This is a genomic window from Bacillus sp. USDA818B3_A, from assembly GCF_009928415.1.
Classification (GTDB): domain Bacteria; phylum Bacillota; class Bacilli; order Bacillales; family Cytobacillaceae; genus Neobacillus.
In genome coordinates, this window is the sequence record NZ_JAABNN010000008.1 from 57,672 (window position 1) to 155,713 (window position 98,042).

Annotated in this window: 92 protein-coding genes, 1 pseudogene, 1 riboswitch and 2 other annotated features; of the genes and pseudogenes, 34 read left to right on the forward strand and 59 right to left on the reverse strand. The window is 39.8% G+C overall.

Going from position 1 to position 98,042, the window contains the following annotated elements; genetic code table 11:
• Positions 1-106: 106 nt before the first annotated feature.
• Positions 107-589 carry a GAF domain-containing protein gene (locus tag GXK58_RS15185; protein ID WP_160724007.1) on the forward strand — a complete coding sequence of 161 codons (483 nt, stop codon included), beginning with the start codon at positions 107-109 and terminating at the stop codon, positions 587-589.
• 69 nt (positions 590-658) lie between these two features.
• Here GXK58_RS15185 and GXK58_RS15190 read toward each other — a convergent pair whose 3' ends face one another.
• The gene (locus GXK58_RS15190; protein WP_160724008.1) at positions 659-2,065 is read right to left on the reverse strand and encodes a sensor domain-containing diguanylate cyclase; all 1,407 of its coding nucleotides are present in this window, start codon (positions 2,063-2,065) and stop codon (positions 659-661) included.
• 371 nt (positions 2,066-2,436) lie between these two features.
• Between GXK58_RS15190 and rpsD the strand changes: the two genes are divergently transcribed.
• On the forward strand, positions 2,437-3,039 hold the full coding sequence (gene rpsD / locus GXK58_RS15195) for a 30S ribosomal protein S4 (protein ID WP_160724009.1): 603 nt from the start codon (positions 2,437-2,439) through the stop codon (positions 3,037-3,039).
• Positions 3,040-3,171: 132 nt separating this feature from the next.
• On the opposite strand, the gene GXK58_RS15200 is transcribed toward rpsD, so the two are convergent.
• The 4 genes from GXK58_RS15200 to GXK58_RS15215 form a co-directional block, all read right to left on the reverse strand.
• Complete coding sequence (locus GXK58_RS15200; protein ID WP_160724010.1) at positions 3,172-3,711, reverse strand: metallophosphoesterase family protein; 540 nt, start codon at positions 3,709-3,711, stop codon at positions 3,172-3,174.
• A 214-nt stretch (positions 3,712-3,925) separates the two neighbouring features.
• The gene (locus GXK58_RS15205) at positions 3,926-4,879 is read right to left on the reverse strand and encodes a Gfo/Idh/MocA family oxidoreductase (RefSeq protein WP_160724011.1); all 954 of its coding nucleotides are present in this window, start codon (positions 4,877-4,879) and stop codon (positions 3,926-3,928) included.
• Positions 4,861-5,979, reverse strand: coding sequence for a DegT/DnrJ/EryC1/StrS family aminotransferase (locus GXK58_RS15210; RefSeq protein ID WP_160724012.1), 1,119 nt, complete (start codon positions 5,977-5,979; stop codon positions 4,861-4,863). Before GXK58_RS15210 ends, GXK58_RS15205 begins: the two co-directional genes overlap by 19 nt.
• 83 nt (positions 5,980-6,062) lie before the next feature.
• On the reverse strand, positions 6,063-6,224 hold the full coding sequence (locus tag GXK58_RS15215) for a hypothetical protein (protein WP_160724013.1): 162 nt from the start codon (positions 6,222-6,224) through the stop codon (positions 6,063-6,065).
• Positions 6,225-6,447: 223 nt separating this feature from the next.
• Here GXK58_RS15215 and GXK58_RS15220 point away from each other — a divergent pair, with 223 nt between their 5' ends.
• Genes GXK58_RS15220 through GXK58_RS15240 form a run of 5 tightly spaced genes read left to right on the forward strand, consistent with a single transcriptional unit; the run spans position 6,448 to position 10,981 of the window.
• The gene (locus GXK58_RS15220; RefSeq protein WP_237389686.1) at positions 6,448-7,416 is read left to right on the forward strand and encodes a peptidoglycan bridge formation glycyltransferase FemA/FemB family protein; all 969 of its coding nucleotides are present in this window, start codon (positions 6,448-6,450) and stop codon (positions 7,414-7,416) included.
• Positions 7,417-7,431: 15 nt separating this feature from the next.
• Positions 7,432-8,391 (forward strand): CgeB family protein, encoded by a 960-nt coding sequence (locus GXK58_RS15225; protein WP_160724015.1) that lies wholly within the window; start codon positions 7,432-7,434, stop codon positions 8,389-8,391.
• A gap of 28 nt (positions 8,392-8,419) precedes the next feature.
• Positions 8,420-9,271: a UDP-3-O-acyl-N-acetylglucosamine deacetylase gene (locus GXK58_RS15230; protein ID WP_160724016.1), complete on the forward strand. Its 852-nt coding sequence runs from the start codon at positions 8,420-8,422 to the stop codon at positions 9,269-9,271.
• Positions 9,268-9,957: a WbqC family protein gene (locus GXK58_RS15235; protein WP_160724017.1), complete on the forward strand. Its 690-nt coding sequence runs from the start codon at positions 9,268-9,270 to the stop codon at positions 9,955-9,957. The genes GXK58_RS15230 and GXK58_RS15235 overlap by 4 nt, the downstream gene beginning before the upstream one ends.
• Positions 9,950-10,981, forward strand: a complete 1,032-nt coding sequence (locus GXK58_RS15240) for an ATP-grasp domain-containing protein (RefSeq protein WP_160724018.1) — start codon at positions 9,950-9,952, stop codon at positions 10,979-10,981. Before GXK58_RS15235 ends, GXK58_RS15240 begins: the two co-directional genes overlap by 8 nt.
• Before the next feature lie 46 nt (positions 10,982-11,027).
• Here the strand turns inward: GXK58_RS15240 and tyrS are convergent, their stop codons facing one another.
• The gene (gene tyrS, locus GXK58_RS15245; RefSeq protein ID WP_160724019.1) at positions 11,028-12,284 is read right to left on the reverse strand and encodes a tyrosine--tRNA ligase; all 1,257 of its coding nucleotides are present in this window, start codon (positions 12,282-12,284) and stop codon (positions 11,028-11,030) included.
• 71 nt (positions 12,285-12,355) lie between these two features.
• Positions 12,356-12,573: a binding site (T-box leader), on the reverse strand.
• 149 nt (positions 12,574-12,722) lie between these two features.
• On the opposite strand from tyrS, the gene GXK58_RS15250 reads away from it, so the two are divergent.
• Positions 12,723-15,524: a transglycosylase domain-containing protein gene (locus GXK58_RS15250; protein ID WP_160724020.1), complete on the forward strand. Its 2,802-nt coding sequence runs from the start codon at positions 12,723-12,725 to the stop codon at positions 15,522-15,524.
• Positions 15,525-15,544: 20 nt separating this feature from the next.
• On the opposite strand, the gene acsA is transcribed toward GXK58_RS15250, so the two are convergent.
• Positions 15,545-17,263, reverse strand: a complete 1,719-nt coding sequence (gene acsA / locus GXK58_RS15255) for an acetate--CoA ligase (RefSeq protein WP_160724021.1) — start codon at positions 17,261-17,263, stop codon at positions 15,545-15,547.
• A gap of 198 nt (positions 17,264-17,461) precedes the next feature.
• On the opposite strand from acsA, the gene GXK58_RS15260 reads away from it, so the two are divergent.
• Genes GXK58_RS15260 through GXK58_RS15270 form a run of 3 tightly spaced genes read left to right on the forward strand, consistent with a single transcriptional unit; the run spans position 17,462 to position 19,961 of the window.
• On the forward strand, positions 17,462-18,094 hold the full coding sequence (locus GXK58_RS15260; protein WP_160724022.1) for a GNAT family N-acetyltransferase: 633 nt from the start codon (positions 17,462-17,464) through the stop codon (positions 18,092-18,094).
• A gap of 50 nt (positions 18,095-18,144) precedes the next feature.
• Positions 18,145-18,792 carry an acetoin utilization AcuB family protein gene (locus tag GXK58_RS15265; protein WP_160724023.1) on the forward strand — a complete coding sequence of 216 codons (648 nt, stop codon included), beginning with the start codon at positions 18,145-18,147 and terminating at the stop codon, positions 18,790-18,792.
• Positions 18,789-19,961: an acetoin utilization protein AcuC gene (locus GXK58_RS15270; protein WP_160724024.1), complete on the forward strand. Its 1,173-nt coding sequence runs from the start codon at positions 18,789-18,791 to the stop codon at positions 19,959-19,961. Before GXK58_RS15265 ends, GXK58_RS15270 begins: the two co-directional genes overlap by 4 nt.
• A 26-nt stretch (positions 19,962-19,987) precedes the next feature.
• Here GXK58_RS15270 and ccpA read toward each other — a convergent pair whose 3' ends face one another.
• The 5 genes from ccpA to GXK58_RS15295 form a co-directional block, all read right to left on the reverse strand.
• Positions 19,988-21,013: a catabolite control protein A gene (gene ccpA, locus GXK58_RS15275; RefSeq protein ID WP_202171377.1), complete on the reverse strand. Its 1,026-nt coding sequence runs from the start codon at positions 21,011-21,013 to the stop codon at positions 19,988-19,990.
• A gap of 245 nt (positions 21,014-21,258) precedes the next feature.
• Positions 21,259-22,335, reverse strand: a complete 1,077-nt coding sequence (locus GXK58_RS15280; RefSeq protein WP_160724026.1) for a bifunctional 3-deoxy-7-phosphoheptulonate synthase/chorismate mutase — start codon at positions 22,333-22,335, stop codon at positions 21,259-21,261.
• A gap of 271 nt (positions 22,336-22,606) precedes the next feature.
• A complete protein-coding gene (gene ytxJ, locus GXK58_RS15285) occupies positions 22,607-22,933 on the reverse strand; it encodes a bacillithiol system redox-active protein YtxJ (RefSeq protein WP_160724027.1) in 327 nt (108 codons plus the stop codon).
• An 80-nt stretch (positions 22,934-23,013) separates the two neighbouring features.
• A complete protein-coding gene (locus GXK58_RS15290) occupies positions 23,014-23,502 on the reverse strand; it encodes a YtxH domain-containing protein (protein WP_160724028.1) in 489 nt (162 codons plus the stop codon).
• Positions 23,503-23,518: 16 nt separating this feature from the next.
• On the reverse strand, positions 23,519-23,974 hold the full coding sequence (locus GXK58_RS15295) for a DUF948 domain-containing protein (RefSeq protein WP_160724029.1): 456 nt from the start codon (positions 23,972-23,974) through the stop codon (positions 23,519-23,521).
• Positions 23,975-24,187: 213 nt separating this feature from the next.
• On the opposite strand from GXK58_RS15295, the gene GXK58_RS15300 reads away from it, so the two are divergent.
• Positions 24,188-25,303 (forward strand): aminopeptidase, encoded by a 1,116-nt coding sequence (locus tag GXK58_RS15300; RefSeq protein ID WP_160724030.1) that lies wholly within the window; start codon positions 24,188-24,190, stop codon positions 25,301-25,303.
• Between the two features lie 64 nt (positions 25,304-25,367).
• Here GXK58_RS15300 and murC read toward each other — a convergent pair whose 3' ends face one another.
• The 6 genes and pseudogenes from murC to GXK58_RS15330 form a co-directional block, all read right to left on the reverse strand.
• Positions 25,368-26,666 (reverse strand): UDP-N-acetylmuramate--L-alanine ligase, encoded by a 1,299-nt coding sequence (murC, locus tag GXK58_RS15305; protein WP_160724031.1) that lies wholly within the window; start codon positions 26,664-26,666, stop codon positions 25,368-25,370.
• 228 nt (positions 26,667-26,894) lie between these two features.
• Positions 26,895-28,538 (reverse strand): annotated as a pseudogene (locus GXK58_RS15310) (DNA translocase FtsK); the annotation flags it as partial.
• Positions 28,539-29,509: 971 nt separating this feature from the next.
• The gene (locus GXK58_RS15315) at positions 29,510-30,304 is read right to left on the reverse strand and encodes a DUF1444 domain-containing protein (RefSeq protein WP_237389683.1); all 795 of its coding nucleotides are present in this window, start codon (positions 30,302-30,304) and stop codon (positions 29,510-29,512) included.
• A gap of 84 nt (positions 30,305-30,388) precedes the next feature.
• Positions 30,389-30,703, reverse strand: a complete 315-nt coding sequence (locus tag GXK58_RS15320) for a thioredoxin family protein (protein ID WP_160724033.1) — start codon at positions 30,701-30,703, stop codon at positions 30,389-30,391.
• 121 nt (positions 30,704-30,824) lie between these two features.
• Positions 30,825-31,343 carry a DUF84 family protein gene (locus tag GXK58_RS15325; RefSeq protein WP_160724034.1) on the reverse strand — a complete coding sequence of 173 codons (519 nt, stop codon included), beginning with the start codon at positions 31,341-31,343 and terminating at the stop codon, positions 30,825-30,827.
• Positions 31,344-31,396: 53 nt separating this feature from the next.
• Entirely contained in the window at positions 31,397-32,470 is a 1,074-nt protein-coding gene (locus GXK58_RS15330; protein WP_160724035.1) for a M42 family metallopeptidase, read from the reverse strand.
• Positions 32,471-32,684: 214 nt separating this feature from the next.
• Here GXK58_RS15330 and GXK58_RS15335 point away from each other — a divergent pair, with 214 nt between their 5' ends.
• Positions 32,685-33,014 (forward strand): hypothetical protein, encoded by a 330-nt coding sequence (locus tag GXK58_RS15335; protein ID WP_160724036.1) that lies wholly within the window; start codon positions 32,685-32,687, stop codon positions 33,012-33,014.
• 38 nt (positions 33,015-33,052) lie between these two features.
• Here GXK58_RS15335 and GXK58_RS15340 read toward each other — a convergent pair whose 3' ends face one another.
• On the reverse strand, positions 33,053-33,895 hold the full coding sequence (locus GXK58_RS15340) for a YtnP family quorum-quenching lactonase (RefSeq protein WP_160724037.1): 843 nt from the start codon (positions 33,893-33,895) through the stop codon (positions 33,053-33,055).
• An 81-nt stretch (positions 33,896-33,976) separates the two neighbouring features.
• Complete coding sequence (gene trmB, locus GXK58_RS15345) at positions 33,977-34,624, reverse strand: tRNA (guanosine(46)-N7)-methyltransferase TrmB (protein WP_160724038.1); 648 nt, start codon at positions 34,622-34,624, stop codon at positions 33,977-33,979.
• Between the two features lie 162 nt (positions 34,625-34,786).
• Between trmB and GXK58_RS15350 the strand changes: the two genes are divergently transcribed.
• Complete coding sequence (locus GXK58_RS15350; protein ID WP_160724039.1) at positions 34,787-35,065, forward strand: YtzH-like family protein; 279 nt, start codon at positions 34,787-34,789, stop codon at positions 35,063-35,065.
• A 1-nt stretch (position 35,066) separates the two neighbouring features.
• Here GXK58_RS15350 and GXK58_RS15355 read toward each other — a convergent pair whose 3' ends face one another.
• The 4 genes from GXK58_RS15355 to thpR form a co-directional block, all read right to left on the reverse strand.
• Positions 35,067-35,840, reverse strand: coding sequence for a phosphotransferase family protein (locus GXK58_RS15355; protein ID WP_160724040.1), 774 nt, complete (start codon positions 35,838-35,840; stop codon positions 35,067-35,069).
• 211 nt (positions 35,841-36,051) lie between these two features.
• Positions 36,052-38,187 (reverse strand): type I pullulanase, encoded by a 2,136-nt coding sequence (gene pulA / locus GXK58_RS15360; RefSeq protein WP_160724041.1) that lies wholly within the window; start codon positions 38,185-38,187, stop codon positions 36,052-36,054.
• Entirely contained in the window at positions 38,174-39,157 is a 984-nt protein-coding gene (locus GXK58_RS15365) for a diacylglycerol/lipid kinase family protein (RefSeq protein ID WP_160724042.1), read from the reverse strand. Before GXK58_RS15365 ends, pulA begins: the two co-directional genes overlap by 14 nt.
• An 18-nt stretch (positions 39,158-39,175) precedes the next feature.
• Positions 39,176-39,754 (reverse strand): RNA 2',3'-cyclic phosphodiesterase, encoded by a 579-nt coding sequence (thpR, locus tag GXK58_RS15370; protein ID WP_160724043.1) that lies wholly within the window; start codon positions 39,752-39,754, stop codon positions 39,176-39,178.
• A gap of 149 nt (positions 39,755-39,903) precedes the next feature.
• Between thpR and cysK the strand changes: the two genes are divergently transcribed.
• The 3 genes from cysK to GXK58_RS15385 all read left to right on the forward strand — a co-directional run bounded on the left by cysK (position 39,904) and on the right by GXK58_RS15385 (position 42,922).
• Positions 39,904-40,833, forward strand: a complete 930-nt coding sequence (gene cysK, locus GXK58_RS15375) for a cysteine synthase A (protein WP_160724044.1) — start codon at positions 39,904-39,906, stop codon at positions 40,831-40,833.
• A gap of 328 nt (positions 40,834-41,161) precedes the next feature.
• A complete protein-coding gene (locus GXK58_RS15380; RefSeq protein WP_007086548.1) occupies positions 41,162-41,383 on the forward strand; it encodes a DeoR family transcriptional regulator in 222 nt (73 codons plus the stop codon).
• Positions 41,384-41,572: 189 nt separating this feature from the next.
• Complete coding sequence (locus tag GXK58_RS15385) at positions 41,573-42,922, forward strand: amino acid permease (RefSeq protein WP_160724045.1); 1,350 nt, start codon at positions 41,573-41,575, stop codon at positions 42,920-42,922.
• Positions 42,923-42,969: 47 nt separating this feature from the next.
• On the opposite strand, the gene GXK58_RS15390 is transcribed toward GXK58_RS15385, so the two are convergent.
• The 5 genes from GXK58_RS15390 to GXK58_RS15410 all read right to left on the reverse strand — a co-directional run bounded on the left by GXK58_RS15390 (position 42,970) and on the right by GXK58_RS15410 (position 47,185).
• Positions 42,970-43,341 (reverse strand): ArsR/SmtB family transcription factor, encoded by a 372-nt coding sequence (locus GXK58_RS15390; protein ID WP_160724046.1) that lies wholly within the window; start codon positions 43,339-43,341, stop codon positions 42,970-42,972.
• The gene (locus GXK58_RS15395; protein WP_160724047.1) at positions 43,342-43,767 is read right to left on the reverse strand and encodes an SRPBCC family protein; all 426 of its coding nucleotides are present in this window, start codon (positions 43,765-43,767) and stop codon (positions 43,342-43,344) included.
• A 127-nt stretch (positions 43,768-43,894) separates the two neighbouring features.
• Positions 43,895-44,704, reverse strand: coding sequence for an adenosylmethionine decarboxylase (gene speD / locus GXK58_RS15400; protein ID WP_160724048.1), 810 nt, complete (start codon positions 44,702-44,704; stop codon positions 43,895-43,897).
• A 134-nt stretch (positions 44,705-44,838) separates the two neighbouring features.
• Positions 44,839-45,564: a pseudouridine synthase gene (locus GXK58_RS15405; protein WP_160724049.1), complete on the reverse strand. Its 726-nt coding sequence runs from the start codon at positions 45,562-45,564 to the stop codon at positions 44,839-44,841.
• Complete coding sequence (locus tag GXK58_RS15410; protein ID WP_160724050.1) at positions 45,554-47,185, reverse strand: putative polysaccharide biosynthesis protein; 1,632 nt, start codon at positions 47,183-47,185, stop codon at positions 45,554-45,556. Before GXK58_RS15410 ends, GXK58_RS15405 begins: the two co-directional genes overlap by 11 nt.
• Before the next feature lie 204 nt (positions 47,186-47,389).
• Between GXK58_RS15410 and GXK58_RS15415 the strand changes: the two genes are divergently transcribed.
• Positions 47,390-48,664 (forward strand): NAD(P)/FAD-dependent oxidoreductase, encoded by a 1,275-nt coding sequence (locus tag GXK58_RS15415; protein ID WP_160724051.1) that lies wholly within the window; start codon positions 47,390-47,392, stop codon positions 48,662-48,664.
• Between the two features lie 7 nt (positions 48,665-48,671).
• Here GXK58_RS15415 and GXK58_RS15420 read toward each other — a convergent pair whose 3' ends face one another.
• On the reverse strand, positions 48,672-48,857 hold the full coding sequence (locus GXK58_RS15420; protein ID WP_160724052.1) for a sporulation protein Cse60: 186 nt from the start codon (positions 48,855-48,857) through the stop codon (positions 48,672-48,674).
• A 143-nt stretch (positions 48,858-49,000) separates the two neighbouring features.
• Here GXK58_RS15420 and GXK58_RS15425 point away from each other — a divergent pair, with 143 nt between their 5' ends.
• On the forward strand, positions 49,001-49,396 hold the full coding sequence (locus GXK58_RS15425; RefSeq protein ID WP_160724053.1) for a hypothetical protein: 396 nt from the start codon (positions 49,001-49,003) through the stop codon (positions 49,394-49,396).
• A gap of 63 nt (positions 49,397-49,459) precedes the next feature.
• On the opposite strand, the gene GXK58_RS15430 is transcribed toward GXK58_RS15425, so the two are convergent.
• The 8 genes from GXK58_RS15430 to GXK58_RS15465 form a co-directional block, all read right to left on the reverse strand.
• Entirely contained in the window at positions 49,460-49,774 is a 315-nt protein-coding gene (locus tag GXK58_RS15430) for a rhodanese-like domain-containing protein (protein ID WP_160724054.1), read from the reverse strand.
• 67 nt (positions 49,775-49,841) lie between these two features.
• The gene (gene leuS / locus GXK58_RS15435; RefSeq protein WP_160724055.1) at positions 49,842-52,259 is read right to left on the reverse strand and encodes a leucine--tRNA ligase; all 2,418 of its coding nucleotides are present in this window, start codon (positions 52,257-52,259) and stop codon (positions 49,842-49,844) included.
• Positions 52,260-52,302: 43 nt separating this feature from the next.
• Positions 52,303-52,524: a binding site (T-box leader), on the reverse strand.
• 318 nt (positions 52,525-52,842) lie between these two features.
• The gene (gene cstA, locus GXK58_RS15440) at positions 52,843-54,636 is read right to left on the reverse strand and encodes a carbon starvation protein CstA (RefSeq protein ID WP_160724056.1); all 1,794 of its coding nucleotides are present in this window, start codon (positions 54,634-54,636) and stop codon (positions 52,843-52,845) included.
• Between the two features lie 137 nt (positions 54,637-54,773).
• Positions 54,774-55,520: a LytR/AlgR family response regulator transcription factor gene (locus GXK58_RS15445; protein ID WP_160724057.1), complete on the reverse strand. Its 747-nt coding sequence runs from the start codon at positions 55,518-55,520 to the stop codon at positions 54,774-54,776.
• The gene (locus tag GXK58_RS15450; RefSeq protein WP_160724058.1) at positions 55,495-57,273 is read right to left on the reverse strand and encodes a sensor histidine kinase; all 1,779 of its coding nucleotides are present in this window, start codon (positions 57,271-57,273) and stop codon (positions 55,495-55,497) included. Before GXK58_RS15450 ends, GXK58_RS15445 begins: the two co-directional genes overlap by 26 nt.
• Positions 57,274-57,412: 139 nt before the next feature.
• Positions 57,413-58,597 (reverse strand): MDR family MFS transporter, encoded by a 1,185-nt coding sequence (locus GXK58_RS15455; protein ID WP_160724059.1) that lies wholly within the window; start codon positions 58,595-58,597, stop codon positions 57,413-57,415.
• 401 nt (positions 58,598-58,998) lie between these two features.
• Positions 58,999-59,175 carry a glycogen biosynthesis protein GlgD gene (locus GXK58_RS15460; protein WP_160724060.1) on the reverse strand — a complete coding sequence of 59 codons (177 nt, stop codon included), beginning with the start codon at positions 59,173-59,175 and terminating at the stop codon, positions 58,999-59,001.
• 15 nt (positions 59,176-59,190) lie between these two features.
• A complete protein-coding gene (locus GXK58_RS15465) occupies positions 59,191-59,454 on the reverse strand; it encodes a YtzC family protein (RefSeq protein WP_160724061.1) in 264 nt (87 codons plus the stop codon).
• A 192-nt stretch (positions 59,455-59,646) separates the two neighbouring features.
• Here GXK58_RS15465 and GXK58_RS15470 point away from each other — a divergent pair, with 192 nt between their 5' ends.
• Together GXK58_RS15470 and GXK58_RS15475 are read left to right on the forward strand one after the other, a co-directional pair.
• Entirely contained in the window at positions 59,647-60,612 is a 966-nt protein-coding gene (locus tag GXK58_RS15470) for a TIGR01212 family radical SAM protein (RefSeq protein WP_160724062.1), read from the forward strand.
• The gene (locus GXK58_RS15475; protein ID WP_160724063.1) at positions 60,609-61,181 is read left to right on the forward strand and encodes a class I SAM-dependent methyltransferase; all 573 of its coding nucleotides are present in this window, start codon (positions 60,609-60,611) and stop codon (positions 61,179-61,181) included. The genes GXK58_RS15470 and GXK58_RS15475 overlap by 4 nt, the downstream gene beginning before the upstream one ends.
• Positions 61,182-61,202: 21 nt before the next feature.
• Here GXK58_RS15475 and GXK58_RS15480 read toward each other — a convergent pair whose 3' ends face one another.
• Together GXK58_RS15480 and GXK58_RS15485 are read right to left on the reverse strand one after the other, a co-directional pair.
• Entirely contained in the window at positions 61,203-62,285 is a 1,083-nt protein-coding gene (locus GXK58_RS15480; protein ID WP_202171378.1) for a tetraprenyl-beta-curcumene synthase family protein, read from the reverse strand.
• Positions 62,286-62,303: 18 nt separating this feature from the next.
• Entirely contained in the window at positions 62,304-63,107 is an 804-nt protein-coding gene (locus GXK58_RS15485) for an alpha/beta hydrolase (RefSeq protein ID WP_160724065.1), read from the reverse strand.
• 127 nt (positions 63,108-63,234) lie between these two features.
• Here GXK58_RS15485 and GXK58_RS15490 point away from each other — a divergent pair, with 127 nt between their 5' ends.
• Positions 63,235-63,747, forward strand: coding sequence for a gamma carbonic anhydrase (locus GXK58_RS15490; protein ID WP_160724066.1), 513 nt, complete (start codon positions 63,235-63,237; stop codon positions 63,745-63,747).
• 41 nt (positions 63,748-63,788) lie between these two features.
• Here GXK58_RS15490 and asnB read toward each other — a convergent pair whose 3' ends face one another.
• A complete protein-coding gene (gene asnB, locus GXK58_RS15495; protein ID WP_160724067.1) occupies positions 63,789-65,693 on the reverse strand; it encodes an asparagine synthase (glutamine-hydrolyzing) in 1,905 nt (634 codons plus the stop codon).
• 298 nt (positions 65,694-65,991) lie between these two features.
• A complete protein-coding gene (gene metK / locus GXK58_RS15500; protein WP_160724068.1) occupies positions 65,992-67,191 on the reverse strand; it encodes a methionine adenosyltransferase in 1,200 nt (399 codons plus the stop codon).
• A 293-nt stretch (positions 67,192-67,484) separates the two neighbouring features.
• Positions 67,485-67,608, reverse strand: a riboswitch (SAM riboswitch).
• Between the two features lie 252 nt (positions 67,609-67,860).
• On the opposite strand from metK, the gene pckA reads away from it, so the two are divergent.
• Entirely contained in the window at positions 67,861-69,447 is a 1,587-nt protein-coding gene (gene pckA, locus GXK58_RS15505) for a phosphoenolpyruvate carboxykinase (ATP) (RefSeq protein ID WP_160724069.1), read from the forward strand.
• Positions 69,448-69,533: 86 nt separating this feature from the next.
• Here the strand turns inward: pckA and GXK58_RS15510 are convergent, their stop codons facing one another.
• The gene (locus GXK58_RS15510) at positions 69,534-69,776 is read right to left on the reverse strand and encodes a DUF2584 domain-containing protein (protein ID WP_160724070.1); all 243 of its coding nucleotides are present in this window, start codon (positions 69,774-69,776) and stop codon (positions 69,534-69,536) included.
• A gap of 40 nt (positions 69,777-69,816) precedes the next feature.
• Positions 69,817-70,605 (reverse strand): alpha/beta hydrolase family protein, encoded by a 789-nt coding sequence (locus tag GXK58_RS15515; RefSeq protein WP_160724071.1) that lies wholly within the window; start codon positions 70,603-70,605, stop codon positions 69,817-69,819.
• A 229-nt stretch (positions 70,606-70,834) separates the two neighbouring features.
• Between GXK58_RS15515 and GXK58_RS15520 the strand changes: the two genes are divergently transcribed.
• Genes GXK58_RS15520 through GXK58_RS15530 form a run of 3 tightly spaced genes read left to right on the forward strand, consistent with a single transcriptional unit; the run spans position 70,835 to position 73,436 of the window.
• Positions 70,835-71,851 carry an ABC transporter substrate-binding protein gene (locus tag GXK58_RS15520; protein WP_237389684.1) on the forward strand — a complete coding sequence of 339 codons (1,017 nt, stop codon included), beginning with the start codon at positions 70,835-70,837 and terminating at the stop codon, positions 71,849-71,851.
• Positions 71,852-71,872: 21 nt separating this feature from the next.
• Positions 71,873-72,655 carry an ABC transporter ATP-binding protein gene (locus tag GXK58_RS15525; protein ID WP_160724072.1) on the forward strand — a complete coding sequence of 261 codons (783 nt, stop codon included), beginning with the start codon at positions 71,873-71,875 and terminating at the stop codon, positions 72,653-72,655.
• Positions 72,642-73,436 (forward strand): ABC transporter permease, encoded by a 795-nt coding sequence (locus GXK58_RS15530; protein ID WP_160724097.1) that lies wholly within the window; start codon positions 72,642-72,644, stop codon positions 73,434-73,436. Before GXK58_RS15525 ends, GXK58_RS15530 begins: the two co-directional genes overlap by 14 nt.
• A gap of 37 nt (positions 73,437-73,473) precedes the next feature.
• On the opposite strand, the gene ytkD is transcribed toward GXK58_RS15530, so the two are convergent.
• Together ytkD and GXK58_RS15540 are read right to left on the reverse strand one after the other, a co-directional pair.
• A complete protein-coding gene (gene ytkD, locus GXK58_RS15535) occupies positions 73,474-73,941 on the reverse strand; it encodes an RNA deprotection pyrophosphohydrolase (RefSeq protein WP_160724073.1) in 468 nt (155 codons plus the stop codon).
• Between the two features lie 85 nt (positions 73,942-74,026).
• A complete protein-coding gene (locus GXK58_RS15540) occupies positions 74,027-74,350 on the reverse strand; it encodes a hydrolase (RefSeq protein ID WP_160724074.1) in 324 nt (107 codons plus the stop codon).
• A gap of 242 nt (positions 74,351-74,592) precedes the next feature.
• Between GXK58_RS15540 and GXK58_RS15545 the strand changes: the two genes are divergently transcribed.
• Both GXK58_RS15545 and ytzI read left to right on the forward strand, forming a co-directional pair.
• Positions 74,593-74,850: a DUF6154 family protein gene (locus GXK58_RS15545; RefSeq protein ID WP_098531965.1), complete on the forward strand. Its 258-nt coding sequence runs from the start codon at positions 74,593-74,595 to the stop codon at positions 74,848-74,850.
• A 107-nt stretch (positions 74,851-74,957) separates the two neighbouring features.
• Positions 74,958-75,128, forward strand: a complete 171-nt coding sequence (gene ytzI / locus GXK58_RS15550) for a YtzI protein (protein WP_160724075.1) — start codon at positions 74,958-74,960, stop codon at positions 75,126-75,128.
• A 39-nt stretch (positions 75,129-75,167) separates the two neighbouring features.
• On the opposite strand, the gene GXK58_RS15555 is transcribed toward ytzI, so the two are convergent.
• Positions 75,168-75,641 (reverse strand): S-ribosylhomocysteine lyase, encoded by a 474-nt coding sequence (locus tag GXK58_RS15555; RefSeq protein ID WP_160724076.1) that lies wholly within the window; start codon positions 75,639-75,641, stop codon positions 75,168-75,170.
• A 148-nt stretch (positions 75,642-75,789) separates the two neighbouring features.
• On the opposite strand from GXK58_RS15555, the gene yidD reads away from it, so the two are divergent.
• Positions 75,790-76,014: a membrane protein insertion efficiency factor YidD gene (gene yidD / locus GXK58_RS15560; RefSeq protein WP_160724077.1), complete on the forward strand. Its 225-nt coding sequence runs from the start codon at positions 75,790-75,792 to the stop codon at positions 76,012-76,014.
• Here the strand turns inward: yidD and GXK58_RS15565 are convergent.
• On the reverse strand, positions 76,011-76,577 hold the full coding sequence (locus tag GXK58_RS15565) for a beta-class carbonic anhydrase (RefSeq protein WP_160724078.1): 567 nt from the start codon (positions 76,575-76,577) through the stop codon (positions 76,011-76,013). The genes yidD and GXK58_RS15565 overlap by 4 nt on opposite strands.
• 208 nt (positions 76,578-76,785) lie before the next feature.
• On the opposite strand from GXK58_RS15565, the gene GXK58_RS15570 reads away from it, so the two are divergent.
• The 4 genes from GXK58_RS15570 (at position 76,786) to GXK58_RS15585 (ending at position 80,513) form a co-directional block, all read left to right on the forward strand.
• Positions 76,786-77,730 (forward strand): metal ABC transporter solute-binding protein, Zn/Mn family, encoded by a 945-nt coding sequence (locus GXK58_RS15570; RefSeq protein WP_160724079.1) that lies wholly within the window; start codon positions 76,786-76,788, stop codon positions 77,728-77,730.
• Positions 77,731-77,856: 126 nt separating this feature from the next.
• A complete protein-coding gene (locus GXK58_RS15575) occupies positions 77,857-79,218 on the forward strand; it encodes a cytochrome ubiquinol oxidase subunit I (RefSeq protein WP_160724080.1) in 1,362 nt (453 codons plus the stop codon).
• Positions 79,219-79,233: 15 nt separating this feature from the next.
• The gene (locus GXK58_RS15580; RefSeq protein WP_160724081.1) at positions 79,234-80,271 is read left to right on the forward strand and encodes a cytochrome d ubiquinol oxidase subunit II; all 1,038 of its coding nucleotides are present in this window, start codon (positions 79,234-79,236) and stop codon (positions 80,269-80,271) included.
• A gap of 80 nt (positions 80,272-80,351) precedes the next feature.
• On the forward strand, positions 80,352-80,513 hold the full coding sequence (locus GXK58_RS15585; RefSeq protein ID WP_160724082.1) for a DUF1540 domain-containing protein: 162 nt from the start codon (positions 80,352-80,354) through the stop codon (positions 80,511-80,513).
• Between the two features lie 43 nt (positions 80,514-80,556).
• Here GXK58_RS15585 and menC read toward each other — a convergent pair whose 3' ends face one another.
• From menC to GXK58_RS15615, 6 genes are all read right to left on the reverse strand, one after another.
• Positions 80,557-81,666 carry an o-succinylbenzoate synthase gene (menC, locus tag GXK58_RS15590; RefSeq protein WP_160724083.1) on the reverse strand — a complete coding sequence of 370 codons (1,110 nt, stop codon included), beginning with the start codon at positions 81,664-81,666 and terminating at the stop codon, positions 80,557-80,559.
• Positions 81,667-81,672: 6 nt separating this feature from the next.
• Positions 81,673-83,151, reverse strand: a complete 1,479-nt coding sequence (locus GXK58_RS15595) for an o-succinylbenzoate--CoA ligase (protein WP_160724084.1) — start codon at positions 83,149-83,151, stop codon at positions 81,673-81,675.
• 115 nt (positions 83,152-83,266) lie between these two features.
• Positions 83,267-84,103 (reverse strand): 1,4-dihydroxy-2-naphthoyl-CoA synthase, encoded by an 837-nt coding sequence (gene menB, locus GXK58_RS15600; RefSeq protein WP_160724098.1) that lies wholly within the window; start codon positions 84,101-84,103, stop codon positions 83,267-83,269.
• 45 nt (positions 84,104-84,148) lie between these two features.
• Positions 84,149-84,955 carry a 2-succinyl-6-hydroxy-2,4-cyclohexadiene-1-carboxylate synthase gene (menH, locus tag GXK58_RS15605; protein ID WP_160724085.1) on the reverse strand — a complete coding sequence of 269 codons (807 nt, stop codon included), beginning with the start codon at positions 84,953-84,955 and terminating at the stop codon, positions 84,149-84,151.
• On the reverse strand, positions 84,952-86,703 hold the full coding sequence (menD, locus tag GXK58_RS15610; protein WP_160724086.1) for a 2-succinyl-5-enolpyruvyl-6-hydroxy-3-cyclohexene-1-carboxylic-acid synthase: 1,752 nt from the start codon (positions 86,701-86,703) through the stop codon (positions 84,952-84,954). Before menD ends, menH begins: the two co-directional genes overlap by 4 nt.
• A 3-nt stretch (positions 86,704-86,706) precedes the next feature.
• Positions 86,707-88,107, reverse strand: a complete 1,401-nt coding sequence (locus GXK58_RS15615) for an isochorismate synthase (protein ID WP_160724087.1) — start codon at positions 88,105-88,107, stop codon at positions 86,707-86,709.
• Positions 88,108-88,446: 339 nt separating this feature from the next.
• Between GXK58_RS15615 and GXK58_RS15620 the strand changes: the two genes are divergently transcribed.
• A complete protein-coding gene (locus tag GXK58_RS15620; protein WP_160724088.1) occupies positions 88,447-89,385 on the forward strand; it encodes a 1,4-dihydroxy-2-naphthoate polyprenyltransferase in 939 nt (312 codons plus the stop codon).
• A gap of 35 nt (positions 89,386-89,420) precedes the next feature.
• On the opposite strand, the gene GXK58_RS15625 is transcribed toward GXK58_RS15620, so the two are convergent.
• The 5 genes from GXK58_RS15625 to glgB are packed head-to-tail and all read right to left on the reverse strand — an operon-like array spanning position 89,421 to position 97,369.
• A complete protein-coding gene (locus GXK58_RS15625; RefSeq protein ID WP_160724089.1) occupies positions 89,421-91,817 on the reverse strand; it encodes a glycogen/starch/alpha-glucan phosphorylase in 2,397 nt (798 codons plus the stop codon).
• On the reverse strand, positions 91,807-93,258 hold the full coding sequence (gene glgA, locus GXK58_RS15630; protein ID WP_160724090.1) for a glycogen synthase GlgA: 1,452 nt from the start codon (positions 93,256-93,258) through the stop codon (positions 91,807-91,809). Before glgA ends, GXK58_RS15625 begins: the two co-directional genes overlap by 11 nt.
• Positions 93,255-94,286, reverse strand: a complete 1,032-nt coding sequence (locus tag GXK58_RS15635) for a sugar phosphate nucleotidyltransferase (RefSeq protein ID WP_160724091.1) — start codon at positions 94,284-94,286, stop codon at positions 93,255-93,257. The genes glgA and GXK58_RS15635 overlap by 4 nt, the downstream gene beginning before the upstream one ends.
• Positions 94,287-94,332: 46 nt before the next feature.
• Complete coding sequence (locus GXK58_RS15640; RefSeq protein ID WP_160724092.1) at positions 94,333-95,478, reverse strand: glucose-1-phosphate adenylyltransferase; 1,146 nt, start codon at positions 95,476-95,478, stop codon at positions 94,333-94,335.
• The gene (gene glgB, locus GXK58_RS15645; RefSeq protein WP_160724093.1) at positions 95,420-97,369 is read right to left on the reverse strand and encodes a 1,4-alpha-glucan branching protein GlgB; all 1,950 of its coding nucleotides are present in this window, start codon (positions 97,367-97,369) and stop codon (positions 95,420-95,422) included. Before glgB ends, GXK58_RS15640 begins: the two co-directional genes overlap by 59 nt.
• Positions 97,370-98,042 lie beyond the last annotated feature (673 nt).

Genomic DNA, 98,042 nt, shown 5'->3' on the forward strand with positions numbered 1-98,042 from the left:
GTATAATTGTGGCTATTCCTTTTTGAAAATGTCGACAAAGTCTGCTCATTTTCTTCTATTTTTGATAAAATAATAATGAATTCTTAAGAGAAAAAGGTGAAATATCTTGTTTAACGTCGAAATGTATAAGGGAAGTCGTGAAGAAAATTATGAGCTTGTAAAGAAACAATTACAGGCCTTGCTTCATGATGAAAGTAATCAAATAGCCAATCTCAGCAATACTTCTGCCCTATTAAACCAATTCCTAGACCGCATTAATTGGGTTGGGTTTTATTTAATGGATACCAATGGAGAACTTGTTCTCGGTCCTTTTCAAGGCTTACCAGCCTGTGTAAGGATCCCTGTCGGTAAGGGAGTATGTGGAACGTCTGCTTTAAAAAAGGAAACCGTCCGGGTCGACGACGTTTATCAATTTCCAGGCCATATTGCCTGTGATGCGGCATCACAATCAGAAATTGTCATTCCACTGCTAAAAGATGGAGAATTAATTGGCGTGTTAGACATCGATTCTCCTGAGAAAAATCGCTTTGATGCGTTTGATCAGGAACAGTTGGAAGAACTTGCTGCAATCTTGATGAAACATCTTTAAAACTTTAGATAGAAAAGGGCACAGATAATGGATTCTGTGCCCTTCTTTTAATGTTTTTAGCATTCATTCTCATTGGGTGACTACCTTATTTTTTCCAGTCTGCTTTGCCCGATATAACGCTTCATCCGCTCTCTTAAATAAAAGAGAATAGCTATCCTGACTGTCCTTACTCCAGTAAGCAACACCGCAAGATACAGTTATATGTGGATTGGAGTATTCGGCCACCTTGCTTAAAATCCTCTGGGCAATAACAACTCCCGTTTCTAAAGGTACCCGCGGCAGATAAATGGCAAGCTCTTCCCCGCCCCAGCGCGCACCAATGTCACTCTCTCTAATACTTCCTTTTATTAGGTTAGCAACTTGAACAAGAATTAAATCGCCAATTTGGTGGCCATATGTATCATTTATTTCTTTAAAATTATCTAAATCAATAAGGATAAAGGTACCTTCCTCATCTTTAATCATCGATTGCTGAATTTTTTCATCCAAAAACTTTCGGGAGTGGAGTTTTGTCAGGTGATCGGTGATGACTAGTTTTTCAAGCTCATCTCTTAATAAAGCATTGGTTAGGGCTAATGATGAATGATGGACGAGAGATTGAAGCAGTTTAAACGTCCCAAACGGGAAGAAGTATGGATCTTGATGCATGATAATTGAAAAACCCTTCAATTTTTGGCCCACGACTACAGGTACAGCCATTATGGAATGAAACGAGTAAGGGTGTTGTTTGGAAAGTTCGAGATCACCAATAAATATTGGTTCATTACTTTGGTCAAATTTCCCTATAATATAATCAATGTAAACTTGGGCCTCCCGTGTGAAAAAGAAAGATGTCGAGCCAGGGATTACCTTCGCTCTAAGTTGATTCTTACTAAATAGAAAAAAACCAACCTCCTGGGCCTCAAAAGAATCTATGATTTGATTAGACATATAAGTTAACGTTTCTACTAAGGGCTGATTCGAATTTAATTGGTGGGATGTTTGATTGATTAATTGCAAATCAGAAATGGCTTGTTGTGATTGTTGGTATGCTAATGCATTTTCAAGGGAACTGCCTGCACAGAGTGAAAATAGCCGTACAAATTCGGCATCCCCAGCTGGAAATTCGGATTTATCTGGAGCAATCACTTGCATAACACCATAGACTTCCGACTTCCCTTTAAGAGGGGCATACAGGATGGCATGGGATGGTACATTTGAGCTCTCAAATTGTAATTGGGCTGTTTCATAGGCATGAATAACAGCCATATTTTCACTATCGTATTCAAGGTCCATGATTGGCAAGTCACTATGATTGTAACTTGTTAATGATAGAAATAAATGATAAAAATAATTAGGAAATACTTCTTTTAGCGCAACAAATATTTCTCCTAATAAAATATCAACATCTAAGGTTGAATGGATTTTTTCAGATATTTGAAATAATTTTTTATAGTTTTCTACATCCAACAGGAAATCTCCCTTTAGAGAATACATACTCACTCCACCCATTTATAAGTTCCAAATAATAATCACCTCCTAATTATAGTTAATTTAAGGCGAATATTGGAATATCTTTTTAAATAAATTATTAATTTTTTAACAACTGTTCTAGTTGATTTAAAGCATTTTTAAAATATGCTTGACTTTCCATGTATAAAAATCATATAATACTCCTTGTGTAAAATATATGCAGCCTATTGAGCTTACTTTGTTTAGTCTCATTTTGTTCCTCAAACGATCGATTTGATGGTGCATCGTGTAACCCTCAGCTGCTAGGGCGAAGGTGCATGAAAACAAAATGTCTAGTAAAGCGTCTCATAACGGTTTTTATTTTACCCAAATAAAAACACAAGGAGGAGTCATTCATGGCTCGTTATACCGGCCCAAGCTGGAAACTATCCCGTCGTCTTGGAATCTCTCTAAGCGGCACAGGTAAAGAATTAGAAAAGCGTCCTTACGCTCCTGGACAACATGGTCCAAACCAACGCAAAAAGCTTTCTGAATACGGATTACAATTACAAGAGAAGCAAAAGCTTCGTCATATGTATGGTGTAAATGAGCGCCAATTCCGTACTCTTTTCGAAAAAGCTGGCAAAATTTCTGGTATCCATGGTGAAAACTTCATGGCTCTACTTGAGTCACGTTTAGATAACGTTGTTTACCGTTTAGGTCTTGCTCGCACTCGTCGTGCAGCTCGCCAATTAGTAAACCACGGTCATATCCTAGTTAACGGTTCACGCGTAGATATCCCATCTTACCGTGTAACTGCAGGACAAACTATCAGCCTACGTGAAAAATCACGTAACCTTGATGTTGTTAAAGAAGCAATCGAAGTTAACAACTTTGTACCTGATTTCTTAACTTTCGATGCTGACAAATTAGAAGGAACTTTCACTCGCTTACCAGAGCGTTCTGAACTTCCTGCTGAAATTAACGAAGCTCTGATCGTTGAGTTCTATTCTCGTTAATTAATTCGCTTATTAAATAGCAATCTAAAAAACCCTAGAAACTGCGTTTTATCAACGCTTCTAGGGTTTTTTATTATTTTGCTCCAATCAAATACAAGTAAATAGTGCAAGATATTTAATTATATTTTATTATTAGAAATCAAAAATTTTAAATGGATAAACGGATATTACGTTTGTTTTCTCAATTATATATGAATTCGCTTTGTGAAGATGACCGTGTAAAAAGTATTTTGGTTGCTTGGTTTTGATGTAATAGTTAAAGGCCACAAATCCCCGATGGGCTGCGTCGAGTTCTTGAGTTTCTTCTGTGGCGGGATTGCTGTGTGCAATAAAAATATCTACTGATTCCAAGTCTTTTACGAATTCGTATACTTCTTCTTCAAAATATAAAAGGGATTGTTTCCTTTTATAGGCAATTGAACCGTTAAAGCCGGCTATTTTTATACCATTTACTGTAATTATCTTATGATGAGCATAAATGATGTTAGTATCTTGATAGTAATCAACAGCGTCATGATTCCCCAAAATTCCTACTATAGGGCAGTTATATTTTTTCTCAATTTCTCTTATTTCATAAAACTTAATATCGCCCAACAAGATTACCAAATCAGGTGATATATCAGGGTAATTCCGGTAATATCCATGGGTGTCAGAAATAGCAAGTATTTTCATATTCTCCTCTCTCCAAGCATTTAGATTTTATAAGGACAAAGTTAAATGAGAAGTGTACATGCTTTATCTTGTGAAGCCAAAATGTAAAATGAAAACAGACAAATGTCATATTTCAAGCGGAAGTTTTAACCTTTTCTTTTTCTATTTGTCCAATTTCATGATTAAGAGAGATCTCTCAATGGAGTCTAGTGAAAATTTGAAAAAAGGTTGATTTTTACTTTTTTTCGATTTGATCTTTTATTTTTACAGCTACTTCGAGTACTTTATAGGCATCATGGACACCTACCAATGGAGTCTGCCTGGATTGTATGGATTGAATAAAATGTTCAATTTCTAAATAAAGTGTTTCTTGGTGAGGGATTATAATTTTTTCTACAATATTTTCAACAGGGTAGGAACAGTTAGCAGTTGGAGAAGGCTTTGAATTATGGTAAACGTATAACTCCTTTGTTAAAAGATTCGCTTTAAGAAACCTATCCTTCTCCGTTACGTTTATTTCTCTCTTTTTATCTAAAGAATAACGGCTTGATAGCAAAGATGCGAAGCACCCGTTTTGAAAGGATATTAGTGCTGAAGCAGCCTCTAATTGTTTACCATCACCAATAAAATAGCCTGCAGCGTTGACGGTTGATATTTGACTATCTACTAATTTTAAGACGAGGTCGATATCATGGATCATTAAATCAAGGACTACATCTGTTTCAATGTTTCGGTTCGGTACCCCAAATCTCCTAGCCTCCAAGGAAATCACATTTCCCTTATTCATAAGCTCTGAAAGCTGTTTGAAAGCAGGGTTAAAACGTTCTACATGACCAACTTGAACTACTACTGACCCTTTATCCACCGCTTTTATTATTTGCTGAGCTTCTTTTAATGAAGACACAAATGGCTTTTCAACTAAGACATGTTTAACTTTCTGAATCGCTTGCATTGTTAATGAAAAATGATGGGACGTCTGGACGGCTATGATGACAGCATCAACTGTATCGATGAGTTTGCTGAAAGACGAAAAACTTTGAACGCCAAACGTGCTTGCTATCTTTTCACTTCTTTTCTGTTCAATATCAAATACCCCGATAAAGTCTGCATTTTTCATCATTTGTAGGACCTTACAATGATTTACTCCCATACTTCCCACGCCCGCAACCCCTATTTTAATTGGTGGCATGGCTGATCTCCAAAGTATTCCTTTATTGCTGCAATAATATAGTCTTGTTGCTTTTGGGTCATCATTGGATTTATTGGTAAAGCCAAAATTCTTTTGGTGCATCTTTCCGAAACAGGAAAATGACCATTTTTATATCCAAGATGAGAAAAAGCTTTTTGGAGATGGAGTGGTATGGGGTAATAGATGCCTGTTGCAATTTCTTTTTGTTTAAGAAAATGGGCTAATTGGTCTTGTTGATTGGTCTCTATGCAATATTGATGAAAAACATGTTCCCTTTCATCTGCCTCTACAGGGACTTGAACAGTTTCCGCCAATTTTAAAGAATATTCTCCCGCCAATTCTTTTCGTCGATTATTCCACTCGTCTAACCGTTTGAATTTCACACTAAGAATCGCAGCTTGTATTTCATCTAATCGACTATTTAATCCAATATGTGTATGGACATACCGCTCTGAACTACCATGGTTCCTCAGTAATTTAAGTTTTCTATATAAATCACCATTGTTTGTTACAATCATTCCTCCATCACCGTATGCACCTAAATTTTTAGATGGGAAGAAAGAAAAACAACCAAAATCTCCGAATGAACCAATTTTTTTCCCTCGATAGGAAGCTCCAATGGATTGACAGGCATCCTCTATAACACGAAGGTTATGCTTACGAGAAATGGCCAAAATAGTATCCATATCCGCCGGCTGACCAAATAAATGTACCACCATAATAGCTTTCGTTTTTTCTGTAATTACACTTTCAATCAAATCGGGATTCATGTTATACGTTTTTGGATCAATATCGACAAACACCGGTGTGGCCCCCACCCTTGCAATTACTTCTGCAGTCGAAAAAAAAGTAAAGGGAGTTGTAATCACTTCATCTCCGCTTCCGATATTTAAGGCTTCCAAACATAATAGTAGTGCGTCCGTACCATTTGCCACTCCCAATCCGTGTGCTACACCTATATATTGAGAAATTTCCTTTTCCAATTTTCCTCCATTCGGACCTAAAATAAAACAGCTGCTTTCTAATACTTCCTGGATTACTTGGTTCAATTCATTTTTTAATGTTTCATATTCAGTTTTTAAATCAACAAGAGGAATCATTCTCTCTCACCTCTATATGCTATTAATCTTTGATAAAGGAGCTATCGTCTATTAAACTTTAGATCTCGTTTGTGAAAGTTTGTTTAATAATCCGCATCAGATGGAGGTGGAGATTCAGGCGGTTTTGGACCTTTGGGACCTTTTGGGCCTTTTGGGCTTTTTGGACCCTTTGGACCCTTTGGACCCTTTGTACCCTTTGGACCTTTTGGTTCTCCTGACATTGCAGAATTATGATTTTTAGTCATTTTTTATTACCTCTCTTCGATGGAATTACTTATATACCATATTTCTTAGTAATATGTACTTAAACTCACTTTGGTGAGAATGGTCTTTAAAAAATAAATTGCACATTGGTACGTCACCCTGGAAAATGTATTCGAATAAAATAACGAGAAATTTCGTTTTTTTTTAACAGCAGCATAAATAGTAAAAGTAAAAGAACACATTTCATATGAACTGGTGATAAAAATGAAAATAATAACATACACGGATGAATATGAAAGCAAATGGGATAACTTTGTTCAAAATTCAAAAAATGGAACATTTATGCAACAACGCAAATTTCTAAATTATCACTCCAAAGAAAAATTCCAAGATTGTTCCTTAATGGCATTTGACACTAAAGATCGAATTATCGCTGTAATCCCAGCAGCATTAAAGTTTGAAAACGAATCATCCATTTTTTGTTCTCATCCAGGTGCCTCACATGGCGGAATTATCATTAATCAATCCTTTGATACTGCAAAAGCTCTAACATTAATCCCTCTCTTGATTGAACACTGCAATGGGATGGGGGTAAAAGCCATTGAAATGAAAATGGTTCCCCGCATTTACCATTCCTGGCCTTCAGATGAAATTGACTTTTCATTAAGGTACTTCGGATTTACTCCCGAGATCACAGAATTAGCAACCGCCCTCCCACTTAAAAATATCGAAAATTATGAACTCTATATGGAAAAAAATGCGATAAGAAATAAGAACAAGGCAATAAATAGCGGAGTTGTCGTAAAAGAAAATAACGATCTTGCTGGTTATTGGGGAATATTGGAGTCTAATTTATTAAAAAGACATAACAGCCATCCTACTCACACATACAATGAGATACTGGATCTTAGACAAAGATTTCCAGAAAAAATTAAACTTTTTTCTGCCTTTTACGAAAAAAAAATGATTGCTGGTGTTTTGGTTTTTATCCTTAACAATCGTGTATTAAATTGTTTTTATATATGTCATGATGAAAATTTTCAGCAACTTAGACCTTTGAATCTTGTTTTCAGTGCCCTTATTCAGTTGGGGGTAAATGAAGGATTCCACTTTTTGGATTGGGGGATTTCTACTGAGAATAAAGGGAAAGCGGTGAATCAAGGTTTGTTTAAGTTTAAGGAAGGGTTTGCCGGTCGAGGCGTGTTACGTGAAACCTACAGGTTAACTTTATGAAATTAGGTGATTAAATTGAAAATCCTGTTTATTGAAGCCGCAAAACAGTATTTATTGGGGCTTCCCTCCGGTTTTGAAAAGAGTGGTTGTACTGTCAAAGTATTGACAGATATTCAAGAAGAAGAATTGGAAACAACAATAAAGGAATTTAAGCCAGATTTGGCAGTAACTGCAGGCTGGACTAAAATTCATACAAGAGTCAAATTACAGCTACTACAACGGCTCTTAAAAAAGTATGGAGTGAAACATGCTTATTGGGCAACCGAAGATCCTCGTTGGAGGGAAAAATGGTCATTGTATTATATCGAATCCACACATCCCGATTATATATTTACAATAGACCGAGAATCGATTCCTTATTATGAAAATCTGGGTTATTCAGCCCATCACCTTACATGGGCATGTAATCCTGATTTCCACAAACCAGGCAACAAGCAAGAGCAGTATTCATGTGACATTGCTGTTGTAGCCACTGCAGGAGTAACCTGGAGTTCTTACCGTAAAAATAGTATCCAGATTCTCTTGCAACCATTACTTGAAAAAGGATATAACCTAAAAATTTGGGGCACCCGATGGGAAAAGGTAGATCCCAACATCATCGGCTTTGACGTACCATCAGAATTTCTGAAGCAAAAGCTACCATATACAGAAACAAACGATGTTTATAGCACGGCAAAAATCGTTCTGGGCTTTCAAAACACTTTTACAGAATTAAACTCAAGAACGTTTGAAGTTCTCGCATCTCAGGGATTACTGCTTACACCACTTACCCCTGCCGTTGAAGAATTATTTATACCGAGTAAGCATCTTGTTTGTTCATCTTCTCCCAAAGAAACTTTAGAGTTAGTCGATTATTATCTGACACATGAAAATGAAAGAAAGACTATAGCGAAACTTGGACAGAAGGAAGTCTACTCCAAACATACCTACACACACCGTGCTAAAGAAATATTAAAGGTAGTGGGTAGTGGGTGAATCATCAGGATAAGGAAGGAATCTCCAGATGCAAAAATCGATAAAAAATTCAGTTCAATGCAGCGGAACGTCCATTACCGGTGATATCCAGTCAACAGTCACCTTTTTTCCGTCTCCACCTGATTCTGGTATTGTATTTGTCCGAGATGATCTACAAGACAAACCAGAAATAGAATGTGTAGCACAGTATGCTCAGTCTGATTCTCGTTGGACTTCACTTGTGAAAAATAATAACAGAATCGAGCATACAGAACACATATTAGCCGCCATTACAGGTTTAGGTATTGATAATATTAAAGTCCATCTGGACAGTCCTCATATTCCTGTGGTCAGTCAATTTAGCTGTAAGGACTTCATTGACGCACTATTACAAGCAGAAATCATCACTCAACCTAAGCAGAAACGGTTTATCACAATTACTAAGCCACAATGGGTATTTGATTCCTTCTATTATAATGGACAACGGTATGACAGTATGTTAATTGCTTTACCTGCAGCGGATCCTACTTATACTTATATACTTGATTATCCCAGCATGAAGCTTCCTAGACAGCTTGCCCATTATAAATTGACCGATGCCTTAGACTTTGTTTCTGAACTCGCATCTGCCAGGTCTTATATTATGGATGACGAGGTTGATCTTGTAAAAAACTTAATTGGTAACGCAATGGACCAATGTCTGGTTATTTCCAGGGGAACAGACCATCAGCTTCGATGGGAAAATGAGCCGGCAAGACATAAACTGGTTGATTTATTAGGCGATATAACCACCTTAGGCCTTCCGGTTAAAGGGCACTTTATTGGAATAAGATCAGGGCACAAAACCAATATCAAAATGGCAAAAACAATCATGAGGGATATGGGGAGTGACTTGAGATGATTATTTCCATCCATCAACCTAATTACATCCCATGGAGTGGGTATTTTCATAAAATGTTATCCAGTGATTTGTTTGTTATTCTCGATGATGTAGACCTTTCAAGAAGGGCGATTACGAATAAAAACAAAATAAAAAGCCCAGATGGCCCCAGATTGTTAAGTGTTCCTTTAACAAATAAAAGTGGCAAAATTAAAGATATGACAACGTTTGACGACAGTAAATGGCCCCAAAAACATTGGGGTTCTATTCAAAGAAGCTATGCCCGGGCACCATTTTGGAAACAGTACCAACAGCTTTTTTTGCCTATTTATGAAAACTCGAGTAAAAAATTAGCAGACTTTAACTTACAGCTAATAGAAGTCATTCGAACGGTTTTAGAAATAAAAACTCCAATTATTCGGTCTTCTGAGCTTGAAGGAATTCCTGGCCAAAAGGGTGAAAAAATAGTTAACATTTGTAAAGCTTTAAATGCGACAGTTTATTTATCAGGGACTGGAGCCAAAACGTATAATGATGAAAAAGAATTTGAAAAAAATCAAATACGTTTGGTTTACCAGGAATTTGTACCTCCTGTTTATCCACAGCTTTGGGGAGAATTTATTCCAAATCTGTCAGTTATTGATTTGCTATTTAACTGCGGTCCAAAGAGTAAAGAATTTATTCCCAAGCAGGTGATTTATGAGTAAATTAAATGTTCTAATTACTGGTTCGGGATCGGTTTATGGTGTAGCGGTTATTCAGTCGTTAATAAAATCAAAGTTAAATGTTAATTTGATCGCAACTGATACACAGCCCTATGCACTGGGTCTCTATTTAGCTCATCACAGTTATATTGTACCGCATGTTAAGGATGAACAGCTTTATTTAAAAAGATTACTAGAAATTTTGAGATTCGAAAAAATAGATGCTATATTTATCGCCTCATCACAAGAGCTTTCTTTTTACAGTCGGAACAAAGCTTTGATTGAGGAAGAGATAAGGTGTAGAGTTTTTTCTAACCCACAAGATGTTTTATCCATTTGCAATGATAAATGGAATACTATCCACTTTCTAGAGGAACATAATTTTCCATCTCCAAAAACCATTAGGTACCCAGAAGATAATGATAAAATTCATCTGTTTATTGAGAATGTGGGCTTTCCATTTATTGCAAAACCAAGACATGGTAAGGGATCAGAGGACATTCATCTAGTTAATGATTTAGTTTATTTTAAACAGGTTATTTCCGAGAAAAAAAATATGATCCTTCAGCAATATCTTCCTGATGAGCAAAATGAATTTACCGTGGGAGTTTGTTGTGGAACAAATGGAAAGGTTTTATCATCCATTGCATTAAAAAGACAATTGCAAGACGGCATCACGATGTCTGCCATTTCTGATGATTTTAAGGATATTACTGATTACTGCGAAAAGGTTGCAAAAGCCCTTAAACCCTATGGTCCATGTAACTTTCAACTTCGAATCTGGAATGGCAAACCTTATATATTTGAAATTAATCCCAGGTTCAGCAGTTCAACTGGCATGCGTACACTTTTTGGTGTAAATGAACCGGAAATTCTACTGATGGCAGAAGTGCTACAAGAAAGCCTTCCTGAGAGACAAATACTAAAAGCTAGTGTGATACGGCAATACGCAGATTATATAGTTCCAACAGCAGAAATAGTAAAATTAAAGACTAAGAAGTTCATTATTAAAGATACCACTGAATAAAAAACTTTAAAAAACGGGCTCTGGATTAAACCAAAGCCCTAACCTTTTAGTAGTTAATTAATGTGTATTTCTTTTTACCTCTTCTAATAATCGTAAACTGCCCTTCAATTCGATCATTTTCCTGAAGGGTATAAGCCGTATCTGTCACCTTTTCCCCATTTACAGTTACTGCTCCATTTGTGATATCTTCGCGTGCCTGACGTTTAGAAGGAGAAATTTTTGCTGCTACCAGCAAATCGACTAAATTCTCTTCCCCTTCTTTTGCATCATATGAAGGTACATCTTTAAAACCTTGCTTAATCTCATCAGCAGACAAGTTTCTTACGTCACCGCTGAATAACGCTTGGGAAATTTTAATCGCCTGCTGTAACGCTTCTTCCCCATGAATCAAGCGGGTCATTTCTTCTGCTAGCGCTTTTTGAGCTTTGCGAAGATGCGGCTCCTCTTGTACACTTTGTTCTAAGCCTTCGATTTCTTCACGAGAAAGGAAAGTGAAGTACTTCAAGTATTTCACCACATCTGCATCCGCAGAATTAATCCAGAACTGATAGAATTCGTAAGGGGTGGTTTTTTCAGGATCTAACCAAACTGCACCGCCTTCTGTCTTACCAAATTTAGTGCCATCGGCTTTTGTAACGAGTGGAATGGTAAGTCCAAATGCTTTTGTTTCTTCCTCATGCATTTTCCGGATTAGTTCTAGTCCGGAAGTGATGTTTCCCCACTGGTCACTTCCGCCGATTTGTAATTTACAATTATGGTGGTCATACAGATGATTGAAGTCCATCGCCTGTAAAATCGTGTAAGTAAATTCAGTAAAAGAAATACCAGTCTCGAGCCGGGAGGCAATGGTATCTTTTGCAAGCATATAATTGACGCCGATGTGCTTACCGATATCACGCAAGAACGTTACAATATCCATAGAGCCTGCCCAGTCATAGTTATTAACCATAACTGCCCCATTCTCACCCTCAAATTCGAAAATAGCGGCAAGCTGTTTCTTAATGCCCTCGACATTCTTCTGAACGGTTTCTAAAGTCTGCAATTTACGTTCTTCACTTTTCCCACTTGGATCACCAATTAATCCAGTTGCGCCGCCAACCAAAACAATGGGCCGATGACCATGCTGCTGGAATCTTCTTAGTGTAAGAAACGGAACTAGGTGGCCAATATGCAAACTATCAGCAGTAGGATCAGCTCCACAGTAAAGTGAGATACTTTCCTTATTCAATAAATCTTTTAATCCTTCTTCATCTGTTTGTTGATAAATGATGCCTCTCCAGGCTAAATCTTGTAATAGATCCATCAAAAATCCCTCCAAATATGATTTTGTAACATGACTTAAGCTCGTAAAAAAATAAAAACGCCCCTGCAAAATGCAGGGACGTATAATTTACGCGGTACCACCCAGCTTGAGGAAATTCCTCCAACTCAGAAAAATAACGGTTATAACCGTTTTCCGCTACTTATTATTGTGTTCACGGAAAAAGCTCAAGGACGTAATTCATTCTTCTATGTGTATCAGCTTTCACCACCGCTGACTCTCTAAAAACAGGGATAGAAGAACTACAGTTGTTTCCCATCACAGCTTAAATTATAAAAATATGCTATAGCTTTTTTTATCATATTTCATTGAGGCTGTCAAACTTCGAACTGGAAATTTCAGAAAATGTAGAAGGTTGTCAGTTCTTGGTCCATTGATATGCTATAATGAAAGGGATTTTATTATGAGGTGATGCCCTGAATGAAGGAAAAATTACAAGCATGGATGAAAAAGGCAAAATCCATATTGACCTTGTTTTCCCATAAAAAAACAGTAAAAAGTGCCCGAATTACTTATCAAGTGGCTTGGAACTTGGTTCTCCTTGTACTGACGGTCGGCATTCTTGGCGGATCATTCGCAACCGGTGTGGGAGCAGGTTACTTTGCCTCACTTGTTAAAGATGAACCAGTCCGTTCCTATGCGAGTATGAAAAAAGATATCTATAACTATACTGAAACATCGGATTTATATTTTGCCAATAATGTTTACCTTGGCAGACTCAGGTCTGATTTAGTCCGTGAGGCGGTCTCACTTGATCAAGTATCCACGGATTTAACTAATGCAGTTATAGCGACTGAAGATCAATACTTCTACCAGCATAAAGGAGTTGTGCCGAAAGCAGTTTTTCGGGCTCTTTTTCAAGAAGTAACCAATTCGGCTGTTCAATCTGGCGGGAGTACGTTAACACAGCAGCTAATTAAGAATCAGATTTTAACGAATGAAGTTTCCTTCCAAAGGAAAGCCAATGAAATCCTACTGGCTCTTCGATTAGAAAAGTTTTTCAACAAGAAGGAAATTTTAGAAGCCTACCTCAATGTTTCAACCTTCGGAAGAAATTCCTCCGGTCAAAACATTGCCGGTGTCCAAGCTGCGGCTAAAGGAATTTTTGGAAAAAGTGCAAATGACCTTACACTGCCGCAAGCAGCTTTCATCGCCGGTCTGCCGCAAAGTCCATTCGGTTATACACCATTTACAAGAGAGGGTACCGTTAAGAACAATCTTGAACCAGGACTAACTCGGATGAAAACGGTTCTCAAAAGAATGTTAGATGGCGGATACATCACTGAGAAGCAGTATGCTGATGCCTCTGCTTACGACATTACAAAGGATTTTATCAAGCCGGTTCCTAATCCGCTGGAAAAATACCCATGGCTTACCTTTGAAATCGAAAACCGGTCAATCGAAGTTCTTACAACAGTTCTGGCAAAAAAAGATGGTTACACAGAGAAGGATTTAAAGAATGATGATAATCTCTTTTACAAATATAAAACGATAGCCAGCCATGATTTGCATCAAAATGGCTACAAGATTTATACAACGATTGATAAAGAGATTTATGATGCGATGCAAACGGTTAAGGATAACTATAAATACTATGGACCAGCTAAGGCCCAAGTAAAGAAGGATCCCGAAACTGGTGAAGAGGTTACGGTCATGGAACCTGTCGAAGTTGGTGCAGAGCTGATTGAAAATAAAACTGGGAAAATCATCAGTTTTGTTGCAGGAAGAGATCATGATAAACAACAGCTTAACCACGCCACAAGCGCGATAAGACAGAACGGTTCAACCATGAAACCGCTGCTGGTTTATGGACCAGCCATTGAATTAGGTAAGGCCTCTCCCGGAACACCTCTTCCGGACGTAGCGCTAAGTCTTGCCTATGGCAGAAGTACCCCTTGGCCGCACAACTATGACTTAAGGTATAGCGGTATCGTTTCGGCCCGTTATGCTTTGGCAAAATCATATAACGTTCCTGCTGTTAAACTTTATAAAGAGATTGTTGACCAGCAGCCAGCAAAGTATCTTGAAAAAATGGGGTTTACCTCTCTTAAAAAGCCGGATTATACCAATCTCTCAACGGCGATTGGTTCAATGGAAACCGGTGTGACAATTGAAGAAAATACAAATGCCTTTAGTACATTTGCTAACGGCGGGAAATTTATTGATGCGTATATGATCGATAAGATTGTCGATAGTGATGGGAAGGTCATCTATCAGCATCAAACAAAACCAGTTGATGTCTTTAAGCCGCAAACCGCTTACTTGACCCTTGATATGATGAGAGATGTAATTAAAATGGGAACAGCGGCAGGAGTGAAAAGTAAATTAAAATTCAGTGCAGACTGGGCCGGTAAGACTGGTACCGGTACTGAGTATATTGATTCTTGGTTTGTAGCTACCAATCCAAATGTAACGTTTGGGATATGGACAGGTTATGACACGCCAAAATCATTAAAGACATCCGGAATGTCCTATAGCCAGCGGACAAATACTCTGTGGGCGGAACTAATCAATGCCGCATATGATAAAAATCCAAATTTAGTCGACCCTAAGGAATCTTTTGAAATGCCAAACGGGATTGTCAAACGTTCGTATTGTGCCGTTTCAGGTTTACTGCCTTCTTCAGCTTGCTCAAAAGCTGGGTTAATCCAAAGTGATTATTTTAATGTAAATAATGTGCCGACTAAAGTAGATGATAGTTTAGTCCAAGGAAAATTTGTTACGGTAGGGAATAAAAAGTATTTAGCCTTAAATTCCACACCGAAAGAGTTTGCACAGTATGGATTAGTGCTGAACCCAGACTTTATCACGAGGATGGTAGGCAGGAACTTCAAAAATTACAGCCAATTAATCCCAAATAGAGGCCGATGGGGCAAAGTGCTTGTTCCTACTGCCAAAATGACGGATAACGGCAAGAATCCGGCCGGAGTGAAGCTTTCTGTTTCAGGAAATACACTTTCATGGTCAAGGTCAGGCGACAATGATGTTGTTGGTTATCGTGTGTATCAAGGCAATACGAAGGTTGCAAGCCTTACTAGCTCTAAGCGTTCGTATAAGGCTGGAAACGGCTCATATCGTGTAATTGCTGTTGATATCGCTGGAAGAGTGTCCGCATCATCGAATACTGTACAAGTAGGGGCGCAAGCCCCGCCTAAGGACAAAAAAGAAGAGCAGAACAAAGAACAAAAAAAAGTTCAAAATAAAACAACAACCGCACCATAAACGGGCGGTTGTTGTTTTTATTAATCCTCCATAGTAGAAAGATCGCCTGTCGGCAGATTCAATTCCCAAGCTTTTAAGACTCGTCTCATAATCTTACCGCTTCGTGTTTTCGGTAATTTATCACGGAAATCAATTTCTCGTGGAGCCGCATGAGCAGCAAGTCCTTTTTTGACAAACTGTCTAATTTCCTCTTTTAATTCCTCAGATGCTGCATAACCGTCACGTAAAGCAACGAACGCTTTAATGATTTCACCTCGAACGGGATCAGGTTTTCCAATTACCCCTGCTTCTGCAACCGCTGGATGCTCAACCAACTTACTTTCTACCTCGAACGGACCAACCCGCTCTCCGGATGTCATGATGACATCATCCACCCTGCCCTGGAACCAGAAATAACCATCCTCATCCATGTAGGCAGAATCTCCGGAGACATACCAGTCACCAGGCATAAAATAAGATTCATACTTCTCCGGATTATTCCAGATAGTCTGCATCATGGAAGGCCAGCCCTTTTTAATCGCCAGATTGCCCATTCGGTAAGGTGGCAGTTCGTTCCCTTGATTATCGACAATCGCCGCCTCCACTCCAGGGATTGGTTTACCCATAGAGCCAGGCTTGATTTCCATACAAGGATAGTTGCTGATTAACTGAGCTCCTGTTTCGGTCATCCACCAGTTATCATGAATCCTCTTATTGAATACCTTTGCCCCCCATTTAACCACTTCAGGATTTAACGGTTCACCTACACTTAAGATATGACGCAGACTGCTGAGGTCGAACTTCTTGACAAGCTCATCTCCCGCTCCCATTAACATCCGGAATGCTGTTGGTGCACTATACCATACCGTAACACCGAAGTCTTCAATCATTTGATACCAAGAATCAGGACTGAATCGGCCTCCGACAATGACGTTTGAAGTTCCTGTTAACCATGGACCGAAAATGCCATAAGATGTACCCGTAACCCAGCCTGGGTCTGCCGTACACCAATATACATCATCTTCTTTTAAATCTAACACCCATTTGGCTGTTTGATAGTGCTGAATCATGGCATTATGTACATGTAGGACACCTTTAGGCTTTCCAGTCGAACCTGATGTATAATGCAGGATCAGACCATCTCTCCGATCAACCCACTCAATTTTTAGTTCTTTACTAGCAGACTTAAACTTGTCCAAAAAGTCAATCACGATCCCCTGCTCTTCTACACTATTACCAACAATAAAGATATGTTTTAATGCAGGTAGATCTTGAACTGGGACACGTTCTAACAAATCCGGAGTGGTCACTAAGACTTTTGCTTCACTGTCTTGCAGGCGGTCTCTTACTGCCCCCTCCATAAACGCCTCAAATAAAGGTCCTACAATCGCTCCAAGCTTAATAGCTCCTAGCACCGTAAAATAAAGTTCAGGAGAGCGCGGCATGAAGATAAAGACACGATCGCCTTTTTCTACATCCCCGTAGGTTTTCAGAACATTGGCAGCCTTATTTGATAAGTCCTTCATTTCTTTAAATGTGTATTTCTCGTTCCTTTGACCATCACGATAGTAAAGGGCTACCTTATTCTTACGGAAGGTTTTAGCGTGGCGGTCAATGGCTTCATAAGCCAAATTCACAAGTCCTGTTTCGTTCCAGGAAAATTCCTTCTCTGTTTCCTTCCAGTCAAATCGTTGGTACATCTCCTCATAATTGCCAAGATTATACTCCCCTTGTATTACTGACAGCGCTTCCACTTTCATTTAATCTCCCCCTTATTTGCTAGTATGAGATAATTATATTACAAACAAGAACTATTCACAATTTTAAAAATATTATTTACTAGAATTTTATGGCTAATTACCTATTTCCTTACAGAAAATTTTAATAAGTTTCTATTTTTAAAAAGTTTTTATGTATAATAGAATTGATACACAACCATCTATCAGGTAGGTGAACGTATGGAACACAAAAAGACATACAATGCCAAGCAATTGAAAACTCCTCATGGGAACTTAATTATCGAAGGCCCTATTTCATCCGAAAAACTTGCTGGATATGATTTTCACCAAGACCTCGTGGCATTTAGGCCCCCTAAACAACAACATCAAGCATTAATTGGTATTGCGGACCTTCCAGAAGGAAGAATTATTATTGCAAGAGACATGCATACCATCGTGGGATATGTAACCTATCTTTATCCTGACCCCCTCGAGCGATGGTCAGAAGGACAAATGGAAGATTTAATTGAGTTGGGGGCAATCGAGGTTATCCCTAAGTTTAGAGGCTTTTCCGTTGGTAAAAATCTTCTCATTGTCTCGATGATGGATGATTCCATGGAAGATTATATTACGATTACAACTGAATATTATTGGCATTGGGATTTGAAAGGGACACAATTAAACGTTTGGGATTATCGGAAAGTCATGGAGAAAATGATGAATGCCGGCGGTCTTGAATGGTATGCCACAGATGACCCTGAGATTTGCTCCCATCCCGCCAACTGTTTAATGGCGCGGATGGGAAAAAGAGTCGGTGTCGAATCCATCCAAAAATTTGATCGACTAAGGTTTATGAACAGGTTTATGTATTAATAGATTAGCATAAGTGAAAGTAAACGTCCGACCGAACTGGAGTGATTTGAATGATTATAGAAGAAATCATGAAAACAGATGTTGCCGTACTTTTCCCTACTGATACAATAGCGGATGCCATTCATTTAATGGATGCAAGAAAGATCCGCCATATTCCGATTATTGACCAAAACAGGCATTTACAAGGCTTGGTAACCGTAACACAAATAAGAGAAGCAACTCCCTCCATCTTCCACGCAAATGAGCATCCTGAAGATTTAAAAAAGCCTTTAGAAGCCATAATGAAGAAAAATGTAATTACGGGCCATCCTCTCGATTTTGTCGAAGAGGCCGCAGGTTTGTTCTATGATCACAAAATTAGCTGCATCCCGATTATTAATGACCAAAAGTTAATCGGAATCGTAACGGAGACCGATTTATTACGGACAATGGTGGAGCTGACTGGTGCACATCAGCCTGGTTCTCAAATTGAAATTAAAGTTCCGAATCTTTCCGGGGTGCTCAATGATATTACGGCTGTAATAAAACATAGACATGCCAATATTTTAAGTGTTCTCGTCTATCCGGATAAAAAGGACGAACATTCTAAAATCCTTGTCTTAAGAGTCCAAACAATGAATCCGAACGTCTTAATTCAAGATCTTAAACAGGCCGGCCATCAGGTTTTATGGCCAAACCTTCCGGGGATGTCTCTATGAGTGATTCATGTGCCTTTGTTTTTTCAGAACAACTATTAAAATATAAATTTAATAACAATCACCCTTTTAACCAATTCCGGCTCCAACTAACTGTTGACCTTTTACATAAATTACAGGCACTGGCACCTGAACAGATCATTCCGCCAAGGACGGCTGCTAAGGAGGAGCTCGCGCTCATCCATGATAAAAGTTATATTGAAGCTGTGCAACAAGCAGGAATGGGAACGCTTCCGTCAGAAATTGCGGAAAACTATGGATTAGGTACGGATGATACACCCATTTTCCCTAATATGCATGAGGCTAGTTCCTTATTGGTCGGAGGCACATTAACTGCAGTGGATGCGGTCATGACTGGAAAAGCTCTTCACGCCCTGCACCTGGGCGGAGGATTACATCACGGTTTCCGCGGCAAAGCCTCTGGGTTTTGTGTATATAATGACAGCTCCGTGGCAATCAAGTATTTACAGGAAAAGTATCATGCCCGTGTATTATATATAGATACGGATGCCCATCACGGGGATGGTGTTCAATGGTCCTTTTATGATGACCCTAATGTATGTACACTCTCGATCCACGAGACAGGGAGATATTTATTTCCTGGAACCGGAAATATTAACGAGCGCGGCCAGGGTCCCGGATATGGCTATTCGTTTAATTTTCCAGTAGATGCTTTTACTGAAGATGAATCATGGCTAGATGTTTACACTCAATCAGTCAGAGAAGTAGCTGCCTTTTTTAAACCCGATGTGATTCTAACCCAGAATGGGGCAGACTCCCATTATTATGATCCCTTAACCCATTTATCCGCCACCATGAAGATCTATCGGGAAATACCTCGTTTAGCACATGAGATTGCCCATCAATATTGTAATGGGAAGTGGATTGCTGTGGGCGGGGGTGGCTATGACATCTGGAGGGTCGTACCGAGAGCCTGGGCACTGATTTGGCTGGAAATGACAGAGAACTCATGCGGTTATGGCTATCTGCCTGATGCTTGGATTAAAAAATGGCAGAAGGCATCCCCTGTTCCATTACCAATGGAGTGGGACGATCCAGCAGATCTGTATGAACCGATCCCAAGAAAAGCAGAAATCACCGAAAAGAATTTGCTAACACTCGAAAAGGGACTTTACCCGATTCGAAGCCAAAAAAGTGAAAAGATAAAATAGGGTTGGCATTTAACCAACCCTATTTTTTATTTAGTTGACTTGCGGTGTTCAATTCGATGCGGTAGTACAACGATGTTCTCATCAGTTTGATCTTTATTCATTAATTTTGTTAAAAGACGCATTGAAACCGCACCAATATCATATAAAGGCTGGACGATCGTGGTCAGCTGCGGGCGTACCATTAGAGATAATCTGGTATTGTCTGATGTGATGACCTCGAAGTCCTCAGGGATGTTAAACCCTTTGTCTTCTGCCCCATGAACAACGCCAAGAGCCATTTCATCAGAACCGACTAAAATAGCGGTAGGACGACTGCCTGCTTCAAGTAATTTATCGAAAGCCTCTATTCCGGAATCATAAGTATAATCGCCTTCAACGATCAGTTCTTCGTTGTATGGAAGACCTGCGTCCTGAAGAGCTCTTTGGTAACCCTTTAACTTTTTCTGAGCATTTTTCGGTTCATGAAGCGGCCCGACAACAAATGCAATCTGTTTATGCCCCTTATCAATAAATTCCTTAACGGAATCATAGACAGCTGCTTCATAATCAATGTTTACGGACGGAATTTGGTTTGACTCTTCAATCGAACCTGCCAGAACAATCGGTACTGGAGATTTCCTAAATTCCTCTACATGATCGGCTGTAATATTTCCTCCCATGAATACAATCCCATCAACCTGCTTGCCAAGCATTGTATTCAATAAATGTAATTCTTTGTCCTTATTTTGGTCGGAATTACTTAAAATGATATTATACTTATACATTGTCGCAATATCCTCAATACCGCGGGCTAACTCTGCAAAAAAGATACTCGAGATATCAGGGATAATCACCCCAACCGTAGTCGTCTTCTTACTTGCCAAACCTCTAGCGACAGCGTTTGGACGATAGCCCAGTCTCTCAATGACCTCTAATACTTTTTTCCGTGTTACTGGTTTTACATTCGGGTTTCCATTGACCACCCGGGAAACAGTTGCCATTGAAACATTAGCTTCCCTTGCCACATCATAAATTGTAATATTCACTTTTATACACTCTCCTAGAACGAACATTGTTTTTCTTTATTTTACATCTGTTTGCGCAAAACTAGTCATGATTATTTATGTGTCTATTTCCACTTTTTAAAGTTCTACCCTACTTGTTTGTGAGATAATAAACAATCTTCATATGTACATAATGATACGACAACTAGAGAAAAGCCGCAATTGAAAAAGTCAATATTTTTTTAAAAACGTTCGTAAAAATGAAAAAACCTTCTGCAATTATGTTACAGAAGGTCTCCTTTATTAGAGTTCCATTAAATTCTAACGAAATTTGATGCCAATAATTGACTATAGAATTCGTCAAATTGCTTGATATCCATTTGCTGCTGTGAATCTGAAAGCGCGACAGCAGGATCTGGGTGAACTTCTGCCATAACTCCGTCTGCACCGATGGCAATAGCCGCTTTCGCACATGGTAGTAATAAATCTCTCCTGCCAGTAGAGTGAGTCACATCGACCATTACAGGTAAATGTGTTTCTTTCTTCAGAATTGGAACGGCAGAAATATCTAATGTATTTCTTGTTGCCCGTTCATAGGTTCTGATTCCACGCTCACAAAGGATGATTTGACCATTTCCTTGTGCCATAATGTACTCTGCTGCATTGATAAACTCTTCAATTGTAGCGGCAAGACCTCTCTTTAAAAGAATAGGCTTGTTAACAGCACCTGCAGCTTTTAATAATTCAAAGTTTTGCATATTTCGGGCACCAATTTGAATTACATCAATGTAATCGCAGGCTAGCTCAATATCTGCCGGATTAACGATTTCACTTATAACAGCCATATCATACTCGTCTGCTACACGTTTTAAAATCTTTAAACCCTCTACACCAAGACCTTGGAAATCATATGGAGATGTTCTTGGCTTATACGCACCGCCGCGAAGAAGCTTTAAACCTTTCTCCTTCATTGATTGAGCCACCGCTGCTACTTGCTCATAGGATTCAACAGAACAAGGGCCAAACACAAAGTGTTGTTTTCCATCACCAATATTTTCGCCTTTCAATGAAACAATCGTATCTTCAGGCTTTTTCTTTCTGGATACTAGCAATGCTTTTTCATGATCATCTTTTTGCAAATCTAGTCCCGCTTTAAAAATTTCTTTGAAGATATGATCAATCGTTGAATCTTCAAACGGGCCATCATTATGTTCTTTAATTACTTCAAGCATTTTTCTTTCACGGACTGGATCGTAGCGGTAAACCCCCTGGTTCCCTTTAACTCGTCCAATCTCTTGAACAAGCTGAGCTCTTTCGTTAATTAGTTTCAATAATTCAAGGTTCACTTCATCAACACGATTCCTCAGTTGATCCAATTCTTTATTGCTCATTTTCGCCCCTACCTTCCTTTTGCAAATCATTTCCTCTAAAGTATATGGTTATTATTTTCTATCAAGGAAAAATGATTTACAAGCTAAAAGTTTTAAAATTTTATAATTTTTGAATAATTAGGCTTATTATAGCTGAAAAATATATTTCTGTCACCTATATTATCTTTAACAATTAAACGCTTTTAAGCGTTAAAGCGCGAATTGGCTTATAGAGAGTATTATATGCGAGCTGTTTGAATAAGTTTACCTGTAATGTGAAATTAAATTAAATTTATTTTTCAGAGCTTGCTTCTGTAAGAGATTTGTTTGTAATTTTCCAATGGGAAGCATTCCAGAGTGCTTTACCTTCTGAGAAAAGAATAGCCTGTGGTGATTCATGTTTTATTTCAAATCGCTCCGCTATTTCGTTTGAAAGAGGACGTGATTCCTGAACGGCTAAGTAGAAAGCCGGGGTATCATTTGTACCTGTAAACTTTTCATATTCTTTATATGCGGCATGACTAATTGGACAAGTTAAACTATGTTTTAACAGGAAGAATGTACCACTATTCTGAATTAACTCTTCGAATTGTTCAATCGTATCAATTTTATTAAGCATGGTTTTTTACCCTCCAAAATAATAAATGGTGAAGTAATTTTATCACTTCACCATTTTTATCACAAATATTAGCAACTTTTTTAAAGTCTGACCTTATTTTCCTCTTCATCAAAGGCTTTTTGGGCTTCCTCTAATTTTTTCTTAATATCCATATTATCATTTGATTTTTTTTCAAGGCCTTTTTCCGCTGCAGCTTCGGGGGTATGAATAGGGATATAGGTTACATCCGATTCTTGTGCTGCGTCATTCTTGCTGGTCGTTTTTCCTGTAACTTTATTAACAAGTTCTGAAGATTGCAAGATGATTCCCTGAGAAATGGATGATGTTTTGGCAGCTAATTCATTGCCCTTCACCACAACATTTTCCCGTAAACTGGACGTTTTATCGATAATTGAATCTGCTTGACTGCCAATTGTTGACCGAAGCTCTTTACCGGATCTAGGAGCCAAAAGCAGAGCCGCAGCAGCCCCTACTACCCCGCCAATAATTGCCCCCAATAAAAAGGAACCTGTAGCTTCGTCATTGCGGCTTTGATTCGTTTCTCTTGATTCGTGCTCTCTACTAGTCATCCTTATTCCTCCTTCATTAATAGGACCTTAGCCTTTGCCCTTCATTTACTTCCTTCTTAGCGTACTTCCTAGTCTGCCACTTCTCCTTTAATTCAAAGAAAATATTACCCCACTGAACGATTTGCGAGATTTTTTCCTTGCTATCCTCGACCTGCTCATCGACTGATTTGGATATATTCTGCAGTGTCCCATTAAACTTGGTCACTGTTGTCCCTACATCCTTTACAGCCTCAACTACGCTATTAAGACTTTCAGATTTTTGCTGAATATCTTCTGCAAGCGCATTTGTTTTTTGCAGGAGAAGTGTCGTTTCCGTTGTGACACCATTCAATTGCTTTTCTAGCCCGTCCAATGTGTGCGAAACACTGGTCAGGGTAACTTGAAGTGATTTAAGTGTTTTTGATAAATAAATAACTAGTACAAAAAACGCGATCGCAATTAGGGCTACGCTTAAGTATAAAATAATTTGCATTGTGCACCTCCGCCTCAGAATCCTATCCATATGTATATCCGTTTCTTTCTGGATATAAACCTCGTAAATCATCTTATATTACTTCCCTGCCTTTGTCTTGTTTTCCTGCTATATTCCTTTAAAAAAATCCACCAAGCGAGCTGTAATTTCAACTTTTTTCTTTATATCGGGTACAATAGAATTGAAATTCAACTTCGTTTTGGAGGCGTTATTGTGAAAGATCCTCGTATAGAGAAACTTGCGAAAAATTTAATTAATTATTCTGTTCAGCTTCAAAAGGGAGAAAAAGTACTGATTGAAAATTTTGGACTGCAGCGGGAATTGGTGACAGCACTCGTAAAGGAAGCATACGCCGCTGGGGGCTATCCATTTGTCCTAATAAAAGATCATCAAGTAGACCGTTCTCTATTGATGGGGGCCATAGAGGAGCAATTTAATTTGATGGCTGATTTCGAAGCAAACGTCATGAGTAAAATGGATGCATACATAGGGCTGCGCTCCGGTGATAACATAAGTGAACAATCCGATGTACCCGATGAAAAGATGAAGATTCATGGAAACACAATCGGGAAGAAAGTACACCGTGACATTCGAGTCCCTAAAACAAAATGGGTTGTTCTGAGGTATCCGACTTCTTCCATGGCTCAACTTGCAAAAATGAGTACGGAAAGCTTTGAAGACTTTTACTTTAAGGTGTGTAATCTTGATTATGCGAAGATGGATAAGGCTATGGAAAGTTTAGTGGAATTAATGAATCGCACCGATCAGGTTCGGATAACCGGCCCGGGAACCGACCTTCATTTTTCTATAAAAGATATTCCCGCCATTAAATGTGCCGGAAGACTAAATATTCCTGACGGTGAAGTATATACAGCACCTGTACGTGATTCAGTCAATGGTGTGATTACTTACAATACTCCATCGCCTTATCAAGGCTTTACATTTGAAAATGTAAAATTGACCTTTAAGGATGGAAAAATTGTTGAAGCCGTATCCAATGATACCAGCCGTATTAATAAAATTTTTGATACGGACGAAGGGGCACGTTATGTAGGGGAATTTGCGATCGGAGTAAATCCATTTATTCTTACGCCGATGCAAGATATCCTGTTTGATGAAAAAATTGCCGGCAGCTTCCATTTCACCCCTGGACAATGCTATGATGATGCTTTTAACGGCAACCATTCCAATATCCATTGGGATATGGTCAATATTCAGCGCCCGGAATATGGCGGAGGGGAAATTTATTTTGATGATGTGTTAATCCGTAAAGATGGTCTGTTCGTCCTGCCGGAATTAGAAGTACTAAACCCTGAGAATTTAGAATAACGAAAAGGATGCCAAATATCGGCATCCTTTTCGTTTTCCAGCTCCAGCGCTAGAGCCGTCTTATTTAAGATAATTCTTTTTCATAGGACTCTTGGAATTTTTGAATATCTCCCGCTCCCATGAAAATAATGACACTGTCCTCATGCTTATTTAAAACACCGGTATTCTCTTCTGAAAGGACCTCAGAGCCCTCAATTCTATCCTGTAAGTCTTTAATTGACAGCTTACCATGATTTTCCCTGGCAGACCCAAAGATTTCGCACAAATAGGTTTTGTCTGCTGGTCGTAAGCTCTCCGCAAAATCCTCTAGAAAGGCTTGAGTCCTTGTAAAGGTATGCGGCTGGAAAACCGCTATAATCTGTTTTTCAGGATATTTCTGCTTTGCTGCATCAATTGTCGCCCTAATTTCGGTTGGATGATGAGCATAATCATCGATTAAAATCTGTGAACCCATTCTTTTTTCAGAGAATCTTCTTTTGACACCTTGGAATGTTTGCAGATGTTCCTTTACGACCTCAACATCTATTTCCTCGTAATGGCATAAACCGATAACAGCAAGTGCATTAAGAACACTGTGATCCCCAAAGGTAGGAATGGAAAAATTGTCGTAATACGTATTACGAATAAATACATCAAAGCTTGTTCCATGAGTGGTCTTTACAATGTTCTTGGCTTGGTAGTCGTTTTCTTCCCCAAACCCATAGAAAAGTACGGGAACCTTCGCTTGAATCTTTTGGAGCTGCTCATCGTCCCCGTAAGCAAAGATCCCTTTTTTCACTTGTACGGCCATCTCCTGAAAGGCAGAAAAAACGTCATCAATATTCGCAAAATAATCCGGATGGTCAAAATCAATGTTTGTCATGATTGCATAGTCAGGGAAGTACGATAGGAAATGTCTTCTGTATTCACATGCTTCAAAGACAAAATACTCTGCCCCTTCCTCGCCCTTACCTGTTCCATCACCAATTAAAAAAGACGTTGGTTTTGCCCCGGCAATCACATGAGAAAGCAATCCTGTTGTAGATGTTTTTCCATGAGCACCTGTTACTGCAACGCTCGTAAAGTTTTGCATAAAATCGCCTAAAAAACGATGGTACCGTATGATAGGAAGTCCAAGTCTCATGGCCTCTTGTATTTCCTCATGGGTATCGGGAAATGCATTTCCCGCAATGATTGTCATGCCTGGCTTAATGTTTTCCTTTTGAAAGGGAAGAATCGTGATCCCTGATTGTTCAAGAGCCAGTTGTGTAAAAAAGCGCTTTTCGACATCGGAGCCCTGCACTTGAAATTTCATATCATGAAGAACTTGTGCGAGTGCACTCATTCCAGACCCCTTTATACCTACAAAATGGTAAATAGTCATAGAAGAACCTCCAACCAACGTAATACTGTTAAACAGTATATGAAATCTGTCTTCATTTGCTAATCAGTATGTAAGCACACGTTGTTTTATTTATTATAAGAAATCAACAATTCAATATTATAGCACTGTTTAGTCATAAAAACTATTTGTTATCCTTATCGACCGGATCATTGTACTATTTATTATTTGTTCACATTCATAAAGAATACTAAATATTAAAGAATAATACTAGTCTTGCATTGCTTCCAAATCAGCCTCTGTGATTAAAACTTCACGGGGTTTACTTCCATTTGCACCAGTGATATAGCCATTTTGTTCAAGCATATCCATTAATCTTGCGGCCCGATTATAACCAATTTTAAAGCGCCGCTGCAAGCTCGATGTAGAAGCTCCTCCATTGCTTACGATAAACTCACAGGCGTCATAAAACAACTCATCTTCTTCTTCTACTACCTGTGCTTTTTTTAATAGTTCTTCCTGTTCAAATAAGTAGTCGGGCTCTTGTTGTTCTCTTACATGTGCCACGACGACATCGATCTCCTCATCGGAAACGAACGTTCCTTGCAGCCGGACAGGTTTCGATGCTCCATTTTCTAAAAATAGCATATCACCCCGGCCAAGCAGTCTTTCTGCACCGCTTATATCAATAATCGTACGTGAATCTACTTGAGAAGAAACCGAAAAGGCAACCCTTGTTGGTATATTCGCCTTAATTAAACCCGTAATAACATCAACTGATGGTCTCTGCGTTGCTACGATCAAATGAATACCGCAAGCCCGTGCTTTTTGTGCGATCCGGCAAATAGCCTCCTCGACATCGGCAGGTGACATCATCATTAAATCCGCTAACTCATCTATAATGATAACAATGAATGGCAGCTTGTCAGAGTAACGCTTATGCTGCATCGCTAATTCATTAAAACGATTAATATCACGTACTCCTGTATGGGCAAAAAGTTCATAACGCCGTTCCATTTCTTCCACTGCCCATTTTAAAGCCGCTGTTGCTGCCTTTACATCGGTAATAACTGGACTGACTAGGTGTGGAATCCGATTATAAGGGGCAAGCTCTACCATTTTCGGATCAATAAGCAACAGCTTTAATTCGTCTGGACGTGCTTTATATAACAGACTAATCAAAATCGAGTTAATACATACACTCTTTCCGGAACCTGTTGCCCCTGCAATAAGTCCATGGGGCATTTTTTTTAAATCGGTAACAATTGGCTTTCCGGCAATATCAAGGCCTAATACGGCTGTTAATGGAGAGGCAGACTCTTTAAAAACACTGCTGCCAATAATCTCGTTTATCAAAACAGGCCTTGACTTTTGGTTCGGCACTTCAATCCCAATCGTATGTTTTCCGGGAATCGGAGCCTCCATTCGGATATCCCGAGCCGCTAAACTTAATTTAATATCATCACTTAAGTTAGTAATTTTATTTACTTTTACCCCAGGTTCAGGCTGTACTTCAAAACGGGTTACAGATGGACCTTGGGTGACATTAACGACACTTGCTCCCACATTAAAATTCTGGAGGGTTCGATTCAACATCTCTGACTGCTCGTCTATCCAAGCTGTATCAAGTACTTCTGTGACAGGTGGACTTAATAAATCGGATTTAGGGAGAGCATATAAATGGTCATCGTTTTCTACCTTGTTTTGGACTTCATTTTGTACTTCATACGCTACTTCATCCCGCACCACATACTGTACTTCATTGATGACCACAGGCTTTTCGTTAATCGAATTTTCAATGACTTGGGCTTTCTCCCAAAGCTGCTTTTGTGCAAGCTCTCTTTTCCGCTTTCTCTCCTCCAACTTCTGTCTATCCTGTTTGAGCATCATGACATTAAAAGGCAATCTCGACCGTATTGCTGGGGGAGCTTCCGCAGCAATATCTTCTTCTGTTTCTCGCTTTTCCTCGAACTGACGATCATCTGTAACAAAAATGAGTTCGCCCGCATCAGCTTGCGTTTGTTCTTCAAGGACAATATCGGCTGCCGCAATTTGATTATTACTCACCAATATGGGTGTACTTGCTTCCGCCTGAACACTTTTTTCAAATGGGAAGACTTCTGCTGCAGCTGGCTGAACTGGATCCTTCTCTGGCGATTCTGGAACTTCCAACCTCAATTCTATCGTTTGGTGTTCTTTTCGTTCACTTTTTGGTGACACCTCACCCAGTTTAGCAAGTTCAGCTTTTATTGTGTGTTTTGTCTCAATCACACTAGCTAATCTCTCTTCCGCTTCATCACTAAAAAAACGGCTTAATTCATGTTCAACAGTAGCAGTTGTTTTGGGCGGCCTGTTAAATCCAAAAACCGGTGAAGGAATCTCCGTTGGTTGAAAAGGACCGCGCGGCCGTGATTTTTGGTCCATTATCCCTGAATGTATCTTTTTCTGCTTTTCAGGTTTAACCTTCGGCGGGGCTGCCTTGGTTTCTTTTTTAGGAATATCAGGCAGTCTTTTCACACGTTTAATGTCCTGTTTAAGATTCAACTGCTCAGTCCTTAGGACACTGCTGCTCCCCTTTGGATATTGATAAGCTATTCTCGTATCCAAATCTTTTACACTGTCATTGACATGCTCCTCGTGCTCTCTAAGGAGGAGTAACTCGGTCATTTTCTCTTCTTTTTCTTCTTCTTTCCTTAACCTTTGGAAAAAGTTTTGGATCCAACTCAAACCTATCACTCTTTCTTATTCTTCTCTCATTCTATTTTATCAGTTTTTCTTATTTTATCGACACAAATCTAAAGAATGGGTCGAAATATGTTGCAATTGGAACCATCAGGAAAGTTCCCATGAAAAAAGACCACTTCATGTGATCCTCTTTCTTGTCCTCATTTATTTTTTCCTAAAATAAATATTGGCTCTAATTCGCCATTCTCATATAAGAATGACAACGCCGTTATGGGCACCCTTCCATTTGCAAAAAAGCTCATTGCCATTTGTGCGATGACATCATAGCCTCTGTCATTTTGAACATCAGCAATAATTAATACATCCTGATGCGGTACAGAGATAACCATTGTTCCTTGGATTCGTTTCTCCATTTCTTGAAGGAAACCCTTATTTAAGATTCTGCTGGCATCATAGCCATCATTGGTGTTAAGAAAATAAAAGATATTCCCTGCCACTTGGTCTTCCTTTATCGGAGCAGGAAGGGACCGAATATTAAATAAAGCCATCTCTTTAATCGTGTTGGCGCTCCAGCCCTCTTTCTCCATCATTCTGGAGTCAATCAGGCGGTAGGTATTGCCTAGGTCTACCGCATAATAAATTTTTGTTTCGGCTGTATGTTCTTCGGTTAAAAAAGGAACACCTTCTTCTGCTTCCACTGGAAACGATGCGGACCGAATGACAGGAAAAATCTTTTTAACCTGTTCTTTTAGGTCAGAGGTATCCTCCATGGCACGTAGACCTTCTTGCACATAATAAACGATTTCATCGATGGCCTTGTCTTTTTCAACATGCCATTTTGCAATTACACCTGGTAAGGCAACGGTGATTCCTTTACCTGTTGACTTACTTTCAATACGAAGCTGATCCTTCTCCCTGTCATAAGAGATCAGTCTATCATCTTCCGCCAAACGCGACTCCAATTTCTGGCGCATCAATCTACTGTCCATTTTCATTGTTTACCTCCACTTGATAAGAAGCTCCATCTATTTTACAATAAAAAACCCCTTCTCCAAAAGAGAGACAGGGTTATTTGTTCATTATTTCAAACCTGAAATAAAGCTTTCGATTTCTTCTTGTGTTTTACGGTCTTTACTTACGAAGCGGCCAAGCTCTTTACCGTTCTCATAAGCAATAAAACTCGGGATTCCATATACATCTACTTGCTGGCATAGATCAATAAATTGATCGCGGTCGACATGAATAAATGTATATTCTTTAAACTTTTCTTCAATCTCCGGCAATACTGGCTCGATAAAGCGGCAATCACCACACCACTCAGCGGAAAACATAAAAATGGTTTTACCCTGGTTACGCAGCTGCTCAAATTGTTCTAGTGATTCTAAATTTTTCAAAGTGAACGCCTCCGTTTGTTTTTAGATAGGTGTTATATTCTTTTTTCAAATCATAACAGTTTATTCTTTGTTGAGTCCAATCTTATGCATATGATCGAACCTATCCTTCCCGTATCTGTTCTTATTCATTCATCTTGGAATAATAGGAAAATTGCCCGAAAAGCAGGTTGGCTACATGAGTAAACATTTCGACCCGATTAACCAGGCCGTTTGTAAAAATACCAACCGCCCCTTCATGTTTCCTGACATTCTTCATTTTCGCATACTCGTCCATAACGGGTCCTAACTCTTCTCCTGCTCTTAGTCTAGCGGCCACTTCTTCTGGTAAAAGGAATCTAGCTCCGCCTGCAATGATTGGTTCCATCCCATTCGCAGCGAGGGCACCCCAATTACACAATAATAATCCGTGGCTTGTTTCCTGTACACCGCCTTCAAGGCCTATCCCAATCTCCCCTTTTCCATGTGCTAATGCACCCTTTGCCCGATTGATCGCACCTCGAATGGTTTCCTCATCAGAAAAGGGCTGGTCGTTGACACCTGAGGGAATATCTAAAGAAATAAATTCACAGTCCATTTGTGAGAAACTATTCTGAACAGCTGTAATTTTTGCCGGGTTCTTTGATCCAATAATTATCTTCATTTTTGTTCTCCTTTTATGTAGAAAAGGAGGCATAATCCAATGCCTCCCAGATGTTAGCTGTTTGACTTAATCGTGTCTACCGTTGTTTGGTCGCAAGCTTTTACAAGTTTAACTAAAAGCTCTTTGGCTGCTGCATAATCATCAATATGGATCATGGAAGCATGTGTATGAATATAGCGGGAACAAATACCAACCACCGCACTCGGTATCCCTTCATTTGCTAAATGGACACGTCCCGCATCTGTTCCTCCCTGCGAAACAAAATATTGATAAGGGATTTTGTTTGTCTCTGCCGTATCTAGGACAAATTCCCGCATACCGCGATGAGTAACCATAGAGCGGTCAAGGATGCGAAGCAATGTTCCTTTCCCCAGCTGGCCAAATTCTCTTTTATCGCCTGTCATATCATTTGCCGGACTTGCATCCATGGCAAAAAAGAGGTCCGGTTTAATCATATTGGCAGCCGTTTGAGCTCCACGTAACCCGACTTCCTCTTGAACAGTTGCCCCGGAATACAGGATATTCGGCAATGTTTCATCTTTTAATTCCTGCAGCAATTCTATAGCGAGGCCGCAGCCATATCGATTATCCCAGGCTTTCGCTAATATTTTCTTTTCATTGGCCATTGGCGTAAATGGGCAAATCGGCAGGATGGCCTGACCTGGTTTAATTCCGATTCGTTCGGCATCCTCTCGGTTGTCTGCACCAATATCTATCAGCATATTCTTGATTTCCATCGGTTTATTTTTCTTAGATTCGTCTAATAAATGCGGTGGAATCGAGCCAACCACCCCAATAACTGGACCATTTTTAGTAATGACTTGGACACGCTGGGCGAGAAGGACTTGACTCCACCATCCGCCAAGCGGCTGGAACCGGATCATCCCGTTTTCCGTAATGGCTGTTACCATAAAACCAACTTCATCCATATGACCTGCCGCCATTATCGTTGGGCCTTCGGGATTCCCCTTTTTCACGCCAAAAATGCTGCCCAATCGATCTTGAACAATTTCGTCTGAGTATAAAGCCAGCTGCTCTTTCATGAATTTCCGGACTTGATGTTCATTCCCAGGTGCCCCCGGCAGCTCAGTTAAGGTTTGAAAAAGCTTTAATGTTTGTTCGTTCATGTTATGGCTCCTTTATGTATTTACTTAAAATCCTGATTTTCGTCATGCGTATCTATTAAGTTATATGAGGTTCTACAGATATATTTTACAGAATCCTTTCATGTGTTACCAATAATTCATTTCTATTCAGTATTATTACCCTCTTCACCTATATATACGGTATACTCTAGAGGAGAATCTTTTAATTTTCTTTTTCTAATTTGGAGGTGGATAAATGAACTGGAAGTCTTTTTTCTTAGGTGCAGCCGTTGGGTTAATTGGAGGGTATGTGACAAGAGAGGTACTCATCCAAAAGAGCTACATTTCACCTGAAAAGGTATTAGGGACGATTAAGAAGCACTTCGAATCAAAAGGGTCCATTAGCGGTTCATGGATTCATATGACTGCAGAACCTTTCGAGAAAAACCAAATTACTTATCAAGTTTATAAAGGCGGGATTTCCCAAACCAAACAAGGGGAAGCCGCGCAATATGAATTTATTGCGGATGCTCATACCGGTACATTATTAGAAGTGATACCTTTTTCACCTGTTTCTGCATCATAAAAATTAGCCGCATTCATAGGATTGCGGCTAATTTTTCATCAACGTTCTCTTTTTATACTCTGTGCCAGTTGTTTGCCGGCTGCGTCCCATTTTACAGCACGGTAAAAGGCATCGTGATAGAAGGTAAACCACGCATTTTTCTCAAGCCCCAGGGTAAGCCATTTTTGTTTTGCAGAAATGGACGTCATTGGGTAGTCGTCATAAGCCATCACCCATAAAACATTTTGATGAACGTGTGTAGCCATTAGGTCTGCCATGTGAATCAACATTTCACCGCCAGTTTCAATCATTAAGATGGAATGGCCATTACTGTGTCCGCCCGTATGAATCATCGTAATGGCTCCTAATGTCCAGCTTTCCTCAAAAGGAACAACCTGTGCTTTAATCGCTTCCCAGTTTTCCGGCCAATATGTATTTTTCGAACGGATATTAGGCCATTGCATTTCCTCCCATTCGATTTGTGACGTAATAATTTTCGCATTGGGAAAGGTTGATACATATCTTCCCTCTACAAGCTTCGTTAGCCCGCAAGCGTGGTCAAAATGCAAATGGGTCATTAAACAATAGTCGATATCATCAGCGGTTAGACCAACTTCCCCCAATGATGCTTCAACCTCTGATTCTCTAGTTACCCCGTAATTCTTTAATTGTTTTTCAGAAAGTTTCCCATTGCCTAGGCCGGATTCAACTAAAATGTTTTTTCCATTCATTTGAATTAAAATAGGATCCGTAGGTAATTCAATTTGATTTTGATCATTGGCAGGATATTTTTTTGACCATAACGCTTTAGGTACGACTCCAAACATCGCACCTCCATCAAGGTTGGTTACTCCCCCTGATAACCAAGTTAGTAAAATGTCACCGATTTTCAATGTTTCCATGCCCATCCCCCTTTCCTATCTATTTTAGCATTTTCTGGATAAAGGAGGATAAAAAAAAGACAGTCCTATAAAGGAACTGCCTTATTTTACATTTTGATATTTTACCTCACAACGGTAAATCCGCTGGCCTTGTTCAGAAAATTTCTGCTCATATTCTGTCATGATATTTCCTTCATAACCACTTTTATGAAAATCAAGACTCAAATAAGTCAATAAAAGACCATATGCAGAAAAGCTTTTAAGGGAGTATTCGAATAATCCCTGATTATCAGTCTTAAAGTGGATTTCACCGCCATCTACGAGTATATTTTCATATAGCTTTAGAAAATCCTTATAAGTCAATCTTCTTTTTTCATGACGGGACTTCGGCCATGGATCGGAAAAATTCAGGTACACCCGATCGACATCATTTTTTGTAAAGTATTTATCCAGCTCTGCAGCGTTTACGTTTAACAGCTTTAGGTTCGGCAAATCCGCTTCAATTAGGCGGTCCAAAGCAGCAACAATGACACTGTCGTACAGTTCAATTCCAATATAATTGATATCCGGATTGGCCTTAGCCATACCAGTGATGAATTGCCCCTTACCTGTTCCAACTTCGATATGGAGCGGCTGATCTTTTTGAAAAGCCTCATGCCACTTACCCTTCAAACTTTCAGGGTGGGCTGGAACGTATTGCGGATGCTGCTCTATTTTTTCCTTTGCCCAAGGTTTATATCTAAGTCTCATTTTGACACTCCTAAAAAAAATTATCCTTCAAAACATACCATGCAGAACATATACATGCAAGTTAAACTATATGGAAAAAAGGTTAGCGCATAAATAGAAAAAGAATCCACAACCTAACTGTGAATTCCTTTTTCTATTTCCACATTGAAAGGATGTGCTTTTATGCCATTAAGTCATGGCGACCAAGTTACATTGCTGAAAGATATTTTAAACAATCACCAAACTGATTGCTGCGGGTCCGTTTCCGAATGCGAACAATTAGAACGCTTAGTTAAATCACTTATGGTGAACAATCAAATTGATGGGAATGTAAAAAATATCCTTCAAGAAGTATATCGATACAGTCAACATGGAGCTCAAACCTCTGATTTAGATCAACATATTTTATCTAATCAAGAAAACTTATCACAATGGGTCAATGATATTGACCAATTTTCGTAAGTTAGAGGATATCACGCAAAAAATCAATCCAGTTGTTCATTTCTTCTAATCGATCTTTGTTTTTATACCATTGAATGGAGGACAAAGTTTGAATGGTAACATACCATTTCATTCTAAGTTTCAGATGATCGGTAAGCTCTTTACCATAGAGTTTAAGCCAGTCCTCCCAATTCTCTTCAGGGATATACCAGTAGAGAAGCAGTCCTAAATCAATGGCAGGGTCAGCAATCATCGCACCATCCCAATCAATCAGATACAACTGGTTGTCTTCCGAAAGCAGCCAGTTGTTATGGTTGACATCACCATGACAAACCACTTTCTCATCACAATAAACATGTAAGGCTTCCTCTTTTAGAAAGTTAATCGCCTTTTTAGTTTCAGGCAATGTAAGTACATCTTTATCTAATTCGTTAATAACCGATTGCAAAATCGGCTCTGGATTCACCGGCGCATTCTCCAACCGGCTCAGCATTCCAAGCATCGGTTCAGAGCAATGGATCTTCTTAAGCAATCTGGCAACACTCTCTTGGTTCATTTCAGAGGGTTTTAACTCCCTGCCTGGAAGCCATTGTTGCGCTGTTATAACATCTCCGTTTTCCAATCTTCTTGTCCATACAAGCTTTGGGACAATGCCTTCTGCTGATAGTACTGCAAGGAATGGAGAGGAATTCCGCTTTAAAAAAAGCCTTTGGTCTTCATACTTTGCATAAAAGGCTTCTCCTGTTTTGCCTCCAGCTGGGGTAATCTCCCACTCTTGTCCTAGTAAATGTTCCAAAATTGCTCACCTTCAATTTATGCCGTTCTATTGGGCTTATTCCTCTTAAATGCGAGGGTAAAACCTGTGCTGCAGGAAGGTTTATTAACCACAATTATAACAATAGTCTTTTTTTAAACAAAAAAAAAGCTATTGAAACCATTGCACACAATAGCCATCTTAATAAATTTTATCTCCTTAGGCCTTTTTTCGTCAAGTCATCTTTAAAAAACTATTTTTTCAGCAAAACATTTAAGGAGATTGGCTCCATCAAATATTCTTTATTTACTGTATGTTCCTTAGCAGAAATTCCCGCAAATTGATGATTGGCTAAAACTCCCCATTCACCGTCAGGAAGGATAATCTTCTGTATTTTTGCTGTTGGATTTATGACAAGGATGATTTCATTTTTAGGTATTTGATATAAACACCCTATAACAGGTGATGGAAAGGTCAGCGGCTGGATTTGAGAACGAACTTCTTCACTGTTTCTCATTCGAAAGCAAGAGAACTCTTGGCGTATCTTAATTAGCCCCTTAATATATTCCACATTTTCTTTAAATTCGCTCTTCCGTTCCCAATCGAGCTGGTTAATGGAATCCGAAGATCGATAGCTGTTACCATCTCCTTGCTTTGTTCGAAAGAACTCCTGTCCACTGTGTAAAAATGGAATACCCTGAGAGAGGATAACCATCCCGGTTGCAAGCCGGTGATATTTTTTTAGAATCGGAGGTTCAGTTTCAGCAAAACAGCCTTCAAGTTTATCCCAAAGGGTATGATTATCGTGGCATTCAACATAATTTACGGATTGATAGGGCTGATTAAAAAGGCGGGCACCTTTTTTGATTAAGCCGATACTGCCCGTCAGTGCCTCCATTGCGGCATCCGCAAAATGCTCATTCCCTAAGGCATACCCCTTATCAAACAAATTAAACGTACTGCCTTTTATCATATCTCTAAACTTATCATTAAACTGGCCAATTCGAGGCATTTTTGCCTGGTTTGCAATGGTCGCCTTTTGCGCTGACTGCAAAGGAGTATTGAGATTCCAGCCTTCCCCTATGATGATTATGCCTTTTGATTTACCGTCACATATCTTTCTTACCTCATTCATCGTGGTTATGTCTAGAATTCCCATCAAATCGAAGCGAAATCCATCTATTTGGTATTCATCCAGCCAATACCTAACGGAATCAAGGATAAACTTCCGCACCATTTTTCTTTCGGAGGCAATATCATTACCAACACCGGTACCATTTGAAGGCAGGCCAATATCGTTATGACGGAAATAATAGCCTGGGACGATTTTTTCGAAAGAGGATTGTTCACGAATATAGACATGATTGTAAACAACATCCATGATTACTCCAAGGCCAATACTGTGAACCTGATTGATTAATTGCTTTAACTCAATGATTCGGGAATAAGGATCGGAGGGATCGGTTGCATAGCTGCCCTCAGGAGCATTGAAATGAAGAGGATTATACCCCCAGTTGTACTGTTTCGGCGGGTTTAATTCGTCAACACCGGCATAATCATTAATCGGAAGAAATTCTATATGGGTGACCCCTAATTCTTTGACATAGGATAAGCCGGTCGGCTCACCATCCTCACCCTTCGTGTCGAGCTCCCCAGCTCCTAAATACAAGCCCTTATGCTTAACACCGCTTTTATTATGAATCGTAAAATCCCGAATATGTGTTTCATAGATGATGGCGTCAACCGGGCTTTCTAATCGGGAAAGGGGATTCTTAAGCTTCGGTGTTTTTTTCAATTTTACAACGACACCAAGCTCCCCGTTCGCGCTGACCGCCTTTACATATGGATCCACAGCCTCTCGCCATTCTTGATTTACAAGTACAAGGAAGCTATATTGATAAAATTCCAAATCACCGTTAAGGGTTACCGACCAAACACCGCAATCCTCCCGTCTCATTTTAATGATCTCCGAATACCCATTGGCAGGGGGACGTAATTTTAGCTTTACCCCTGTTGCGGTTGGGGCCCATAGTTTAAAACAAGTCTGCCCCGTATGAAATGTAACCCCAAGGTCATCTCCGTTATAATAAAATTTCTCGTCAAATGGATCCGTTCGGATGACTGCGCCAATTTGCAGATCCGTTTTCCCGCCATGTTCATCAAATATCCAATAGGGTTTTCCGAAAGAAAATTCCCCCTCAAAGCGGCAAGTATATTTCACATGTCCCTCAATCTCGATCTTCTCCAAAATGTCCAGCTGATGCTTTAACCTATCAGTGGACAGGTGGAATTCGGATGACCATCCGTGGTGATAGGAATAAGGAAGAAGAATAGTGACGATGTTCATCTCATCTAAGTAAGCAAAAAAATTCCTGTTAACAGAATTCATTCGAATCCCTCTCCTCCAGTTCAACTTCTACCTTCCCGCGACTTCTAGATAACACCTCTAAGGCTTTCGCTTGAAGGTGAATCGAAAGTGGGGTAAATCCGATATGCTCCCCGTCAGCATGAACATACTGTTTGGCTGGTGATTGGATGGTGATGTTTTTTCCTCTATAGGTTTTTACTTCTGTAAAGAAAACGTGTTTCCCCCAAAATACACTAATGAAAACGAGTATTAGCTTCAGCCTTGATAATTGGTGGACAACCGTGATATCTAACAGGCCGTCATCTGGTTTGGCCTCGGGGGCAATTTTCATCCCGCCGCCATAAAAAGGCTGATTAGAAACGGTTACAAACCATGTTTGTTCAAATATATGCGTTTTCCCGTCAATTGATAAATCAAATGTTGCAGTTTTATAGGTAAATACATTTTTTAATAGAAAAAAGACATAAATTAACCGGCCTAATGATAATTTATTAAACATTGCCTTTATTCGCGATTGGTTTACCTCATAAGAGATAATTGCGTCAAATCCTGCCCCCATATTATTTAAAAAAAGGTGTTCTTCATGATTATTTAGAAGAATTTTTCCAATATCTATTTGCATTCCTGCTCGTTTTTGGAAGCGAAGAATGAATTCCAATGCCTTTTTGGGGTCACTAGGAATTTGAAAACCTCTCGAGAAATCATTTCCTGAACCGCCAGGAATAAAACCAAGTGTGATATTTTGGTATCCAGCAATTCCATTTAGAACCTCATGGATCGTTCCATCTCCACCTACAGCAACAATCAGCTTTTCCTGTTCGTTCTGCTCGGCAATCTGTTGGGCCAATTTTTTTGCATGCCCGGAAAATTCGGTAAAGAAGGTAAGATAGTAAATCCCTTCTCGCACTAAGACCTCTTCCACTTTCATCCAAATATTTAAACAATATCCGTTTCTAGCTTTTGGATTGATAATAAAATAAACCTGTTTCATAAAGACCCACCCTTAAATTCAAAATGGCTCCGATTGTAATGGAAATATGGTGATTGGTTCATATTTTGGTACTTTATCTAGATTCGTTTGATATACTACTACTTCTTCGGCTCGAAACTCCAATGGCTCCGGCTGCAATTCATGCCAAATATTTAATAGATCCTTTTGGAATTCCCCTTGCCCCATCCATTTTCTTGCTAAGGTAATATGCGGCTTAAAAGCACGGGTTTCTAATACAAATCCTGCCTTTTTACAGGCTGAATACACTCTTTCCCTTATCTGGATCAACTCTTCAATTTTTTCAGTATCGGCCCAAAAAACTCGAGGTGAATCTTCTTTCCCAAAAAAACCAAGTTTATTTATCCTTAAATTGAATGCCTTTTCATTATTTAATATCTCTTTCACATTTTTTTCAGCTTGATTAAGTTTTTCCTGTTCGGCAGATCCTAAAAAAGCTAACGTGATATGCAAGTCCATATGATGAACCCACCGCTTAAATGGGATTTCTTGTTTTAAGCTTTCGATATGTTCTTTCATGATTAGTTTTGTTTCTTCAGGGATTCTTAGAGCAAAGAAAAAATGCGGTCTTGGATTCATTTTTTATCCTCCATCTTTTTTTAATTTTAGTCTATTTTCTCCCAATTGTATCTAGTGTCAAACCGTTTATTAAGCCATATTTTTTACAATTAATAAGTTATTCTTTATGATTAAAAGATAAAAATAGTTAGTTTAGAAAGGGAAACCCAATGAGAATAGTTAATAATATTGCTGAATTGATTGGAGAAACACCGCTTGTTAAACTAAATCGCTTAGCACCTAAAGCGGGTGCTGCCGTTTATTTAAAGCTGGAATTTTATAACCCCAGTAAGAGTGTAAAGGACCGGGCCGCCTATAATATGATTCTTGAAGCAGAAAAGAGCGGACAATTGAAAAAAGGGACCACTATCATAGAACCAACTAGTGGGAATACAGGAATCGGAATTGCCATGAATGCTGCCGCACGGGGCTATCAATCCATTATTATCATGCCTGACACCATGACAAAGGAACGAATCAATCTACTAAAAGCATACGGAGCAAAGGTAGTTCTAACGCCTGGGGATCAAAAAATGCCAGGTGCCATTAAGAAAGCACTTGAACTGGCAAAGGATATACCTGATAGTTTTATCCCGATGCAATTTGAAAACCAGGCAAACCCGGATGCTCACAGGCACTCGACAGCCATTGAGATTATAGAGGCCATGCAGCAAATAGGAAAACCGCTCTCAGCTTTCGTTGCCACAGCTGGAACCGGTGGAACGATTACTGGAACAGGAGAAACTCTAAAAGCTCATTATCCTGGACTAGCCGTACATGTTGTCGAACCAAAAGGATCTCCTGTTTTATCGGGAGGACAGCCAGGTCCACACAAGTTAGTCGGGACAAGCCCAGGTTTTATTCCGGAAATCCTGAATGAAGAAGTATATGATAAAATCCACCAAATTACGGATGAAGATGCATATGAAATCACAAGAAGATTAGCCAAAGAGGAAGGAATTCTGGTAGGGCCATCTTCAGGTGCTGCCTGTTTTGCAGCCATTGAAACTGCCAAAAGCTTATCTCCAGATGATGTGGTTGTATGTATTGCCTGTGACACGGGAGAACGGTATCTTTCTAGTGATTTATTCAAATTTTAACTAAAAATTCTAACAATTTATCATAAAACAAGCTCTTATGCCCATATTCTATAGTATAAAATCATTTTAGGAGGGATGATTATAGGGTTTTCCCATAAATTACCATAGAATATTTTGTTTTCTTTACTATATTGGTAGAAATTTTCTGAAATTATGGGTACAATAAGGTTAGATGTATGACATCATCTAAGTATCCACTGTACCATTCCATTAAAGGAGATGTCTGCGCGGAAAAGAAACTACATATCTCTTGAAGAGTTTTCTTCAAATAGGCTGTCGGTAGCTGGATTAAGCCATAGGTTTGAAATTTAGGATAGGGAGTGGTTCTTTGAAACCTTCGACTAACCGGATGTTAAACCGCATCAAATGTATCTACATGTTTATCAGAAATAACGGCACTGTTACGACCCAGGAACTTGTAGAGGAATTTGGTATCACTCCTCGCACCATACAACGAGATTTAAATGTTTTAGCCTATAATGACTTGGTTATAAGCCCAAGCCGCGGTAAATGGACAACTACACAAAAGAAGGTAAAGATGTCATCTTAATTCGAAACTATCTAAAAATATTATAGTAAAGCATGCGAATCTATCGCATGCTTTTTACCATTTATAAAGATTATTTCGCTTCGCAAATCTTCAAGTCTATTTGACAGAAATAATAATTATGATATATTAATATAGAAATTGCTTTAGCACTTAAAAGCGTTTAAGTAAAAAAGAAAAGTAGGTACATCTATGAATAAAAATCAGCAGCAGACTCTTCAAAAAGGACTCCTGCCAAGGCATGTACAGTTTATTGCCCTTGCCGGGATGATTGGGACTGGTATTTTCAAAGGCAGTTCTGATACCTTAAATATGGCCGGACCAAGTGTGATTATTGCCTATTTAATAGGAGGATTATTGCTATTTATTATTATGGCAGCATTAGGTGAATTGGCATTGGCTTACCCCAATCACAATGTACAGCATTTAGTTAATAAGGCATTCGGCGGTCAAGTTTCCTATATAGTCGGATGGTTATATTGGATTAATTGGCTTTTAGTTACGGTTGTGGAATTATTAGCCGCGGGAAGTTTCCTTCAATTTTGGTTCCCTCAGGTTCCCTTATGGCTCCTAAGCCTTCTTTGTACGGTTCTCATTGTCGGAATTAATTTATTCCAAGTCAAATATTATGGTGAGCTTGAGTTTTGGTTCGCCGGTATTAAAATTATTGCCCTGATTGCCTTTATTATTTTAGGATTTTTACTGCTTTTAGGAGTCATACCAAGCAATATTCATGATCCTCTGGCAAACTTTACTGACCACGGCGGCTTTTTCCCGCATGGGTTAACGGGAACATTCAGCGCCTTTTTAGTCGTTATGTTCTCCTATGGCGGAGCTGAATTAATTGGTGTGGCTGTTACTGAAACCAAAGATGCTGACCGTGTCTTGCCAAAAATAATTAAAAGCGCTGTTTGGCGTGTCATTATCTTTTATGTTTTTCCAATCTTAATTATCTGCGGGATGATGCCTTGGAACAAGGTGACTGGTCAAGAAAGTCCATTTGTTCAGGTTTTTAGTAGCACAGGCTTACCTGGAGCTGCCCACATTATGAACTTTGTCCTTTTAACGGCCGTTCTATCAGCAGCTAATTCTGGTATTTATGCGACATCTAGAACATTGTTTTCTATGGCCCAGAGCAAGGTTGCCCCAAAAATACTTGCAAAAGTTTCAACAAAGGGTATTCCAATCATGGGGATATTGATAACCAGCATATTTATATTAGTTGGTGTATACTTAGCCTATTTAACTCCAAGCCAAGTAATCGGCTACCTCATGACCATACCAGGGTTTACAGTCATGATGATTTGGATGAGTATTTGTGCCGCACAGTTAAAGTTAAGGCCGAGGTACACACATAATCCTGCATTTAAAGTGAAATGGTTCCCTTTTACTACGGTTTTCGCACTTGTATCATTAGTAATCATTTTCATTGGATTCTTATTTAATGCGGATAATTGGATTGGAACCACGGTTTGTATTGTAACAATTGTTAGTTTAATCATCCTTTCATTTATAAATAAAAAACCTTTAGAAATAAAATAGGAACGTGAAATGGACAAGACCAGCAATTTTGCTGGCCTTGTCCATTTTTAATTTTTGTTTGTTGGTTTAAAGTTTGATTCATGGTTCTCTGATTTTGGTTCTTCTGCTTCTAAGAAACGGCCCAAGGCACCCAATTTATTTTCCCAAAACAACTCAAAATACTGGAGCCAGTCTTTTAGTTCAAATAAAGGTCCGGCCTCAAGCTTATAACGTGTTTCTCTTCCAACCTTCCGCTCCGTAACTAATCCTGCTTCAGATAACACCTTTAGATGTTTAGAAACGGCAGTCCGGGTGATGGGAAAATGTTCACTAATTGCAGTGACAGGCATTTCTTGGTTACTAAGAAGTTTTAATAGACTTCGACGGGTGGGGTCAGCAATGGCTTGAAATACATCATGTTTTGCTGAAGAAGCCGCCATTTATGCTTCAACATATCCTTGCAATTTTTTAACAAGCCCTGCCCAGCCTTGATTCATGTTCTCACGAATTGGCGTATGCGGCGCACCAAACTCAGTGACTTTATTAACATCCCATCCACCGTGGATTAAAGTTAATTCTGTTTTATCTGCCAATTCCTTTAATTCAAAGGTTAAGGTCCAGTCTTTTCCCCAATTAAATGAAAGACGGTTTGGCGGGTCTACATGTGTTACCTTACATGGGGACATGCCAAATTGCCCTGCATTTAAGTGAAATTCATAACCTTCTCTAGCTTTTAAATCATTCGGCATGAACCAGGCACTAAGGCCCTCTGCCGTAGCTACGGCATCCCATACTTTAGCGATTGGCGCGTTATAAACGACTGTGTATTTAATATCCTCTAGTGTTGCTTGTGATTGATTTTCCATTGAAATGCCTCCTAGTAGATTAACCTATTACGAAACCATTTGGTTTCATAATAAAACTATATAACACCATTTGGTTTCACGTCAAGCTATTTTATCAATGCAAAAAAGAGCTCAAAACCTAAGAGCTCTAAACAATATTTGTCCCGTAAAAAATTTCATCCATCTCAATCTTTAATCGACGGGTGATTTCAATATGTTCATCCGGAGTCAGCTTATCTTTTGTATAACCAAAAAGATAGTTATTTAAATCGAATTCACGGAGTTTACATTTAGTGTGGAAAATGTTCTCCTGATAAACATTGACATCAATCATATCAAATTGTTCACCAACATCTTCAGGAATATAATTCTGAATTGAGTTTATTTCATGATCGATAAAAAGCTTGTGGCCGCTCTTGTCCCTTGTAAACCCGCGAACTCGGTAATCAATCGCCATTACATCGGTTTCAAAGGATCTGATTAGATAGTGAAGGGCTTTTAACGGTGAAATTTCCCCGCAGGTTGAGACGTCAACATCGGCTCTAAAGGTGCTGATTCCCTCGTCCGGGTGAAACTCAGGGTATGTATGGACCGTGATATGGCTTTTATCTAACTGCATGACCAATGATTCCGGCAATGGGCCTGGTGATTCCTCAAAGGATTCTTTTGGCACATCATGTGTCACGGGTCCTTCAGATACTAACATCGTCACGCTGGCTCCGGCTGGTTCAAAATCTTGATAGGCCACATTCAATACGTGAGCACCAATGATATCAGCAACATCCTTTAAAATCTTTTGCAGTCTTTCCGCACTGTATTGTTCATCAATATATTTCAAATAAGCTTCCCGTTCTTCTTTTGTTTTGGTAAAACAAATATCATACATATTAAAACTTAAAGACTTTGTCAGGTTGTTGAAGCCGTGTAACTCAATAGCCTGATCGCGTGTCAGTTTCATGGCAGTTCCCCCTTAGCAACACTGCTTTAATGCTTATTTACTAGTAAGATACCCATTTTTGAACGTCATTACTAATTATTTCATAAGGAAAGCTCTTAGCAATAAAAAAAGTAAGCAGCTAAAAAATCAGCTGCTTACAATGATTTCACCTGATATTCTCTTAATAACTCTACTTCCTCATCCGTTAGTTCCCGGTATTCTCCGAGTTCGAGAGTCTCATCTAACGGCAGAGGGCCCATCGAAATCCGCTTCAAATAGACGACTTTTTTTCCGACTGCCTCAAACATTCTTTTTACTTGATGAAACTTGCCTTCAGTAATGGTTAACTCAATATCAGAACGAATTCCTGATTTTAAAATCTTCAGTTCCCCAGGCTTTGTTTCATAACCGTCATCAAGGGTCACGCCTTTGGCAAAAGCTTTTACATCTTCTTCGGTCACTTCTCTGTCAATGACAGCAAAGTATGTTTTGGGTACATGCTTTTTTGGTGACAGTAAGCGATGAGCCAACTGACCATCATTAGTTATTAAAAGCAGACCCTCTGTATCCTTGTCCAATCTCCCCACCGGAAAAGGCTCATAAACTTGATCCTCAAGCTCTAACAGGTCAATGACAGTCTCACAAGAATTATCCTCTGTTGCGGATAACACCCCGTCCGGCTTGTTCATCATTAAATAAATGAATTCTTTGTACTCAATCACTTCACCATTTAAGGTCACGGTTTGATTTTTTTCATCCACATGCTGTTTTGGATCCTTGACAATCACATCATCTATTCGAACGGCACCGCTTTTTAAAAGCTGTTTCACTTCTTTCCGGCTGCCGTAACCTAGATTTGCTAACATCTTATCAATTCTCAACGCTTTGCCTCCTTCTTGGCAGTTTAAATTTATGGAGGACCCGCTCAATTCTGTCCCCGAATAGTTTAGTTGCAAGTCCTGATTTTAATCCCAAATAAAAATAGATTCCGGCACCCACAAAAGCACTAATTACAATGATGATAACAGACTGCACTTTTGAAGCCGGGGATAGGAATAGTAATAGAATTTTATACATAACCTCTGTTCCAACCCACATGAAACCAGCAAAAATCACAATCAATAAACTTCTCCGCCAAACGAATCGGTATTGATATCGGGAGAAATATTTAATGACTATTAAATTAATGATAATGGAGACCAAGTACCCGAGCGCGGTTGCCAGAACGGCGCCTCTTGTTTCAAACATCTTTACTAAAGGAATATTAAGGGATAGTTTAACCAATAATCCGACTAGTAAGCTTAAAATCGTATAACGCTGTTCATTAATTCCTTGCATGATTGCCGCCGTTACGGAATAAAGAGAAAATAGGATGGCTACTGGCGCATAAGCACCTAAAACCTGTGTTCCAAGGGTATCATGCTCATAAAAGGAAGTATAAACAGGCTCTGCCAATAAGGACAACCCAATCGCAGCCGGCAATGTCAGGAATAATAATACCTGAAAAGTTTGATTTAATTGGTGTGTTAAGTTTTGACGGTCATTCTCCACATAGGCCTTGGTAATGCTCGGTACCAGTGTTAACGAAAAGGCCGTAGCCAGGGATACAGGAATGATGACAATTTTATGCGACTCGAAATTCAAAATCCCGAAAGCTGTTTCGGCCAATTTCTTTGTCGTTCCCATTTCTACTAGGGCCTTGGTAAGGGTAAATTGATCAATGAGCTGAAATAATGGATTGGCAATTCCTACAAATACAAAGGGCGCCGCATAGATAAAGATTTCTTTATAAATCTCTTTCAGCGAAATATTGACCGTTCCCTTATCTTGTTTCAAAAGCTCATCTAAATGAGGCTTCCGCTTATACCAATACCAAAATAGCACCACAAGTCCTCCGATCGCCCCAACAAAAGCGGCAAAAGTGGCGACACTTACTGCGGTTACCATTGACCCGTTTAAGAACTTTAAGACCACATAGGCCCCTACCAGGGTGAAGAGGATTCTAACAATTTGTTCAACGACCTGTGACGCTGCAGATGGCCCCATCGATTGATGTCCTTGAAAATATCCTCTAATCAAGCTCATAAAGGGAACAAGGATTAAGGCAAAACTGACCGCCCTCATGACCGTTACCACATCATCCAGCTGGCCTTTCCCTGGATTACTCATTTCCGCCAAGACAGGGGCTGCTAGATACATAATTAAAAAGGCGGCAAAACCGGTTAATGACATCACCATTAAACCGGATTTAAATAATTTCCTGCCCACTGCATATTCTTCGAGCGCATTATATTTTGCAATAAACTTTGAGACAGCCAGTGGTACACCCGCTGTTGCGATGCTGATAAATATCGTGTAAGGGACATATCCGTAGGAATAAAGCTGTGTCCCCTGTTTTCCTACAATCTGATAAAACGGTATAACATAAATGAGTCCGATTATTTTAGAAAGTATGGTTCCTAATGTTAATATAAACGTTCCTCGTAAAAGCTTTGACTGCATAGAATCCCTTCCTACCCGAAAAGATACGTTCGGTCATTCACAAAGAATAATCGACGTTTTTTGCACACTATTAGTAGTTTACAACTTCTTTTCCTCCGATGCTACTCACAGCTAAGTTATTTTACTTAAAAAAATGACCATATTCGTTTTAATTTCACAGGTTATGTTTATAATGAAATGAATAAATAAAAGTTGGTGGATAAAATGGATTACGATTGTATAGTCATTGGCGGCGGCCCCTCAGGGTTAATGGCGGCCATTGCTGCTGGAGAAAAAGGTGCAAGGGTTCTCTTAATTGATAAAGGGGAAAAGTTGGGCCGAAAGCTTGCTATTTCTGGGGGCGGACGATGTAATGTAACGAACCGGCTGCCAGTTGAAGAGATTATCAAGCACCTGCCGGGAAACGGAAAATTTTTATATAGTGCTTTTTCCATTTTCAGTAATGAGGATATTATCCGCTTTTTTGAAAAGCTTGGTATTGAATTGAAAGAAGAGGATCACGGGCGGATGTTTCCTGTCAGCAATAAGGCTCAATCAGTAGTGGATGCTCTTTTAGAACAGCTCGAAAAACTTCGTGTAAGAGTCTTCAGAAATAGTCCTGTGGCGGATGTTCTCTATGAAAATGGACATGTTTCTTCTGTTCTGCTTAAAGATGGACAACAATTATCTACTAAATCAGTTGTAATTGCTGTAGGCGGGAAATCGGTCCCACACACAGGGTCTACCGGTGATGGTTACGCCTGGGCCGAAAAAGCTGGACATACCATTACAGAGTTGTTTCCTACGGAAGTACCTGTAACATCCAGCGAACCTTTTATAAAAAATAAAGCGCTGCAGGGATTATCTTTAAGGGATATTAATCTCAGTGTCTTAAATCCGAAGGGGAAACCCCTAATCTCCCATCGGATGGATATGTTGTTTACCCATTTTGGCGTGAGCGGCCCCGCTGTTTTGCGCTGCAGTCAATTTGTAGTCAAGGCACTGAAGAAGTGGAATCTAAAAGAAGTAACGATGAGCCTGGATGCTCTTCCAGACCGAAAAGAGGAAGAAATTTTTCAAGAGATTGTGAAACTCGTAAAAGGCGAACCTAAAAAGAGCATCAAAAATACTTTAAAGGGAATCGTACCGGAGCGTTATCTTCTATTCCTGTTAGAAATAAATGATATAGAGCCTTCCGAGCAGGGAGGCACCATTTCTAATGAAAAGATCCGTGCGTTCGTGAAGGGCTGCAAACAATTCCAATTCAAAGTGAATGGCACCCTCCCGCTTGAAAAAGCATTTGTGACCGGCGGAGGAGTCAGCGTCAAGGAGATTGAGCCACAAACGATGGCTTCAAAATTGATGGACGGGCTTTATTTTTGTGGGGAAATCCTAGATATCCACGGTTATACAGGCGGCTATAATATTACATCTGCCTTAGTAACGGGCAGGCTTGCTGGAACCAATGCAGCACTATCTGCAAAAAATTATCGGGCGTGAGGTACTATCACGCCCGATAGATAATCATTGCGGTAAAGCAGTAAATCTGCTCTTCCTCTTCTTCTTCTGTCATTGCTGCCACATTGTACTTGATATCGACTAGGCTTTGATCATCTATACCTTTTAAAAATCGATTCATTTCTTGTTCTAAATCTTTTTCATGCTCCCTATCAAATAACTTTACTTGGATCACAAAACGCCTCTCCTCTCTCTTTTTCTACTAGTATTCTCACTTTTTCAGAATTTTAAAAATACAAAACCTATAAAAGTTAAGGTAATTTTAAGTTTTACTCTGTAAACTGCCCATTGAGGTCAAATAGAAAGGAGCAGCTCGAGGTGGATAAAAAACAAAAGATTTCTTGGGGAGTCAGTTTTGGCAGCTTGGCACTAGTAGCAGGAATGGTCTCCTATCTTGGGTTTTCTAATAACGGCAATACCAATCAAGTAGCAATTAATGGCGGACAACAATCAAGTAACAATACAAATCAGCAGCCCTCACAGGGAGGATTTAACTCACAACAAGATCAACATTCAGGGCAAGATTTCAGTGGTTCCTGGGGCGGGGACAGTACTTCGCAATTTGATCAAAATCAACAATCACCCGATACTAACACAGATGACAGTGGACAGGGCTTTGATAATAGCAATCAGCAACAGGGTCCATACTTTAACGGAGGTGGACAACCCTCAGGTCATCAGCATGGATATGATACCACAACAGGCGGCACCTGATACCCTATTTGGATGCTCTCATGCACCGACTGCACAAAAAAACCGATTCCAAAACGGAATCGGTTATTCTGTGTATTCAGTTTCTCCTGTCCAAGCAAGCATACCGCCAATCATATTACGGACCTTATAACCTTGTTCTTGTAGATAATAGCATACATTACCGCTGCGGTGGCTCGAGCGGCAAATAAATATATATTCCTTATCTTTATCAAATTTGTCTAGATTAGCAGGTATATCCCCCATTCGAATATGCTTTGCCCCCGGTATCATCCCAAACACAACTTCCTCATCTTCTCTTACATCCACAAGCTCAAGTTTCTCCCCTGCCTCAAGCTTCTTTTGTACTTCTTCAGGTGTAATCACTTTAATTTCTTCCATCCCATTCATCCCTTTCAGAAAAACATCCTCCAAGTTAAAAGGAGGATGTTTAATTTTGAAGTTCTTATTAATTCGCCACGATATTGACCAATTTGCCTGGTACAGTAATCACTTTGCGAACCGTTTTTCCTTCGATTTGTTCCTTGACGCGGTCATCATCCATTGCAATTCCTTCCAATGCCTCTTTCGTTGCATCAGTTGGAACCTTTAACTTCGTTTTAACTTTGCCATTAACTTGGATGACAATCTCAACTTCGTCATCGACTAATTTCGCTTCATCATAGGCAGGCCATGCTTCATAAGCGATTGTTTCACTATGCCCTAGCTTTTCCCATAGCTCTTCTGCAATATGCGGAGTAACAGGAGCCAATAATTTTACAAATCCTTCAATGTAGTCCTTCGGCAGAACTGTTGCTTTATATGCTTCATTAATGAACACCATCATTTGTGAAATAGCTGTATTAAATCGTAATCCTTCATAATCCTCTGTCACTTTTTTCACTGTTTGGTGATACACTTTTTCAAGGTTGGATGCTTCTTCATTTGGCTGGATTTTAGCACTTAATTCACCGTTTTCCTCCACCAACAAACGCCAAATTCGATCTAAGAATCGGCGTGAACCATCCAAGCCGTTGGTTGACCAGGCAATCGATGCATCAAGCGGCCCCATAAACATTTCGTACAAGCGAAGAGTATCAGCACCATGACTGTCGATAATGTCATCAGGATTTACGACATTACCTTTGGATTTACTCATCTTTTCATTGCCTTCACCTAAGATCATGCCTTGGTTGAACAGCTTTTGGAATGGTTCTTTGGTTGGCACCACACCGATGTCATACAAGAACTTATGCCAGAAACGTGCATATAACAAGTGAAGCACGGCATGTTCGGCACCGCCAATGTAAATATCAACTGGAAGCCAATGATTTAATTTTTCCTGTGACGCTAGTTCTTGATTATTTTCCGGATCAATATAACGTAAATAGTACCAGCAGCTTCCTGCCCATTGCGGCATGGTGTTCGTTTCGCGGCGGCCTTTTTTACCTGTTACTGGATCAACGACATTTACCCAGTCCTCAATATTTGCAAGAGGCGATTCTCCAGTTCCAGATGGTTTAATATCCTTTGTTTTTGGCAGAGTCAATGGAAGCTCTTCTTCCGGAACGGCTGTCATCGTGCCGTCTTCCCAGTGAATAATTGGAATCGGCTCGCCCCAATAACGCTGACGGCTGAATAACCAGTCACGTAAGCGGTAGGTCACCTTTTTGGTTCCGATCCCTTTTTCTTCTAACCAAGCAATCATTTTTGAAATTGCCTCTTCTTTATTTAAACCATTCAAGAACTCGGAATTAATGTGTTCACCATCACCCGTATAGGCTTCTTGCTCCACATCTCCGCCAGCCACTACTGGTTTAATTGGTAAGTTAAATTCTTTTGCAAATTCCCAGTCACGCTCATCATGAGCAGGGACGGCCATAATCGCACCAGTTCCATAACTTACTAATACATAGTCAGCGATCCAGATTGGCATTTTTTCACCATTTACAGGATTGATGGCGTACGCACCGGTAAATACACCTGTCTTCTCTTTCGCTAAGTCTGTCCGCTCTAGGTCGCTCTTCAATTTGACCTTATCTAAGTACGCCTCAACAGCAGCACGCTGCTCTTCATTTGTGATGTTATCTACAAATGAATGCTCAGGAGCCAATACAGCATACGTTGCACCGAATAATGTATCTGGTCGGGTTGTGAACACAGTAAACGTTTCTTCATGCCCTTCAATTTGGAAGGTTACTTCGGCCCCTTCAGAGCGCCCAATCCAGTTCCGCTGCATTTCTTTCAAGCTTTCCGGCCAATCTAACTCTTCTAGATCCTCAAGCAAACGATCACCGTAAGCTGTGATTTTTAACATCCATTGCTTCATCGGACGGCGTTCAACAGGATGGCCGCCGCGCTCACTTTTACCGTCAATAACCTCTTCGTTAGCTAAAACGGTTCCAAGTGCAGGACACCAGTTCACGGCAACTTCATCAATATAAGCAAGCCCCTTTTCCCAAAGCTTTAAGAAAATCCACTGCGTCCATTTGTAATATTCTGGGTCAGTTGTGTTAACTTCACGGTCCCAATCATAGGAAAAACCAAGTGCTTTAATTTGTCTGCGGAACGTATTAATATTCTTTTCAGTGAATTCAGCAGGGTCGTTCCCTGTATCTAATGCATATTGTTCAGCAGGCAGACCAAAGGCATCCCAGCCCATTGGGTGAAGGACATTATAACCTTGCATTCTTTTTAAACGGGAAAGGATATCTGTTGCGGTATAACCTTCCGGGTGTCCCACATGAAGTCCCGCACCTGATGGATAAGGAAACATATCCAATGCATAGAATTTCCGTTTATCATATTCTTCGTTCGTTTTGAACGTTTTTTCTTCTTCCCAATTTTTTTGCCACTTTTTTTCGATTTGTTGATGGTTAAAGCTCATTTCGATGTTCCTCCTATTGAAAAATAAAAAACCCCTCATCCCAAAAAGGGACGAGAGGATTATATGTATCTTCCCGCGGTACCACCCACATTAGTGCTTAAGCACTCACTTCATTCAACCTTAACGCGGTATACGGCAAACATTACTGTTCGTTCATGCCTGCAACTCAAAGGCGAGTTCATGATGTACCCGGTTGACTTTCACCAGCCGTCAACTCTCTATGTTTCGAGTAAGAATCACTACTACTCCTGATCACTGTTTTTTCAGTATAAAAGTATTACGGTTATTGTATTAAATTTTCCGGTACTATGCAAGCAAACATTTGCCTAAATTCAGGATGGACAACTGCGGAAGATTTTAAACTTAAACTTGGCTGTTGATTTCCGCTCCAGGCGCTCGCTTTCCGCGGGCGTGCCGGGGAGCCTCCTCGACGCTGAAAGCGTCTGCGGGGTCTCCCCAGCCCCGTACTCCCGCAGGAGTCGAGCGCCTTCCGCTCCAATCAACAGTGTTAAAAAACAAAATGTCGTTTAACGGAGCCAAACTTTAAAAAAGGCAATTGACATTGAAGTCAACTGCCCAGATTCTATGCCACCTTTGAACCAAATTGGAAACGTGGGGAATTCCACAGGGTGGTCCATTTTTTAATGGCTGTGACAAGGATAATAATCCCAAGTATTAACATGACAATCGATAAAATGCCATTTAATACATTGTAACCGGCTGCTGCTGGATTTAAGTAAACGTTTTTGACCATCCAATAGCCTGCGTAGTTAACCGTTGCAAACAAATAGACAAGCGGCACTAAACAAGTGAACATGTACCAGCGTTTGTCAGCAATTTTTAGAATTACCGTTGCCCCAATGATTAGTCCGATCGATGCCATTAATTGATTGGAAACACCGAACAATGCCCAGACGGAACCGATATCTCCAGAGTAGAGCAGATATCCCCAAATAAAGCAGGCTAACGCACTTGCAAAAATCGAGCCTGGAATCCAGTCGGTTTTTTTCAAAGGTTTATAGAACTCCCCAAAGAAATCTTGAATTAAATAACGTGCTACACGTGTACCAGAATCAATCGCTGTTAAAATAAAGACTGCCTCAAACATAATGACAAACTGGAAAAAGTAGGATGACAATTTAGCGAACCAAGGAATGGCAGTAAAAATATAGGTCATTCCAACCGCTAATGTTACAGCACCGCCTGTCCGTCCTTCTAAGTCAATTCCAATTTCCTGCGCAAGCTTTGGTAATTGATCCACATGCATTCCTAATGTTTTATATACTTCCGGGGTAGAGTTAATCGCAAAATAATCGGCCGGCTGAAGTGCAGTTGCTGCAATTAACGCCATAATTCCGACGACACACTCTACTAACATGGCACCAAAGCCGACCACCTTAATATCAGACCAGCGATCGAGCATTTTCGGGGTTGTCCCTGAACCAACAAAGGCATGGAAGCCAGATATAGCACCACAAGCTATCGTAATCGAGATAAACGGCCAAACCGGGCCGGCAATAACAGGTCCCCCGCCTTGTGTAAACTTAGTGAACGCAGGCATTTGAATGGTAGGATTAATAATAAAAACTCCGATAATAAGTGCAATAAATACGCCAATTTTCATAAAACTGCTTAAATAATCCCGTGGAGCGAGCAATAGCCATACCGGTAATGCGGCGGCAAAGAACGCATAAATTGGCAGAATAATCGCTAATGTTTTTGTATCTAAAGTCAGCCAATCTCCTAGAACAGTATCTTGAATTATCGGACCAACAAAAACACCAACCATGACAAGAATAAATCCGACGGTAGTGGTTAATTTTAAATTGCCAGTTTTCTTATAAAAAATCCCCACTCCCATTGCAATCGGAATCGTGATTCCTACAGAAAACGTACCCCATGGATTGTTCTCCAGCGCATGAAGTACGACCATTGAAAGACCTGCCATTGTAATAGTAATGATAAATAGCATGGCAAGCCCCGTACAAAAACCAGCAACAGGACCTAACTCTTCTTTTGCTACCTCCGATAACGATTTCCCCTTCTTGCGCATAGAGGCATAAAGCACGACAGCATCATGGACAGCACCTCCGATAACCGCACCAATTAACAGCCAAAGCAAACTAGGCAGATAACCAAATTGTGCAGCCAAGATCGGTCCAACAAGCGGGCCTGCAGCTGCGATCGCTGCAAAGTGGTGGCCGAAAGTGACCCATTTATTCGTTGGCACATAGTCTTTCCCGTCATTTAACTCGTGTGCCGGCGTCGGCTTGGAGTCATCTAACTTTAACACCTTTGCCGCCATGAATGTACCGTATAAACGGTAGGCAATCATTAATATGCATATTGAGCCAATGACAACTGAAACCGCATTCATATTTCTCCATCCTCCCTAAACTAGTAACTTATCTTAAGTCTATTATATGAAAACGATAACATGAGCTTTTCAGGATAAGTTGCTGTAATTTAGGGGTGAAAAGCCGGAACTTTCTATTGAAATACAAAATACAGCTGTTAGAAACCTAGCAGCTGTTTCAATTCCTTTGTATAGGTTCTGCTAACAGGAACCTTTTCTCCGGACTTCATAATTAAATTGTAAGTAGAATTAAACCATGGTTCAATTTCTACAATGGCATCGATATTAACTAAATACGCACGATGAACTCGAATGATAGGCGCGTTTTGCAGTTTTCGTTCAAATGTTACCAAAGGTTCATGAACAAGCAGTTTTTGTTTTTCCGTAGCAACCACCGTTTTTCCGTCCTGCGTTCCCGCATAGAGGATGTCATTTGGATTGATTAACACGATTTTTTCATCCATCGAAACAGCCAGTTTTTCCAAACGTTCGGTTTGAAAAGAATGCCTCCTTGAAGAAAGTGTGATACTCTGCTCGCTTTTGCCTGCGAGTTTAAAAAGCTTATCAATTGTTTGCTGAATCCTTTTTTCATCAATTGGTTTTAAAAGATAATCAACCGCATTGAGTTCAAAAGCTTTAAGTGCATATTCATCAAATGCCGTTGCAAACACAATTAAAGGCGGATAGTCTAACTGATTTAATTTAGCCGCTATTTCAATGCCGCTTTCATCTGCCAGCTGGATATCTAAAAAAATCACATCAATATCGAGAGTTTGCAATTTTGCCAAGGCTATTTCAACACCGTCTGCTTCTCCGGCAATTTCCACCTGCTTACTTCGTTTAAGCAGATAAGACAGCTCATCTCTTGCAAGTGGTTCATCATCCACGATAAATGCTTTTAACACTTTCTTCCCCCCACTTCTGCCCGGTTAACGGCAATTTAATCACAACTCTTGTCCCTTTATCTAGAATACTATCAATCTGAAAAGATGCATGAGGCCCATAAATTTGTTCTATCCTCTTTTTAATATTCCATAAAGCCGTGCCTGTCCCGTCCGTGGAGTCAACTGTTTGATTTCCAAGCACCTCAAGCATTGCTGGTGAAATCCCTTTGCCATTATCCTCTGTAACCAAGACCATTCCCTCTTCCTCTAGGAACGCACGTACTTGGACGGTTCCGGCTTTTGCTTTTGAAAAAGCATAACGAATCGCGTTTTCAACGAGGGGCTGCAGGGTAAACGGTGGAACCAGTACCCCTTCCAGTGAGGCATCAATATCAAATTCCACTTCATAACGCCCCGGGAATCTTGCTTGTTCAATGGACAGATAGGCTTCTACATGTCCGAGTTCTTTCTCAAGCGGAATTAACCTTTGACGAGCTCCCTGCAGGTTGCTCCGAAAGAAGACACTTAACTGTAGTAAAAGCTTTCTCGCTTGGTCTGCATCATGACGGATTAGGCTTGAAATTGTATTAATGGCATTAAATAAAAAATGTGGATGTACTTGAGCTTGTAATGCTTTGATTTCCGCATCTTTTAACAAACGGCTTTGCTGTTCCAGCTCGGCCATTTCCAATTGGACAGAGAATAATTTCCCTAAGCCTTCTGCAAGCTCACGCTCGACCCGGTCCAGTTTGCTGAAATTCGTAAAATAAAGCTTTAGTGTACCTGCTGTCTTATCATAAACCTTAAGAGGCAAAACAATGGCTGCCTCTAAGGGGCAGTGTGGATTAAAGCATTGAATTTCCTTAGGTGTTTTTGCGATACTTATTTTTCCGTGTTCTAACACCTTTTTTGTTAATTCAGTCGCCATTGTTCCAGACGGAAGATGATGGTCCGCGGCGGCACCAACATGGGCTAACACTTGCTCCTGATTTGTAATTGCTATGGCATCTGCCCCGGTACATTTCAGGATAATCTCCGCTGCTTTGGTACAAGAATCTGGATTTAAGCCCTGCCTGAAAAATGGCAGTGTCTGATTAGCAATATATAATGCTTTATGTGTCTCTAATGCCCTTGTCCGTTCCTGTTCTTTAAATATATCCTGGATGATAAGTAAAAATATAAGTGTCCCAAAACCATTTATGGCAACCATAGGAAAGGCAATAAGTTTTACAAGATTTAGGGCTTCATCAAAAGGATTAGCTATTAAAAGAATGATCCCCATCTGGAGACATTCCATTAAGATCCCCATGATAACGGCTTTTGAAGTCGATCGGCTTTCCTTAATTTTAAAACGCTTACTTAAAAAACCCGTAACAACTCCGGCAAAAATGGTGGAAACAGCACACGCAACTGCCGTAAATCCCCCGAGCGATAATCGGTGTAATCCGGCGATCAGGCCTACTCCTATTCCAATCATGGGTCCTCCAAGCAAACCGCCGATAACGACACCCATAATCCTTGTATTTGCAATAGCACCAGCGGTATCAACATCTGTCAGCCAATTCTGTGATGTAATCATTCCATGGCCAATTTCTACACCGGTATAATTGCTGATCACTCCAAAAGCACCAAAAATAGCCATGATCGTTACCTTAGCTGCTATACCACGTTCATTATGTAATACCTGCCTGAATGATTTCATCCTTGATAATATAAATGCAACAATGATGAGAATACCGACTCGTTCAAGCATAAGAGGCAATAACGCAAACATAACATCCCCTACTCTCTTTGCGAAAAAAACCGAACTATAAGAATACTATACCAAAAAAATAGAAAATCGATAAATCAACATACTAGAGTAATATTTTTTCATAAAAAAACCACAGGGGAGTGAACCCTGTGGTGGTAATTCATATCGTTTCAACTGTAACATTCTCTCTTAATTTCAAACGGCGGTCATAGACTAATGTTGTACCGATTGCCGTAATAAATAAACAGATTAACACGGTAAATAAGGCAGACATATTGTAGTGGTCAACCAGGATGCCGCCAAGGACTGGACCAATCATCCTGCCGCCTGTAGCCGTACTGTTGACGATCCCTTGATAAAAACCTTCACGGCCTTTTGGAGCCAGGGCGAAAGCAACGGTAGGAATCGCTGGCCATACGAACATCTCACCTACCGTCAGGATAATCATGGCAACTAAAAAGCCTGTAAAAACACTAGCTTTCCCTGCGGCGATAAAGGAAATAATGAAGATTCCAATCCCAATCAGGACTTGCACCTTTAATGATGAATTCAGCTGCTTTAGGATTCCATTCAAAAGCGGCTGTCCTAAGACAATGAGGGCACCATTGACTGTCCATAGTAAACTATATTGTGTTAGTGTAATATGGATTTCCTGCGTATAGGAGGCAATTGTTGTCGTCCATTGGCTGTAGGCAACCCAGCAAAGCAGATAACCTAGGCATAGAATTAATAATGCCTGGAGATTCATTCTACTAACCATTTTCATCTCGATTTCCTTGTGTTCATGTTTAGCTGTTTGGACAGTAATTCCTTTATATCCGAAAACAGCAATTAATAAGAAGATCACATACATGAGGGTATTTGCCAAGAAAATAAGTTGAAAGGAATAATCGGCAACCATTCCGCCAAGCGAGGCCCCGATGGCAACCCCGACATTTTGCGCAACATATAATGCATTAAAGGATTTACGGCCCCCTTCTTGCCATACGGAACCAGCCATAGCATACATGGATGGAAAAATGATTCCTGTTCCGAATCCTGTGATCGTTAAGAAAACCACATATTCCGGCCAACTATGCCAAATAGATAATCCTATAAGGGCAAATAAGGAGATTACGATTCCAAGAAGTATAGATTTATAGCCGCCTATTTTATCAAACAAATGACCGCCATAAAGGTTTCCAATAACATTTGCTCCTGAATTAAGCATGAGTACAATACCTGCGATAGATAAGGACTTACCTAAGGAATCGTGAATATAGATTGTATTTAAAGGCCATAAAAAAGAAGAGCCTATTACATTCACTGCCATCCCAATGATTAATAGCCATAAGGCACGTGGCATGAAAAACGCTCCTTTACCAAAACTTTTCGATTTTCAAGGTATCATTGTATTCCTTTATTGGGTTATCTGCAATCTTTTTTGTTAGTATGTATTTAAGTTGAAAAATTCTGCTAAATTGGGGATAGGAGGGATGCATTCCTCCGTTCAGTTGCGATTGGTTGGTATTACCCTCCTCATCCCCGAACGCAACTGGATTTCTTCGCTTCGACAGATGAGAGACCTGCTCATCCCCTGAAGGCGAACGAAAGCCTCCGCTTCGACAGTTGAGAGACCTACTCATCCCCTGAAGACGAAATGATTTCCCCGCTTCGACAGATGAGAGACCTGCTCTCCCCTAAAGGGAATCCAGTCTGTTAAATAAAAAGACCTCTCAACAATGTGAGAGGTCTTTGCAAATGGTATTAAGATGATTGTTCTTTTTCTTGATGCATTTTGGATTTCACTGGTTGTCCTTGTTTCTCATATTTCATTTTCGCTTCTTTTATTAAGTCGCGGTCCTGGCCGAGTTCAAGATCCTGATTATTAACCCCATTGCGGGTTTTTTGTTCCGGATTATTTTGCTTCGAACGTTTTTTCAAAATCTTTCCCTCCTCTTAATGAGTCTCTATTATCATGGAATTCTGAAGCTGCTGAATTTGGAGTCTCATTCGATGGAGCTGTTCCCGCTGCTGCGAGTTTGCACTATGGGCCATTTTAGAAATATCATTATAGGTTTCCTCAAGCTGCTGCAGTGCATTTGTATAACCGTCGTCATTATACTGCTCTTGAAGGTTGCTTTCCTTGTATTGCTCCTCTGCAAAGCGGATTGTGTCCTCAACTTGCTGCATTAAATTATCCATTGAGTCGCGAGTAGCCATCTAAGAACCCCCCTCATTGTTTGAAGCACACGCTTCATATCTTATTTTGTTCTCCAATCCTTTTCCTAAACACAAGAAGAGGTCGATAATTATTACCAGCATGGCTAGTGACAATTGTAATTGGATATCAAATGACTTCATGTTAAAATTGTGGTTATGACTTCTTCAACATTAACAAAGGAGGTTTTCTGAATGCTTCAGACAAAACCTTTTCCATATGCGACAGACGATAAACGGTACCATACATGGAATTATCACCTTAAAAACCATTTCGGCCATAAAGTATTTAAAGTGGCCTTAGATGGCGGCTTCGACTGCCCAAACCGAGACGGTACAGTGGCTCATGGCGGCTGTACATTTTGCAGTGCGGCGGGGTCAGGGGACTTTGCTGGTAACCGAGCAGAGTCATTGGAAACACAATTTAATGATATTAAACAAAAAATGCATACGAAATGGAAAGACGGCAAATATATGGCCTATTTTCAGGCATTCACGAATACACATGCCCCTGTGGAAGTTCTTAGAGAAAAATTCGAAACCGTCCTAAAACAAGAAGGGGTTGTTGGTTTATCTATTGCTACCCGTCCCGATTGCCTGCCTGATGACGTAGTCGAATATTTAGCGGAGTTAAACAAACGAACATATCTATGGGTTGAACTTGGGCTGCAAACCGTTCATGAACGGACTGCCTTACTCATTAACCGTGCTCATGATTTTCAATGCTATGTCGATGGTGTTAACAAGTTACGTAAACACGGGATCCGTATCTGTTCCCACATCATCAATGGCCTGCCGCTTGAATCTTATGACATGATGATGGAAACAGCGCGTGAGGTAGCCAAATTAGATGTTCAAGGGATTAAAATCCATTTATTGCACTTATTAAAAGGCACCCCAATGGTAAAACAATATGAAAAAGGAATGCTTGAATTTCTTTCACAAGAGAACTATATAAATTTAGTATGCGACCAATTAGAAATTTTACCGCCAGAAATGATTATCCATCGCATTACAGGGGACGGACCAATCAATTTAATGGTGGGCCCAATGTGGAGCGTGAATAAATGGGAAGTGCTAAATTCGATTGATGCCGAATTGAAGCGAAGAAACAGTTGGCAAGGGAAATTTTATGAGCAAAATGCGGGGAATTTATCATGAAAATGGAACGAATTCTCCCCTTTGCAAAAACCTTACTTAAAAATGCCATTAGCCCCGGAGATATTGTAGTTGATGCCACGTTAGGGAATGGACATGACACTTTATTTTTAGCAGATTTAGTTGGGGAAACAGGAAAGGTTTATGGGTTCGATGTACAGCAAGAAGCCATTGAGGCAACTAAGAAACGATTAATCGAGAATCACCTGCTAGACCGAGTAACGATTTTCCATGCCGGCCACGAACATGTTTCTGTCAAGATACCTGATGTGGAAAATGGGAAAATTACTGGGGCTATTTTTAATCTTGGCTATTTACCCGGCGGTGACAAAAGCATTGTCACTCATTCTGAGTCAACCATTGCTGCTATAGAACAGTTATTGGCGATCATGGCTCCCAAAGGAATAATCGTCCTTGTTATTTATCACGGTCATGAACAAGGAGCAGTCGAACGAGATGACTTGCTAGAATACTGTCAAAAACTCGATCAAAAAAAAGCCCATGTTCTTAGATACCAATTTATTAACCAGCAAAATAACCCGCCATTCATCCTTGCCATTGAAAAAAGATAAAACCAGGCCGAGCCTGGTTTTTTACTTTGTTATCGATCGTGTGATAAATGCTGGAACCGATTTTTGCAAGGAACGATAAGCTAGTCCATTAAAATAAAAGAAATAACTAATCCATCCACCTGATTTAATAATTCCTCTAGCTAATTTTCGCACATTTTTCTGTTTACGAACCTTTGCATCTGATAAATAAATACCTAATAAACCGCGATTAATAAGCTGATGGAATCTTTTGTGCGGCAAAAATTCAGTATGCCGGTCAGCTTCAGTGACAAAATGCTTTAACCGTTTAAAAAGCTTTTCCTCACTTTTATAATAGGTGCAAAAATTCAAGTCACCGCCGATAATATCTTCCTCTTGATCAATAAAATAATCTAAAAGGATATGTAAGCCTTGAATATAAGGAAAGTAACCCTCCCTAATGTTTCTTGCATCCTCTAATTGAAAATCCACACGCATCGCATACGAAACTAAGCAAAAGATGCCTAAGGTGGAACCGGAACAGGCCGAAAATTCATACCACTCCATCTCAGGAAGGTTTTCTTGATATCTGTTAAACCAATTTTTTAAACGTGGTACTCTCTCTTCCTTCACCACATGTTTATGAATTTGTAAATCACAGTAATAACGACAGAGTTCTTGAAGGTAATCTTCGATTAGATGATAATTTTCTACTTCCCTTAAAACGGTACGGCATGTTTGGGATAAGTCATGTAAATACCCGTCATCCTCCTGGTCTTCCCGGAGTTGATAGTAATTTTTCTCTTCAGCCTCTAACAACAGTGCATCCGACATGGATTCATGCAGAAATGCAAAATCATTGGGATCTAGTGACGTACTGCGATCACAAAGATTATCCAAGTAATCACTGATGGTTTGATAGGCAACAATAAATTTCACCGCTTTTTTATAATCTTCCCCGGCAGCGAGCGCGAGAATGGCTCCGCCTTCGCAATGGAAGGTTTTATGTTCGATACTGGCAAGCGCCTGATTCCTTAATTCTGGATTAGGAATCCTTTCAGCCCGGCTTCTCCAATAAGCCAATTCTTCGTGAACTGCAGGAAGGATTTTGCGGTAGACCCTTGACATAAGGGTGATTGGCATCATGGAAAACATCTACCTTTCTTATACAATATACCCAATAGCTTTTAATTGACTATAAACAAAATCCTTAGCATATTCAAATACTTCTTCCCGCTCAGGTTCATTGAAAATTTCATGATAGCACTTTGGCCATTCTTTAAACCTTTTCTCTGATAATGGAACATGATTAAACCATTCCTTCACGGTCGCTTTATTAACAATTTTATCGTCCCCGCCCTGCATGACGAGCATCGGGAGGTCCTGTGTATCTTCTAGATTTTCAAATGCCTCTTTAATAGCTCCCACAAGTTCACGATACCAGCGAATGGATATTTTCGTCACGTAAAGTGTATCATTAGCATCCGCTTCACGGACATCTTCGTTTTTCGTGGCCATTTGCACGGTCAAACCAGAATTCATTCTAAGGGATGGATACACCACATTTAATACATGTGATAAGCCGTTTAAAAATTTAGATGGAGCCGAAACCAGGCCCAAACATGGTGAGGAAAGGATCACCCCTGCAACATTCAATTGTTCTTCCTGTAATAAACGAATGGAAATCAAGCCGCCCATGCTGTGACCTAATAAAAACACTGGAAGGTTATACTGATAGGCTGTCTGCACCCAGTCCTTTACCTCGATAATGTACTCATCAAAGGAATCGATATGGCCGCGGCGGGACCTTGTCGTCATCCCCTGCCCTGGAAGGTCGCCCATGATAACATGGAAACCAGCTAAACGCCACATTTCAATCAGCCATCCGTACCGGCCATGATGTTCCATTGCACCATGCACCATGACAATTACTGCTTTTGCCTCCCCTTCTGCTTCCCATTTCCACATAAGTCGTCCCCCTTGAGAAAAATTGCTTGTTTAATTATAAGTAATTTTCATAACAAAATTTATTTTTTGAAAATCTCTTAGATTATTCGTTAAAATAGACTTATCATATACAAAGGAGCGAATCTGAATGATCTACCCTTATAAAGATAAATATCCGTTAATTGCTGAGACTGCTTTTATTGCCGATTATGTTACCATTACAGGTGATGTTGAAATTGGCGAGCAGTCGAGTGTCTGGTTTAACACAGTTATTCGAGGCGATGTAGCCCCAACAAAAATAGGTAATAAGGTTAATATACAGGATAACTCTATCTTACACCAAAGTCCTAATAACCCGCTAATTTTAGAAGATGACGTGACGATCGGACACCAAGTCATACTTCATAGCTGTATTGTTAGGAAAGGGGCTTTGGTAGGCATGGGATCGATTATTCTCGATCAAGCAGAGATTGGTGAGGGTGCCTTTATTGGAGCCGGAAGCCTTGTGCCTCAAGGAAAAAAAATCCCTCCTAATACCTTAGCATTTGGCAGACCAGCAAAAGTTATTAGAGAATTAACAGACGAAGACAAAAAAGAAATGAAACGTATTTATACAGAATATGCCGAGAAAGGGCAGTATTATAAGTCATTACAATCATAAAATTAACAAAAGCACCCAAAATTGATGGGTGCTTTTTGCTATTAATGCTTCAATGATTGTAATTCTTTTTGCATTGCATAATCACGCTGAAAAGTGTAGACATTTTCCACATAGACTTGATGCCATACCATAAACATAAGAACAGTCCAGATCTTCCGGCTGTTATCAGCCTTGCCTTGACAGTGATCTTCAAGTAAGCCCAAGACATAAGATTTGTTGATTAGATGCTCCGTGTTGCTTTCACGGATAATCTTTTTCGCCCATTCATTCATTTCATTCTTCAACCAATGACGAATCGGTACAGGGAATCCTAACTTTTTGCGGTTAAGCACATGCTCTGGCACTACGCCTTCCGCTGCTTTACGTAAAATATATTTCGTTGTACCATTAGCTGTTTTTAAGCTGGTTGGAATTTTTGAAGCAACCTCAAACACTTCTTTATCCAGGAATGGCACCCTAAGTTCTAGTGAATGAGCCATTGTTACCCTATCCGCTTTCAGTAGAATATCTCCGCGCATCCAGGTGTGGATATCAATATACTGCATCCGGTCAACCGGGTCATAACCTCTTGATTCCTGGTAAAGCGGGTTGGTAACATCCAAATAATTTAGACCTTCACGGTAGACATTTAATAAATCGCGCTTTTCTGCTTCAGTGAACATCTTGGCATTGCCGATATAACGTTCTTCCATTGGAGTTACGCCGCGTTCAATAAAGCTTTTCCCTTTCATTCCTTCAGGCATCATTCCGGCAATACCTCTTAATAACACTTTACCAACCCTCGGTATTTTATTAAAAACCTCTAACGATTGAGGCTCGCGGTAGATATTATAACCGCCGAATAATTCATCGGCTCCTTCACCTGAAAGAACTACGGTAACATGTTTACGTGCTTCTCTTGCAACAAAATAAAGCGGAACACAGGCTGGGTCAGCGAGTGGATCATCCATATGCCACATGATTTTAGGAATTTCATTCATATATTCTTCAGGTGAAATGATGTAACTGATGTTTTCAACACCAAGCTTTTCAGCAGTTTCTTTCGCCACATCGATTTCACTGAATCCATTGTGTTCAAAACCAACAGAGAATGTCTTAATCGCAGGATGAAATTCTTTTGCAATCGAAGCAATAATAGAGGAATCAATTCCCCCGGACAAGAAAGACCCTACAGGAACGTCACTGCGCATATGCTTTTCAACAGAGTCAAATAATACATCGCGGATTTCTTTTGTAAAATCAGCTTCTGTTTTCTGAACAGGCTTAAAATGGGCCTTCCAATATTTTTTCATGACCATTGGAGATCCAATTTTCTTTGTAAAATAGTGGCCTGGCTCTAACTTCTTTATTCCCTCTGAAAGAGTATCCGGTTCAGGAACGAATTGATAAGTCAAATAATGCTGCAGGGCATCATAGTTAAGAACATCATTTTCTAAAGCCAACAGTATGCTTTTCTTCTCTGACGCAAAAAAGGTTCTCCCTCCATCCTCTAAATAAAAGAATGGTTTGATCCCAAACGGATCACGAGCTCCATAAAGGGTTTGTTCCTGCTTATCCCAGATGACGAAACCAAACATTCCGCGCAGCTTTTCTACCGCTTTTTCTTTTAAATGGCTATATAGAGCAATGATAACTTCTGTATCCGAGCTTGTTGCAAATGACAGTCCTTCCTTCAACAACTCTTCACGAAGTTCCACATAGTTATAAATTTCACCATTAAAGATAATCCAGTAACGCTCATTCTCATACGTAAGCGGCTGGTGACCGCTCTCGATATCGATAATACTCAAACGACGGAAGCCAAATTGAATATGGTCATCGTAATAAAAACCATCATCATCCGGCCCGCGATGGGTAATTAAATCGTTCATATTTTTAAATAGTTGTTTTTGTTCATCACTATAGTTTTGTGTTTTGTCGTGTACACAACCGATAAAACCACACATTATGTACCTCACCTACTCCAATTCATATTAAACGTCTTCTAAAAAACATCTCTCTTATACTACCACTATTATAAAAAAAATGGCACTGTGAACATAAGGAAAATTTCAAACACTCACAGGACTCTTCTATCTTGTTCGTCAAAGCGCGTGTAACTGCTGACAAACTAAGCAATCACCAAAGTTTATCACGTTTGATCTGTATCGCCAAGATATCCTTCATTTTTCACTTCTTTGTACCTATCTAAACAGACGAAAATAGAAAAAGGGAGTTACAGTCAGAATGCAACTCCCTTTTTTCTTATAGATTAGCCTGCTGGCGCAGTGCTTCCGCTTTGTCGGTAAGCTCCCAAGGCAGCTCGACATCTGTACGTCCAAAATGGCCGTATGCAGCGGTTTTTTTGTAGATTGGCCGGCGCAAGTCAAGCATGTTAATGATACCAGCAGGGCGCAGATCAAAGTTTTGTTCTACTAGGCCTACTAATGCATCTTCATTTAACTTGCCTGTACCAAACGTATCGATTGAGATGGAAACAGGTCTCGCAACACCTATTGCATAGGCAAGCTGCACTTCCACTTTTTCAGCAAGGCCGGCAGCAACGATATTTTTTGCTACATAACGTGCAGCATAGGCAGCGGAGCGGTCAACCTTTGTAGGATCCTTACCGGAGAATGCCCCGCCTCCATGACGAGCATACCCGCCGTATGTATCTACAATGATTTTACGGCCTGTAAGACCTGCATCCCCCTGTGGACCTCCGATAACGAAACGGCCTGTCGGGTTAATAAAATACTTTGTGTTTTCATCAATTAATTCTTTTGGAACTACAGGATTAATGACATATTCTTTAACGTTACGCTGGATTTGCTCGAGTGAAATTTCAGGATGATGCTGTGTAGAAATAACAATTGTATCAATACGTACAGGCTTATCGTTCTCATCGTATTCAACCGTTACTTGTGTCTTTCCATCCGGACGCAGGTAAGGAAGGATATCCTCTTTACGTACTTCAGTTAAACGTCGTGCAAGTTTATGCGCTAATGAAATCGGAAGCGGCATAAGCTCTTTGGTTTCATTACAAGCAAAACCAAACATTAAACCTTGGTCGCCTGCACCAATGGCTTCAATTTGCTCATCTGACATTTGGCCTTCACGAGCCTCAAGGGCCTGGTCAACACCCATTGCAATATCAGGAGATTGCTCATCAATGGAAGTTAATACGGCACAGGTTTCAGAATCAAAACCATATTTGGCCCGATTATAACCGATTTCCTTAATTGTTTCACGAACAATCTTAGGGATATCGACATAGGTGGATGTGGTGATTTCTCCTGCTACAAGAACTAATCCTGTGGTTACTGATGTTTCAGCAGCAACACGAGCATTAGCATCTTTAGCTAAAATAGCATCTAGTATAGAATCAGAAATTTGGTCACAGATCTTGTCAGGATGACCTTCAGTAACTGACTCAGAAGTAAACAAACGACGTTTTGTTGACATCTGAATTCCTCCTTATTATGGATAACGTGAGGTTTAGCTGTGTGGGTTATGTATACCTTGGGCGTTTAACCTCGGGTTGATACGGAACTCATTCCCTTAGTAGTATGAAATAAACATAGGATTATTATTAAAGAAATGTACTGCCTAGTTACTGATTCAGCATTTTCTCCTAATCCCCTTGAAATTATACGATGGAATAAATGTACGATTATGCAGCTGGCACGTAAAGACAACAAAAAAACCTTTCCATCATATGAGGAAAGGTTTATAAGCAAAAATTTGCGCGCCTTTCACTCTTATCGTTCAAGGCCAAGCCTTGCCTCAGGTTAGCACCTTTGCCCGAAAAAAGGAATCCTTCTTCGTTTGCAGGTTGCTGGGTTTCATAGGGCCTGTCCCTCCACCAGCTCGGGATAAGAGAGTATCCGTTCAAGGGTAAATCATAACCTACTCTTCCGAATATTGTCAACGAATTTATATCATTTTCCCTAAAAAGAGTAAAATGGAACTTTTGCTGTTTTTATGTTTATTCATTTTTTAATCCGTTATGCCTTTATCATTTTTTAACCTGAAAGGGATAAATATTCACAAAATTTCAATTATTAGTATAGACTATTAAAACAAATGTGTTATACTATTTTTAATTATCTCGATAAAGGAAGGTTTCAGACAATGAATTCTGTTCATATTCCAAATGAAATAAAACCATTGTTGCAAGGAAGTCATGTCCAAGTTCAACTATCCGTTCCCCAATTAGTCGAAAAGGTGTTAAAGAGAAAAGAAGGAACACTTACCTCAACGGGCGCTATTTGTGTTTCTACTGGAAAATATACCGGGCGTTCGCCGCAAGATAAATTTATTGTGATGGAGGAGTCTACTAAAAACAAAATTGACTGGGGCACTACAAACCAGCCCATTTCTGAAGAAATTTTTAAAAATTTATTTCATAAGGTACTTGATTATTTAAGAGAAAAAGAGGAAATCTATGTTTTTAAGGGTTTTGCTGGAGCGGATAAAAAGTCCCGCCTCCCGATTCAAGTGATCAATGAATATGCCTGGCATAACCTATTCGCCCAACAATTATTTATCCGTCCAACGGAGGAAGAATTACTAGCCCACGAAACTGGGTTCACAGTGATTTCAGCCCCTAATTTTAAAGCAGATCCAATGATTGATGGTACAAATTCTGAAACCTTTATTATCATCTCCTTTGAACAAAGAATGGTTTTAATTGGCGGGACTGAATATGCCGGGGAAATGAAAAAATCTATTTTTTCTGTGATGAATTATTTACTTCCAGAAAATAATATTTTCTCGATGCATTGTTCAGCAAACGTAGGCCTTGAGGGAGATGTAGCTTTATTCTTTGGTTTGTCTGGAACAGGTAAGACTACTCTTTCAGCCGATCCAAACCGCCGCTTGATTGGGGATGATGAGCATGGCTGGTCATCTAATGGGGTCTTTAATATTGAAGGCGGTTGCTATGCTAAATGTATTAATCTCTCCCGTGAAAAAGAGCCGCAAATCTTTGATGCAATCCGCTTTGGAACTGTACTTGAAAATGTGATTCTCAATAAAGATTCTAGAATTCCTGATTATGATGATGGCACATTAACGGAAAACACAAGGGCCGCCTATCCTATGGAAGCGATAGATAATATCGTTATACCAAGTATCGCCGGTCATCCAAATACGATTGTCTTTTTAACAGCAGATGCTTTTGGCGTATTGCCTCCAATTGCAAAATTAACGAGAGAACAGGCAATGTATCATTTCTTAAGCGGCTATACCTCAAAGCTTGCCGGAACAGAGCGAGGCATAACAGCACCCGAAGCAACCTTTTCCACCTGTTTCGGTGCACCATTCTTGCCGCTCCCTGCCACTCGCTATGCAGAAATGCTGGGTGAAAAAATTCTCGAGCATAACGTAAATGTCTTTTTAGTAAATACAGGCTGGACTGGTGGAGAATATGGAATCGGGAACAGAATGAAGTTGTCTTATACAAGAGCAATGGTGCATGCTGCCCTTGAAGGGGAACTTAACCAGATAGAAACGGTGAAGGATCCAACCTTTGGACTAAATATACCAATCCATGTGGCAGGGGTGCCGGATGAAGTCCTGCAGCCTAGTAAAACATGGTCCGACCCGCTGGCGTATGAGAAAAAAGCAAAAGAACTTGCATTAAAATTCCGGGAGAACTTTAATAAGTTTTCAGATATTTCAGAGGAAATCGAGAAAAGAGGCGGTCCAATCGTCTAAAAGCGGATGGCGCCTAGAGCCGGAACATTCATTCTTCAATCAAAATGCCCCTGCCAACTCTGGCAGGGGCTTAGTATTTATGATGGTTAGTTTGTTGTATTTAATGAAACCAATTGATAAGTTAGCTTAGTTTTATTTTTTTGCCATTCTACTTTCTTAACCAATGCTGTTCCGCTTGAATCACACTCAAGTGTTTTTCTTACCTCAATCGGAATTTCAATAGGATATAGCCTGTATCCGTCTTTTTCTAAAGTAAAAAGATTTTCTTCTACCCTTTGCTCCCTGCCTTTGGTCACAATCAATGTATTCATTTCTAGAGGCATTCCCATAACTATCCGCTCCTCCACTTATAATACCTATATTTTATCATCATTTGGTTTGATTTTTCATCCACTTTGATAAATCCTGGACGACTTTTCTATTCACCTCAGGTGGAAAATAATGCGTAAACTCCTCAAAATACCAGCATTCTACTGGTTTTCCCAGTGACCTTAACCTTCTTTCCAGACGGTGTGCATGTTCGACTGTGACGTTTTGATCGTTCACCCCATGAATAATCAAGACAGGAGCATCCATTCTTTCCAGCTCATAGAGAGCCGTCCTTTCTTTATATCGGTCCGGAAATTTCTCCGGTGTGCCGCCAATCACCCTTTTCATCATTTTTCGCAAATCCTTTCGTTCTTTATAGGTGAGAGTCATATCACTTACCCCTCCCCATGTCACGATTGAGGCTGCTTCGGGATAATGAATGCCTGTCCATAAAGCCATGACCCCGCCCCGGGAAAAACCAAAAATATGAATATGACGAACTCTAGGATGTGATTTTAATACCTCATAGGCAGCATAGGCATCTTCCCTATCTTCCCCTGCAAAATCTTCATTTCCCTCTCCCCCTTGATTTCCCCGGTAGAATGGGGCAAACACGATAAATCCTTCTGAGGCAAACTGGGCAATCCTCGCTGGTCTTACCTTTCCGACATTTTTAATACCGCCTCTTAAATAAAGGAAGCCGTCCAAATTCCCTTCCTGAATAGGCTCTGCCAGCATCCCTTTTACTTTTAGCCCGTTTGATAGGTAGGTAATTATCCTTAATTCTACGTTTGGATTGGGAGAAGGGAAACGGATGCTGTCTAAGATCCTGCCATTATTGATATCCATTAGCTGTCCATCCTTGTGGTAATTTTTTTAAAAATGGGCTGTGTTAATCATATGGATGTTGATTTCCGCTCCAGGCGGCTTCGCTCCAATCAGATACTAAGAATCAACAATTACCTTTAACACAGCCAAAAAATAAATATAACTGGGCATTCACACATTTTTCATCCCTACATACGATATCTTAGGCAATTAGCCCAGATTTATTAAAGGTATTAAAGGGGGCCCTAAAGTGAAAAAATGGTTGAAATTAAGTTTCTCCTTCATTCTCATAAGTGTTCTTATGATTTCATTGGCTGCTTGCAATAATGATACACAGCCGAATCAAAAGAAATTAGAAAAGGTTCGGATTGCCGAAGTCACTCGGTCCATTTTTTATGCGCCGCAATATGTAGCACTTGCCAGAGGTTTCTTTAAGGATGAAGGGTTGGATGTTACCCTCACCACCACTCCTGGCGGCGATAAAACTATGACGACCTTAATCTCAGGCGGCGCAGATATAGCACTTGTTGGGTCAGAAACATCCATTTATGTCTATGCTCAAGGATCAAATGACCCCGTCATCAATTTTGCCCAGCTCACCCAGACAGATGGAACCTTCCTCGTAGCTAGAAAAAAAATAGACAATTTTTCTTGGGATTTATTAAAAGGAAAAGTATTCCTAGGCCAGCGTAAAGGCGGCATGCCGCAGATGGTTGGTGAATATGTCTTAAAGAAACATGGAATTGATCCCCATAAGGACCTGACGTTAATTCAAAATGTGGATTTTGCAAATGTCGCAAATGCCTTTGCTTCTGGAACAGGCGAGTTTGTCCAGTTATTTGAACCAACTGCGAGTATCTTTGAAAAACAAGGAAAAGGCTACATTGTTGCTTCGTTTGGGAAGGAATCCGGTCATGTACCATATACCACTTTTATGAGCAAACAAAGCTATATAAAGGAAAATAAAGACACAGTTGAAAAGTTTACTCGGGCCATTTATAAAGCACAGCAATGGGTAAACACCCATAGTTCCGAGGAAGTAGCTAAAGCAGTCATTTCTTATTTTCCAGATACTGATTTAGATATTTTGATAACTGTTGTCGAGCGATATAAAGCCCAAGGATCATTTGCCACGGACCCCATATTGGATGAGGAAGAGTGGAACAATCTCCAGAACATCATGAGAGAATCGGGTGAGCTTCCAAAAGAAGTGGATCATAAGACTCTTGTAAACACGGACATTGCAGAAAGTGTGAGTAAAGAATAATAAGGAAAGGGAGGCCGTTTTATGAGCTTTTTACAAGTTCAGCATATTCATCATACTTATTTTACCAAAGCCTCTGCCACCACGGCCCTCTCCGGTATATCACTAACTGTTGAGGAGGGAGAATTTGTCTCCCTTCTCGGCCCTAGTGGCTGTGGTAAGACCACCCTTCTCTCGATCATTTCCAGCCTTCTTAAACCCACACATGGGTCGGTCCTCTTAGAAAACAAACCTGTTTCCACCTCTAAAAATGAAATAGGGTACATGCTCCAACAGGATTATTTATTCCCTTGGAAAACCATTGAAGAGAACATTTTATTGGGCCTTAAATTATCTAAAAGGCTTAACGATAAATCAAAGTCTGCTGCACTAAACTTATTAAACCAGATTGGCTTAAAGGGTGTCGAAAACCACCTGCCAAAGCAATTATCAGGCGGAATGAGGCAGCGGGCCGCCCTTGTTAGAACGCTGGCAACGGAGCCAAAGCTTTTAATGCTTGATGAGCCCTTCTCTGCGCTGGATTATCAAACCAAACTAAAGCTTGAGGATTTAGTCTCACGCACGTTGGATGAGTTTGGTAAAACAGCGATCCTTGTGACACATGATATTGGCGAGGCGATTGCGATGAGCGACCGCGTCTTCCTTCTATCTGCAAAGCCTGGTAAAATCCATCAAATATTTGAAATACCCGAAGTGCTAAAAAAGCTGTCTCCTTTTGAAGCAAGAAATCATGAGGCCTTTCAGGGAATGTTTCAAGTGATATGGAAGGAGTTGGAATCTCTTGAATCAAGACATGAAAACACATGAACTCCTCCATAAAAAATTCTTAAGGTCATTAAAAATTGAAAAAAGATGGGTCCGTTTTTATCAGCTGATTATCTTCCTGTTCATTTTTTCGGGTTGGGAATTATTCAGTCGGATGCAGTGGATTGATCCGCTTATTTTCAGTTCTCCTGCAAAAATTTGGGCTTTAGGGATAGAAAAAATTCAAGATGGCTCACTACTAACAAATATAGGGGCCACTTTGATGGAAACAGTCATTGGATTTATCGTTAGTACGATCTTGGGCGTTATTATCGCCGCCGTTCTATGGTGGTCCCCCTTCCTATCGAAAGTACTTGACCCCTATCTTGTGATTTTTAATGCGATGCCAAAAGTGGCTTTAGGACCGGTAATTATTGTTGCCCTTAGTCCTGGGTATACCTCTATTATCGCCAATGGGGTCATTATTTCTGTTATTATTACTGCCATGGTTGTGTACACTTCCTTTAAAGAAGTCGACCCGAATTACTTAAAGGTCCTTCGAACGTTTGGAGCGACACGCGTTCAATGTTTTAAGGAGGCAATCATTCCGGCCAGCTTCCCCGCCATTATCTCAACTCTAAAGGTTAATGTGGGACTTTCATGGGTCGGGGTAATCGTTGGAGAATTCCTTGTTTCAACGAAAGGGCTTGGTTACTTAATTATTTATGGATTTCAGGTATTTAATTTTACACTGGTCTTTTTATCCCTGCTGGTTATTGCTGCATTTGCGACGATTATGTATCAGATCGTTGATTTAATAGAGAAAAAACTGATTAAAGAATAGCAGAGGACATCATGCTTCTGCTATTTTCATTCGCTCTTTAAAGGCGACTAATATAGTTTAAACATTCTTCGATAACCCGATCTTTCATAATAAAGCTATACTGTTCGGAAAAGCGGAGCTGTAAAAGATCCCCCTCTACGACAACAGGTCCGTTGGTTTCAAAATAAATTCCGGTCTTCTCTATCCTGGCCACTTCCCCCCAGAATACAGCTTTTACAAATCCTCCATCTTCAGTGTCATTTACTTTATATTCTGCTATGAATTCAAGATGATCAAGAATCGCACCTGTCTCCTCGAAGGTTTCCCTTCTAGCTGCTTCCTCAAGCGTTTCTCCCGGTTCAACCTTTCCTCCTGGAAATTCCAGACCCCGAATTTTATGGTTTGTTAAAAACCAGCCATCCCTTAGTTGACAAACAACCAAAACATGCTTAGCCTTCATAGTAAAGGCGTTATGACTAAAGGCAAGTTCTATTTTATTACCATTAAAATCAAGAAACTGTATCATCTTTATCCGCCCCAAAATTTTTTTAATGTTATAATTATATATAAAAAAGAAGAATCCTTAAACTGTTGGATTCTCCGGGCAGCATTCATTGATTTTTAGGTAAAATATTCATACTCTCAATATGATTTTTAGCATCTTGGTCCCCAAGTTGATGCAGCATACTGTAAACTTGTTGAATGGTACTATCGTACTGGTCATTTTCTCTGTCATAATGGTATTGTACAAAAGGGACATGGGCTCTAAAGAAGTTTTTCCACTCAGTGGAATAGTTCTGATCAAACAGCTCTCTTAATTGGGTAATTTCTTCATCAGTTGCTTCGATTTTATAGCTCCAGGTAGAATCTGTAGCACTAGTAGATATTTGTCCTGTCCCTACATCAATAAAATAGGTTTTCTTTTGGACATCCATGACTTCAACCCCTTTTACTGTTTAGTAATGTACAAATGAGAAATTTTTATTCTTTTTTCACATTTCGACTCATTTTTTAGCTGTGTATCCTATATAATAAACATACACCTAAGAAAACAGATTTTTCAGTTAATTCGAATTTTGAAAGGAAGGGATGATTTCTTTCGTTAATGGGTATCCAATAAATAAAGTGTATTTACTTTTAGTCCCAGAGAGCAAACATTTTAGCAGGAGGTGGAAAAATGAAATTAGTCGATGAATTATATGCAATGTACCGGAACAAATTAACCGGTGATGAAGAGGATATCGATATGCTGACGTTTGCCTTTTTAGAAGAGATGTCACATGAGGATTTACTTGCCTTAATTCAAGAAATGGATAAACAAGAACTATATGATTTAATGGGCCTTTATCTGATTGAGAGCTTAAAGGGAAAGTTTGCTCAAGAAGAGTACGGCCAGCATCGTACACATACTTATTATCCTAGGAATATACATTGAATTTTACATAACACCTGACAACTGGAAGCGGAAGCGCTTCCTTTTTAATTGTATTTTTTCAAAAATACCTATTTTTCGTGGTACAATGTAAAAAAGGGGGAATGAATATGTATACAGTTATGGTCGTAGGTATTATTATTGTTATCGTCATTTTACTGCTTGCCGTGGGCACTACTTCTAGAGCCTATTCTTATAAGCATACCGTTGATTCGCTGGAAGATAATCCATATATGGATCAGGAAGAAAGCAAACCACAAGAAGACAATCATAAAGTATAAAAAATTCCTATTCTAAGTTTGAATAGGAATTTTCTCTTTTTAAGCAAATACTTGCTTTAATTCATCTTTACTGTGTTCAAGCCAAAAGCGCATTAACCGTTTAGCACCTTCTAAATCATGCAATTTTGCTTGGCCGCATTGTCTTTCATTCGCAGCAGGAACCTCGATGATTTCAACGGCATCTTTCATCGTATCTTCTAAAAGATCGATGATTTCCTCAACCGTTGGTTCTCCGCTTACCACTAAGTAATAGCCAGTCTGGCAGCCCATTGGCGAAATATCAATGATGTCAAAATGACTATACTTCTCAGAATGCTTGCGGATATTAAAAGCAAGTAAATGCTCTAATGTATGAATCGCATCTGGTTTCATTGCCTGCTTATTTGGCTGGCAAAAACGGATATCATATTTATTAACAACACCGTCACTCCCCACTTTATGAACACCGCAATGTCTTACGTATGGGGCTTTAACAGCATTATGATCCAAATCAAAACTTTCTACTGAAGGCATGTAATTCACTCCTTTTTGTAATCTTCTATCATCATACAATAAAATCCGACTAAATACATCACCTTTATTACATTTAACAATTTAGACCATAATTTATATTTATGGTATGTTGTAAATAAGATTCCTGATCAAAAAGGAGATTTTTATATTGAAAAAAATTATTCTTCTGTTCATTCGTTTTTATCAAGTAGTCATTTCACCAATCAAACCGCCTACGTGCCGCTTCTATCCCACATGTTCTCAATATGGACTAGAAGCGATTCAACGATTTGGTGCAATTAAAGGCGGCTGGCTGACTTTGAAGCGGATAGCAAAATGCCATCCGTTTCACCCAGGAGGAGTTGATCCTGTTCCCGAAAAAAAGCAGGATTAGTTTTTAGAACCGTCTACAATTAAATCGAGCTTTCCTGTCTTAGGATCAATCACTAAACCGTGAACAGGGACATCTTTTGGCATTAATGGGTGATTTTTGATCATATCCACACTATGCTGGACACTTTCGGTCACACTATCAAAGCCATGGAGCCACTGTTCAATGTCAATTCCGGAATATGTAAGGGTTTTGAGTGTTTCTTCCGATATCCCTCTTGCTTTCATACTTTCAATCACAGGCTCCGGCTTCATTCCGAGCATACCGCAATCGTGGTGGGCAATAACCAAGACTTCCTGCGCTTTTAATTGGTATAAAGCAACTAAAATACTGCGCATTACACTTCCAAAAGGATGTGACAATAGTGCTCCTGCATCCTTAATAATTTTTGCATCCCCATTCCCCAAATTCAAGGCTTTAGGAAGCAGTTCCAAAAGACGTGTATCCATACAAGTAAGGATCACCATCTTTTTATTAGGGAATTTGGTTGTCTCATACTTCTCGTATTCATGATTTTCTACAAATTTCTCATTGTAATCTAAGATCTCGTTTAAAATTGTTGTCATTTCTAATCCCATCCTTTCCTACTAAGCATACATAATATGCCTATCAGGAAACAAATATTATACTTGCAAATAAGCTATTTTTTTTGTATTATACAAATGGAAATCGGAATCGTTCCGTATTATGATCAATTATCTTTTCAGAATTTCAAAAATTTTTAAATAATAAATCGTAATTAATCCGATTTAATTTACATTTGAAGGAGTACGTATGAAAAAGATTATTCTTATCCTCTCTCTATTCCTGCCATTGAGCTTGGTTTTATCGGGCTGTACCAATGAAGGTAACAATGAAACCAAAGAAAAAAAGAATCAATTAACTGTCTATACCACTGTTTTTCCACTACAATATTTTACCGAACAAATTGGCGGTAAGTATGTGGATGTAAATACCATTTATCCTCCAGGGGCAGATGAACATACCTTTGAGCCATCCCAAAAAGATATGATGAATTTAGCGGATTCAGACTTATTTTTCTATATTGGCCTCGGCTTAGAAGGGTTTGTAGAAAAGGCAGAAGGAACATTAAAAGATGAAAATGTTGAACTTGTCGCAACAGCTTCTAAATTAAAGCTGCCAACAGCTGCGGGCTCCAATGAAGAGGATGAACACGAAGAGCATGAGCACAGTGATATCAATCCCCATGTTTGGCTCGATCCCGTATATTGTAAGGAAATGGCCGCAGTAATTCGTGACCATTTAGTAAGTAAAATGCCCGAAAATAAAGACTTTTTTAATAAAAATTACGAGACACTTGCAAAAGAGTTAGATGATCTGAATAAAAGTTTCGAACAAACGATATCAACCGCAAAACACAAAAAGATAATGGTCACACATGCCGCTTTTGGTTATTGGGAAAACCGTTATGGCCTAAAACAAATTAGTATCTCTGGCCTTTCAACAACCAATGAACCAACTCAGAAACAACTTGAAAATATTATTTCTACCGCAGAGAGTAATGACATTCATTATATCCTTTTTGAAGAAAACGTCCAATCAAAACTAGGCAAAGTTGTTCAGCAGGAGATGAGGGCAAAAGCTCTATCTATCCACAATTTGGCCATACTTTCAAAGGAAAATCTTAAAAATAAAGAAACCTACTTTACTCTAATGAATGCTAATTTAAAAACTTTAGAAAAAGCTTTAAATAATTAATCTTTGACCTCCTTAACCTCGGGAGGTCTTTTTATTTTTTAAATTACTTTGGAAATAATTACATAGGATTCCTCTTCTTGCAAACAATAACTTCATATGTGTCTGAAGAGAAAGGAAGATTTTAGGATGACTGACTTAGTTATTGCCAGGAGTTTATTTGGTACGACGATGGGGTTTCATATCATTTTTGCGACAATTGGAGTGGGACTGCCATTGATGATATTAACAGCCGAGCTTCTCTATCAAAGAACCAAGGATATTGAATATGTAGTGATGGCCAAAAGATGGACAAAGGCATTTGCTGTCCTCTTGGGAGTAGGAATCCCCACTGGCACAATTGCAGGGGTGCAGCTATCATTACTTTGGCCTGGTTTTATGGAGGTCATTGGCAGAGTCATGCCGCTCCCCTTCCAAATTGAAATCTATGCCTTTTTTATCGAGGCTTTATTTATGTCGATTTATGTTTATGCTGCCGAAAGGATCGCTCCATGGATGAGAATTACGAGCCTCGTCCTCGTTGTGATTGGTGCGATGGGTTCTGCTGTATTGATTACAAATGTCCATGCCTTTGAAGGAACACCAGCCGGTTTTAATATCGTCAATGGAAAAATAGTAGATATTGACCCATGGGCCGCCTTTTTTAATCCCAGCTTTTTTGTAACCGCCGGACATGTGGCGCTGTCTGCTTATACAACAGGGGCTTTTATTGTCGCAACTGTTTCCGCCTACAAAATGTTAAAAGCAGAGACAACTTCGAGAATCTATCGGTTCCATCAAAAAGCATTAATGTTAAGTTTAGTTGTCGGCGGGATTTTTTCATTATTGACAGCCTTGAATGGCCATGAATCAGCACAATACCTTCACAAATACCAGCCGGAAAAGCTAGCCGCTGCTGAAGGGTTATTTGAAACACAATCCCATGCTCCCTTAACCATTGGCGGGCTTACCGATAAAGAAACACAGGAGGTTAAGTGGGGGATTGAGATTCCGTGGGCTTTAAGCTTTTTAGCTGGCAACAGCTTTGACACAGTTGTAAAAGGTTTAAACGACTTCCCGGAAGAGTACTGGCCGCCAATGTTCATACATACTTTATTCAATGCCATGGTTGGGGTCGGTTCATTGCTGATTTTGATTTCATTCCTTGGTCTGGCCATAAAAAAGATTCTAAAAAAAGCTGACTTTCCCAAATGGTTAATGTGGCTGTATGTCCTATCGGGTCCACTCGCTGTATTAGGCATTGAGTTCGGATGGATTTTTGCCTGTACAGGAAGGCAGCCATGGACGATTTATCGGATTCTGTCCACAGCCGATTCAGTAACAACGTCTACCAATCTTGGCACACTTTTTGCCCTATTTGCTTTGGTATATGCTATTTTGGCTTTCTCCGTACTTTTTGTACTTAGATATTACTTTAAGAAGAATTCCGTCATCGATGACCTCAACAGGGCTGAACAAAAGGGTGTACCCTTATTTAGTTCGAATTCTTAAGGAGGTGGAATACCCGTGTTGGATGTTTACTTAGCGGTAACAGTACTATGGGGATTTGTGTTTATCTATGCTGTTATGGCAACAATGGATTTCGGTGCTGGTTTTTGGTCCATGTTTTATATCAATCGAACCAAAACAAAAGCAACGAACATTGCCAATCGTTATCTCTCCCCTACCTGGGAGGTAACGAATACCTTTATTGTTGCTTTGGTGGTTGCTGTATATAGCCTGTTCCCAAGAGGGGCCTATACGCTCGGAACGATCCTGTTGGTCCCAGGCAGCCTCATTCTTTTATTACTTGCCATTCGAAGTGCTTTTCTTGTTTTTTCTCATATTGCAGATGAATATAAAAAACCACTCACGTATATATCAGGAATCTGCGGGATCTTGATTCCAGGTTTATTAATTAGTGTTCTGCCTATATCACATGGATACTATGTCACCTTTGCAGATAATCGGCAAACATTGGATTTAGCCGGACTTTTTACGAGCCCAAATGAATATGCCTTTTTCGGTTTTGCGATAACAAGCACCTTATTCCTTTCCTCCCTATTATTAGCTGACTATTCAAAAGCATCCGAGGAAATCGAGGCTTACTATGTGTACCGCAGGGATGCCCTAATAATAGGGCCGATTTCATTATTGATGGCTTTTTTAATTATGATTACATTAAAAAGTGAAGCAGCGTGGATTTACAACAAAATGATGGACAACTTAGTATTTCTTTATTTATCACTTGCTTGCTTCTTAATCGGTGGATTGGGGCTATTGCTCCCTTCTGCAAAAGCAAAAGGCTGGCCCCGTTTATCGGTAATTGCGATTACTGTCCAGTATTTACTTGCAAGCTATGTCTATGGCAGGGCTCATTTGCCATACATTGTCTACCCTAAAGTAACCATTCATTCGGCATTTACGGACCCAAATTCTTTTCGAGCCATTTTTATCACCTATATCGTTGGGTTCGCTATCCTGTTTCCTGGGTTTATTTACTTTTGGAGCCTGTTTATGAATGATAAACGGTACTTAAGACAAATCAAACTGGGCAAAAAGTGACATCCCTTATCTGGAAGGCATAGGTTTTAAATATTTTTCACATGCTAATTTTGTATCCAAATTTTAAGGAGTGATACAAAATGGCAAAAGATGTTTTATGTGAAGTAAATAACTGTACCTTTTGGGGAAATGGAAATAAATGTAATGCAGACCGTATCTATGTCGTAAGCCACACAGGTGAAACGGCTGACAATAGCAGGGAAACCGACTGTAAGACATTTGCGCCTGTCGAATTATCATAAACAAATACAAAAGGTGAATCAGGACATGCTGATTCACCTTTTCTTATCTAAAATCAAATATCCTTTTCGATAATAATGTTTCGTTTAACCTTTTTTCATTTATAGAAAATCCAATACCAGGAGAGTTAGGAACTTTGATTAGCCCATCTTTCACTTCTACCTCCGGATCAATTATATCTTCCTCCCAAAAACGGTTTGATGAGGATATATCTCCCGGAATGGTAAACCCCGGCAATGAAGCCAAGGCAATATTATGAGCACGTGACACCCCGAATTCAATCATTCCTCCACACCAAACAGGAATATTATGCAGAAAGCAGTAATCATGAATTTTCTTTGCTTCTAAAAGTCCCCCTACCCGGCCAACTTTTATATTGATCACTCGACAACTGCCCAATTCGACCGCCTTTCTGGCATCCTCGAAATTCACGATGCTTTCATCCAGGCAAATGGGGGTCTTCATTTCTTTTTGCAGTATTGCATGTTCAATAATATCATCTTGGCCCAGCGGCTGCTCAATCATAAGCAAATTGAGTTCGTCTAATGCTTTAATACGGTCTATATCATTTAGAGTGTAGGCAGAATTGGCATCCGCCATAATGGGCAGTTCGGGATATACCTTCCGAATTTCTGCCAGAAAGGCATAATCCTGTTTGGGGTTAATTTTCACCTTAATCCGTTGGTAACCCTCTTTTAAATACTGTTCAATTTGTTTAAGTGCGTTTGCAGTAGAATCAGTGGCAACTACAACACCTGATGCAATCACGTTCCGAGTACCGTTCAGCATGGCTGATAAGGAGGATGTCTGCTGTTTCGCATATAAGTCCCAAAGGGCAGTCTCTAAGGCCGCCTTAGCCATATGATTTCTTCTAATGGATTGAAAGGCTTGAGCTGCATCTTCCGGCCGCTTAATCGGATGTTGTTTTAACATCGGAATTAGGATATCCGAAAGCATATGTAAGCTGGTTGTAACGGTCTCCTCGGTATACCAGGGAGTTGAAAAGGCCACCCCTTCTCCGAATCCTGTGATACCGTCTTTATCAGTAATCTTTACTATGATTCCTTCCCGGTTAGCCACTGCTCCTAGGTGCGTTATAAAGGGGGACTTTAAGGGCATTTGAATAATATACAGCTCAATGAGAGCAATGTTCACAGGCGCTCACACCCACTCTCTCAATTTTCTGCGCAGCAGTTTCTTCGCCGCATTCCTAGGAAGCTTGTCTATAAAATAAAACGCCTGTGGCAGTTTATACTTAGCCAGCCTGTCTAGGCAAAATTGCTGAAGCTCTTCACTTGAAAGATCGACCCCTTCTTTTTTTACAATAAAGGCTGCGGGAACCTGGCCCCATTTTTCATCAGCGATGCCAGTAACTCCTGCATCCATAACGGCTGGATGGGCGATCAATATCGCTTCGATTTCAGCGGGATAAATATTTTCCCCACCTGATATAATTAAATCACTTCGACGATCCTTTACGTATAAAAAACCTTCCTCGTCCAGACTGCCAATATCTCCTGTATAAAACCAGCCCTCACGAATCTTTTCTTCAGTAGCTTCAGGGCGGTTTAAGTATCCTGGAGTAACATTAGGGCCTTTGACGACGATTTCACCATCCATTCCCGCATTTGCCCTTTCTCCATTTTCAAGCAGTATCCTAAGCTGCGAAGGGAATAAAGGTTTTCCTGCCGATCCCAATTTTCTCAGACTGTCTTCTGGTAATAGTGTGACTATTTGGGAGGATGTTTCCGTCATTCCATACGATTGAAAAACGGGAATATCCTTTTTTACGCAAGCCTCTAATAATGGTAATGGTGCAGGTCCGCCTCCTAACAGCATACAGCGAAAGGACCCAGATAATCGTCTGTCTCCCAGCGTTTCGACTACTTGCCTTAACATCGTGCCTACAACGGACATAATCGTCACTTTTTTTTGATCAATGTCTTTGATGGTTTGTTCTGCATCAAAATGTTCATGCAAGACAAGCGGCATACCATAAATGACACTGCGCATTAAGATGGAAAAACCGCTAATATGGAAAAGCGGCACCGAGCACAGCCAACAATCCTCTTCCATTATGCCGAGATTCAGTGCCGAACCAGTTGAACTCCACCAATGGTTACCATAGGTTTGAATGACGCCTTTTGGATTACCGGTTGTGCCAGAAGTATACATGATGGTACAAATATCAGTAAGTGTCAGCTCTTCCTGGATCACCGGATTCTCTGGAACAATTTGAGCTAAATCAGGTATTGTAATCGTCATTAATGTAGGAATTTCATTTTGAATATCCTTTCTCATCCCTGCAAAGGATTCTTCAAGAATTAGAAATGCTGCTCTTGAATCCTTTAACTGCCAAACAAGCTCTGCTGACGTTAAACGATTATTCAATATAACCGCCGTCACCCCTAATAACTGGAGAGCAAACAATATGACCACTGTCTCCAAATGATTTTTTAATAAAATCCCCACGAACTGTCCCTTTTGAATGCCAAGAGACTGAAGTTTCCCGCTAACGCGGAAGGATTGTTCATACAACTCGTTAAAGGTTACTACCTGTTCTTTGAAATAAATGGCTGTACGATTTGGCGTTAAATGTGCACGTTTTATTAAAAAGTTAGGCATGGTTTCATTTTGCATCAATTAATACCCCTTTTTTTGCAATTTTGCTAAGTGAACTGGCTGCACTTTACCTTGTCTATAAAAAACAGCCTGATGGAGGAAAACCATCAAGCTGTTTTTGGAACAATTTTCATCAAGGGAAACGAGGGAATTGGCCAAAGTCTGGCTTCCGCTTTTCTTTAAAGGCATCGCGGCCTTCTTTCGCTTCATCCGTTGTATAGTAAAGCAAAGTAGCATCTCCAGCGAATTGTTGGATACCAGCTAATCCATCTGTATCGGCATTAAATGCTGCTTTTAAGAAACGAAGAGCTGTTGGACTTTTCTCTAGCATTTCCTCACACCATTTAATGGTCTCTTCTTCTACTTGCTCTAATGGTACAACCGTGTTTACTAAGCCCATATCCAATGCTTCTTGAGCGTTGTATTGTCGGCATAGATACCAAATTTCACGGGCCTTTTTATGGCCGACTATTCTAGCTAAATAGCCAGAGCCATAACCTGCATCAAAGCTTCCCACTTTTGGTCCAGTTTGACCAAAAATAGCATTATCAGCTGCAATCGTAAGGTCACATACAATATGCAGGACATGGCCGCCGCCAATTGCATATCCTTTTACCATTGCAACTACTGGTTTCGGAATGACACGAATTAAGCGCTGCAAGTCTAAAACATTCAAGCGAGGAATCTGGTCATCTCCAACGTATCCTCCATGACCTCTTACCTTTTGATCCCCGCCGGAGCAAAACGCCTTATCTCCAGCACCTGTTAATACGATGACACCAATATTTGAATCATCACGTGCATAGGCAAATGCATCAATCATTTCCGAAACAGTCCTTGGTGTAAAAGCGTTATGTACATGTGGACGGTTAATGGTTATTTTAGCAATGCCATTATAAGTTTCGTATAGAATTTCTTCATATTTTTTACCTGGAACCCATTCTACTGCCAAAACGATCTCCTCCTTCATCATTTGGCTGCGATAAACATGATATTGATTTACCATAGCCTTTAATTAAGTTGACAAAAAGTCACTTACTATTGTACCAAACTTTTCTGGTTCTTCCACGTGAATTGCATGGCCGCAGTTTTCAACAACGATCCACTTGGCTTTACTTAACTTGGGGGCCATCTCTGCAGCAATTTGACAAAACTTCAAATCTTCCCCGCCTGTTAGGAGCAAAACGTCACTATTTACTTTGCTGAGCTGGTTCCACCAGGATGGCTGTGCCCCTGTACCCATCCCTAGTAAACTGTTTGAGAGCCCTTGAGGTGAATTCTTCAATCGTTGTTCTCTAACTTGGTTTTGTACAGAAGCAGGAAGTTTCTTCATGCTATGAAACAATGGGATCTCTTCCCAATACTCCACAAATGATTCCATTCCTTCGTCTATTATAAATTGCGCAAGCTTTGCATCATTCATACGGCGAAGTTCTCGCTCCCCCGTAGTTTTAAGCCCTGGAGACGTACTTTCTAAGATTAGCTTTCTAACTCGGTTTGGAAAAAGGAGTGCAAATGTTAATGCCAGCCTCCCCCCCATTGAATAGCCAAGTAAGTCTGTTTGGTTAATCCCCATTTGATCAAGTATACTTTTTAAACTGTAAGCCATCGTATCCATTTGGTAAAAACTTAGCTCTTTAGGAGAGTCAGTTTTCCCATGACCAATAATATCCGGGATCATCAATCTTGAATGATGGCCCCATTCCTCTAAGAAGGGTGACCAAGTCGACCCATCTCCTGTGAATCCATGCAGTAATAATAGAGGAAACCCCTGACCGGTAACCTCCAAATGATAGTGAACTCTATCAATATCGGCAATCATCCATTAGCCTCATTGACAAGATTTGATATTTCCTGGGAAACAGAACGCCACAAATGACGATGCTCATCTCGATTTCTGTCTCTATTTGTATTAATTTCGTAGACATGAATTCCCTTTTTATTTTTGCTCTCTTTCAACAATGTTCCGAGTTGATCCCAATCTTTTATTTTTTCATAACTGCCATTAAACATGTTAACAGCATGTTTAAAATCAATATCTAATGGGGTACCAAACAGCCGATCAAAATGTTTGGGATGTTCAGACTGTGGAAGGAAGGAGAAAATTCCGCCTCCATTATTGTTCACGAGCAAAATATGAATATCTATATCGTAAAGTTTGGCTGCAATCAGGCCATTTAAGTCATGGAAGAAAGTTAAATCTCCTAAAATCAAATATAGTGGTTTAGAATAAACAGCTGCACCGATTGCTGTTGAAACGGTACCGTCAATTCCATTGGCCCCCCGATTGGCCATCACTTTAATTGATTTATTATTATTTAAGAAGAAGCTGTCTAAATCCCGGATTGGCATACTGTTTCCTACAAAAAGAGTTGATTCCACAGGCAGCAGGTCAGCCAATTGATAGAACAGCTTACCCTCACTTAATTCTGTTACGTCACGAATGGCAGCCAATTGTTCTTTTGTTAATAGATTAACCTTTTTCCAATCCTCTAAGTATACTGACGATGATTTTTCATCTAGATAGGTCAATAATTTATGACAGAAAATGGTTTCATTACAAAAAATCATATTCGTAGATAAAGCCGAAGGATCACGCCAGCCCCCTCCGCCGTCAATGACGTAGTGGTCAGCAGAGGAATGATCTTTTATAAAAATGGTTAACGCTTTAGATACAGGCATGGCCCCAAATCGTAAAACTACTTCTGGTTTAAGATACGATTTTGCATCTTCGTTTCTTAAAAAGGTATCATAGGCTTCGATAATATTTTCTAAATCATGTGAACCGCTTCGTAATTGAGATAAAGGGTCCGCAATAATTGGATAATTTAATTTATCAGCAAGGGCTGTGACCGCTTTCGCAAAATCCTCATCGCCGATATTCCCACATACAATGATTCCTCTTTCTTTCCCTTTTAATAACCCGGCTATTTCTTCAATTTCTTCGTCCCTTACTAAAAGATCTCCATTTTGAATCTTCACATAGCCCTTTGGCCGCTCCGAGAGTTCAAAGAGTGTTTCATCCAATTTCGGGACAAGCGGTTCACGAAACGGGAAGTTTAAATGAACCGGGCCTGCAGGTTCCTGGGCAGCAATCGCTGCGGCACGTGCGCAAATGGTTCTCGCATAGCGGAGCATCCCGCTGCTATTCTCCGGCAGAGCCATATCAGCAAACCATTTAACATGATGGCCATACAATTGGAGCTGGTCAATCGCCTGGGGTGCACCCACTTCTCTTAATTCATGCGGTCGGTCTGCTGTTAGCACAAGGAGCGGCACTCGAGAATATCTTGCTTCCACAATAGCAGGAAAATAATTGGCCGCCGCCGTTCCTGATGTACACAAGAGGGCAACGGGTTTATTTGTTGCCTTCGCTATTCCTAAGCCAAAAAAGGCAGCGGAACGTTCATCCACATGAATATGGACGTTTAAATCAGGATGTTCCGCCATTACCATTGCCATCGGAGTTGACCTAGACCCAGGACTAACCACTACATCCGTTACCCCAGTTAAAACAAGTTCTGCTACAAAGGCTGCAATATATGCAGTTAATGATTCTTGATGATCCATATTTTATTTCCCTCCAAGAGCCCGCAGCATTGGCTTAAACTTTAAAGCTGTTTCATTGTACTCCTCTTCCGATTTAGAATCCGAAACTACCCCACAGCCGGCAAACAATGAAACCTCATCCGTCTGGATTAGGCCAGAACGGATAGCCACTGCAAACTCACCATTTTGCTGATAATCGACCCATCCGAGTGGTCCTCCAAATAAGCCGCGATCAAGTTGTTCTACTTCTCTAATTTTTTCTACCGCTAACGTTTGGGGAAGACCTCCAAGAGCAGGAGTCGGATGGAGTTTCTCGACAAGCAATAACAAGGATGTGTTTGGTCCGCACTTTCCAATCACGGGTGTATAGAGATGTTGAATATCCCTCATTTTCATTAACTGAGGCTTCTCGGGCAGAATGACTTCTAGACATGATTGTTCTAATGCTTCCTTAATCATTTCAACCACATAACCGTGTTCGATTAAATTTTTTTGGTCGGATAAAAGAGTTTGTCCCAAGATTTGATCTTCTTCCTCCGAACTTCCCCTCGGAATGGAACCTGCTAGGCAGGTTGAATAAACTTCAGACCCTTGCTTTTTAATAAGACGTTCAGGTGAAGCGCCTATAAAACAATCTCCATGTGATTCAAATGCAAAAATATAGCTTGCTGGCTGCTGTTCATATAAATTTTCAAGAACTGTTTCCGGCTCGACCTGTGAACTGAATCCAAGTCTAAGCTCACGAGCAAGGACGACCTTCTTCATCGTCCCACTTGTTAATTCTTTCACAACACGATCAACGGTTTGTTTCCATTTCTCAGGCGCGATTTCTTCTTTCCTCATTAATGTAGGAAATTCTGAGCGGCTGGTGGTACGTAATGATCGCAAGAATTGCTCTCTTTCTTCCATACTTTTGCTATATAATGTAAGATCGTCATTTGGTGTGAAGATATAATTGGTTGTTAAATAGGTTTCCCCATTAACAATACTTAATAAAAATTTGGGGATGTGAAAGATCGAATCGGCAAATTTGGTCCAACGTTCCGTTTTCTTTTTTAACGGATCAAATGAGAATCCTCCAAACATTAGAGGTCCTACTCCATCTGCTTTATACGGATTATAGATAAGACTGTCAGTTAAAATGCTTTTCCACTCTTTTTCAACATGAAAAAAGCGGTCAGCAGCCTGATCCAACCGAATTTGCTTTGAAATTCCCAGCCCAACTAGAACCATTTGGTTTGCTGGGTCTTTCCAGAAAAAACGTTCCCCCAAGTATCGGTGTTTTCCTGCATGAAAAAAGGCTAAAGGATTAATCGTATCCATTTTATAGACTTCACTCAATAAAATAGGCCGGCCAATTTCTCGCGCCCGATTTACTCCTAAGAGACCCCTTTCTTTTATTTCTGTTTCTTGAATGGTAATCAAACAAATCCCTCCAAAACAGCCGAAATGACTGTTATCCATTCATCTTTAAGCCTATTCTAAGATACTACTCTCAATGTAAATAAGTCAATAATACTTATCATTTCAAGCATGCTTTATTCCTTATTATATATCAAAATCATAAAAGAAGGCCCGAGAACGATTTTATACTTTTAGTTTTCCTCGGAAAAATGGAAATAATCGAACAGGGATTATCTTCTAGTTTTGAAAAGAAAATTTAATTGACACTATACATGTAATTCCATAAACTTAGGTTTGGGAATACAACCATATAACAATAAAATCTAGAATATAGAGAGAACTTTATAGGGGGAGAACTGCATGGAGCCAAATTATCAACATCATTCCAAACAGGCCATTGAAGCTAACCGCGGTTTTCAGGTTTGGTGGAAAATGACCCGTCCTCATACACTGACAGCATCTTTTGTTCCTGTATTGCTTGGAACCGCCCTGGCACTTAGAAATGGTAAAATTCACTTTGGACTTTTTCTTGCCATGCTTGTTGCCAGTATGTTAATACAAGCAGCAACGAACATGTTTAACGAATACTTTGATTATAAACGCGGACTCGATACACATGAATCTGTCGGAATTGGCGGAACCATCGTCCGTGATGGTATTAAGCCAAAAACCGTGATTAATCTTGCTTTTATCTTTTATTTAATTGCTTTATTATTAGGCGTTTATATTTGTGCAAATAGCAGCTGGTGGTTAGCCGTGGTTGGACTTGTTTGTATGGCCGTGGGCTATTTCTATACCGGTGGTCCGGTACCCATTGCTTACACCCCATTTGGAGAAATTCTTTCAGGGTTCTTCATGGGGATGTTAATTATCTTAATATCTTTCTTTATTCAAACTGGAACAGTAGATAGTACAAGCATTCTAATCTCTGTACCAAGTATGGTGTTAGTAGGTATGATCATGTTATCGAATAACATCCGTGATCTTGATGGAGATAAAGAGAATGGCCGTAAAACCGTTGCCATCTTGCTGGGAAAAAAGAAAGCCATCTATTTATTAGGCGGAATGTTTACTTTTTCCTATCTATGGATTCTTGGCCTTATCATTGGCGGAATAGCACCATTTTGGACTGCGATTGTTATTTTGAGCGTTCCAAAGCCAATTAAAGCCATAAAAGGATTTATTGAGAACAATGTACCAATTAAAATGGCACCAGCGATGATTGCAACAGCACAAACCAATACAATTTTTGGTTTTCTTCTTGCGATCGGCATTTTTATCGGCCATTTCTTCTCATAAAAAAAGCTTCTGCCAAACTGGCAGAAGTTTTTTTCTTATTTTAGTGATTTAATTCCCCAAATATCATCGGCATATTCTCTAATCGTGCGATCGCTTGAAAAATGACCTGCAAGAGCAATATTGGTTAAACTCATTTTCTGCCACTTGCTCTTGTCTGTAAATGTTTCGCCTATTTGCTCTTGCACTTTAGCATAAGAAGCGAAATCCTTTAGAACAAAATATTGATCATTTTCCTCTAGTAATGAATCAAAAATAGGTTCAAATTCATTATTAACACCAGGAAAAAATCCATTTACCAGTTGATCGACTGCCTGCCTGATTCGATAATCATGGTGGTAATACTCTCGCGAAAAGTAGCCGCCATGCTGGTAATAATGGAGGACTTCGTCAGAAGTTAAACCGAATGTAAAGATGTTTGAAGGGCCGACTAATTCTTTAATTTCAATATTTGCCCCATCCAGGGTCCCCACTGTGATGGCACCGTTAATCATAAACTTCATATTTCCGGTACCTGAGGCTTCTTTACTGGCAGTTGAAATCTGTTCGCTGACATCTGAGGCCGGGAAAATCTTTTCTGCTAAGGAAACCCGGTAATTTTCAAGGAAAATCACCTTTATTTTATCTCCGACCCTTGGGTCATTGTTGACCTGTTCAGCAACAGTATTAATTAATTTAATAATCTTCTTTGCATAATAATAACCTGGTGAAGCTTTAGCACCAAAAATAAACACCCTTGGAACAATCGGATAGCTGGGATCTTCCTTTATCCGGTTGTAGAGGTTCATAATGTGCAAAACATTTAAAAGCTGACGCTTGTAGGCATGCAGCCTTTTAACTTGGACGTCAAATATTGCCCCGGTATCAACTTTGACCCCTGTTTTGTCAAGAATGATATCGGCAAGCCTCTGTTTATTTTCATTCTTTATCTTTAAAAGCTGGTCTAAAAGGGATGAATCATTTTGATATTGCAGCAAATGTGATAGCTCTTCGGCTGAAGACATCCAAGATGGGCCAATCGTATCTGTAATAAGGGATGATAATTTTGGATTGGCTTTTAAAAGCCAGCGCCGGTAGGCAATACCGTTTGTTTTATTATTAAATTTCTCCGGATAAAGCTGATAAAATTGGTTCATTTCGCGTTTCTTTAATATTTCAGTATGTAGCTTAGCAACACCATTTACACTAAAGCTTCCGACAATCGCTAAATGGGCCATTTTTACATAATGATCAGCAATGATCGCCAGGTCACTAATCCTTTTCCAATCACCAGGGGTTTGTTCCCATAGCTCTCGGCAAAAGCGCTCATTAATTTCTTCGACAATCATATAAATTCTTGGCAGCAGTGGTTGAAAAATATGAATTGGCCATTTTTCGAGGGCCTCTGATAACGTTGTATGGTTAGTATATGAGATGGTATTTTTGGTTATTTTCCATGCTTCTTCCCATTCGTACTCTTCTTCGTCAATTAAAATCCTCATAAGCTCTGGAATTGCCAATACGGGGTGTGTGTCGTTGATGTGAATACAAACATGTTCATGAAGTTGACTTAAGCTGGTGTGTTGTTTTCTGTAGGTTCTTAATATTGATTGAATACTAGCTGACACTAAAAAATACTGTTGTTTCAGCCTTAATATTTTCCCCTCATCATGGGTGTCGTCCGGATACAGGAATTCAGAAATGGACTCTGTCTCTCGCTTGTATTTAAGTACATCCGCATCGATGGGAAATTGAGATGGCTCGGCATTCCACAATCTTAATGTATTAACAGTCGGTGTGTTATAGCCAATGACGGGCATGTCATGCGGGACTGCGGTTACAGTTTCCGCATTCAGATGATGAAAAGCGAGACGTCCCTTTTCCATCTTCGATTCAACTGTCCCCCAAAATGGAACTTTAACAGCGCCGTCTAGTTTGCGAATTTCCCAAACATTTCCGCTTCTCAGCCATTGTTCAGGCAGCTCGACCTGATAGCCGTCGACTATTTTTTGTTCAAACAAACCATGCTTATAACGAATGCCATGACCATGGCCAGGCAGATTGAGCGAGGCAAGTGAATCCAGGAAACAGGCAGCTAATCTTCCTAAGCCGCCGTTTCCTAATCCTGCATCACTTTCCAGTTCTTCGAGTTCATCCAGGTCAATCCCTAATTCCTTAAGTCCTGATTGTATGTTCTCTTCTACACCTAAATTAATTAAATTCTGCCTTAGAAGCTTACCTAATAAATATTCAATAGAGAGATAGTAAACCTGCTTCCCTTGGGCGGCAAGATATCTTTCATTGGTCGCAATCCAGTCATTGCTTACCCACTCACGAATCATACTTCCCAGGGTTTGGTACTGATCGCGTGCAGTGCTTTCAGAAAAACTCTTCCCACATAGCATTTCGAGTCTTTTCAGGAAATTTTTCTTAAATAACTCTTTACTAGAGAACATGTGTTTCACTCCTTGAGACGAGCTCCGCATAGAGCTGGCTATAACTAAATGCTGATTGTGCCCAGCTATAATCCTTTTCCATAGCCTGCTTTACAATGGATTCCCAAATTGGTTTATCATGATAGAAGGAGAGCGCTCGCTGAATGGTATATAGCATGTCATGAGCATTAAAGTTTTGGAAAGAGAAGCCATTTCCTCTGTCCGTAAATTCATTATATGCCTTTACAGTATCATTTAAGCCCCCAGTTTCACGAACTATAGGTATGGCCCCATATCTCATCGCAATCAGCTGTCCAAGCCCGCATGGTTCAAATTGTGAGGGCATTAAGAACAAATCCGCTGCAGCATACAGCTTATGGGCCAGTTCCTCACTGAAGCCAGTATGAACCTTTAATTTATCAGGATAAATTCTGGCTGTCTGCCTGAAATACTCTTCATACTCATAATCACCTGTTCCAAGTATAATCACTTGTACGTCTTCTTGCAAAATTTCCCTGAATACACACTTGACCAAATCCAGACCTTTTTGTTTCGTCAGCCTTGTAATCATGACCAAGAGTGGTGTGGCAGCATCCTCGGGCAAACCAAATTGCTTTTGAATCTCTCTTTTGTTAACAGACTTTTTAGAATAGGTATCCGCCTTATAATTTTGGTAAATGAGTGGATCAATGGCTGGATTATAAAACTCTTCATCGATTCCATTTAAGATTCCGATGAGGTCCTCATTTCTTGCCTGCAGAAGTCCATCTAGTTTTTCTCCATAAGTCGGGCTTTGAATTTCTTCTTTGTAGGTAGGACTAACCGTTGTGATTTTATCTGCTGCCACAAGGCCGCCCTTCATAAAATTTATATTACCAAAGAATTCCAAATGTCCTGATTGGAAGGATGTGTAATCCAAGCCTAATAAATCTCCTAGAACATCCTTTGGGAAAATCCCTTGGAATTGAAGATTATGAATGGTAAACACAGTCTTAATCAGACCATAACCTTTTCGCTTGTAGTACTCCGTTCTTAATAGGTAAGGAATCATAGCCGTATGCCAGTCATGACAATGCAGCACATCAGGGTAAAAGTTTAGTTCAGCAATTGCTTCAAGGATCGCACGATTTAAATAGGCAAATCTTTCTCCGTCATCGAAATAGCCGTATAAACCTTCACGCTTAAAATAGTATTCATTGTCAACGAAATAATAGGTAATCCCTTGGTGTGTAAGTTCTTCGATTCCACAATATTGATTTCTCCAGCCTACGGAAACGGTGAACTCCTTGACTTTCTTCATTTTTTGTTTGTATTGTTCTGATATCGTCCCATATTTCGGAAGAATTACCCTTACATCCGTACCAAGGCTCTTTAGTTCTTTTGGAAGTGAACCGGCAACATCAGCGAGTCCCCCAGATTTTGCGAATGGGCCACATTCCGATACAGCAAATAAAATTTTCACGAATTCATCAGCGCTCCTTGCTTCGTTCCTTTGCGAATCACATAAGGGTTTTGTGCGGTACCTTCTAAATAGGTCCCGGCCTCCACCTTTACATCTTTATCTAAAATAACAGAATCTAGGTAACAGTTGTCCTCGATCTGACACTTTTGCATAATAATACAATTCTTAATGACTGCACCTTTGCCAATTTTTACGCCCCGGGCAACAATACTGTTTTCCACCGTTCCGCTAATATGACAGCCATTTGCAATCATTGCATTTTTTACTTCTGACTCATGTACATACTTTGTTGGTGGTTCATCTTTCACCTTTGTAATAATTGGCTGATCTTTTAAGAATACTTGCTTCCATACATTTGGATCAAGCAATTTCATACTGGTAGTGAAATAGCTGTCAATCGAATCTATTATTGCGGCATAACCGGTATATTCATAGTGGCAAATTGAATAGTCGTGAGAATGGTCTGTTACTACATCCTTCATGCAGGTATACCCTGTCTCATTTCTAGTTTCAATTAATTTAATCAGCTGCGATGTCTTGATTAAATACATCTCCATTGAACGTCCATCCTGGTGACGGATTTCAGTTATATCGCATTTTGCCTCATTATGCCATTCTAAAATAGGTCGAAAATTCATATTAACAATGGTATTACAGTTGGAGATGATGGCATACTCCTGTGTGCTTCTGTAAAAATAATCTAAATTGGCTGCAAAATGTTCAAACGATCCAATTTTATTAACATCACTATCCACAATCGCGGATGGAAAGAAGAACAGACCATCTCGTTTACGATTTAAATCCCAATTTTTCCCGGAGCCCAGATGGTCCATGAGGGAACGATATTGCATTTTTGGAAAGATGGCTACACTGCGGATGCCTGAATTGACCATATTGGATAGAACAAAATCAATAATTCGGTAGCGCCCTCCAAATGGCAGTGCTGCGAGTGAGCGATGGACCAGTAAATCCTCTAAATCTTCGTGGTAGGTTGTAGCATCAATAACACCTAATAGCTTTCTTTTCACTCCAAATTCCCTCCTGTTTTTCTATTAAATAACCAACCTATTTTTTCTATAGGGCTGGATAAAGTTCGTTCAACATTTCTTCTGTCACAAGGATAATTTCGTCATCAAAGGAGCGAATCACGGTCCCGTCCGGTATTTTCACTTCACCAGGAACAATCGCTTTTTCTATTAAACAATTCTTGCCGATCTCTGCGTCAGGCATAATGACAGACTCTTTTATCATCGTGTTCTTTCCGACTGTGACGCCTTGGAATAACACAGATTTATCTATATTTCCTTCAATGGTGCATCCCTCATTTATAAGGGAATTCCTTACAATAGCATCTGGAGCAATATATTGCGGCGGCTGGTTTGGATTAACTGAATAGATTCTCCAATCATTTTCAAATAAATCTAATTCGCAATCTTCACCCAATAAATCCATATTTGCTTCCCATAAACTTTGGACTGTACCCACGTCCTTCCAATAGCCTTTAAACGGGTAGGCATACAATTTTTTATGCTCGTCTAAAAGAAGAGGGATAATGTCTTTTCCAAAATCATGACTGGAATTAGGGTCACGGTCATCCATTTCTAAATACTCTTTTAGGACACTCCAGTTGAAAATGTAAATCCCCATCGATGCGAGGTTATTTTTTGGCTGGCTTGGCTTTTCCTCAAACTCTGTAATCCGCATTTCCTCATTCGTATTCATAATGCCAAAACGGCTTGCTTCAGCCCATGGAACTTCTATTAAAGAAATCGTAGCATCGGCTCTTTTTTCAATATGATAATCAAGCATGCTTTCATAATTCATTTTATAAATATGATCACCGGAAAGGATTAAAACGTATTCCGGTTGATATTGCTTCAAATAATTCACATTTTGAAAAATGGCACTCGCCGTACCCGTGTACCATTTAACCTCTGAAGACTCAGCATATGGAGGAAGAACCGTAACTCCTCCATCCTTGCGGTCAAGGTCCCAGGCACTGCCTATACCAATATAGGAATTTAATAAAAGCGGCTGATATTGGGTTAACACCCCAACAGTATCAATACCAGAATTAGCACAATTGCTTAATGTAAAGTCAATGATTCGATATTTCCCCCCAAAAGGTACTGCAGGCTTCGCTAGTTCTTTTGTAAGCGAATTAAGTCTGCTTCCTTTCCCCCCTGCTAACAGCATGGCTACGCACTTTTTCTTTACCATTACCTTTTCTCTCCTTCCGCTTTTTAACTGGCCTAATAATTTGAAAACCGAACGCGGGAATCGCTATCTCCATTGAAAATGGCTGACCATGATAAGACTCTTCAGATGCTAGAATCGTCTTCTTGTTCATCAAGCCTGATCCACCGTACTCTTGGTAATCGCTATTGATTATTTCACGATATTCGCCTGCCTTTGGAGCGCCAATTTTATAAACCGGATACTCCACACCCGTAAAATTGCAGACGATAATCAGTGTATCTTCTTCCTTTTTTCCTTTTCGGATGAAGGAAAAAATAGATTGGGTACTGTTGTTAACATCGATCCACTCAAAGCCTTCCTGCAAATGGTCTAATTCGTAGAGTGCCTTTGAGCGTTTATATAGTTTTGTTAATACTTTTACATATGTGTTTAAATTGCGGTGCATGTCATAATCCAATAAGTTCCAATCGAGTTGTTCTTTATCTTTCCACTCCGCAAATTGGCCTAATTCAAACCCCATGAACAATAATTTTTTTCCTGGGTGAGCAAACATGTATCCTAGCAGAAGCCTCAGCTGGGCAAATTTCTCCCAATACTCCCCTGGCATTTTGTCTAACAATGATTTTTTCCCATGGACAACTTCATCATGAGAAAATGGAAGCATAAAGTTTTCAGTAAATGCATATAAAAGTGAAAACGTTACCTTTGAATGGACCTTTGATCGGGAATAAGGCGGTGTTTCCATATATTCAAGCATGTCATTCATCCAGCCCATATTCCATTTGTAGTCAAATCCTAAACCGCCGTAGTGTACTGGCGCTGTAACTTGAGGATATTCCGTAGAGTCCTCCCCAATCATGAGAAAATGGGGATCGAAATCATGTACTTCTTTATTCAGTTTTTTTAAGAAATTTATTCCAAAAGGGTTTTCACGTTTTCCGTGAGTGGTATCTGGCCAATAAATGATATTAGCGACGGCATCCATCCGGAAGCCATCAATATGGAAACTGTCAATCCAAAATAAAGCATTAGATATCAGGAAACTTTGAACCTCGCCCTTTCCTAAATCGAAGTTTGCTGTCCCCCAGACTGGATTCTCTCTATCGTAATCTGTACTGTATGAATAGATATGTGTTCCGTCAAATCGATAAAGTCCATGGGCATCTTTGCAAAAATGTCCCGGTACCCAGTCAAGAATGACACCTATGCCTTGCTGATGGCATTGGTCCACAAAGTATCTAAAATCATCGGGTGTTCCGTATCTGGAGGTTATTGAGAAATAACCTGTTCCCTGGTAGCCCCAGGAGGCATCAAGCGGGTGCTCAATGAGCGGCAATAGTTCTATATGGGTAAATCCATGTTCTATTACATAAGGAATGAGTTCCTCCGCCAGTTCCTTGTAGGTCAAGTAAGTACCGTCCTCTTTTTTCTTCCACGAACCGGCATGAACTTCGTATATAATGGCTGGCTCCGATAAAACATTCTTCTTTCCTTTTCGATCTAGCCAGTGATCATCTTTCCAATCATAATTCTTTAAGGAATATACAATGGAAGCGGTGTTCGGTCTTAATTCTGAATAAAATGCAAAGGGATCAGCCTTTAAAAGCTTTTCACCTGAAGAGGTAATAATCTCGTACTTATAAATACAATCTTCTAGATTCTGATCGATAACCAAAATCCATACTCCCTCGTCATTTACCTTTTGCAGTTCATATCCTTCACCATTCCAGTTATTAAAATCCCCCGTAAGCCTTACCTTTAAGGCATTGGGTGCCCAAACGCAAAATCGTGTATAGATCTTATCGGAATCTTTAAAGATATGAGCGCCAAAAAGCTGGTGACTCTGGAAGAAGCTGCCTTCATGAAACAAATGCAGCTGGTAATCTGTCGGGTATAGCGTATTCACCGTCATGGCTCTCCTCGTCTCATTGAAAATATGTATTTCATTGACCAATTATAAAGGGAAATCATAAATATTCCTCGTAAAACTTTTTTATCTTTTCTGACAACAAACGATTTTTATCGCCACTAAGTAACAATACCCCCTATTATTCGACACTAAACATCAAAATCATCTTCAATATTCGACATGATTCTAGTTTCTTTTTTTAAAAAATTACTGTCAAAAAGTTATTTTTTCAATAATAAAACACACAAAAAACTTTTAGTAAAAACCGGTAAATGTAAACGTTATCAACGTTCTTTAAAAAGAATTATATTTATTTTAATTATATTGAAATAACAAAAATGTTTTGGAAACACTAAATATACTGCCAGGCTTATATAATCATTAAATTAAATATTTTCCTAGGCAGGGATGAATCTTCTAAAAGTAGAGTAAATCCAAAGGAGTAGATGAAAGGAATTTGAGAAGTTTAGAGTTGCGGAAGTTTTTTCAGATTTACTATTTTCTTGGCTTATCATGGTGTAAGTATAAATGAAAATACTGTTTAATTTTATAATTCATTTTATTGAAAGTAATCCATAGCAATGAATAAAAAAAACTGATAACAGATGTTATCAGTTTTTTATGACCCCTACGGGATTCGAACCCGTGTTACCGCCGTGAAAGGGCGGTGTCTTAA

Bases quoted from the DNA above. Each gene is read 5' to 3' on its own strand.
- GXK58_RS15190 (WP_160724008.1), bottom strand. From the start codon at position 2,065: ATGTATTCTCTAAAGGGAGATTTCCTGTTGGATGTAGAAAACTATAAA.
- rpsD (WP_160724009.1), top strand. From the start codon at position 2,437: ATGGCTCGTTATACCGGCCCAAGCTGGAAACTATCCCGTCGTCTTGGA.
- GXK58_RS15200 (WP_160724010.1), bottom strand. From the start codon at position 3,711: ATGAAAATACTTGCTATTTCTGACACCCATGGATATTACCGGAATTAC.
- GXK58_RS15205 (WP_160724011.1), bottom strand. From the start codon at position 4,879: ATGCCACCAATTAAAATAGGGGTTGCGGGCGTGGGAAGTATGGGAGTA.
- GXK58_RS15210 (WP_160724012.1), bottom strand. From the start codon at position 5,979: ATGATTCCTCTTGTTGATTTAAAAACTGAATATGAAACATTAAAAAAT.
- GXK58_RS15215 (WP_160724013.1), bottom strand. From the start codon at position 6,224: ATGACTAAAAATCATAATTCTGCAATGTCAGGAGAACCAAAAGGTCCA.
- GXK58_RS15220 (WP_237389686.1), top strand. From the start codon at position 6,448: ATGAAAATAATAACATACACGGATGAATATGAAAGCAAATGGGATAAC.
- GXK58_RS15230 (WP_160724016.1), top strand. From the start codon at position 8,420: ATGCAAAAATCGATAAAAAATTCAGTTCAATGCAGCGGAACGTCCATT.
- GXK58_RS15235 (WP_160724017.1), top strand. From the start codon at position 9,268: ATGATTATTTCCATCCATCAACCTAATTACATCCCATGGAGTGGGTAT.
- GXK58_RS15240 (WP_160724018.1), top strand. From the start codon at position 9,950: ATGAGTAAATTAAATGTTCTAATTACTGGTTCGGGATCGGTTTATGGT.
- tyrS (WP_160724019.1), bottom strand. From the start codon at position 12,284: ATGGATCTATTACAAGATTTAGCCTGGAGAGGCATCATTTATCAACAA.
- GXK58_RS15250 (WP_160724020.1), top strand. From the start codon at position 12,723: ATGAAGGAAAAATTACAAGCATGGATGAAAAAGGCAAAATCCATATTG.
- acsA (WP_160724021.1), bottom strand. From the start codon at position 17,263: ATGAAAGTGGAAGCGCTGTCAGTAATACAAGGGGAGTATAATCTTGGC.
- GXK58_RS15260 (WP_160724022.1), top strand. From the start codon at position 17,462: ATGGAACACAAAAAGACATACAATGCCAAGCAATTGAAAACTCCTCAT.
- GXK58_RS15265 (WP_160724023.1), top strand. From the start codon at position 18,145: ATGATTATAGAAGAAATCATGAAAACAGATGTTGCCGTACTTTTCCCT.
- GXK58_RS15270 (WP_160724024.1), top strand. From the start codon at position 18,789: ATGAGTGATTCATGTGCCTTTGTTTTTTCAGAACAACTATTAAAATAT.
- ccpA (WP_202171377.1), bottom strand. From the start codon at position 21,013: ATGTTCGTTCTAGGAGAGTGTATAAAAGTGAATATTACAATTTATGAT.
- GXK58_RS15280 (WP_160724026.1), bottom strand. From the start codon at position 22,335: ATGAGCAATAAAGAATTGGATCAACTGAGGAATCGTGTTGATGAAGTG.
- ytxJ (WP_160724027.1), bottom strand. From the start codon at position 22,933: ATGCTTAATAAAATTGATACGATTGAACAATTCGAAGAGTTAATTCAG.
- GXK58_RS15290 (WP_160724028.1), bottom strand. From the start codon at position 23,502: ATGACTAGTAGAGAGCACGAATCAAGAGAAACGAATCAAAGCCGCAAT.
- GXK58_RS15295 (WP_160724029.1), bottom strand. From the start codon at position 23,974: ATGCAAATTATTTTATACTTAAGCGTAGCCCTAATTGCGATCGCGTTT.
- murC (WP_160724031.1), bottom strand. From the start codon at position 26,666: ATGACTATTTACCATTTTGTAGGTATAAAGGGGTCTGGAATGAGTGCA.
- GXK58_RS15315 (WP_237389683.1), bottom strand. From the start codon at position 30,304: ATGAAAATGGACAGTAGATTGATGCGCCAGAAATTGGAGTCGCGTTTG.
- GXK58_RS15325 (WP_160724034.1), bottom strand. From the start codon at position 31,343: ATGAAGATAATTATTGGATCAAAGAACCCGGCAAAAATTACAGCTGTT.
- GXK58_RS15330 (WP_160724035.1), bottom strand. From the start codon at position 32,470: ATGAACGAACAAACATTAAAGCTTTTTCAAACCTTAACTGAGCTGCCG.
- GXK58_RS15335 (WP_160724036.1), top strand. From the start codon at position 32,685: ATGAACTGGAAGTCTTTTTTCTTAGGTGCAGCCGTTGGGTTAATTGGA.
- GXK58_RS15340 (WP_160724037.1), bottom strand. From the start codon at position 33,895: ATGGAAACATTGAAAATCGGTGACATTTTACTAACTTGGTTATCAGGG.
- trmB (WP_160724038.1), bottom strand. From the start codon at position 34,624: ATGAGACTTAGATATAAACCTTGGGCAAAGGAAAAAATAGAGCAGCAT.
- GXK58_RS15350 (WP_160724039.1), top strand. From the start codon at position 34,787: ATGCCATTAAGTCATGGCGACCAAGTTACATTGCTGAAAGATATTTTA.
- pulA (WP_160724041.1), bottom strand. From the start codon at position 38,187: ATGAATTCTGTTAACAGGAATTTTTTTGCTTACTTAGATGAGATGAAC.
- GXK58_RS15365 (WP_160724042.1), bottom strand. From the start codon at position 39,157: ATGAAACAGGTTTATTTTATTATCAATCCAAAAGCTAGAAACGGATAT.
- thpR (WP_160724043.1), bottom strand. From the start codon at position 39,754: ATGAATCCAAGACCGCATTTTTTCTTTGCTCTAAGAATCCCTGAAGAA.
- cysK (WP_160724044.1), top strand. From the start codon at position 39,904: ATGAGAATAGTTAATAATATTGCTGAATTGATTGGAGAAACACCGCTT.
- GXK58_RS15385 (WP_160724045.1), top strand. From the start codon at position 41,573: ATGAATAAAAATCAGCAGCAGACTCTTCAAAAAGGACTCCTGCCAAGG.
- GXK58_RS15390 (WP_160724046.1), bottom strand. From the start codon at position 43,341: ATGGCGGCTTCTTCAGCAAAACATGATGTATTTCAAGCCATTGCTGAC.
- GXK58_RS15395 (WP_160724047.1), bottom strand. From the start codon at position 43,767: ATGGAAAATCAATCACAAGCAACACTAGAGGATATTAAATACACAGTC.
- speD (WP_160724048.1), bottom strand. From the start codon at position 44,704: ATGAAACTGACACGCGATCAGGCTATTGAGTTACACGGCTTCAACAAC.
- GXK58_RS15410 (WP_160724050.1), bottom strand. From the start codon at position 47,185: ATGCAGTCAAAGCTTTTACGAGGAACGTTTATATTAACATTAGGAACC.
- GXK58_RS15415 (WP_160724051.1), top strand. From the start codon at position 47,390: ATGGATTACGATTGTATAGTCATTGGCGGCGGCCCCTCAGGGTTAATG.
- GXK58_RS15430 (WP_160724054.1), bottom strand. From the start codon at position 49,774: ATGGAAGAAATTAAAGTGATTACACCTGAAGAAGTACAAAAGAAGCTT.
- leuS (WP_160724055.1), bottom strand. From the start codon at position 52,259: ATGAGCTTTAACCATCAACAAATCGAAAAAAAGTGGCAAAAAAATTGG.
- cstA (WP_160724056.1), bottom strand. From the start codon at position 54,636: ATGAATGCGGTTTCAGTTGTCATTGGCTCAATATGCATATTAATGATT.
- GXK58_RS15450 (WP_160724058.1), bottom strand. From the start codon at position 57,273: ATGTTTGCGTTATTGCCTCTTATGCTTGAACGAGTCGGTATTCTCATC.
- GXK58_RS15455 (WP_160724059.1), bottom strand. From the start codon at position 58,597: ATGCCACGTGCCTTATGGCTATTAATCATTGGGATGGCAGTGAATGTA.
- GXK58_RS15465 (WP_160724061.1), bottom strand. From the start codon at position 59,454: ATGGCTACTCGCGACTCAATGGATAATTTAATGCAGCAAGTTGAGGAC.
- GXK58_RS15470 (WP_160724062.1), top strand. From the start codon at position 59,647: ATGCTTCAGACAAAACCTTTTCCATATGCGACAGACGATAAACGGTAC.
- GXK58_RS15475 (WP_160724063.1), top strand. From the start codon at position 60,609: ATGAAAATGGAACGAATTCTCCCCTTTGCAAAAACCTTACTTAAAAAT.
- GXK58_RS15480 (WP_202171378.1), bottom strand. From the start codon at position 62,285: ATGATGCCAATCACCCTTATGTCAAGGGTCTACCGCAAAATCCTTCCT.
- GXK58_RS15485 (WP_160724065.1), bottom strand. From the start codon at position 63,107: ATGTGGAAATGGGAAGCAGAAGGGGAGGCAAAAGCAGTAATTGTCATG.
- GXK58_RS15490 (WP_160724066.1), top strand. From the start codon at position 63,235: ATGATCTACCCTTATAAAGATAAATATCCGTTAATTGCTGAGACTGCT.
- asnB (WP_160724067.1), bottom strand. From the start codon at position 65,693: ATGTGTGGTTTTATCGGTTGTGTACACGACAAAACACAAAACTATAGT.
- metK (WP_160724068.1), bottom strand. From the start codon at position 67,191: ATGTCAACAAAACGTCGTTTGTTTACTTCTGAGTCAGTTACTGAAGGT.
- pckA (WP_160724069.1), top strand. From the start codon at position 67,861: ATGAATTCTGTTCATATTCCAAATGAAATAAAACCATTGTTGCAAGGA.
- GXK58_RS15510 (WP_160724070.1), bottom strand. From the start codon at position 69,776: ATGGGAATGCCTCTAGAAATGAATACATTGATTGTGACCAAAGGCAGG.
- GXK58_RS15515 (WP_160724071.1), bottom strand. From the start codon at position 70,605: ATGGATATCAATAATGGCAGGATCTTAGACAGCATCCGTTTCCCTTCT.
- GXK58_RS15525 (WP_160724072.1), top strand. From the start codon at position 71,873: ATGAGCTTTTTACAAGTTCAGCATATTCATCATACTTATTTTACCAAA.
- GXK58_RS15530 (WP_160724097.1), top strand. From the start codon at position 72,642: ATGAAAACACATGAACTCCTCCATAAAAAATTCTTAAGGTCATTAAAA.
- ytkD (WP_160724073.1), bottom strand. From the start codon at position 73,941: ATGATACAGTTTCTTGATTTTAATGGTAATAAAATAGAACTTGCCTTT.
- GXK58_RS15540 (WP_160724074.1), bottom strand. From the start codon at position 74,350: ATGGATGTCCAAAAGAAAACCTATTTTATTGATGTAGGGACAGGACAA.
- GXK58_RS15545 (WP_098531965.1), top strand. From the start codon at position 74,593: ATGAAATTAGTCGATGAATTATATGCAATGTACCGGAACAAATTAACC.
- ytzI (WP_160724075.1), top strand. From the start codon at position 74,958: ATGTATACAGTTATGGTCGTAGGTATTATTATTGTTATCGTCATTTTA.
- GXK58_RS15555 (WP_160724076.1), bottom strand. From the start codon at position 75,641: ATGCCTTCAGTAGAAAGTTTTGATTTGGATCATAATGCTGTTAAAGCC.
- GXK58_RS15565 (WP_160724078.1), bottom strand. From the start codon at position 76,577: ATGACAACAATTTTAAACGAGATCTTAGATTACAATGAGAAATTTGTA.
- GXK58_RS15570 (WP_160724079.1), top strand. From the start codon at position 76,786: ATGAAAAAGATTATTCTTATCCTCTCTCTATTCCTGCCATTGAGCTTG.
- GXK58_RS15575 (WP_160724080.1), top strand. From the start codon at position 77,857: ATGACTGACTTAGTTATTGCCAGGAGTTTATTTGGTACGACGATGGGG.
- GXK58_RS15585 (WP_160724082.1), top strand. From the start codon at position 80,352: ATGGCAAAAGATGTTTTATGTGAAGTAAATAACTGTACCTTTTGGGGA.
- GXK58_RS15595 (WP_160724084.1), bottom strand. From the start codon at position 83,151: ATGCAAAATGAAACCATGCCTAACTTTTTAATAAAACGTGCACATTTA.
- menB (WP_160724098.1), bottom strand. From the start codon at position 84,103: ATGAAGGAGGAGATCGTTTTGGCAGTAGAATGGGTTCCAGGTAAAAAA.
- menH (WP_160724085.1), bottom strand. From the start codon at position 84,955: ATGATTGCCGATATTGATAGAGTTCACTATCATTTGGAGGTTACCGGT.
- menD (WP_160724086.1), bottom strand. From the start codon at position 86,703: ATGGATCATCAAGAATCATTAACTGCATATATTGCAGCCTTTGTAGCA.
- GXK58_RS15620 (WP_160724088.1), top strand. From the start codon at position 88,447: ATGGAGCCAAATTATCAACATCATTCCAAACAGGCCATTGAAGCTAAC.
- GXK58_RS15625 (WP_160724089.1), bottom strand. From the start codon at position 91,817: ATGTTCTCTAGTAAAGAGTTATTTAAGAAAAATTTCCTGAAAAGACTC.
- GXK58_RS15640 (WP_160724092.1), bottom strand. From the start codon at position 95,478: ATGGTAAAGAAAAAGTGCGTAGCCATGCTGTTAGCAGGGGGGAAAGGA.
- glgB (WP_160724093.1), bottom strand. From the start codon at position 97,369: ATGACGGTGAATACGCTATACCCGACAGATTACCAGCTGCATTTGTTT.